The 115,343-nt window shown below is 69.9% G+C and carries 100 protein-coding genes and 3 pseudogenes (1 of these 103 running past the window's edge); 49 read left to right on the top strand and 54 right to left on the bottom strand.

Features of this window, described 5'->3' with window-relative positions; all coding sequences use genetic code 11:
• Nucleotides 1-75: 75 nt before the first annotated feature.
• The 14 genes from OG241_RS04970 to OG241_RS04905 form a co-directional block, all read right to left on the bottom strand.
• Entirely contained in the window at nt 76-1,221 is a 1,146-nt protein-coding gene (locus OG241_RS04970; RefSeq protein WP_405813885.1) for an XdhC family protein, read from the bottom strand.
• 159 nt (nt 1,222-1,380) lie between these two features.
• Entirely contained in the window at nt 1,381-3,576 is a 2,196-nt protein-coding gene (locus OG241_RS04965; protein WP_405813884.1) for a xanthine dehydrogenase family protein molybdopterin-binding subunit, read from the bottom strand.
• On the bottom strand, nt 3,573-4,553 hold the full coding sequence (locus tag OG241_RS04960) for an FAD binding domain-containing protein (protein ID WP_405813883.1): 981 nt from the start codon (nt 4,551-4,553) through the stop codon (nt 3,573-3,575). Before OG241_RS04960 ends, OG241_RS04965 begins: the two co-directional genes overlap by 4 nt.
• A gap of 3 nt (nt 4,554-4,556) precedes the next feature.
• Nucleotides 4,557-5,210 (bottom strand): (2Fe-2S)-binding protein, encoded by a 654-nt coding sequence (locus OG241_RS04955; RefSeq protein WP_405813882.1) that lies wholly within the window; start codon nt 5,208-5,210, stop codon nt 4,557-4,559.
• Between the two features lie 171 nt (nt 5,211-5,381).
• Nucleotides 5,382-6,080: an SDR family oxidoreductase gene (locus OG241_RS04950; protein WP_405813881.1), complete on the bottom strand. Its 699-nt coding sequence runs from the start codon at nt 6,078-6,080 to the stop codon at nt 5,382-5,384.
• 100 nt (nt 6,081-6,180) lie between these two features.
• On the bottom strand, nt 6,181-6,690 hold the full coding sequence (locus OG241_RS04945; RefSeq protein WP_405813880.1) for a PaaI family thioesterase: 510 nt from the start codon (nt 6,688-6,690) through the stop codon (nt 6,181-6,183).
• Nucleotides 6,687-8,276, bottom strand: a complete 1,590-nt coding sequence (locus tag OG241_RS04940; protein WP_405813879.1) for an MFS transporter — start codon at nt 8,274-8,276, stop codon at nt 6,687-6,689. Before OG241_RS04940 ends, OG241_RS04945 begins: the two co-directional genes overlap by 4 nt.
• A gap of 218 nt (nt 8,277-8,494) precedes the next feature.
• On the bottom strand, nt 8,495-8,926 hold the full coding sequence (locus tag OG241_RS04935) for a nuclear transport factor 2 family protein (protein ID WP_405813878.1): 432 nt from the start codon (nt 8,924-8,926) through the stop codon (nt 8,495-8,497).
• Nucleotides 8,927-8,945: 19 nt separating this feature from the next.
• On the bottom strand, nt 8,946-9,779 hold the full coding sequence (locus tag OG241_RS04930; protein WP_405813877.1) for an enoyl-CoA hydratase/isomerase family protein: 834 nt from the start codon (nt 9,777-9,779) through the stop codon (nt 8,946-8,948).
• Nucleotides 9,780-9,878: 99 nt separating this feature from the next.
• Complete coding sequence (locus OG241_RS04925) at nt 9,879-10,463, bottom strand: class I SAM-dependent methyltransferase (protein WP_405813875.1); 585 nt, start codon at nt 10,461-10,463, stop codon at nt 9,879-9,881.
• Between the two features lie 66 nt (nt 10,464-10,529).
• Entirely contained in the window at nt 10,530-11,189 is a 660-nt protein-coding gene (locus OG241_RS04920; protein ID WP_405813874.1) for a response regulator, read from the bottom strand.
• Nucleotides 11,190-11,437: 248 nt separating this feature from the next.
• A complete protein-coding gene (locus OG241_RS04915) occupies nt 11,438-12,604 on the bottom strand; it encodes a low temperature requirement protein A (RefSeq protein ID WP_405813873.1) in 1,167 nt (388 codons plus the stop codon).
• Between the two features lie 180 nt (nt 12,605-12,784).
• Entirely contained in the window at nt 12,785-13,636 is an 852-nt protein-coding gene (locus OG241_RS04910; protein WP_405813872.1) for an alpha/beta fold hydrolase, read from the bottom strand.
• Between the two features lie 55 nt (nt 13,637-13,691).
• Nucleotides 13,692-14,510 carry an oxidoreductase gene (locus tag OG241_RS04905; protein WP_405813871.1) on the bottom strand — a complete coding sequence of 273 codons (819 nt, stop codon included), beginning with the start codon at nt 14,508-14,510 and terminating at the stop codon, nt 13,692-13,694.
• Nucleotides 14,511-14,710: 200 nt separating this feature from the next.
• On the opposite strand from OG241_RS04905, the gene OG241_RS04900 reads away from it, so the two are divergent.
• Nucleotides 14,711-15,289 carry a TetR/AcrR family transcriptional regulator gene (locus OG241_RS04900; RefSeq protein ID WP_405813870.1) on the top strand — a complete coding sequence of 193 codons (579 nt, stop codon included), beginning with the start codon at nt 14,711-14,713 and terminating at the stop codon, nt 15,287-15,289.
• A 131-nt stretch (nt 15,290-15,420) separates the two neighbouring features.
• Here OG241_RS04900 and OG241_RS04895 read toward each other — a convergent pair whose 3' ends face one another.
• A complete protein-coding gene (locus OG241_RS04895; RefSeq protein ID WP_405813869.1) occupies nt 15,421-17,019 on the bottom strand; it encodes an alpha/beta hydrolase in 1,599 nt (532 codons plus the stop codon).
• A 33-nt stretch (nt 17,020-17,052) separates the two neighbouring features.
• Nucleotides 17,053-18,609: an AMP-binding protein gene (locus OG241_RS04890; RefSeq protein WP_405813868.1), complete on the bottom strand. Its 1,557-nt coding sequence runs from the start codon at nt 18,607-18,609 to the stop codon at nt 17,053-17,055.
• Nucleotides 18,610-19,077: 468 nt separating this feature from the next.
• On the opposite strand from OG241_RS04890, the gene OG241_RS04885 reads away from it, so the two are divergent.
• The 10 genes from OG241_RS04885 (at nt 19,078) to OG241_RS04840 (ending at nt 33,698) form a co-directional block, all read left to right on the top strand.
• A complete protein-coding gene (locus tag OG241_RS04885) occupies nt 19,078-19,641 on the top strand; it encodes a TetR/AcrR family transcriptional regulator (RefSeq protein ID WP_405813867.1) in 564 nt (187 codons plus the stop codon).
• Between the two features lie 577 nt (nt 19,642-20,218).
• Nucleotides 20,219-21,400 (top strand): ROK family transcriptional regulator, encoded by a 1,182-nt coding sequence (locus tag OG241_RS04880; protein ID WP_405813866.1) that lies wholly within the window; start codon nt 20,219-20,221, stop codon nt 21,398-21,400.
• A gap of 417 nt (nt 21,401-21,817) precedes the next feature.
• Nucleotides 21,818-23,341, top strand: coding sequence for a sugar ABC transporter ATP-binding protein (locus tag OG241_RS04875; RefSeq protein WP_405813865.1), 1,524 nt, complete (start codon nt 21,818-21,820; stop codon nt 23,339-23,341).
• The gene (locus tag OG241_RS04870; RefSeq protein ID WP_405813864.1) at nt 23,338-24,366 is read left to right on the top strand and encodes an ABC transporter permease; all 1,029 of its coding nucleotides are present in this window, start codon (nt 23,338-23,340) and stop codon (nt 24,364-24,366) included. The genes OG241_RS04875 and OG241_RS04870 overlap by 4 nt, the downstream gene beginning before the upstream one ends.
• Nucleotides 24,367-24,465: 99 nt before the next feature.
• Nucleotides 24,466-25,515: a substrate-binding domain-containing protein gene (locus OG241_RS04865; protein WP_405813863.1), complete on the top strand. Its 1,050-nt coding sequence runs from the start codon at nt 24,466-24,468 to the stop codon at nt 25,513-25,515.
• A gap of 167 nt (nt 25,516-25,682) precedes the next feature.
• Nucleotides 25,683-26,918: a Gfo/Idh/MocA family protein gene (locus OG241_RS04860; RefSeq protein ID WP_405813862.1), complete on the top strand. Its 1,236-nt coding sequence runs from the start codon at nt 25,683-25,685 to the stop codon at nt 26,916-26,918.
• Nucleotides 26,919-26,933: 15 nt separating this feature from the next.
• On the top strand, nt 26,934-27,941 hold the full coding sequence (locus OG241_RS04855; protein ID WP_405813860.1) for a sugar phosphate isomerase/epimerase family protein: 1,008 nt from the start codon (nt 26,934-26,936) through the stop codon (nt 27,939-27,941).
• 540 nt (nt 27,942-28,481) lie between these two features.
• Nucleotides 28,482-29,633 carry an inositol-3-phosphate synthase gene (locus OG241_RS04850; protein ID WP_405813859.1) on the top strand — a complete coding sequence of 384 codons (1,152 nt, stop codon included), beginning with the start codon at nt 28,482-28,484 and terminating at the stop codon, nt 29,631-29,633.
• Nucleotides 29,634-30,256: 623 nt separating this feature from the next.
• Nucleotides 30,257-31,423, top strand: a complete 1,167-nt coding sequence (locus OG241_RS04845) for a sugar phosphate isomerase/epimerase family protein (RefSeq protein ID WP_405813857.1) — start codon at nt 30,257-30,259, stop codon at nt 31,421-31,423.
• 154 nt (nt 31,424-31,577) lie between these two features.
• Nucleotides 31,578-33,698 carry a PQQ-dependent sugar dehydrogenase gene (locus OG241_RS04840; RefSeq protein WP_405813856.1) on the top strand — a complete coding sequence of 707 codons (2,121 nt, stop codon included), beginning with the start codon at nt 31,578-31,580 and terminating at the stop codon, nt 33,696-33,698.
• 446 nt (nt 33,699-34,144) lie between these two features.
• Here the strand turns inward: OG241_RS04840 and thpR are convergent, their stop codons facing one another.
• The 3 genes and pseudogenes from thpR to OG241_RS04825 form a co-directional block, all read right to left on the bottom strand.
• Complete coding sequence (thpR, locus tag OG241_RS04835) at nt 34,145-34,795, bottom strand: RNA 2',3'-cyclic phosphodiesterase (protein ID WP_405813855.1); 651 nt, start codon at nt 34,793-34,795, stop codon at nt 34,145-34,147.
• Nucleotides 34,796-34,914: 119 nt separating this feature from the next.
• Nucleotides 34,915-35,136: pseudogene (locus OG241_RS04830) on the bottom strand (IS1380 family transposase); the annotation flags it as partial.
• Nucleotides 35,137-35,278: 142 nt separating this feature from the next.
• Nucleotides 35,279-36,157 carry a calcium-binding protein gene (locus tag OG241_RS04825; RefSeq protein ID WP_405813854.1) on the bottom strand — a complete coding sequence of 293 codons (879 nt, stop codon included), beginning with the start codon at nt 36,155-36,157 and terminating at the stop codon, nt 35,279-35,281.
• A 614-nt stretch (nt 36,158-36,771) separates the two neighbouring features.
• Here OG241_RS04825 and OG241_RS04820 point away from each other — a divergent pair.
• Complete coding sequence (locus OG241_RS04820) at nt 36,772-38,196, top strand: non-reducing end alpha-L-arabinofuranosidase family hydrolase (protein ID WP_405813853.1); 1,425 nt, start codon at nt 36,772-36,774, stop codon at nt 38,194-38,196.
• A 299-nt stretch (nt 38,197-38,495) separates the two neighbouring features.
• Here the strand turns inward: OG241_RS04820 and OG241_RS04815 are convergent, their stop codons facing one another.
• The 5 genes from OG241_RS04815 to xylB all read right to left on the bottom strand — a co-directional run bounded on the left by OG241_RS04815 (nt 38,496) and on the right by xylB (nt 45,067).
• The gene (locus OG241_RS04815) at nt 38,496-40,019 is read right to left on the bottom strand and encodes an aldehyde dehydrogenase family protein (RefSeq protein WP_405813851.1); all 1,524 of its coding nucleotides are present in this window, start codon (nt 40,017-40,019) and stop codon (nt 38,496-38,498) included.
• 164 nt (nt 40,020-40,183) lie between these two features.
• Nucleotides 40,184-41,464, bottom strand: coding sequence for a GAF domain-containing protein (locus tag OG241_RS04810; protein ID WP_405813850.1), 1,281 nt, complete (start codon nt 41,462-41,464; stop codon nt 40,184-40,186).
• A 105-nt stretch (nt 41,465-41,569) separates the two neighbouring features.
• Nucleotides 41,570-42,169 carry an N-acetylmuramoyl-L-alanine amidase gene (locus tag OG241_RS04805; protein ID WP_405813849.1) on the bottom strand — a complete coding sequence of 200 codons (600 nt, stop codon included), beginning with the start codon at nt 42,167-42,169 and terminating at the stop codon, nt 41,570-41,572.
• Between the two features lie 127 nt (nt 42,170-42,296).
• The gene (locus OG241_RS04800; RefSeq protein WP_405813848.1) at nt 42,297-43,505 is read right to left on the bottom strand and encodes an ROK family protein; all 1,209 of its coding nucleotides are present in this window, start codon (nt 43,503-43,505) and stop codon (nt 42,297-42,299) included.
• A gap of 116 nt (nt 43,506-43,621) precedes the next feature.
• On the bottom strand, nt 43,622-45,067 hold the full coding sequence (xylB, locus tag OG241_RS04795) for a xylulokinase (protein WP_405813847.1): 1,446 nt from the start codon (nt 45,065-45,067) through the stop codon (nt 43,622-43,624).
• Nucleotides 45,068-45,271: 204 nt separating this feature from the next.
• On the opposite strand from xylB, the gene xylA reads away from it, so the two are divergent.
• Both xylA and OG241_RS04785 read left to right on the top strand, forming a co-directional pair.
• The gene (gene xylA, locus OG241_RS04790; RefSeq protein ID WP_405813846.1) at nt 45,272-46,438 is read left to right on the top strand and encodes a xylose isomerase; all 1,167 of its coding nucleotides are present in this window, start codon (nt 45,272-45,274) and stop codon (nt 46,436-46,438) included.
• A gap of 210 nt (nt 46,439-46,648) precedes the next feature.
• Nucleotides 46,649-47,146 (top strand): hypothetical protein, encoded by a 498-nt coding sequence (locus OG241_RS04785; RefSeq protein WP_405813845.1) that lies wholly within the window; start codon nt 46,649-46,651, stop codon nt 47,144-47,146.
• Between the two features lie 78 nt (nt 47,147-47,224).
• Here the strand turns inward: OG241_RS04785 and OG241_RS04780 are convergent, their stop codons facing one another.
• A complete protein-coding gene (locus tag OG241_RS04780; RefSeq protein WP_405813844.1) occupies nt 47,225-48,538 on the bottom strand; it encodes an SWF or SNF family helicase in 1,314 nt (437 codons plus the stop codon).
• Nucleotides 48,538-51,399, bottom strand: coding sequence for a DEAD/DEAH box helicase (locus OG241_RS04775; protein ID WP_405813843.1), 2,862 nt, complete (start codon nt 51,397-51,399; stop codon nt 48,538-48,540). Before OG241_RS04775 ends, OG241_RS04780 begins: the two co-directional genes overlap by 1 nt.
• Nucleotides 51,400-51,649: 250 nt before the next feature.
• Between OG241_RS04775 and OG241_RS04770 the strand changes: the two are divergent.
• Both OG241_RS04770 and OG241_RS04765 read left to right on the top strand, forming a co-directional pair.
• Nucleotides 51,650-52,027, top strand: a pseudogene (locus OG241_RS04770) (fatty acid desaturase); the annotation flags it as partial.
• A 26-nt stretch (nt 52,028-52,053) separates the two neighbouring features.
• Nucleotides 52,054-53,682, top strand: coding sequence for a recombinase family protein (locus OG241_RS04765; protein ID WP_405813842.1), 1,629 nt, complete (start codon nt 52,054-52,056; stop codon nt 53,680-53,682).
• Between the two features lie 176 nt (nt 53,683-53,858).
• Here OG241_RS04765 and OG241_RS04760 read toward each other — a convergent pair whose 3' ends face one another.
• The 4 genes from OG241_RS04760 to OG241_RS04745 all read right to left on the bottom strand — a co-directional run bounded on the left by OG241_RS04760 (nt 53,859) and on the right by OG241_RS04745 (nt 57,386).
• Nucleotides 53,859-55,235, bottom strand: a complete 1,377-nt coding sequence (locus OG241_RS04760; protein ID WP_405826048.1) for a replication initiator — start codon at nt 55,233-55,235, stop codon at nt 53,859-53,861.
• A 314-nt stretch (nt 55,236-55,549) separates the two neighbouring features.
• Nucleotides 55,550-55,747, bottom strand: coding sequence for a hypothetical protein (locus OG241_RS04755; RefSeq protein ID WP_086747616.1), 198 nt, complete (start codon nt 55,745-55,747; stop codon nt 55,550-55,552).
• A complete protein-coding gene (locus OG241_RS04750) occupies nt 55,744-57,048 on the bottom strand; it encodes an FtsK/SpoIIIE domain-containing protein (RefSeq protein ID WP_405813841.1) in 1,305 nt (434 codons plus the stop codon). Before OG241_RS04750 ends, OG241_RS04755 begins: the two co-directional genes overlap by 4 nt.
• Nucleotides 57,048-57,386, bottom strand: a complete 339-nt coding sequence (locus OG241_RS04745) for a hypothetical protein (protein ID WP_006378502.1) — start codon at nt 57,384-57,386, stop codon at nt 57,048-57,050. Before OG241_RS04745 ends, OG241_RS04750 begins: the two co-directional genes overlap by 1 nt.
• 164 nt (nt 57,387-57,550) lie before the next feature.
• Between OG241_RS04745 and OG241_RS04740 the strand changes: the two genes are divergently transcribed.
• Entirely contained in the window at nt 57,551-58,330 is a 780-nt protein-coding gene (locus OG241_RS04740) for a GntR family transcriptional regulator (protein ID WP_405813840.1), read from the top strand.
• 407 nt (nt 58,331-58,737) lie between these two features.
• Here OG241_RS04740 and OG241_RS04735 read toward each other — a convergent pair whose 3' ends face one another.
• Nucleotides 58,738-59,028: a hypothetical protein gene (locus tag OG241_RS04735; RefSeq protein ID WP_405813839.1), complete on the bottom strand. Its 291-nt coding sequence runs from the start codon at nt 59,026-59,028 to the stop codon at nt 58,738-58,740.
• A 318-nt stretch (nt 59,029-59,346) separates the two neighbouring features.
• Complete coding sequence (locus OG241_RS04730) at nt 59,347-59,916, bottom strand: ATP-binding protein (RefSeq protein ID WP_405813838.1); 570 nt, start codon at nt 59,914-59,916, stop codon at nt 59,347-59,349.
• Between the two features lie 177 nt (nt 59,917-60,093).
• Here OG241_RS04730 and OG241_RS04725 point away from each other — a divergent pair, with 177 nt between their 5' ends.
• Complete coding sequence (locus OG241_RS04725; RefSeq protein ID WP_405813837.1) at nt 60,094-61,446, top strand: tetratricopeptide repeat protein; 1,353 nt, start codon at nt 60,094-60,096, stop codon at nt 61,444-61,446.
• A 57-nt stretch (nt 61,447-61,503) separates the two neighbouring features.
• Here the strand turns inward: OG241_RS04725 and OG241_RS04720 are convergent, their stop codons facing one another.
• Nucleotides 61,504-62,493, bottom strand: coding sequence for a hypothetical protein (locus tag OG241_RS04720; RefSeq protein WP_405813835.1), 990 nt, complete (start codon nt 62,491-62,493; stop codon nt 61,504-61,506).
• 93 nt (nt 62,494-62,586) lie between these two features.
• Complete coding sequence (locus tag OG241_RS04715) at nt 62,587-62,898, bottom strand: hypothetical protein (protein WP_405813834.1); 312 nt, start codon at nt 62,896-62,898, stop codon at nt 62,587-62,589.
• Between the two features lie 95 nt (nt 62,899-62,993).
• Here OG241_RS04715 and OG241_RS04710 point away from each other — a divergent pair.
• Nucleotides 62,994-63,677: pseudogene (locus OG241_RS04710) on the top strand (acyl-CoA desaturase); the annotation flags it as partial.
• Between the two features lie 106 nt (nt 63,678-63,783).
• Nucleotides 63,784-63,966 carry a hypothetical protein gene (locus OG241_RS04705; RefSeq protein WP_405539004.1) on the top strand — a complete coding sequence of 61 codons (183 nt, stop codon included), beginning with the start codon at nt 63,784-63,786 and terminating at the stop codon, nt 63,964-63,966.
• Nucleotides 63,967-64,086: 120 nt separating this feature from the next.
• Here the strand turns inward: OG241_RS04705 and OG241_RS04700 are convergent, their stop codons facing one another.
• From OG241_RS04700 to OG241_RS04690, 3 genes are all read right to left on the bottom strand, one after another.
• The gene (locus OG241_RS04700; RefSeq protein ID WP_405813833.1) at nt 64,087-65,013 is read right to left on the bottom strand and encodes a hypothetical protein; all 927 of its coding nucleotides are present in this window, start codon (nt 65,011-65,013) and stop codon (nt 64,087-64,089) included.
• 135 nt (nt 65,014-65,148) lie between these two features.
• A complete protein-coding gene (locus OG241_RS04695; RefSeq protein WP_405813831.1) occupies nt 65,149-65,478 on the bottom strand; it encodes a hypothetical protein in 330 nt (109 codons plus the stop codon).
• Between the two features lie 130 nt (nt 65,479-65,608).
• Nucleotides 65,609-66,217: a class I SAM-dependent methyltransferase gene (locus OG241_RS04690; RefSeq protein WP_405813829.1), complete on the bottom strand. Its 609-nt coding sequence runs from the start codon at nt 66,215-66,217 to the stop codon at nt 65,609-65,611.
• A 143-nt stretch (nt 66,218-66,360) separates the two neighbouring features.
• Here OG241_RS04690 and OG241_RS04685 point away from each other — a divergent pair, with 143 nt between their 5' ends.
• The 5 genes from OG241_RS04685 to OG241_RS04665 all read left to right on the top strand — a co-directional run bounded on the left by OG241_RS04685 (nt 66,361) and on the right by OG241_RS04665 (nt 71,376).
• A complete protein-coding gene (locus tag OG241_RS04685) occupies nt 66,361-67,140 on the top strand; it encodes an MHYT domain-containing protein (protein WP_405813828.1) in 780 nt (259 codons plus the stop codon).
• Nucleotides 67,141-67,200: 60 nt separating this feature from the next.
• Nucleotides 67,201-69,750, top strand: a complete 2,550-nt coding sequence (locus tag OG241_RS04680; protein WP_405813827.1) for a nitrate- and nitrite sensing domain-containing protein — start codon at nt 67,201-67,203, stop codon at nt 69,748-69,750.
• On the top strand, nt 69,747-70,184 hold the full coding sequence (locus tag OG241_RS04675) for a roadblock/LC7 domain-containing protein (protein ID WP_006382676.1): 438 nt from the start codon (nt 69,747-69,749) through the stop codon (nt 70,182-70,184). Before OG241_RS04680 ends, OG241_RS04675 begins: the two co-directional genes overlap by 4 nt.
• A 22-nt stretch (nt 70,185-70,206) precedes the next feature.
• Nucleotides 70,207-70,620, top strand: coding sequence for a DUF742 domain-containing protein (locus tag OG241_RS04670; protein ID WP_405813826.1), 414 nt, complete (start codon nt 70,207-70,209; stop codon nt 70,618-70,620).
• 150 nt (nt 70,621-70,770) lie between these two features.
• On the top strand, nt 70,771-71,376 hold the full coding sequence (locus tag OG241_RS04665; RefSeq protein WP_405813824.1) for a GTP-binding protein: 606 nt from the start codon (nt 70,771-70,773) through the stop codon (nt 71,374-71,376).
• A gap of 33 nt (nt 71,377-71,409) precedes the next feature.
• On the opposite strand, the gene OG241_RS04660 is transcribed toward OG241_RS04665, so the two are convergent.
• On the bottom strand, nt 71,410-71,838 hold the full coding sequence (locus tag OG241_RS04660) for a PPOX class F420-dependent oxidoreductase (protein ID WP_405813823.1): 429 nt from the start codon (nt 71,836-71,838) through the stop codon (nt 71,410-71,412).
• A 96-nt stretch (nt 71,839-71,934) separates the two neighbouring features.
• Here OG241_RS04660 and OG241_RS04655 point away from each other — a divergent pair, with 96 nt between their 5' ends.
• Together OG241_RS04655 and OG241_RS04650 are read left to right on the top strand one after the other, a co-directional pair.
• Nucleotides 71,935-72,348: a roadblock/LC7 domain-containing protein gene (locus tag OG241_RS04655; protein WP_405813821.1), complete on the top strand. Its 414-nt coding sequence runs from the start codon at nt 71,935-71,937 to the stop codon at nt 72,346-72,348.
• Between the two features lie 127 nt (nt 72,349-72,475).
• Entirely contained in the window at nt 72,476-73,492 is a 1,017-nt protein-coding gene (locus OG241_RS04650) for a DUF6397 family protein (protein WP_405813819.1), read from the top strand.
• Nucleotides 73,493-73,501: 9 nt separating this feature from the next.
• On the opposite strand, the gene OG241_RS04645 is transcribed toward OG241_RS04650, so the two are convergent.
• Together OG241_RS04645 and OG241_RS04640 are read right to left on the bottom strand one after the other, a co-directional pair.
• Nucleotides 73,502-74,371, bottom strand: coding sequence for an acyl-CoA thioesterase (locus OG241_RS04645; protein ID WP_405813818.1), 870 nt, complete (start codon nt 74,369-74,371; stop codon nt 73,502-73,504).
• 19 nt (nt 74,372-74,390) lie between these two features.
• Entirely contained in the window at nt 74,391-76,904 is a 2,514-nt protein-coding gene (locus tag OG241_RS04640; RefSeq protein WP_405813817.1) for a DEAD/DEAH box helicase, read from the bottom strand.
• A 145-nt stretch (nt 76,905-77,049) separates the two neighbouring features.
• On the opposite strand from OG241_RS04640, the gene OG241_RS04635 reads away from it, so the two are divergent.
• A complete protein-coding gene (locus OG241_RS04635; protein WP_405813816.1) occupies nt 77,050-77,844 on the top strand; it encodes a metal-dependent hydrolase in 795 nt (264 codons plus the stop codon).
• A 38-nt stretch (nt 77,845-77,882) separates the two neighbouring features.
• Here the strand turns inward: OG241_RS04635 and OG241_RS04630 are convergent, their stop codons facing one another.
• The 4 genes from OG241_RS04630 to OG241_RS04615 form a co-directional block, all read right to left on the bottom strand.
• Nucleotides 77,883-78,140 (bottom strand): type B 50S ribosomal protein L31, encoded by a 258-nt coding sequence (locus OG241_RS04630; protein WP_405813814.1) that lies wholly within the window; start codon nt 78,138-78,140, stop codon nt 77,883-77,885.
• Between the two features lie 60 nt (nt 78,141-78,200).
• Nucleotides 78,201-78,671: a DUF5709 domain-containing protein gene (locus tag OG241_RS04625; protein ID WP_405813812.1), complete on the bottom strand. Its 471-nt coding sequence runs from the start codon at nt 78,669-78,671 to the stop codon at nt 78,201-78,203.
• A gap of 141 nt (nt 78,672-78,812) precedes the next feature.
• On the bottom strand, nt 78,813-80,594 hold the full coding sequence (locus tag OG241_RS04620; protein ID WP_405813811.1) for an ABC transporter ATP-binding protein: 1,782 nt from the start codon (nt 80,592-80,594) through the stop codon (nt 78,813-78,815).
• Nucleotides 80,591-82,423 carry an ABC transporter transmembrane domain-containing protein gene (locus OG241_RS04615; RefSeq protein ID WP_405826046.1) on the bottom strand — a complete coding sequence of 611 codons (1,833 nt, stop codon included), beginning with the start codon at nt 82,421-82,423 and terminating at the stop codon, nt 80,591-80,593. The genes OG241_RS04620 and OG241_RS04615 overlap by 4 nt, the downstream gene beginning before the upstream one ends.
• A gap of 215 nt (nt 82,424-82,638) precedes the next feature.
• Between OG241_RS04615 and OG241_RS04610 the strand changes: the two genes are divergently transcribed.
• Together OG241_RS04610 and OG241_RS04605 are read left to right on the top strand one after the other, a co-directional pair.
• On the top strand, nt 82,639-84,270 hold the full coding sequence (locus tag OG241_RS04610) for a peptide-N4-asparagine amidase (protein WP_405813810.1): 1,632 nt from the start codon (nt 82,639-82,641) through the stop codon (nt 84,268-84,270).
• A gap of 144 nt (nt 84,271-84,414) precedes the next feature.
• Entirely contained in the window at nt 84,415-85,800 is a 1,386-nt protein-coding gene (locus tag OG241_RS04605; protein ID WP_405813809.1) for a cation:dicarboxylate symporter family transporter, read from the top strand.
• A gap of 71 nt (nt 85,801-85,871) precedes the next feature.
• Here OG241_RS04605 and OG241_RS04600 read toward each other — a convergent pair whose 3' ends face one another.
• Entirely contained in the window at nt 85,872-86,342 is a 471-nt protein-coding gene (locus OG241_RS04600; protein ID WP_405813808.1) for a MarR family winged helix-turn-helix transcriptional regulator, read from the bottom strand.
• 97 nt (nt 86,343-86,439) lie between these two features.
• On the opposite strand from OG241_RS04600, the gene OG241_RS04595 reads away from it, so the two are divergent.
• A complete protein-coding gene (locus tag OG241_RS04595; protein WP_405813807.1) occupies nt 86,440-88,239 on the top strand; it encodes an ABC transporter ATP-binding protein in 1,800 nt (599 codons plus the stop codon).
• A 65-nt stretch (nt 88,240-88,304) separates the two neighbouring features.
• The gene (gene mltG / locus OG241_RS04590; RefSeq protein ID WP_405813805.1) at nt 88,305-89,201 is read left to right on the top strand and encodes an endolytic transglycosylase MltG; all 897 of its coding nucleotides are present in this window, start codon (nt 88,305-88,307) and stop codon (nt 89,199-89,201) included.
• A 30-nt stretch (nt 89,202-89,231) separates the two neighbouring features.
• Here mltG and OG241_RS04585 read toward each other — a convergent pair whose 3' ends face one another.
• The 5 genes from OG241_RS04585 to OG241_RS04565 all read right to left on the bottom strand — a co-directional run bounded on the left by OG241_RS04585 (nt 89,232) and on the right by OG241_RS04565 (nt 93,377).
• On the bottom strand, nt 89,232-90,329 hold the full coding sequence (locus OG241_RS04585) for an NAD(P)-binding domain-containing protein (RefSeq protein WP_405813803.1): 1,098 nt from the start codon (nt 90,327-90,329) through the stop codon (nt 89,232-89,234).
• A 67-nt stretch (nt 90,330-90,396) separates the two neighbouring features.
• Nucleotides 90,397-91,434 (bottom strand): ABC transporter substrate-binding protein, encoded by a 1,038-nt coding sequence (locus OG241_RS04580; protein ID WP_405813801.1) that lies wholly within the window; start codon nt 91,432-91,434, stop codon nt 90,397-90,399.
• Nucleotides 91,435-91,529: 95 nt separating this feature from the next.
• Nucleotides 91,530-92,267 (bottom strand): ABC transporter ATP-binding protein, encoded by a 738-nt coding sequence (locus OG241_RS04575; RefSeq protein WP_405813800.1) that lies wholly within the window; start codon nt 92,265-92,267, stop codon nt 91,530-91,532.
• Entirely contained in the window at nt 92,240-93,172 is a 933-nt protein-coding gene (locus OG241_RS04570; protein ID WP_405813799.1) for an ABC transporter permease, read from the bottom strand. Before OG241_RS04570 ends, OG241_RS04575 begins: the two co-directional genes overlap by 28 nt.
• Before the next feature lie 136 nt (nt 93,173-93,308).
• On the bottom strand, nt 93,309-93,377 hold the full coding sequence (locus OG241_RS04565; RefSeq protein ID WP_351286961.1) for a putative leader peptide: 69 nt from the start codon (nt 93,375-93,377) through the stop codon (nt 93,309-93,311).
• A 136-nt stretch (nt 93,378-93,513) separates the two neighbouring features.
• On the opposite strand from OG241_RS04565, the gene OG241_RS04560 reads away from it, so the two are divergent.
• Nucleotides 93,514-93,936 (top strand): YjbQ family protein, encoded by a 423-nt coding sequence (locus tag OG241_RS04560; protein ID WP_405813797.1) that lies wholly within the window; start codon nt 93,514-93,516, stop codon nt 93,934-93,936.
• 332 nt (nt 93,937-94,268) lie between these two features.
• Here the strand turns inward: OG241_RS04560 and OG241_RS04555 are convergent, their stop codons facing one another.
• On the bottom strand, nt 94,269-95,117 hold the full coding sequence (locus tag OG241_RS04555) for a LysR family transcriptional regulator (RefSeq protein ID WP_405813795.1): 849 nt from the start codon (nt 95,115-95,117) through the stop codon (nt 94,269-94,271).
• A 341-nt stretch (nt 95,118-95,458) separates the two neighbouring features.
• On the opposite strand from OG241_RS04555, the gene OG241_RS04550 reads away from it, so the two are divergent.
• The 9 genes from OG241_RS04550 (at nt 95,459) to OG241_RS04510 (ending at nt 104,405) form a co-directional block, all read left to right on the top strand.
• Nucleotides 95,459-96,196 (top strand): alpha/beta hydrolase, encoded by a 738-nt coding sequence (locus OG241_RS04550; RefSeq protein ID WP_405813793.1) that lies wholly within the window; start codon nt 95,459-95,461, stop codon nt 96,194-96,196.
• On the top strand, nt 96,193-97,041 hold the full coding sequence (locus OG241_RS04545) for a sulfurtransferase (RefSeq protein WP_405813792.1): 849 nt from the start codon (nt 96,193-96,195) through the stop codon (nt 97,039-97,041). The genes OG241_RS04550 and OG241_RS04545 overlap by 4 nt, the downstream gene beginning before the upstream one ends.
• Before the next feature lie 25 nt (nt 97,042-97,066).
• A complete protein-coding gene (locus OG241_RS04540; RefSeq protein WP_405813791.1) occupies nt 97,067-97,957 on the top strand; it encodes an ABC transporter permease in 891 nt (296 codons plus the stop codon).
• Nucleotides 97,958-97,961: 4 nt separating this feature from the next.
• Nucleotides 97,962-98,702: an ABC transporter ATP-binding protein gene (locus OG241_RS04535; protein WP_405813789.1), complete on the top strand. Its 741-nt coding sequence runs from the start codon at nt 97,962-97,964 to the stop codon at nt 98,700-98,702.
• Nucleotides 98,699-99,670: an ABC transporter substrate-binding protein gene (locus tag OG241_RS04530; RefSeq protein WP_405813788.1), complete on the top strand. Its 972-nt coding sequence runs from the start codon at nt 98,699-98,701 to the stop codon at nt 99,668-99,670. The genes OG241_RS04535 and OG241_RS04530 overlap by 4 nt, the downstream gene beginning before the upstream one ends.
• A 69-nt stretch (nt 99,671-99,739) precedes the next feature.
• Complete coding sequence (locus tag OG241_RS04525) at nt 99,740-100,840, top strand: LLM class flavin-dependent oxidoreductase (protein WP_405813786.1); 1,101 nt, start codon at nt 99,740-99,742, stop codon at nt 100,838-100,840.
• A 60-nt stretch (nt 100,841-100,900) separates the two neighbouring features.
• Entirely contained in the window at nt 100,901-101,932 is a 1,032-nt protein-coding gene (locus tag OG241_RS04520) for an ABC transporter substrate-binding protein (RefSeq protein WP_405813784.1), read from the top strand.
• Complete coding sequence (locus OG241_RS04515; RefSeq protein WP_405813783.1) at nt 101,917-103,035, top strand: acyl-CoA dehydrogenase family protein; 1,119 nt, start codon at nt 101,917-101,919, stop codon at nt 103,033-103,035. Before OG241_RS04520 ends, OG241_RS04515 begins: the two co-directional genes overlap by 16 nt.
• Nucleotides 103,032-104,405: an FAD-binding oxidoreductase gene (locus OG241_RS04510; RefSeq protein WP_405813782.1), complete on the top strand. Its 1,374-nt coding sequence runs from the start codon at nt 103,032-103,034 to the stop codon at nt 104,403-104,405. The genes OG241_RS04515 and OG241_RS04510 overlap by 4 nt, the downstream gene beginning before the upstream one ends.
• Before the next feature lie 82 nt (nt 104,406-104,487).
• Here the strand turns inward: OG241_RS04510 and OG241_RS04505 are convergent, their stop codons facing one another.
• From OG241_RS04505 to OG241_RS04495, 3 genes are read right to left on the bottom strand one after another with little or no spacing between them, the layout of a single operon-like run.
• Nucleotides 104,488-105,510: a TolB-like translocation protein gene (locus OG241_RS04505; protein WP_405813781.1), complete on the bottom strand. Its 1,023-nt coding sequence runs from the start codon at nt 105,508-105,510 to the stop codon at nt 104,488-104,490.
• Nucleotides 105,511-105,541: 31 nt separating this feature from the next.
• Nucleotides 105,542-106,813: an MFS transporter gene (locus OG241_RS04500; protein ID WP_405813780.1), complete on the bottom strand. Its 1,272-nt coding sequence runs from the start codon at nt 106,811-106,813 to the stop codon at nt 105,542-105,544.
• Nucleotides 106,814-106,837: 24 nt separating this feature from the next.
• Nucleotides 106,838-107,686, bottom strand: a complete 849-nt coding sequence (locus OG241_RS04495) for a glycosyltransferase (protein ID WP_405813779.1) — start codon at nt 107,684-107,686, stop codon at nt 106,838-106,840.
• A gap of 287 nt (nt 107,687-107,973) precedes the next feature.
• Here OG241_RS04495 and OG241_RS04490 point away from each other — a divergent pair, with 287 nt between their 5' ends.
• The 7 genes from OG241_RS04490 to OG241_RS04460 all read left to right on the top strand — a co-directional run.
• Entirely contained in the window at nt 107,974-109,413 is a 1,440-nt protein-coding gene (locus OG241_RS04490) for a sugar transferase (protein ID WP_405813778.1), read from the top strand.
• A gap of 23 nt (nt 109,414-109,436) precedes the next feature.
• Nucleotides 109,437-110,492 carry a Gfo/Idh/MocA family protein gene (locus tag OG241_RS04485; RefSeq protein WP_405813777.1) on the top strand — a complete coding sequence of 352 codons (1,056 nt, stop codon included), beginning with the start codon at nt 109,437-109,439 and terminating at the stop codon, nt 110,490-110,492.
• 29 nt (nt 110,493-110,521) lie between these two features.
• On the top strand, nt 110,522-111,517 hold the full coding sequence (locus OG241_RS04480) for an NAD-dependent epimerase/dehydratase family protein (protein ID WP_405813775.1): 996 nt from the start codon (nt 110,522-110,524) through the stop codon (nt 111,515-111,517).
• A complete protein-coding gene (locus OG241_RS04475; RefSeq protein WP_405813774.1) occupies nt 111,514-112,653 on the top strand; it encodes a DegT/DnrJ/EryC1/StrS family aminotransferase in 1,140 nt (379 codons plus the stop codon). The genes OG241_RS04480 and OG241_RS04475 overlap by 4 nt, the downstream gene beginning before the upstream one ends.
• A complete protein-coding gene (locus OG241_RS04470; protein WP_405813773.1) occupies nt 112,650-113,339 on the top strand; it encodes an acetyltransferase in 690 nt (229 codons plus the stop codon). The genes OG241_RS04475 and OG241_RS04470 overlap by 4 nt, the downstream gene beginning before the upstream one ends.
• Nucleotides 113,336-114,454, top strand: coding sequence for a DegT/DnrJ/EryC1/StrS family aminotransferase (locus OG241_RS04465; protein WP_405813772.1), 1,119 nt, complete (start codon nt 113,336-113,338; stop codon nt 114,452-114,454). Before OG241_RS04470 ends, OG241_RS04465 begins: the two co-directional genes overlap by 4 nt.
• 76 nt (nt 114,455-114,530) lie before the next feature.
• Nucleotides 114,531-115,343, top strand: partial view of a DUF4082 domain-containing protein gene (locus tag OG241_RS04460; RefSeq protein WP_405813770.1) — the 5' portion only. 2,799 nt of this gene lie beyond the right edge of the window; the window shows 813 of its 3,612 coding nt (coding positions 1-813); the start codon lies at nt 114,531-114,533; the stop codon falls past the right edge of the window.

Below are 115,343 nucleotides of genomic sequence, written 5' to 3'. Positions count from 1 at the left end.
GACGATGGCTGGAGCCGGCGCGATTCGCGTCATGCGTGGTTCCGCGCAGCACGGGTGGCGGCCCCGGGCAGACGGTTACGCGGTGGCCCTCGCGGGGAGCGTGCCCGCTGGGGCCGCGCGATGGATGGGTCCGACGCCCAGCGACAGGGGCAGGCCGGTGGCCCCGTTGGTGTGGGCGATGATCTCCGCGGTGATCGAGACGGCTGTCTCCTCGGGAGTGTGGGCGCCGAGGTCGAGCCCGATCGGGGAGCTGAGCCGGGCGAGTTGGGCTTTCGTGACGCCGGCCTCGCTCAGTCGCCTGTTCCGGTCCTCGTGGGTGCGGCGGGATCCCATGGCGCCGACGTAGGCGATGGGGAGGCTCAGGGCCAGGGCCAACAGGGGGATGTCGAACTTGGCGTCGTGGGTGAGGACGCAGACGACGGTACGGGTGTCCACCTGGGTGCGTTCCAGGTGGCGGTGGGGCCAGTCGACGACGACCTCGTCGGCGTACGGGAAGCGTGCCGCGGTGGCGAAGACGGGGCGGGCGTCGCAGACGGTGACCCGGTAGCCGAGGAAGCTCCCGGCCCTGCTGAGGGCTGCGGCGAAGTCGACGGCGCCGAAGATCAGCATGCGGGGTGGAGCCGCGTGCACGTGGACGAGGACCGCGAGCTTCTCGGGGCAGGTGTCCTGGTCCCCGCCGACATCGACCACGCCGGTGCGTCCCGCCCGCAGCAGGGCGCGGGCCCGCGCCACGACCGCCCGGTCCTCGTTGTCGCTGCCGAGGGTGCCGTCGTAGGCGCTGCCGTCGCCGAGGAGGCTGAGGGTGCGGCCGAGGAGTTCCTCGGGGCCGTCGACGACCTGTGCCACGGCGGCGGGACGGCCGAGTACGACCTCGTCCAGCGCGGCTGTCAGGTGCGGCCGTGTCGCCGGCTCCACCCGCTGGACCAGGACGTCGATCTCCCCGCCGCAGGTCAGGCCGACGGCGAAGGCGTCGTCGTCGGAGTAGCCGAACCGGGCGCGTGCGGGAGGACCGCCGTCCTTCAGCACCTGGGCGCACAGTTCGTAGACGGCTCCTTCCACGCAGCCGCCGGAGATGCTGCCGACCGCCTCGCCATCGGTGTTGACGGCGAGTGAGGTGCCGGGTGGCAGGGGTGCGCTGCCGCTGACCTGGATGACCGTGGCGAGGGCGAAGGGGCGGCCCTCGCGGCACCACGCGTGCAGCGTGTCTGCGATGTTCAGCATGGAGGTGGCTCCGGGTGGGACGGCGGACGGACGGGGGTGTGGGCGGGCCGCCGCCGTGTCGGCGCGGGGGAGATGACACGGCGACGGCCCTGGGTGTCCGGCGGCAGGCCGCTCACTTGCCGCCGGACGGTTGGAGGGGCCCGTCGGGGGCCCAGGTGTTCAGAGCAGGGCCTCCGCGGTGATGGGCAGTTCGCGGATACGGCGGCCGGTGGCGTGGAAGACCGCGTTGGCGATGGCAGACGCCACGCCGACCTGCACGATCTCGCCCAGGCCCTTGACGCCGATGGGGTCGGCCTCGCGGTCGTCGCCGTCGAGATAGATCGCCCTGAGGTCGGGGACGTCGGCGTTGACGGGGACGAGGTAGTTGGCGAGGTCGGCGTTGACGATGCGGCCGTCGCGGTGGTCGGTGACCGTGTGTTCCAGGAGGGCCTGGCCGATGCCGCCGACCATGCCGCCCAACGCCTGGCTGTCGGCGAGTTCGGGGCTGATGATGCGGCCCGCGTCGTACACGCCGAGCATGCGTCGTACGCGGACGAGCCCGAGGCGGGCGTCGACGGCGACCTCGGTGAAGACCGCGCCGTAGGCGAACAGGGAGTGGCGTTCCGGTCCTGTGGGCGGGGTGAAGGAGCCCATCGTTTCGAGGTGGGTGAGCTTGTTGCGGGCCAGGAGCTGCCGGTAGGTCTCGCCGCGTGCGGGGTGGCCCTTGACGTGCAGCCGGCCGGCGCGGACCACGACGGTGTCGGGATCGACGCCGTACAGCGGGGACTTCTCGTCCTCTACGGCGAGCGTGACGGCTTGCTCGCGTAGTTTGTCGCAGCCGTCCTGGACGGCCGATCCGACGCTGGCCATGGTCCAGGAGCCGCCGTGGGGCGGGGCGGGCGGCATGAGGGAGTCGCCGAGGCGGAACGTCACTTGGCGCATCGGCAGGCCGAGGGCGTCCGCGGCGAGCTGGGTGTTGGAGGTGTAGGTGCCGGGGCCCATGTCGCTGGCCGCGGACTGGATCAGCGCGGTGCCGTCGGCATCCAGCCGGACCGATGCGGACGCGTTGTTGCGGGAGGTGTCGTAGACGCCGGCCGCCATCCCGGTGCCGATCAGCCAGTCGCCGTCGCGGGAGGAGCGCGGTTTCGGGTTGCGTCGGTGCCAGCCGAACTCGCGGGCACCGACGCTGTAGCACTCGCGCAGCTTGCGGGTGGAGAACGGCAGCCCGCTGGACTCGTCCGCGTCGGGTTCGTTGCGCAGCCGCAGCTCGATCGGGTCGATGGCCAGTTCGTGGGCGAGTTCGTCCATCGCGGACTCGATGGCGTAGGAGGCGGTGGTGTAGCCGGGGCCGCGCATGAACAGCGGGGTGTGCACGTCCAGCGGGACCGTCCGGTACTCCTGGCTGACGTTGGGCATGCTGTACATCATCTGGCCCGGAATCATGACCGACTCGAGGAACGTCTCGTAGCTCGACGTCTCGGCCCGGATGTCGTGCGTCATCGCGGTCAGGCGTCCGCGCCGGTCGCTGCCCAGGCGCACCGCGTACTCGTAGGTGGGCCGGAAACCTGTCCCGAAGAACAACTGCTTGCGGGTCAGGGCGAGTTTGACCGGGCGTTTCGTCTCGCGGGCGGCGAGGGCCGCGATGGTGGCGTGCGGCCAGGCCCGCAGTCCGCTGCCGAAGCCGCCGCCGACGAACGGTGAGATGACGCGCACCGACTCCGGTGGCAGACCGAACACCGTGGCGAGTTCGATCTGGGTGCCGAACACCCACTGGGTCTTGTCCCACACGGTGAGCTTGTCGCCGTCCCAGCGGGCGATGGTGGCGTGCGGCTCCATGGCGTTGTGGTTGTTGCGGGCGAGGTGGTACGTCATCTCCAGACGTACGGCCGCCGCCTCCAGCGCCTTGCCGACGTCACCCCTTGCGTACGCGAAGGGTTCGCCGGCCTTGGCGTGGGACATGTCGGTCGAGGGCTGCTGGGCGTCGTAGGTCACCTTCAGGACGCTGGCGCCGTGCTGGGCGGCCTCCAGCGTGGTGGCGACCACGACGGCGACCGGCTGCCCGTGGAAGCGGACCTTGTCGTCCTGGAAGACGTGCAGCCGTTCGCCCTGCGGGGAGGTCGGCAGCGGACTGGGCTGATAGGGCAGCTTGGGAGCGTTGAGGTGGCTGATCACCTTCAGGACTCCGGGGTGGGCGAGTGCGGTGCGGGTGTCGATGCCGGTGATGCGGCCGAGGCCGATGCTGCTGTCGACGACGACCGCGTGCACGGCTCCGGTGACTTCATGGTCTACGGCGTACAGCGCCTTGCCGGTGACTTTCAGCCGGCCGTCCACGCGGGAGAGCGGGGCGCCGACGGCCGCCTGTGGCTGGGGGCTCATTTGCCGCCTCCTACGATGCGCTGCTGGCGTTCGACGGTGCGTTTCAGGAGCTCGGTCTTGAACCGGTTGTGCTTCAGGGGGTGGGCTCCGTCCGCCGCGTGCCGTGCGGCCTCGGCCCACAGCCGGTCCGAGGGGCGCTCGCCGATGAGGGCGCCTTCGACGGCGGGCAGTGTCCATGGCACGGTGCCCACGCCTCCGGCGGCGACCTTCGCCTCGCGGATCACCCCGCCGCGGATGTGCAGGGCGACGGCCGCCGAGGTGAGGGCGAACTCGTAGGACTGCCGGTCGCGCACCTTCAGGTAGCCCGACCTCAGCGGACGGGGGTGGGCGGGGATCTCCACGGCAGTGATCAACTCGCCCTTGAGGAGGGCCTGTTCACGGTTCGGAGTGTCGCCGGGGTTGAGGAGGAAGTCCGCGAAGGCGACACTGCGCCTGCCGGCCGGGCCCAGGAGGTGGACGGTCGCCTCCAGTGCCGCGAACGCCACAGCGACGTCCGAGGGGTGCGTGGCCACGCAGGACTTCGACGTGCCGAGGATGGCGTGGCTGCGGTTGAAGCCCTCCAGCGCGGCGCACCCGGTGCCCGGCTCGCGCTTGTTGCAGGCGGCGGTCACGTCCCGGAAGTACGTACAGCGGGTGCGCTGCATGATGTTGCCGCCGATGGTCGCCATGTTGCGCAACTGCGCCGACGCGCTCAGTTCCAGCGCCTGCGAGACGACCGGGTACAGGGTGCGCACCTTGGGGTGGGCGGCGGCCTCCGCCATCCGTACCAGGGCGCCGATGCGCAGGCCCCCGCGTTCGGTGACGGTGACGTCCCGCAGTGGCAGCGCGCTGATGTCGACGAGCGTGTCGGGGCGTTCCACGGTCTCGCGCATCAGGTCGACCAGGGTGGTGCCGCCGGCTATGTACCGGCCGCCGCGCCGGCCTGCGTCCAGGGCCGCACGGGTGTGTGCGGCCTTGGTGAAGGAGAAGGGATACATGGCTCACTTCCCCCCGGCGGTCTGCTCGACCGCGCGCACGATCTTGACGTAGCAGCCGCAGCGGCAGATGTTGCCGCTCATCCACTCGCGGATCTCCTCGTGCGAGCCGGTGTGGCCTTCCTTGATGCAGCTGACGCCGGACATGATCTGACCCGGTGTGCAGAACCCGCACTGGAAGGCGTCCTGCTCGACGAACGCCTGCTGCAACGGATGCAGTTCGTCACCGTCGGCCAGACCCTCGATGGTGGTGACCTCCGAGCCCTCCAGGCGAACCGCCAGCGTCAGGCAGGAGTTGACCCGTCGCCCGTCGACATGGACCGTGCAGGCCCCGCACGCACCCGCGTTGCAGCCCTTCTTCGTGCCGGGCAGCCCGAACTGCTCGCGCAGGAGGTCCAGCAGCGAGGTCCTGTTGTCGATCACGGCGGTGTGCCGCTCGCCGTTGACGGTCAGTGAGACGCGACCGCTGCCGGGTGGCACGGCGTCGGCGGTCCCTGCGGCAGCTTCCTCGGCGCCGAACGCAGGGGCTCCCGAGACCAGGCCGCCCGCCAGGACGGCGCCACCGACGGCGGTCGTCGTGGCGATGAACGTGCGGCGCGTCGGCGCCGGCGCAGGTTCTTCAGGGGGAGAGCCGTATGACTCGGGAAGTTCGGCAGGCATGCCCACTCGCTTTGTTCGGCGACAGGTTCGGGGGTGGAGGGTCGGTGGCGCACCTGTCAGGTACGCCCCGACCTGTGGTCCGTAGGTGGGGCCGGCGCTCGATGACGCACGGGGTGAGTTGTCGAGCACCGGCACGCACGGTCTGGGCGGGGCTCGATCGGTGACCGGCCGTCAGGGCAGCTCGGGGTAGAGCGCGGCGGCGCCTCCGGCCAGTCCGGCCTGCACCTGGCGGCTGATGTCGTCCACGACGATCTCGTAGGCGCCCTCCGCGATGCCGTCGACGGCGAGGCGGGCGACGTCGGCGGGGTCGGCCTTGGGGCCGGCGACGTCCCGGATCATGTCGGTGTCCATGCCGCCGACGTGCAGTCCGGCCACCCGGACACCCTGGTCGGCGAGCTGTACGCGCAGCGAGTTGGTGAGCGACCACTCCGCGGACTTGGCGGCGCAGTAGGCGCCGGACTCCGGGAAGCTGTACCAGGACAGGGCGGACAGGATGTTCAGGATCGCCCCGCCGCCGCCCGCCACGATCTGCGGCGTGAAGGCGCGGACCACCGAGAGGGTGCCGTAGTAGTGGGTGTCCATCTCCAGGCGGATGTTGTCCAGGTCGCCGGTGAGCAGGTTGGTGGTGGTGCCCACGCCGGCGTTGTTTATCAGGACCGTCACGTCACCCGTGGCTTTGGCGGCGGCCGCGACCGAGGCCGGGTCGGTGATGTCGAGCGCGATCGGCTTGACGCCCGGCAGGTCGACCTTGTCGGGGTTGCGGGCGCCGGCGTAGACGGTGGCGCCGCGGCCGAGCAGTTCGGCGGCGAGTGCGCGGCCGAGGCCCCGGTTGGCGCCGGTGACGAGGACGGTGCTGGTGGAGAGGTCCATGGGAAGTCCCTGGTGTGTTGGATGCGGAATGGTCGGGCGGTCGGGCCGGTCCCGGGGCGGCGCGCCAACTGGTGCGCCGAGTGGTACTGGTGCGCGACGGCTATCGGCTGTCGGCCTGGAAGATCTGGCAGCTGGTGGTGGCGTGGGCGAGCAGCTTGCCGCCTGGGTCGGTGATGGTGGCGGTGGCGTAGGCGGTGCGTCGGCCGATGTGCACAGCCGTTCCTTCGCAGCGGATGCGGCCGGTGCCGGCGGTGACCGGACGCAGGAAGGTGATGTTGACGCCCTGCGTGGTGTAGCCGGTGCCGGCGGGGAGGCGGCTGTAGACGGCGGAGCCAAGTGCGTTGTCGGCGAGGGTCGCGAGGATGCCGCCGTGGACGGTGCCCAGCATGTTGTAGTGCCATGGCGCCGGGACCAACTCGAAGACGGCGTGGCCCGGTTCGACCTCGCTGAGCTCGATGGCGAGGGTGTCCGCCGCCGGCGGGGCGGACAGCGTTCCCTTGCCGATCCCTTGGAGCGCCTCCAGTCCGCTCAGCTCCTGGACGGCCTCGATGGTCGGACGGGGGTCGTGCCAGGTGTAGGACCGGCGCTGCGGCGCGGGTTGGGTGCTCATGAGGCCGCGGGGGTGATGGTCGTGGGGGTGGGCATGGGGGTTCCGTTCTGGTGGGGGCGGTTCTTGACGGCGGTCAGGGCAAGCACGGCTGCGGCGAGGAGGACGGCTGCGGTTACGGCCAGTCCGGTGTGTATGCCGGAGGTGAAGGCGCCCTCGATCGCCGCGCGCCCTTCGCCGGACAGTGACTGGACTCCGGTGCTCCCGGAGGCGACGGCCTCCTCGACGTGTGCCCGGGCGCCGACCGGGACACCGTGTACGGCGAGCTGGTGGGGCAAGTCAGCGGTGACGCGGGCGGCGAGCAGCGAGCCGAGCAGTGCGGTGCCCATGACCGCGCCGACCTGCCGGGCGGTGTTGACCGCGCCGGAGGCCATGCCCGCCCGCTCGGGAGCCACACTGACCAGCGCGGCGGCCGTACTGGGCGCCACGACCAGACCACTGGCGGCCCCGAACAGCACGAACAGTGGCCAGACACGGGTGTACGGCGTGTCAGAGCCGACTGTGGCCAGGCCCAGCACGGCGAGAGCGCAGAGCAACAGGCCCACTGCCAGAGGCGCCTTGAACCCGGTACGGCGGATTATTCGGCCGGTGAGGTACGCCGAGACGACGTAGACGCCGAACAGGGGCAGCATGCGCCAGCTGGTGTCCAGGGCGTTCAGGTGCTGGACGTTGTTGTAGAACATCACGACGAGGACGGCCACGCCGGTGAAGCCGAACAGCGCCACCATGGCGATGACCATCACGGCACTGAACGAGCGCGACGCGAACAGCCGCACGTCGAGCATCGGCGCCGCGACCCGCAGTTCGACGGCGGCGAACGCCACCACGCCGACCACGGTCACGATCCAGGCGGTGATGACGGGGGCGGCCGTGTAGCCGTCCTGACCGCCCTGGATGAGCCCGTAGACGAGACCCGCGATCGTGACGGTGCCCAGCAGCGCGCCGGGGATGTCGAGGCGTCCGCCCAGGGCCAGGGACTCCGAGGCGAACGGGACCGCGACCAGCAGCGTGATCACCCCGAGGACGGCGTTCGGCACGAACACCGCAGGCCAGCCGGAGCGGTCGAGCAGCACGCCGGCGAGCAACGGGCCGATGGCCAGCCCGATGCCCGACGACGCCGCCCACACGGTGATCACCTCGGTCCGCCGGTGCGGATCGGTGAACGTCGCGCCCAGGATGGCCAGGCTGTTGGGCAGGATCAACGCACCGCCGACACCCGAGACCAGCTGTGCGGCGATCAGCATGGCGCTGGTGCCGGCGGACGCGGCGAGCAGGCCTCCCCCGATCATGACGACCACGCCGACACAGAACATCCGCTTACGGCCCCACAGGTTGCCCAGCGTGCCGGCCGACAGCACCAGACTGGCCACGACCAGCGTGTAGGCGCTGGGTATCCAGACCAGCGCGCCCGGACCGACGCGCAGATCGTCCTGGATCGCCGACAGCGCCGAGATCGTGGCCGTGACGAGCAGGAACGTCATCATCACGCCCAGACACATCGCCATCAGCGTCAGCGCCTCCCTGCGCCGTGCCGCCTCTTCCGGGCCGGCACCGGCCCTGCGGCCGCTGCGGCGGCGGTCCGTGGTCATCGGGGTTCCTTCATCGTTCGGCGGAGTTGAGGGGGAATTGCTTCCGGTGTGCACCGGCGGAGGACCGCGGCGGCCGGTGGCTGCCGGGTGACACCGGGACTGTTGTCGGCCAGTGGCCCACGGGGTGTGTCGAGCCGGCGCTCGGTGGGGCGGGGGCGGGGGCGGGGTCGGGGTCGGGAAGGACGCCCCTCGGTGGCCGACCCGACCCCTTGTCGCGGTCAGCCCGCGGCCATTCGCTTGGCCGCTTCCGACGCCAAGGTCAACACCGCGTCGGCGGGGCGCATCATGACCATGAAGTCGGTGATCTTGCCGTTCTGGTCGAACTCGACGATGTCGACGCCGAACAGACGTGCGTCGCCGACGTGGGTGCTGAACTCCAGCACGTAGCCGTTTCCGCCGCTGAAGTGCCGCAGGTAGGTGAAGTCCTCCATGATGCCGAACACGAGGCGCAGGATCGCCACCATGGTGTCCTTGCCGTGGTAGGCCTCGATATCCGCGGGGGATCGGTAAGTGACCTTTTCCGCGAGGAGATCGGGGAGACTTTCCCAGTCCAGTTCCGCGACGATGCGTTGCCACTCCGCGATTCCGGCCTGCGCCGCCTCGTGCGGCTGGTCCGTTTTCCTGTCAGCCATGATGTCGATGTCTTTCACTTGGCGAGGGAGCGGGCGCTTATGCCTGTTCGTTGATGAGGGCGGCGTAATGGCCGAGGTTTCGCTCGATCTCGTCGAGACCGATCTCGGCGATGGCCTTTCCGAGTTGCGGCACGCGTGCCTGGAATCCAGGCCAGTTGACCGATTCCGCGAACTCCGCCCAGGACGTACGCAGATCGGTCACGGGCGGCAGGGTCGACCGGTTGATCTGTGCCCTGGCCCCCAGGACGGACTGCTTGTCGAACGAGGCGATGCGAGCGGCCACACCGCTGACGAAGTCGTCGAGTTCGGCGTCGGGCAGGGCTCGGGTCACCCATCCGTAGCGCTCGGCCGTCTCGGCGTCGAAGTCCTGGCTGGTGAGGATCGCTTCGAGCGCGCGGTCCCGCCCCAGCAGCCGGGCCAGACGGTCGCTGCCGCCACCACCGGGGACGATCCCGATCGCGACCTCGGGCTGGCAGAAGAACGCCTCCTCGCGGCTGGCGTAGCGCAGGTCGAAGGCGAGGGTGATCTCGTTTCCGCCGCCGCGCGTGCGCCCACGGATGGAGGCGATGCTGATGAAGGGGGCCTCGGACAGGCGCGTGACGAGGTCGACCCATGTCGGCGTCCCGTCGGCGCTGTTGAGCGCCAGGAGTTCGGCCACCTGGCCGAGATCGGCGTGGTTGAAGAAGTATTCGGGCGTACCGCTGTCGAAGATGACGACCTGAACCTGGTCGTCCCGGCTCAGCTCATCGACGACATCGACCAGTTGCGTGACGGTGTCCGCGCCGACCACGTTCACCGGCGGATTGGTGAAGGTGACCTTACGGATTTTCGGCGCCACTGTCTCGATGCTGAACATGCTGTGCTGCGTCATAGTGTGCTCCAGTGCTGAATTGCTGAGGTGCTGATGTGAACAAGTTGAAGAGTGGGAATATCGGTCGACGTTCGGTCGACGTATTCCTGTTGGCGACGATCAGAAGGGCGTCGTCATGGTGTTTCCGGAGACTGCTGGCGGTGGCGTCCTGTGCATGGGGTGGGCTGCGTGGTGTACGTATGCCGGCGGGACGTTCGGCCACACCACCCGGCTGCGTGCGACGGTGGCGAACCGGCGGGCCGGCGGTGTCCACGCCGTGTGCACGTACGCGAAGGTGCTGAATCGGCCGTTCGTGCTCAGTGCGCCGGCCGCCGCGTCGAGGATCCGGCGCTGTCCCTCGTACGGCATGACGGTCCACGGGAGACCGGACACGATGGCGTCGACCGGATACGGAACGAGCGTCGCCAGGTCCTCGGCGGAACTCTGGACCACCTCGACGGCGCTGTCCGCGTACCGCTCCGCGAGCCGCCCGGCGAACACCGGGTTGAGCTCGACCGCCACCAGCCGCGCCCCCGGAGCCAGTTGCCTCAGGATCGCCCCGGTGATCGCACCCGTACCGGGCCCCAGCTCCACGACGACGTCGACGCGGTCCAGGCCGAGTCCGGAGGTCATGGCCTGAGCGAGAGTGGGGGACTTGGGAGCGACCGCGCCGGTGAGCCGGGGGCGGCGAATGAACTCCCGCATGATCGACATGCTCAGAAACTAGGTATTGCCTGTGTCGTCGAGCGTCCTCCCGAGCGCTCGACCGGGTCATCCGCCAGGACGAACCAGTCCGCTTTCGTAGGCCAGGACGACGGCCTGTATCCGGTCGCGGATGGGCAGTTTGGCGAGGATGCGGCCTACGTGGGTCTTGACCGTGGTCTCGCCGAGAAACAGCTTCTCGGCGATCTCCCCGTTGTTCAGCCCCCGACCGACCAGTCCCAGCACCTCCCGCTCACGGTCGGTCAGACTGTCGAGGCGGGCGTCGGCGAGGGGAGGGGCGGCGCCCATCACATACCGGTCGATGAGCCGCCGTGCCACCGAGGGGGCGATCATCGTGTCGCCGCGCAGCACGCCACGGATGGCGACGAGTATCTCGGCGGCCGAGGCATTCTTGACGAGGAAGCCACCGGCTCCGGCGCGCAGGGCCGCGTACGCGTACTCGTCGCGGTCACAGTCGGTGAGGACCAGTACAGGCGTCCCGGGTAGTTCGGCTCGCAGTCGCCCGGTGGCCGAGATGCCGTCCAGGCACGGCAGTCGCACTTCCATGAGCACGAGGTCCGGGCGCAGTGCGATGGCCTGGGCCACAGCCGTCTCGCCGTCCGTGGCCTCACCGACGACGGTGAGGTCCGCCTGGCTGCCGACCACCCCGCGCAGGCCGGCCCGCATCAACTCGTGGGCGTCGCAGATCAACACGCCGGCCTCTGGCATGGCACCCCACCCCCTGACACGGCCACCCGCTCACGCACGCCGACCAGCTGATCGGGGTTTACGACACCGGCGTGGACGGCGATGCCCGGGCCGAACGGCGCGACGGCGAGAGTCCGGCCAAGACCCCGGTCGGCTCCTTCGGCGAGAACGGTGCTGGTGGACCGGCCCATGAAAACCTCCTGGGGAAAGGGGTGAATGCCGTGAAAAAGGGTGAAGGGATGGCGTGCTCAGGTGCTCGGTTGCTCAGGTCAGTTGGGTCGGTGCCCTGAGGGGACCGGCCTCGCGGGCACGTCGTCGACCGGACGGCGGCTTTCGAACGCGACCAGTCCGACGACGACCGCGGCGGCGATGACGGCCGCCAGGTAAGCAGGGGCCCGCAACGTGACCGTGCCTGCGATGACCAGCGCAGGCAGTGCGAGCAGCCGTGACCAGGGCAGGTCGTCGAACAGGGTTGCCCCGTGCCAGGTCTGCGCGGCGATATAGAGGGCAGACCCGCCGAACAGCATCAGGTTCGTGGTGATTCCGGCGTGCTCCACCGGATGCGCGATGACACGTTCGTCGGCCACGGCAACGGCGACCATCCCGGCGACCGAGATCATCAGGCTGATGACACCGCTGCGCCCGGCCCGCATCGGGTCCTCGCTGTCCTCGTAGTGGCGCACGATGCGCTCGGAGCGACTGAAGAACAGCCAGAACAACGCGATCGTGCCCATAAGGGCTACGCCGGCGGTGAGCAGGCTCATCGGCTCGTACGGTGCCGCGGTGAGCGCCGTGCCGGTGGTCAGCACCGTCTCACCCAACGCGATGATCATGAACAGGCGGCCGCGTTCCAGCAGGTGACCGCCGTCGAAGTTGACCTGCCGTGACTCCAGTCTGCGGCCGGGCAGGGGATGCGCCGTCATGATGCCCACCACCTCGATCAGGGTCGCCGCCGCCCACCACGCGAGCCGCGCGCCGCCGTCGACCGCAGCGCCTACGAGCCACAGGGGTGCACCCACCACGAACCAGACCAGAACGCGGACGAAATGCTCCTGGCTGACCGGGTCCAGGCCGACCCTGAGCAGCCATACCGTCCGGCCGATGTGGATCAGCAGGAAGGTGACGACGAAGACCCACCCCGCGTCGCTGAAGGCTCGCGGGATCGCGGCGTTCATGAACAGCCCGACGAACATGACGGCCAGCAGCATCCGCCGGGTGCGCGGGTCCTCGGCCGGCACGAGGGTGACCGCCCAGGCGGTGTAGGCCCAGGCCGCGTAGACGGCGAGGTAGAGCACGAGCGTCTGGGCCGCGCCGGTCCACGTCGGATGCGCCAGCAGCTGGTGCGACAGCTGGCCGATCGCGAAGACGAAGACCAGGTCGAAGAACAACTCCAGCGGCGTGACCTCCCGGCGCGCCGGATCGCTGCTCGACTCCACGATGACTCTCCTCTGTTCCATGTTTTCAGGCGGTGTCCTGGCAGGTCCCGGCGGCCGACCGGCGGAACCGTGCGCGGACGCATCATGCAGGGCCGTGGACCTTGGCCCTGCCCGTGACAGGCGAGGCGCTGCGAGATCCGTGGTGTCGGGAGCCGTCCCAGGGGTCGGTCGGCCCAGTGGTCAGTCGGCGAGGAAGGCCGTCACCTGGGTGGCGAAGTCCTTGGCGTGCTGGAAGAGGAAGGCGTGGCCGGCGTCGCTGTAGGCGAGGAGGGTGGCGTGGGGAAGGTGTTGGGCGGCGGTGTAGGCGGCGAGGGGGGTGATCATCGCGTCCTGCATGCCGGTGGCGTAGAGGACGGGCTGCTCGATGCTGGCCAGATCTGCTCGTACCTGTTCGAAGGGGATGGACGCGTCTTTCCCGATCGCGGTGAACTGGCCCATGGCCGCCGCCTCGGACACACCGGGGAGCCCCGTGGCCAGCCGGGTGGCCACCCTGTCCAGGTGCGCGTGCCCGGCGGCGCGACCGGTGTCCGTCTCGGGGAAGAACAGGAAGACCAGGTCGTCTCCGGTGACCTCGGGCTTGGTCATGGTGGCCCGTATCTTCGGGTCCGGGTCGGGTGCGCCGGGCACGGTGCCGCCGGGGTTGGCGGCGGCGACGACCAGCTTGCGGACCAGGTCGGGCCGGGTGCGGGTGAGGTGCTGGGCGACGGTGCCGCCCAGCGTCCAGCCGAGCAGGTCGACCTGGGTCAGGCCGAGGGCCTCGATGAACTCGGCGGTGCCGTCGGCGAGTTCCTGGACGGAGCCGGCCGGGGTGCCGGTGGTGTAGCCGGTACCGGGGTAGTCGAACACGATCACGTCATGCTCGGCGGCCAGGTGGTCCAGCAGTTCCGGGTCCCACCAGTCGAGGGTGCCGCTGACCCGGTTCAGCAGCACCAGCGGGATGCCGCCGCGCGGTCCGAGGCGGCGGTAGGTGAACGTCGCGGAGGGGCCCTCGACGGTGAGGTTCTCGGCCGCGTCGGCCAGATAGGTACTCATGGCGGGCTTCGCTTTCCGTAGCGGGGGAGCAGGGGAGAGGGGTGTCGGGCGGTGGTCAGGCGGCGGGGAGGTGGTTGAGCTTGCGCAGCTGCTGGTCGAACATGCGGGCGGGGACGAGGCGGCGCATGGTGCGTACGCGTCCGGTGACGGCGCCGGCGGTGTAACGCAGCTTCGGCTTGGCGTCGGTGGCCGCGGCGACGATCTGTCCGGCGACGATCGAGGGGTCGTCTCCGTCCCTGACCGCGCCTGCCATGTAGTCCTCGAAGACGTGACGCTGCCGGGCGTAGACGTCCAGAGGCTGGTCGGGGCGGACGCTGGCCGCGTCGAACGCGGTGCTGGTCCAGGCGGGCTCGACGAGCAGGACCCGGACGCCGTACTGGCGCACCTCGTGGTCGACGGACTCGGAGTAGCCCTCGACGGCGTGCTTGGAGGCCGCGTAGACGGCCATGAACGGCTGCGGCATGAACCCGACGATCGACGAGATGTTCACGATCCGCCCGCTGCGTGCGGCCCGCATGTGGGGCAGGACGGCGTTCGTCATCCGGATGACGCCGAAGACGTTGATGTCGAACAGGTGCTGCGCCTGTGCGGCGGAGGACTCCTCGGCGGCGCCGGCGGAGCCGATGCCCGCGTTGTTGACGAGGACGTCGATGTGTCCGAACCGGTCGATGACCTCGCCGACCGCGGTGGTCACCGAGGCGTCGCTGGTGACGTCGAGGTCGAGGAAGGTCACGCCCTTGAGGGGGCTGACGCGGGAGGTGTCGCGGCTGGTGCCGACCACCTCGTAACCCGCCGCCGCCAGCGCGAGGGCGGCTGCCTTGCCGATGCCGGAGGACGCACCCGTGACGAGGGCTACCGGACGTGTGGTGGTCATTTCGTGCTCCTGACGTCTGCGACTGATGTCGCCTTGATACGGGTGAACGGGCCGGGGCGGTCCTCCCCGATTGGTTTCATCACTGTATCAATTAATTAATCAGGAGCAACAGTAGAGAGTCAATTATTGGAAAAGTAGTATCTTGCACGTATCTTCTATGGGGGAGTCGGTCAGTACCGATGACGGGACAGGAGGCAGACATGGGCCGAGCACTGCGGGCAGATGCCGAGCGCAGTGTGCGCGCGATTCTGGAGGCAGCGGAGCGGGTTCTCGCGCAGGATGCGGGTGCTTCGATGGAGCAGATCGCGGGGGCGGCGGGGCTGACCCGGATCACGGTGCACCGGCGGTTCGCGAACCGGCAGGCGCTGCTGGAGGCACTCGCCGTCTCCGCGAAGCAGCAGCTCGTCGACGCCATCGAGGAGGCCCGGCCCGACGCCGCTCCCGCGCTCGTCGCGCTCTACCGGGTCACCGCGAACGTACTGCGGGTCAAGAGCACGTGGCCCTTCACCCTCAGACAGGCCACCACCCACACCGAAGCGGCGGCGGCTCTGTGGACCGAGATCGATGCTCACACCGTCCGACTGCTGACTCGGGCGCAGCACGAAAGGCTCCTCGCCCCGGGCACGGACCTGGAATGGACGCGGCAGGTGCATTACGCCCTCCTGAACGAAGCCCTCAACTTGCCCGGCGCCGACCAGGACTCGGCCGGCCGGGACCCGGACACACTGGCCACCCTCGTCGTCGACACGCTCCTGCATGGCGCAGGACCGCGCGGATGAACCACCTCACGTGATGGACAACCGCGGGCACCGGGCCGGAGCGCGGAACGCCTCGCTGGGTCAAGGTCGAGTACATGCCTGCTCGGCGCTCCGGCTGCCGTTGGTGTGCCCCACTTCGGTGGGGCGGGGTGTCAGCGGTGGGCGCCCTGCTCCAGCGGCTCCGGCAGCGGGTCGGCCGGCCCGTTGCCCGTGGCCTGCTTGCGTGTCTTGTCAGTCGGCCAGATGGCTGGGCAGTGGGTGCCCTCGGCCGGCGTCTTCAGCGTGGTCAGGTACGTGTCGATCGCGTCCGCGCCGCAGGGGCTCAGCCAGTAGACGCCGTGGCCCACGCCGTCGTACGTGAGGAGCACGGCCGAACGGCCCATCTGCCGCGTCACGTTGGCGCTCCAGGAGTACGGCGTGGACACGTCGTAACGGCTGCTGGTGACCAGGATCTTGGGGGTGCCGTCGACCCGCAGCGGATGCGGCGGATTGGTCACCTCGGTCGGCCAGTTCAGGCAGTTGGTCAGGTCGGTCCACTCCACCCCGTTGAGCCGGGTCACCGGAGCGAGGCGGGCCAGCCGCTTCTCGAAGCCGGCGAGGACTTCGTACGACGGCAGGTCGCGGTAGTAGTCCTGGCACATCACCGGCAGATACGCGTCCGAGCCTGCCTGGCCCTGTACCGGCGGGACCTCGGTCGGGTCCGAGCCCCCGGTTTCGAAGGCGCTCAGGTGGTCGGCGAGGCCGGACCAGGAGTCCGCCGGGCTGTACATGGCGTCGACGAGCAGGTCCTGGAGGGCCGCGCTGGTGTACGGCTTCGGCGGCTTGCCCGGCATCTCCAGTTGACCGGCCTCGGCGCGCTTGTAGAGCGCGTCGACGTACCCGCGCACGTCACGACCGTGCAGCGCGCAGGACCTGGTCCGCTCGCACCAGTCGGCGAACTGGCCGAAGGCCCCCTCCATGTCGACAGCCCCGGTCTTCTGGTAGCTCCAGGGATCGAGGCTGTGATCCATGCTCGAGTCGAGCACCATGGCGCGGATCCGGTGCGGGTAGACCTCGGCGTACTGCTGGCCGATCCCGGTGCCGTAGGAGAGGCCGAAGTAGCTGATCCGCTCCTCGCCGAGGCCCGCGCGTACGGCGTCCATGTCGTGGACCACGCTCAGGGTGCCCATGTGGTCCACGAGGGGCCCGGTGAGCGCGCGGCAGCTGTCGCCGACCGCCTTGTTGATGTGGCGCAGGTCGGCGAAGGCGGCTGCGTTCTTCGGGTACGACAGCGCCCGCTGTCTGTCGATCAGGTCGTGGTCGCACTTCACCGGGGGCTTACTGCCGCGGACGCCGCGCGGGTCGAAACCCACGATGTCGAAACGGGAGGTGAGTTCGGACGGGAACTCCCACGGGGCCATCGCCCAGGCGACGCCGGAGGCGCCCGGACCGCCCGGGTTGAACAGCAGCGAGCCGATCCGCTTCTTCGGGTCGGTCGCCAGATGGCGGGCGACCGCCACCTCGACGGTCGCGCCCTGGGGACGGTTCCAGTCCATGGGCACCTTGACCGTGCCGCATTCGAAGGTGCCGTAGTCGGGTTCCGCGTCGGCGCAGGAGTGCCAGGCGATGGCCCGTGGGGCCGGGGAGCGCGCGGGCTCGGCGGCCCCGGATCCGGTGAGGAACTGACCGAACAGCGCGGTGATCGCCGCTGTGACGGCCAGTCTCCGCCACCTTCCGGGCAGGCGGATGGTGGGGGGTGTGGGGGATGGCACGGGGGATCCTCCTGGGGATCAGAGTGCAGGCAGTCAGGAGCGCTGTGCGGCAGCCAGCAGTGTTGTGCGCAGGGCTTTCTTGTCGGTCTTGCCGACAGCGGTCTGGGGGAGGGACCCGGTGACCCAATACGAGGCAGGGGCGTAGAGGTCCCCGAGCGCGAGAGTGATCCGGTACGTCAGCGCGGTGAAGTCCGGGACACGGGCAGGGTCCTGCGGCACCAGTACCACGTGCACCTTCTCCCCTCCGTCGTCACCGGGCAGGCCGATGGTGGCCGCGTCTTTCACGGTGGGGAGCGAGATCAGGAAATCGTCGAGGAGGCGTGAGTAGACGTTGTCGGCGGTCCGCCCGGTCACGATGATGTCCTTCACCCGGTCGACCAGGTACAGGTACCCCTGGTCGTCCTGGCGGGCCAGGTCACCGCTGCGGAACCAGCCGTCGGCGTCCAGGACTTCGGCCGTGCGCTCGGGATCGTTCCAGTAGCCGTCCATGACCGTGCCGCTGCGTACGTACATCTCACCGACCTGCCCGATCGGCACGGGCCTGCCATCGGCGTCCCGCAGCTCGACCTCGGCTCCGGGGCGCGGACGCCCACAGCTGGTCAGGGACTCCGGCCGCGTCAGGTCGTGTTCCTGTGGCGTGAGTTCGGTGACCACGCCGTTCTCGGACGCCCCGTAGATCTGGTGCAGCACGGGGCCGAAACGTTCGACTGCCTGCCGCAGCCGGGCGGGAGCCGCGGCCGCGCCGGTATAGAAGAGGGTTCTCAGCGAACGGAAACCGCCGGCGGAGCAGTCCGGATGGTCGAGAAGCTCGTACAGCATCGGCGTCACCGTCATCATCGCGGTGACCTGTTCGCTGCGCATCACCGACAGGGCGCTGCCGGCGTCGAATGTCCTCAGCAGTACGACTGTGGCACCGGTCAGGATGCCTATGAGGGAGGCGAGGTGGCCGCTGGTGTGCGTGGTCAAGGTGCAGACGAGCATCTTGGGGTCGGCTGAGACCTCGTCACCGTACCTCCACGACACACGGGTCAGAGCCTCGTAGTAACGGCTGCGGTGCGTGACCAGCTTGGGCGTCCCGGTGGTGCCGCCGGTGTAGAAGAGCGTCGCGATATGGCGGCCGTCGGCTGCCTCGTGGGGTACGAGGCCGGTGTGGTCCGGGGCCACTGCAAGGAAGTCCGTCGCCTGTGACGACCGGCCGATGCTGAAGACGTGGGGGACATCGACCCGGCCGGTGATCTGCCGGGCCCGCTCCTCGAACCCGGGATCAAAGAACAGTGCCTTGACCTGGGCGCGTTGGACGAACGCCGCCAGCTCGCTGTTGCCGGGCTCGGGCGGTACGAAGACCAGCCGGCAGCCCGCGAAGTGCACGGCCAGCATCAGTAGCGAGGCTTCGGGTGAGTTCTCCACGAAGAGGGCGACCCCGTCACCGTTTCCCAACCCGGTGTCCCTCAGCGCTGCGGCGTACCGGAGAACCGTTTCGAGGGCCTCCGTGCCGCTGATCCGGTGCGTCCCGGAGACGATCGCGTCTCGACTGCCGGTCGCCTTCAGCCGGTCCAGCACGTTGACGGTGTAGTTCTCGATGGAATTCATAGCCCTGTTCTGTCGTGACAAAAGTCGACTGCTCCGACCGCCCCGGCGCGGGCGCTCGCCGTTGATCCGGGTGCGTGCCGGCGGGGCGTGGCCTGAGCAGGCGTGGGGGGACTGGGAGTGACGGCGCCGGTGAGTCGGGGGCGGCGAAGAGACTCCCGCATGATCGACATGCCCAGAAGCTATGCATCGATGAGGTCGTCGGAAGTCATCCTGGGCGCTTGACGGCGTCATCCGCCAGGACGAACCGGTCCGCCCGCAAACAGCACGACGGCGGACTGTCTCCAGGGCGCGGAGGAGCGATTCGCCGAAGGATCCGAGCCACGTGGGCCCTGACCGTCCTCTCGCCGAGGGCTGGTTTCCCGGCGATCGGGAGGTGTGACGGGTGAGCATCACATAAGAGGGGACTCGTGGCGTTCACGTATCCTCTACAGAGAGTCCAGACACGAGCCGACGTAACAGGAGACAGACATGGGCCGGGCACTGCGGGCAGATGCCGAGCGCAGTGTGCGCGCGATTCTGGAGGCCGCCGAGCGGGTTCTCGCCGAAGACGCCGGCGCGACCATGGAGCAGATCGCCGAGGCGGCGGGGTTGACCCGGATCACGGTGCACCGCCGGTTCGCGAACCGGCAGGCGCTGCTGGAGGCACTCGCCGTCTCCGCGAAGCAGCAGCTCGTCGACGCCATCGAGGACGCCCGGCCCGACGCAGCTCCCGCGCTCGTCGCGCTCTACCGGGTCACGGCGAACGTACTGCGAGTCAAGAACACCTGGCGCTTCACCCTCAGCCACGCCACGGCTCACACCGCCGCGGCAGCCTCCCTCTGGGCCGAGATCGACGCCCACACCGTCAAACTCATGGTCCGGGCGCAGCACGAGAAACTGCTCGCGCCGGACGCGGACCTGGACTGGATGCGACAGGTGTACTACGCGCTTCTGAGTGAGGCCCTGAACAAGCCCGGCGGGGACCAGGATCCGGACGTGCTGGCCGCGCTCGTCATCGACACCCTGCTGCACGGTGGGGGTCCACGCGACTGAGTCGTGGACCAGGATCTGCTGATCCGCTGCACGGGGGTGTCCGGCTTCATCATCGATCCCGTGCACGAGCACGACCAGCGGCCCGCTGCCCTGCTCCACCAGGTGGATCCAGCCGCCTGGTGAGGGCACCGGCAGCACTCGTTCAGCGGCCGGCGCACCAGGCGCGAAACCCGTTGTCGGTTCAGCCTGTGACTTCAAGTCGGCGAAGGCTCGCGGCACGTTCACGCGGCTGCTGCCGGCCTCGCTCCCGGAGTGCCTCCGCCTGTTCGCTGGAACGCTGCGCCCGTCCCGGAGTCGATGCCGTCGCCCGTCATGTCGGCGAGCGTGACCCCGCCGCACGTGGCCGGACGTGACGCCCCGCGTGTGCGGGCACCCCGTCTCGGCCGACGCCGCACCCCTTGCAGCAGGTCCCGCCAGTCTTTGTCCTGTGGGTGGAAAAAGAATGCCCGACTGCTGCACAAGTACTTCTCAGTCTGGAAAATCGCTGTTACGTTCCTCCCGACAGCCTGACGACGCAGTCGGCGGAAAGCAGGCGTCCTGGACTCAGCCGTGGGTGAGGGGAGGGATCGTGAGGCGGATGACTGCTCGACCTGAGAACACGCATCAGGCGTGTCTGCTTCGCCTGCTGCGTGACAACGGGTCCAACTCGCGTGCCCAGCTGGGTGATCTTGTGGACCTGTCCCGTTCGAAGCTGGCAGTCGAGGTTGACCGACTGCTGGAGACGGGCTTGGTCGTAGCGGACGGGCTGGCCCCGTCCCGGGGCGGCCGCCGGTCGCACAACATCCGGCTCGCGCCGACACTGCGTTTCCTCGGCGTCGACATCGGTGCCACGTCGATCGATGTCGCCGTGACGAATGCGGAGTTGGAGGTCCTTGGGCGGCTGAATCACCCGATGGATGTCCGGGAGGGCCCGGTCGCGGTTTTCGAGCAAGTCCTGGTGATGGCAGCGAAGTTGCGGGCATCGGGGCTCGCGGAGGGGTTCGACGGCGCCGGTATCGGCGTCCCTGGTCCGGTCCGTTTCCCCGAGGGTGTTCCGGTGGCTCCGCCGATCATGCCCGGCTGGGACGGCTTTCCCGTGCGGGAGGCGCTCAGCCAGGAACTGGGCTGCCCGGTGATGGTCGACAACGACGTGAACCTGATGGCGATGGGGGAGCAGCACGCGGGCGTTGCCCGTTCCGTGGGCGACTTCCTCTGCGTCAAGATCGGCACCGGTATCGGCTGCGGCATCGTCGTCGGTGGTGAGGTCTACCGGGGGACCACTGGCAGCGCCGGCGACATCGGACATATCCAGGTGGAACCGGGGGGCCGCTCGTGCGTGTGCGGCAACCGGGGCTGCCTGGAGGCCCACTTCAGCGGTGCCGCACTGGCCGCTGACGCGCAGCGGGCCGCGCGTGAGGGCCGCTCCGTACACCTCGCCGCTCGGTTGGAGGCGTCCGGACGTCTGACGGCCGAGGACGTGTCGGCTGCCGCGGCGGCCGGGGAACCGGTGGCTCTGGAGCTGATCCGCGACGGCGGACAACGCCTGGGGCAGGTCATCGCATGGCTCGTCAGTTTCTTCAATCCGGGACTGGTGGTGATCGGTGGCGGCGTGACCGGGCTCGGGCACACGTTGCTGGCCAGTGTCCGGACCCAGGTGTACCGGCAGTCGTTGCCGCTGGCCACGGGCAACCTGCCGATCGTGCTGGGGGAGTTGGGGTCGGCTGCCGGAGCCATCGGCGCGGCCCGGCTCATCAGCGACCATGTCTTCTCACCGGCCTGACCGCTGCCCGAACCCGACGGCAGCGGATCACCGGGCGCACCGTGCGACCCGGTGGCGCCACTGACCAAGCCCGCAACACCAAGCCCGCAACCACGTGTCGGCGCACCCTCGTCGACGATCCCGCACCCCCGGTGCGCTGCGGTGACCCCGTGACGCCCCGGCAACATCAGCGGAGCCACTCGCGCAGCAGCGGTGTCATCGCGAATGCCGCAGCACGACCGTAATCACCCATGGAGTGTCGGCGGCCGTGACCCCCTGCACGGTGGCCGGGCGATCACGCCTGCCCCGCCGTTCCCAGCCTCCACGTCGGCCCGGCGCGGACGACACCGGGGCTCCCACAGCCGCCCACGCAACCGAGACAACCAGCCCAGCCCTGTCCTGCCCGCGAACGGCCCGCATCCGCCGAGGGGATTCCTCATGGCACCACAACCACCCCTGCTCACCATGTCCGGCATCACCAAGTCGTTCCCCGGAGTCCGGGCCCTCGACGGCGTCGACCTCGACGTCCAGGCCGGCGAAGTGCACTGTCTGCTCGGCCAGAACGGAGCCGGCAAGTCCACCCTCATCAAGGTGCTCGCCGGCGCCCACCAGCCCGACAGCGGTGAGATCACCTGGCGGAATGAGACCGTGACCCTGGGGTCGCCGATCGCCGCCATGCGTCTGGGCATCGCCACCATCTACCAGGAACTCGATCTGATCGAGGGGCTGTCCGTCGCGGAGAACGTCTTCCTCGGACATGAACCCACGTCGGCCGGGTTCGTGGTGCGTGGCTCCGTCGCCCGTACGGCGACCGGGGAGCTGCTGAAACGTCTGGGGCACCCGGAGATCGATCCGACCCGGCTCGTCGGTGACCTGTCAGCGGCGCAGCAGCAGATCGTCTCCATGGCCCGCGCACTGTCCCACGAGGTTCGCTTGATCGTGATGGACGAGCCGTCGGCGGCGCTCGACCCCGAAGAGGTGGACAACCTGTTCAGGATCGTCGGCGATCTGACGGCCGAAGGCGTCGCCGTCATCTACATCTCCCACCGGCTTGACGAGATCCGGCGCATCGGCGACCGGGTCACGGTCCTGAAGGAGGGCCGGTCGGTCGCGGGCGGCCTGCCCGCCAAGAGCACACCGACCCATGAGGTGGTGGCCCTGATGACCGGGCGGAACGTGGAGTACGTCTTCCCCGAGCGGCCCGAGGCCGGGTTCGCGGCAGAGCGAGAGCCGGTACTGAAGGTCGAAGGGCTGAGCAGGCGAGGGGAGTTCACCCCCGTCGATCTGGAGCTGCGGCCCGGTGAGATCGTCGGTCTGGCCGGGCTCGTCGGGTCCGGGCGCAGCGAGATCCTGGAGACGATCTACGGCGCTCGCAAACCCGACCAAGGCCGTGTCCTGGTCGACGGCACACCCCTGCGCCCCGGAAGTGTCCGTGCCGCCGTCCGCGCCGGTATCGGTCTCGCGCCCGAGGAGCGCAAGGCGCAGGGCCTGCTGATGCTGGAATCCGTCAGCAGCAACGTCTCGATCTCCACGCTGTCCCGGTTCGCCCGCGCGGGCTGGCTCGACCGCCGTACCGAACGGGCCGCGACGCACCAGGCGGTGCGGGAACTGTCCCTGCGGCCGGACAATCCCGACGCCGCGATCAGGACCCTGTCCGGCGGCAACCAGCAGAAAGCAGTGCTCGCCCGCTGGCTGCTGCGAGGCTGCAAGGTGCTGTTGCTGGACGAGCCGACCAGGGGTGTCGACATCGGCGCCCGGGCTGAGCTCTACGCAGTGATTCGCCGCCTGGCCGACGAGGGCCTTGCAGTACTTCTCGTGTCCAGTGAGGTGCCCGAGGTCCTGGGGCTCGCCGACCGGGTGCTGGTGCTGCGTGAGGGCAGCGTCGTGCACACGGCGGACGCCCGGGAGCTCGACGAGCACCGCGTACTCGATCTTGTGATGGAAGGGAGCCTGACGCCATGACACAGCCAGGCACTGCGGCGCACGAGGGCGCGCCGACGTCCGCCGCCAAGTTGGCGGGGGAGCACGGGAGTTCGCGCCGATCGGGTCCGTGGTGGGACGTGCGCACCCTGTCGTTGCTCGGAGTCCTCGCCGTCCTTGTGGCGGTCGGTGGGATCACCGCACCGAACGAGTTCCTCGCGACGAGCAATCTGCAGCTCGTCCTCACCCAGGCGTCCGTGATCGGCGTCGTCACCGTCGGCATGACCTTCGTCATCACCAGCGGCGGTATCGACCTGTCGGTCGGCGCGATCGTGGCGCTCGCGTCGGTGTGGGCGACGACCGTGGCCACCCAGGAGTTCGGCTTCGCGGGCATCCTCTTCACCGCGATGATCGTCGGTGTGGGCTGTGGACTCGTGAACGGTCTGCTGATCGCCTACGGCAGGATGGTGCCGTTCATCGCGACGCTGGCCATGCTCGCCTCCGCCCGGGGCCTCGCGCTGCAGATCACGGACGGCAGCACGCAGATCGTGAGCGTCGCATCGGTGCTCGATCTGGGTGCCAGGGACTCCTACATCCTCGGCATCCCACCCCTTGTCCTGATCTTCGCCGCGGTCACCGTCATCGGCTGGCTGGTGCTCAACCGCACCACCTTCGGCCGCCGTACCGTCGCGGTCGGCGGCAACGCGGAAGCGGCCCGCCTCGCCGGTATCGACGTGCGCCGCCAGCGCCTGTACCTGTACCTGCTGTCCGGGCTGTGCTGCGGTATCGCCGCGTTCATGCTGATCGTGCTCGCCGGATCAGGGCAGAACACCAACGGCAACCTGTACGAGCTGGACGCCATCGCCGCGGCGATCATCGGCGGCTCCCTGCTCAGCGGGGGCCGAGGCACCATCGTCGGCTCCGTCCTCGGCGTTCTGGTCTTCACCACGATCACCAACATCTTCGCTCTGAACAACCTCGAGACCGCTGTCCAGCAGATCGCGAAGGGCGCCATCATCGTCGCCGCGGTCCTGGTCCAGCGCCGCTCGCTGCACGGCGACACCTGACACCGTGCGGCACGCCGGACGGCGGTCCCTGACAACCGCCGTCCGGCATCCCACCGCCTCCATCTCCCGCACACCACCCAGCCGAAGGGTCGATCCGTCATGGCAAGAACCCCCGCCGCCAGCCGTAGGGCACTGCTGTTCGGCACCGCCGCCGTTTCCGCCGGCGCGTTGCTCACGGCCTGCACCAGCAACGAGTCCAAGGACCAGGAACAGGCCGCCGACAACGCCGCCCCGGTCGCCGACGACAAGCCGGGCAAGGCCGTCACCATCGGCTTCGCCGGCCCCCAGGCCGACCACGGCTGGCTCAACGCCATCAACTCCAACGCCAAGTCGCGTGCGAAGAAGTACTCGGACGTCACGCTGGAGATCACCGAGGGCTCCAACGACACCGCCCAGCAGATCGGCCAGGTCCAGACGCTGATCAACAAGAAGGTCGACGTCCTGGTGATCCTGCCGGCCGACGGCAAGGCCCTCACCCAGGTCGGCCTGCAGGCCATGCGGGCGGGCATCCCCGTCGTCAACCTGGACCGCGTGTTCGCCTCCCCGCAGGCGTACCGCTGCTGGATCGGCGGCGACAACTACGGCATGGGCCTCAACGCCGGGCACTACATCGGCGAGCAGCTCAAGGGCAAGAAGGACGCCAAGGTCGTCGAACTGGCCGGCCTCGACAACCTCGAACTGACCCAGCAGCGCACCAAGGGCTTCGACGACGCCCTGAAGAACCACCCCAACATCCGCAAGGTGGCCCGCCAGGCGGCCGACTTCACGGTCGAGTCCGGCCAGGCCAAGATGGCCCAACTGCTGCAGGCCCAGTCGAGCTTCGACGCGCTGTGGAACCACGACGACGACCAGGGCGTGGGCGCGTTGCGCGCGATCGACCAGGCCGGCCGCGACGACTTCCTGATGGTCGGCGGCGCGGGCGCCAGGTCCGCGATGGACGCCATCAAGGCCGGCAACAGCGTGCTGAAGGCGACCGTCCTGTACCCGCCGACCATGGCCGCCTCCGCCATCGATCTCGCTCGTGCGCTCGGCCAGTCCAAGGGCATAGGCGGCCTCGCCGAGTTCGAGATCCCGTCCTCGCTGACCCTCTACTCGGCCGTCGTCACCAAGGACAACGTCGACCAGTACCTGCCGACCGGCTTCAAGTAGAGGCACCGGGGCCAGGGGCTGGGCGGCTGATTCAGGCGTGCGGTTCAGCCGCGCCCGACAGGGGCGCGGGGCTGCGACACAGTGCGGCTCCGCCGCGGGGCGCGCCCAGCCACGACGGATCCGCGGCCGATCCACTGATTCACCCCCACCACCAGGAGGACCTCCGCATGGGACAGTCAGACGCCGACACGCCGACATTGGGCGTGGGCATGGTCGGCTACGCGTTCATGGGCGCGGCCCACTCCCAGGGCTGGCGCACCGCGGGCCATGTCTTCGACCTGCCCCGGCGCCCGGTACTCGCCGCGATCTGCGGCCGCGACCCGGGCGCTGTCCGAGCGGCAGCGAACAAGCACGGCTGGGCCGCGACGGAGACCGACTGGCGCGCCCTCATCGCCCGCGACGACGTGCAACTCGTCGACATCTGCACACCGGGCGACAGCCATGCGGAGATCGCGATCGCGGCGCTGGAGGCGGGCAAGCACGTCCTGTGCGAGAAGCCGCTGGCCAATTCCGTCGCCGAGGCGGAGGCCATGGTCACGGCCGCCGAAGCGGCCCGCACGCGCGGGCAGTTGGCCATGGTGGGCTTCAACTACCGGCGCGTGCCTGCCCTCACCTTCGCGCGCGGCCTGATCGCGGACGGCAGGCTCGGCACACTGCGCCACGTACGGGTCAGCTACCTCCAGGACTGGCTGGTCGACCCCGATTTCCCGCTGACGTGGCGGCTGCAGCGGGAGCATGCGGGATCGGGGGTGCTCGGCGACCTCGGCGCGCACATCGTCGACCTCGCCCAGTACCTGGCGGGTGAGGTCCTGGTCGGCGTCTCCGCCCAGATGGAGACGTTCGTCAAGGAACGCCCCCGCCTCGACGGTGCGTCCTTGGGCCTGACGGCGTCCGGCGGCCCGCTGCGTGGGCCGGTGACGGTCGACGACGCCGCCGTCTTCACGGGCCGGCTCGCCTCGGGAGCGCTCGCCACGTTCGAGGCGACCCGAATGGCGTCCGGGCGCAAGAACGCCCTGCGCCTGGAGATCAACGGCGAGTTCGGCTCGCTCGCGTTCGACCTGGAGCGGCTCAACGAGCTGTCCTTCCACGACCATCGGGAGCCCGCCGCCACGGCAGGGTTCCGCAGGATCGTCGTCACCGAGGCCGAGCACCCCTACCTGGAGGGCTGGTGGCCGCCCGGCCACGTGCTCGGCTACGAGCACACCTTCGTCCACCAGGCCCGCGACCTCGTCGAGGCCATCGCGTCCGGCACAGACCCGAGGCCGTCGTTCGCCGACGGTCTGCAGGTCCAGCGTGTGCTCGCCGCGGTGGAGGAGAGTGCGGAGAAGAACTCCGTCTACACCCCCATAGCGGTCTCACCCACTGCTGTCTCACCGACAGCTGTGTCATCCGTATCGGTCTGAGGAGGTTCGACGAGTATGCCGCGCGACTTCACGCTGTTCACCGGCCAGTGGGCCGACCTGCCTCTCGAGGAGGTCTGCCGTCTTGCCCGGGACTTCGGCTACGACGGGCTCGAACTCGCCTGCTGGGGCGATCACTTCGAGGTGGACAAGGCTCTCGCGGACCCGGCCTATCTGGCGGGCCGTCACCAGCTCCTCGACAAGTACGGCCTGAAGTGCTGGGCGATCTCCAACCACCTGGTGGGCCAGGCGGTCTGTGACGCCATCATCGATGAGCGGCACCAGGCGATCCTGCCCGCCCGTATCTGGGGCGACGGTGAGGCGGAGGGTGTACGGCGGCGGGCGGCGGCGGAGATCGCCGACACCGCGCGGGCCGCGGCCGCTTTCGGTGTCGACACCGTCATCGGGTTCACCGGCTCGGCGATCTGGCATCTGGTCGCGATGTTCCCGCCCGCCCCGGAGTCGATGATCGACCGCGGCTACCAGGACTTCGCCGACCGCTGGAACCCGATCCTCGACGTCTTCGACGCCCAGGGCGTGCGGTTCGCCCACGAGGTCCACCCCAGCGAGATCGCCTACGACTACTGGACAACCCAGCGCGCGCTGGAGGCGGTTGACCACCGGCCCGCCTTCGGCCTGAACTTCGACCCCTCGCACTTCGTGTGGCAGGACCTCGACCCGGTCGGCTTCCTGTGGGACTTCCGCGACCGGATCTACCACGTCGACTGCAAGGAGGCCCGCAAGCGGCTCGACGGCCGCAACGGCCGCCTCGGCTCCCATCTGCCCTGGGGCGACCCGCGCCGCGGCTGGGACTTCGTCTCCGCCGGCCACGGCGACGTCGCCTGGGAGGACGTCTTCCGCATGCTGCGCTCGATCGGCTACCGGGGTCCCGTCTCCGTGGAGTGGGAGGACGCCGGCATGGACCGGCTCCAGGGCGCCCCCGAAGCACTGACCCGCCTCAAGGCGTACGACTTCGACCCCCCGTCGGCCTCCTTCGACGCGGCGTTCGGGGGCGGCGACAAGTAGGCGTGCCGCCGCGGAAGGCGTAAACCGGCGCCGCCCACTCCCGGCTGCGGCGCTGAGGGGTCGTAGCCGCCTTCCCGGCCTGGTGAGAGCCGACCCGGTCGGTGCGCGGCAGTGGGAGAGCCGCCGGGTCGATTCCGGCTGCCCGGACACCGCTTTGTCCTGACTCTGGAGAAAGTTAGCCGTTTCTCTGCGCGAGGGGTTCCGGCCAAGGACGAACGGGGCTACGTTCCCTTCGTGCACAAGAGCCGCACAGTGGTTCGAGACTGACGACGCGTCAAAGCCGTACGGCGCACCCCTCGGTCGACCGGCCAACCGAGCACGACCCTGCACGGCGCAGGGCCAAGACCCTCAGACACCGCACATCTCTCAGCGGCGGCCCATTGCCGCCCCCTCGCACTCCGCAACCGCGCGCATCACGGAGCAGCCCTCCAGGCCGCGGCCGAAGCCGTCCCCATGCCGACGGTGGGGCGGGAGGCCCTCGAGCCCCTGCCCACCGTCCGCCAACCACATCGGAACATCGACATGGCAGGGAGGCAGCCTGTGAACCAAGACGGGAACGCATCGAAGCCCCGGACCGGCGGGCGAACCGCACGCACCGGTGTCTGGTTCGTCGGAGCCCGTGGATCGGTCGCCACCACCGCCGTCGCCGGATGCGCGGCGGTCACCGCCCGGCTGCGGCCGCCGACCGGCATGGTCACCGAGACCGCGCCCTTCGACGGCACAGGTCTGCCGCCTCTGGCCACACTCGTCTTCGGCGGCCATGACACAGCCCAGTGCCCGCTGCCCAAGCGGGCCGAACAGCTCACCGACGCGGGCGTCCTGCCGCACGGGCTGGGCTCCGCCGTGCGGGCCGAACTCCAGGCCGCGGACGAGGAGATACGGCTCGGCGGCCCCCTCCCGGGCGACACGCGAAGCGACGAGGAACTCATCGCGGCCTTCGCGGCCGACCTCACCTCGTTCCGCGAGCGCAACGCACTGGCTCGGGTGATCGTCGTCAACGTGTCCTCCACCGAGCCGTTGCCCGCGCCCGACGCCGTACGACTGCCACCCAGCTCGCTGTACGCGGCCGCCGCCGTGCGAGCCGGCTGCCCCTACGTCAACTTCACGCCGTCCACCGGGTTGCGCACCCCGGCCCTCACAGACGCCGCCGCGGCCGGCGCACTGCCCCACGCGGGCCGTGACGGAAAGACCGGCCAGACCCTGTTGCGAGCCGCGCTCGCCCCGATGTTCGTCCAGCGCGCACTCGAGGTCCGCGCCTGGTCCGGCACCAACCTGCTGGGCGGCGGTGACGGGGCGGCCCTGGCCGACCCGGGCGCGGCCGCGGCGAAGAACGCCGGCAAGGAACGAGTCCTGGCCGACACCCTCGGGCACACCCCACAGGGCGAGGTGCACATCGACGACGTACCGGCGCTCGGCGACTGGAAGACCGCCTGGGACCACATCGCCTTCGAGGGCTTCCTCGGCTCGCGCATGATCCTGCAGACCATCTGGCAGGGCTGCGACTCGGCCCTGGCCGCACCGCTCGTCCTGGACCTGGCCCGCCTGGTCGCCCGCGCCCACGAGGCGGGGCTGTCCGGCCCGCTCACCCAACTGGGGTTCTACTTCAAGGACCCCGACGCGGGCCCGTCGGGTCTCTCGGAGCAGTTCACCGCCCTGCTGTCGTTCGCCGACCGCCTGCGGGAGGCCCAGTGATCCGCTCCCTCCTGACGAGGATGCCGTCGAGCACCCCCATCGGCCCGTCCCCTCCGGCGGTATCCCTTCTGCGGCGGCGCGGGGGCGCGTACCCGTGGCACGTGCCGCCGCACGGAAGGTGAGGCACGCATGAGCGTCCGCCGGCGACTCCGCCCCGGCCACCTGCACCTCGCCCCGGACGCCCCCGAACTCGCGGCCCGCTGTTACTTCCGCGAACTCGGCGACGTACCTCTGAGGCACCGGCACAACGGTCCGGCGGCCGGCGGCAAGGTCTGGGCACCACGACTCGGTCGAAGCATTCATGGACCCGCTCGACCCCTTCGACCCCTACGCCAAGGCCCCGGGCAGCCACCGCGCCGGCCCGCGAGAAGCACCGCCTGCATTGCCGTATGACGGTCGTGCCCCTCGGCCCGTCACCTCTTCGCGGCAGCCACGGCTGCTTCCCCCACGAGCGACGACGACCGTGCGCTCGTCCTGTTCTCCACCCCCCCCCGCGCAGTATCCGGCCGTGGAGCGGCCACGGCCACCGAAGTGAAGTCAGTTCTCCTGCGGCACGCCGGCCTTGCCGGAGGCGACTGCCGCCGGGCACCCGCAGCGCCACAACGACGAAAGAGAGAACCACTGTGACCGCGTTCAACGACGAAGCCGTCACCGGCGACGCTCTGCGCCGCACACTAGGCGTCAACCGCCGCCGCTTCCTCAGCACCTGCACGGCCGTCACCGGAGCGGCGATCGCCGCTCCGGTCTTCGGCGCCGCGCCCGCCCTGGCGCAGAACAGATCGACGGAGGCCGCCGGCCATGACCGTGACCGTTCCGCGCTGGTTCCGCCGCACAAGCGCGGCATCATCCTCTACACCGTCCGGGACGCGGTCGGCCGTGACCCGCTGGCCTCCGACCTGCCCTCCGGCTTCCGCGGGGTGTTCAAGCAACTGTCCCGCTTCGGCTATCGCCAGGTGGAGTTCGCCGGCTACGGCCAGCACGCCAACGCGCCCGGCGGCGCCGATCTGGGCACGGTCGAGGGCGCGCGGCTCCTGCGCTCCTGGCTGGACGAGTACGGGCTGCGGGCGCAGGGCAGCCACGGCTACATCCCGCCCTCCTGGCCGCTGACGTCGTCCGACCGTGACACCTTCAAGCGCTGGCTGGAGATCGCCAACATCCTCGGTATGGAGCACATGGGCACCGGCGCCGACCCCACCAACACCCCCTACCGGGCCGACTGGGACGTCGCCGCGCAGAAGTGGAACACCCTGGGCGACCTCGCCTGCCGCGCGGGCATCAAGCTCTACACCCACAACCACGACGCGGCCTACGACTTCCTGCTCGACGGGGGCCCGCTCGACGCGCAGGGGCGGCCCACCCGCAGCTCCGGAATCCGCAAGCTGGAGTACTTCCTGAAGGTGACGGACCGGGGGAGCGTCTACCTGGAGCTGGACGTCTTCTGGGCGCACGTGGCCCAGTACAAGTTCCACACGTACACCGCCCACGACGGCTCCCAGCGCGAGCGCGTCTTCGACCCGGCCGCACTCGTCGAGCGCAACAGCACCCGATTCCCGCTGTTCCACGCCAAGGACGGGGTCGTCAACACCCAGAACGGCATGGGCTACGACATGGTGCCGTTCGGCACGGGTGACATCGACTACCGGCGGTTCTTCACCCGGGTGGGAGCGAAGAACTACCGCAACCCGATGGTCGAGCAGGACACCGCACCGAGCGCGACCGTCCCCGGCCAGTCCCTGGAGTTCGCCAAGATCGGCTACGACAACCTCGCGGCCCTGCGCGCCTGCAACTGACGAAGCGTCACCCGACGTTCGGCCAGGCGCGTTCCCGTGCCCGACGTACTGCGCGTGCCTGGCCTTCCACCCCCCCTTCACCCGCCTTCACCCGCAACGGCCGGTCGGCCGCGGACTCGCTTCGCAGCCGCCGCTTAGACCGAAGGAGTTCTGAGTGCGCAACAGACGATTCGTCACCCTTCTGGGGGCCGCCACCCTGACCGGAGCCGCCGGGCTCCTCCCCCTCCCCGCAGCCCAGGCCGCCCCGTCGGCCCCCGTACCGCCGGCCGCGTCGGACTTCCAGAAGGTCACCCTCAACGACCGCCCGGGCGAGCCCATGGCACTGGCCGTCCTGCCCGACCGGCGGGTGCTGCACACGGCACGCACCGGCGAAGTCCGCATCCACGACCCCAAGAGCGGCGTGAACTTCCTCGCCGCCGACCTGAAGAAGAGCCCCGCGGGGCTCTACCAGCACGACGAGGAAGGCGTGCAGGGCATCGCCGTCGACCCCGGCTTCGCCAAGAACCACTGGGTCTACCTCTACTACTCGCCCCGCCTCGCCACCCCCATGGACGACCCGGCCACCCCCGGGGTCAACGAAGGTGACGCGCCGCAGTTCGGCACGGACGCCGACTTCGCCAAGTACAAGGGCGTCACCCGCCTGTCGCGGTTCAAACTCGTGGGCAACAAGCTCGACTTCGCCACCGAGCAGAAGGTCATCGAGGTGCCGGCCGACCGAGGCCTCTGCTGCCACGTCGGCGGCAAGATCGACTTCGACGGCAAGGGCAACCTGTTCCTGTCGACCGGTGACGACTCCAACCCCTTCTCCTCCGACGGCTACGCCCCGCTCGACGACCGCCCCGAGCGCAACCCGGCCTACGACGCGCGGCGCACCGCGGGCAACACCAACGACCTGCGCGGCAAGGTCCTGCGCATCCAGGTCAAGCCCGGCGGCGGATATCAGATACCGCGCGGCAACCTCTTCGCGAAGGGCACCGCGAAGACCCGTCCCGAGATCTACGCCATGGGTCTGCGCAATCCGTTCCGCTTCGGGGTCGACGACAAGACCGGCGAGGTCTACGTCGGCGACTACTCGCCCGACGCCCAGAGCGCCAACCCCGACCGCGGCCCCGCCGGCCAGGGTCGCTGGATGGTCGTCGACCGCCCCGCCAACTACGGCTGGCCGTTCTGCGTGACGCGGGACATGCCGTACCAGGACTATGACTTCGCCACCCAGAAGTCGAGCGGCGCCTTCGACTGCGCCAAGCCCGTCAACGACTCGCGTCACAACACCGGCCGCAGTGTGCTGCCCCCGGTCGAGAACGCGGAGATCGTGTACGGCTACGGCGCGTCGGCGCAGTTCCCGGAGCTCGGCACGGGTGGCATCGGCCCCATGGGCGGCCCGGCGTACCAGTACGACAAGAGCAACAAGGCCCAGAACCGCTGGCCCCAGTACTTCGACGGCAAGCCGCTCTTCTACGAGTGGACCCGCGACCAGATGAAGGCCATCACCCTCGGCAAGAAGAACGAGGTGCAGAAGATCGAGGACGCGATCCCCTCGATCACGACGGACGGCCCGATCGACGCCGAGTTCGGCCCGGACGGCGCCCTGTACGTCCTCGAGTACGGCACCGGGTACTTCGCGGAGCTGCCCGAGGCCCAGCTCTCCCGTATCGACTTCACCCGCGGCAACCGCACCCCGGAGCCCAAGGTCGCCGCGGACCTGGTCAACGGCACCAGCCCGCTGACCGTCCAGTTCTCCAGCACCGGCACGAAGGACGCCGACGGCGACGCCCTCCGCTATGCCTGGGACTTCGACGCCGACGGCCAAGTCGATTCCAGGGAGGCGAACCCGAAGCACACGTTCACCGAGAACGGCGTCTACGACGCCACGCTGAAGGTCACCGACAGCACCGGGCGTTCGGCCTCCGCGTCCGTCCCTGTCGTCGTCGGCAACAAGGCGCCCGTCGTCTCACTCACCACCGACCCGGCTCCGCACGGCGGCAGAGCGTTCCACTGGGGTGACACGGTCACCTGGCAGGTCACCGTCACCGACGACCAGCCGGTGGACTGCGCGAAGGTCAGCGTCTCGTTCATCCTCGGCCACGACTCGCACGGCCACCCGCTGTCGACGAGCAACGGCTGCGCCGGATCCTTCGTGACGTTCGTTGACGGCGGTCACTCCGGTTCGGACAACCTCAAGGCGGTCTTCAACGCCAGCTACACCGACACGCCCCCGGACGGCCTGCCGTCCCTCTCGGGCAGCGCCGAGGTCGCCCTGACACCGGCCGACTGAGCAGCGACGACGACACCAGGACGGGGCGCCCTTTCGGGGCGCCCCGTTCGTCGCACGAGGACACCACGGAGGCCCTGGAAGAACCCGAGTTTCTTGGGACTGTACGAAACAAGAAGGTTCTTCGTCTGCTGGTGGTACAGCCTCGCTATAGCCTCTGACCTGTGACTATGGGTGAAATTAACTGTGGCTGAGGCGAGTTGGTCCGAGCCTGGTCCGGATCTTGGTCCGTTCTGTGGCGTCGGCGTGCGAGGCCCGGGGTTCGAAATGGTGTATGTGCTCCGGGTAACTGCACAACGGATCTCGCCGTACCAGGTCGACGGCGGCCGTCGTGCGCGGCTGGTTGCCCGGGGCGTGCATCTGTAACCGGAGGAGCAAGTGCTGGACCGCCTCCTGACCGGCGGGGTGACCGTCTGAGCGGGTTCAAAACGCGTGAGGTCGAGCGGGCATCATTGCGGGCCCGATCCGTCCAGGTACTCATGCACTGCAGCCCGTGGCGGTTTCCGGTCAGGATGCCTTTGCCCAGTGACGAGGGTCCATGCGTCGATGTCCTGATAGCGCCGCGGGCCTGGGTGGCCGCTTATCGTGCTGCCGACCAGGTGGAGGCGTTCGGTCTGCCAAGGACGTCCGGTGAAGCCGTCGAGGCAGGCGGCCGCCGCCGTGACGGACGCGTTGTCGTAGCGGCGAGCGCGGGCCAGCGTGAGGTGGGGACGCAGCGGACGTTCGGCGCAGGCGACGTCGCAGTCCCTGATCCGCGCCCGTACTGCTTTGGCCAGCTCGTGCAGTCTGTCGAGATCGCCCTCGATGCCGCTCCACAGCACTCGTTCGTCGAAGTGTCCGCCACCGAGGAGTTGCAGTTCGAGAGAGGGACGGGCAGCCGCCAGTTCGGCGAGGGGCGGACGAAGCCGGTCGACGACCTGCACCGGCAGCTCGCCCAGGAAGGCCAGGGTGATGTGCCAGTCCTCGATGCGGTTCCAACGCAGGTCGGGATAGGCGGCGTAGGCCGGGCTCAGTGCGTGTGCCAGCTCGTTCTTCGCATCGTCGGGCGGCGCGAGGGCGACAAACGCGTGCTGGGTGGCGGTCTGGGACAGTTCGGTCACGGCTGTCTTCTTACCTCATGCGTCCGCGGGGCCGAAGCCTGACTGCCTACAGTGGACGTCCGCTGCGCACCGCCGGTCGCCATCCCGGTGGAGGCCCGTGTTCAGTGTGGGTCAACTTCATCCCCGCCCAGAGCGACTCCGAGCGCGACATCCAGCAGGGTCTTGCCCGGGTCGTGCACTGCCCGCGGCTTGCGCCACGGCGCCGTTGCTGCCGACACAGAGGTGCCCAGGCCGCACTTGCGGATCGTCCCGACCAGCAGCACCGCCCCGGCCTGGGAGACCGTCCCGCTGCCACCGCCCTCGACGCGGACACGCGGGTACAACCCGATACGCCTGCTCACCTGGAGAGTGCTTCTTTCCTTGCAGCCAACAGGACCCTAGAAAAGTCCCATCGTTGCAGGTCAGGAGCACTCTCCGCTTATTTGATCAAGCATCGGACAACCCACCTCGCGAAAGCGCGAGGCTAAAAGCATGCAGTGAACGCTAGTTCTGATACAGCCTGTCGGTGCCCGGGCCGCCCGAGAGGGTGTCGGTGCCTGGGCCGCCGTGGAGGGTGTCGTTGCCGCTGTTGCCGTAGAGCTTGTCGTTGCCCTGGTCGCCGAACAGGCGGTCGTTGCCCTTGCCGCCGTAGAGGACGTCGGCGCCGGACTTTCCGTGGAGGATGTCGTTGCCGGCGTCGCCGTAAAGCGTGTTCTCGTCGCCGTCCCCGTCGGTGCCGCCGGTGAGCGAGTCGTTTCCGGCGCCGCCGTGGCAGGCGTACGAGCACTGGGTGAGGGTGTCGTTCCCGGCGCCGCCGTACGATCCGAGGCCCCAGACCCCGCCCCCGCCGCTGATGCTGTCGTTGCCGTCCTGGCCGTAGAAGACGTCGGAAGCGTTGCCCCGCAGAACGTCGTTGCCCTTGCCGCCGTAGATCGTGGCGTACGCGCTGTTGTGCTGGGAGTCGATCGTCGCGGTGTCGTTGCCGTCGCCCAGGTCGACGTCGTAGATGTCGGAGTCGTCGGAGCCGTTCGGGATGCCGACCGCGCATTGGGCGACCGTGTGGTCGGACGGCGTCGGGTACACGCACTCGTCGAAGTCCGCCGCGCTCCGGTCGATGGTGATGGGGGCGCGGTCCTGGAAGGTGAGGATGTAGTAGGTGTCCCACTCGTTGTCGCGGACCTCGATCGTCATCGACACCCTCAGACGGTTGGCCTGGCCCGGGGCGCCCTTGTACCAGAGCTCGTCGGCCGTGTGGGTCAGCGTGCCGGCCTTCGGTGCGGCCGCCGCCTGGGCCGCTGGGGCCATGAGCGCCGCCGCGCCCAGAGTGAGGGTGAGAGCGAGGGCGGTGGTGGTCGCGGTGGCGAACCTTCTGTATGTACGCATGCCGAGTAGCCCCTTCGCGGGAGTCGTGCCGTGAGCATCTGAGTACCCGTTAGACGGCTGACCTGGGGCCGAGGTTGTGCTCCGGGTGGGATCAGGAACGAACCCGCACCGCCGTTCCACCCTCTCCCGACCGCGATCGCTACGTAAGACGGGCGGCGTCCTCGGCAGTCCACGGCGCGCTTCTCACCGCATCCCTTCGGACGGCGGTGCCGGGCGAACTCGTCCCGTCCGTCAGCAAGTTCGGTGCCCATCGGTGCATCGAATTTTTCGGGATTCCCGTCGAATCATGCGAGAGGTATTGACGCCGTTCTGAGGTTCCCTATCGTCCAGATTGCTCGATAGTTCGACTGTTGTTCGGCATGACGAACAAGAGGGCCGCTCCACTCGCACAGCAGGGCGTCACGGCACACGTCTGCCGCAACGCTGAGCCGCAAGGGGTATGCCGCACGATGAATATGTCATGGGCTTGTCAGCCCTGTTCTCGCCGTCTCGCGCTGACGGCGACCACCGGCCCTTCGCCGCCGCGGACCGCTACGCACCGCACCACCTCGACCGTCCGGTCGGCCTCCGCGCGGGGCAGCCGGAACCGCTCACCCAAGGACAACGAGGTCCCCATGCGTAGACGTAGTTTCGACCGCGGACGTGTGTCCGTGGTGCTCGCCGCTGCGATCGCGGCCCTGGTCTCGTTGGCGGCGATGCTCGTCGCCAACCCGGCTCAGGCGGCAGCCAGCGGCGCCTTACGTGGTGTCGCCGCCGGCCGATGTCTCGATGTGCCGAACTCCAGCCAGACCGACGGCACGTACCTGCAGATCTGGGACTGCTCGGGCGGGACCAGCCAGCAGTGGACGGCGACGGACAGCAGCCAGCTGACCGTGTACGGCAACAAGTGCCTCGATGTTCCGGGCCACGCCACCACGGCCGGTACGCGCGTGCAGATCTGGACCTGCAGCGGGGGTGCGAACCAGCAGTGGCGAGTGAACTCCGACGGCACGATCGTCGGCGTGGAGTCCGGACTGTGCCTGGACGTCACGGGCTCCGGTACGGCCAACGGCACGGCGGTGGAGATCTGGACGTGCAACGGCGCCGGCAACCAGAAGTGGACCGGCCTGTCCGGGACGACCCCGCCGGGCGGCGGCAACTGTGCTCTGTCGTCCTCGTACCGGTGGACGTCGACGGGAGCGTTGGCACAGCCGGCGAACGGGTGGGTCTCGCTGAAGGACTTCACCAACGTGACGTACAACGGCAAGCACCTGGTCTACGCGTCGAACGTGTCGGGATCGTCGTACGGCTCGATGCGGTTCGCGCCCTTCACGAACTGGTCCGACATGGCGTCGGCCGGCCAGACCGGCATGAGCCAGGCCGCGGTGGCGCCCACGCTGTTCTACTTCGCGCCCAAGAACATCTGGGTGCTGGCGTACCAGTGGGGTGCGTGGCCCTTCATCTACCGCACGTCGAGCGACCCCACCAACCCCAACGGCTGGTCGGCACCCCAGCCGCTGTTCACCGGCAGCATCTCCGGGGCCGCCCCGATCGACCAGACCCTGATCGCCGACGACCAGAACATGTACCTGTTCTTCGCCGGTGACAACGGCAAGATCTACCGGGCGAGCATGCCGATCGGGAACTTCCCGGGCAACTTCGGCTCGTCGTACACGACGGTCATGAGCGACACGGTGAAGAACCTGTTCGAAGCACCGGAGGTGTACAAGGTCCAGGGCCAGAACCAGTACCTGATGATTGTCGAGGCTCGGGGTGCGAGCGAGCAGCGCTTCTTCCGCTCGTTCACGGCCTCCAGCCTGAACGGTTCGTGGACCCCGCAGGCCGCCACCGAGTCCAACCCCTTCGCGGGCAAGGCCAACAGCGGTGCCACCTGGACCAACGACATCAGCCACGGTGACCTGGTCCGCAACAACCCCGACCAGACCAAGACCATCGACCCCTGCAACCTGCAGTTCCTCTACCAGGGCAAGTCCCCCAGCGCGAGCGGCCCCTACGACCAACTGCCGTGGCGGCCGGGCGTCCTCACCCTGCAACGCTGACCGTCGACCGATACTCATCGCGTCGAGGAACCCCAGCCGCGCGTCGGCTGGGGTTCCTCCGCACGGCACCTCGTGCTGTTCAACGCCGACTTCAGTGACGACGGGGTCGGCTGACGATCGACCATGTCGGCATCCAGCTGGGACTCGACGACGGCGGAAAACGCCGATTCCTCGAACCCGACGGCCTTCGAGAGCAGGCGAACCGTCTCATCGAGCAGTCCATGAACGAGTGGCAGCGCGTCAGCTGAGAGAGGCGCCTGACGGGTGAAGGCCCAGGTCAGGCGCCTCTTTTCGTGTGTCTAGAAGAAGCCCAGCTTCTTCGGCGAGTAGCTCACCAGCAGGTTCTTCGTCTGCTGATAGTGATCCAGCATCATTTTGTGCGTCTCACGGCCGATCCCGGACTGCTTGTAGCCGCCGAACGCCGCGTGTGCCGGGTACGCGTGGTAGCAGTTGGTCCACACCCGGCCCGCCTGGATTGCGCGGCCCGCCCGGTACGCGGTGTTCATGTCCCGGGTCCACACACCCGCCCCGAGGCCGTACAGCGTGTCGTTGGCCGTTTTGATCGCGTCGTCGAAGTCGTCGAAGGACGTCACGGACACCACTGGCCCGAAGATCTCCTCCTGGAAGATCCGCATCCGGTTGTCACCCTCGAAGATGGTCGGCTGGACGTAGTACCCGCCCTTCAACTCACCGTCGTAGTCGATGCGTTCGCCACCCGTGAGGATCCGAGCCCCCTCCTGCCGGCCGATGTCCAGATACGAGAGGATCTTCTCCAGCTGGTCGTTGGAGGCCTGCGCGCCGATCATCGTGTCCGTGTCGAGCGGGTGACCCGGCTTGATGAGCTCGGTACGGGCCACCGCGGCCCGGAGGAAGTCGGCGTAGTTGCCGCGCTGGATCAGCGCACGGGACGGGCAGGTGCACACCTCCCCCTGGTTGAGCGCGAACATGGTGAACCCTTCGAGCGCCTTGTCGCGGAAGTCGTCGTCCGCCGCCCACACGTCGTCGAAGAAGATGTTCGGCGACTTGCCGCCCAGCTCCAGCGTGACCGGCTTGATGTTCTCCGAGGCGTACTGCATGATCAGCCGCCCCGTCGTGGTCTCACCCGTGAACGCCACCTTCGCCACCCGCGCGCTGGACGCGAGCGGCTTGCCCGCCTCCACGCCGAAGCCGTTGATGATGTTCACGACACCCGCCGGCAGCAGGTCCGAGATCAGGCTCATCCAGTAGTGGAGGGACGCGGGTGTCTGCTCGGCGGGCTTGATCACGACCGCGTTGCCCGCCGCGAGAGCGGGCGCCAGTTTCCAGACCGCCATCAGGATGGGGAAGTTCCACGGGATGATCTGCGCGACCACCCCGAGCGGCTCATGGAAGTGGTACGCCACCGTGTCGTCGTCGAGTTCGCCGAGCGACCCCTCCTGCGCTCGGATCGCCCCCGCGAAATAGCGGAAGTGGTCGATGGCGAGCGGGATGTCGGCGGCGAGCGTCTCCCGTACCGGCTTGCCGTTCTCCCAGGTCTCGGCGACCGCCAGCGCCTCGAGGTTCGCCTCCATCCGGTCGGCGATCTTCAACAGGATGTCGGACCGCTGGGTCACCGACGTACGGCCCCACGCCGGCGCCGCCGCGTGCGCCGCGTCGAGCGCGCGCTCCACATCCTCGGCGGTGCCGCGCGCGATCTCCGTGAACGGCTGCCCGTTCACCGGACTCGGGTTCTCGAAGTACTGCCCCCGGGCCGGCGGCACGTATTCGCCGCCGATGAAGTGGTCGTAGCGCGACTGGTAGGAGACGATCGCGCCGGTGGTGCCGGGTGCCGCGTAACGGGTCATGCTGGCCTGCCTCCTTGAGCAGAGCCGCCCGCCGTTGGGCCGCTCTCGCCGCGAGGCTAGGACCGGCGAGGTTGCAGACAGGTTGCGCCTGAAAGGGTGCGCCGGCGTGTGACGCGTACGGGGGTGCCGTCCCGTGGGTGGCCAGGTGAAACCGGGTGTGCCTGTCAGCGCCGAGCGGACTGCCGCGCCCACCCCCGCGGCGCAGCCTGTTCCGACTCCAGCCCGTTCAGGCGGGCCCGCACGGCCACCGTCGGCCGCACCGCCGCGAGGGCGCGCCACACGTCGAGGTCGTCCTCGCCCCACGGCGTGTGGACCCAGTCGGCCAGCAGGTCCGGGTCCCGGCGGGCGACGAGCGCGGTGCGCAGACCGTCGGCGAGCCTGCGCCGCAGCCGGGCCACCGCCGGTGCCCGGGAACCGGGCAGCAACGGACCGGAGTACGCCCGCACCGCCGTGGTGATCGCCCCGGTGTCGAGCGCGCGCTCCACGACGGCGATGTCCGACTCGACCGGCATGGTCAGCCGGTACGGGCGCGACGCCAGCAACCCGGGAGCCAGGACCCGGCGCAGCCGGGCCAGTTCGGCGCGCAGCGTCACCGGTGTGACCGACTCGTCCTCGTACAGCGCGCACAGCAGCTCGTCCCCGGTCAGCCCTTCCGGATGGCGGGCGAGCAGGACAAGGAGCTCGCTGTGCCGACGGCTGAGCCGCAACGCGCGCCCGGCGGCCAGCAGCTGAGCCTCGTCACGGCCCAGCGCGGTCAGGTCGAGCGCGTCCGTGGCCGGGCGGGCCGGGGCGAGCAGCGCCAGCTGGGACTCCGCCGCCCGTGCCACCGCCTGCACGAACCCGAGACTGTGGGGATGCGCGAGCCCGTCCCGGCCGGTGATGTCCACGGCGCCGAGCACCCGCCCGGTGCGCGGATCGTGCACCGGAGCCGCCGCGCACGTCCATGGCTGCACCTGCCGGATGAAGTGCTCGGCCGCGAACACCTGCACCGGCCGGTCCACGGCGACCGCCGTACCCGGCGCGTTCGTACCGACCGCCGACTCCGACCAGCGCGCCCCCGGTACGAAGTTGATCCGTCCCGCCTGTCGTCTGGTGGCCGGATGCCCCTCCACCCACAGCAGCCTGCCCTGCGCGTCGCACACCGCCAGCAGATGCTCGCCGTCGGCGGCGAAGGTGCCCATCAGTTCCCGGAACAGGGGCATCACCAGGGCCAGCGGATGTTCCGCACGGTAGGAGCCGAGCTCGCCGTCCAGCAGCTCCACGCTCGCGGAGCCGTCCGGCCCCACCCCCGCCCGGGCGGAACGTCTCCAGGAGTCGGCCACCACGGAACGCACCGGCCGGGTCACGGTCCCGGCCTCGGTGAACGTCTCGTGCGCGCGACGCAGCACCCGTCCTCGTTCGGCGGGGTCGGCTCCCGGCTCCAGGGCCACCCATGGATCGGTCAACTGGGCCTCCCTGCGGGCGATGCGGCTGGTGACATCGTCACTCGGGGGATGGAAGCGGACAACCGTTTCGACGCGGTGGACCGATCAGGGGCACCACCGTTTCGCTCAGGCGCCGCCCACGAGGCGCATGTAACGCGTCCAGTCCCAGTTCGGTCCGGGATCGGTGTGGTCGGTGCCGGGCACCTCGTAGTGCCCGATGATGTGCGTACGGTCCTTCGGTATGCCGTAGCGCGCGCAGACCGTCGCGGTGAGCCTCGCCGACCGCTCGTACAGGGCGTCCGTGAAATAGCCGGGCCGGTCCACCCACCCTTCGTGCTCGATGCCGATGCTGCGCAGGTTGTGGTTCCAGTCGCCCGCGTGCCAGGCGATGTCGCGCTCCCTTACGCACTGCGCCACGTGTCCGTCGCCGGACCGCACGACGTAGTGCGCGGACACCTTCTTCAGCGGGTGCTGGAAGACGGCCAGGGTCGTGGAGTAGGACGCCTGGGTGACATGGATGACGACGAGGTCGGGAATCAGGGTCAACGGGCGCTGCGACGCCGTGTAGTTGGCGGTGGTCGCGGGCTCCCACGTGCCCGACGGGTAGTCGGGTGACGGGGGCTGGGCGCCGACCCGGGGCGCGGGCAGCAGGGCGTAGGGGCCGACGGCGAGCGCGGCGCCCTTCAACAGCCGCCGTCTGCTGGGGAACACCCTGGTCCGCTCCATCCGTGAAAGGCCTTTCGAGGAAGGGGGGGAAGGTGAGGAAGGCGAGGCGTACTGATGATCGGAGGAGTACTGATTGAGGGACGCACCAGTGCGCCCGGGGGTTGCGGATTCCCGGAAGGCCGCCCGCTCAGCCCCGCCCCGCCACCGCCCCCGGATCGTCCAGCACCGCCCGCACCACCGAGTGCGCGGCGCCCAGCAGCGGGCCCTCGGGCCCCAGCCGCGACACCGTCACCGCACAGGCGGGTCCCGCCGTACGCCGGGCCAGTTCCGCCTCCAGCGCCGGCAGCAGCCACGGTGCGAGCCCGGAGAGCGCGCCGCCCAGGACGACGGTCTCCGGGTCCAGCAGATTGACCGCCCCGGTCAGCGCGATGCCGAGTGCCGTGCCGGCCCCGTCCAGGGCTCGCCGTACGTCCGGATCACCCTGAGCCGCGCGCTCCGCGAGCAGCCCGACGCGATCCTCTCCCGACTCGACGCCCGCCGCCCGCAGGACCGCCTCCTCACCCGCGTACTGCTCCAGACACCCGCGACCACCGCACGCGCACCGTGGCCCGTCCGGATGGACCGGCACATGCCCCAACTCGCCCGCGAATCCGCGCGTTCCGCGCAGCAGACGGCTGTCCACGACCACCGCCGCGCCGATGCCGATCTCGGCCGAGACATGCAGGAAGTCGGGCGGGGTGCCGTCCCCGAGCCAGAGTTCCGCCAGCGCGCCGAGGTTGGCCTCGTTGTCCACCGTCAACGGGAAGTCGACGGGAAGCAGCGCGCCGAGGTCGGTGTCGTGCCAGTCGAGGTTCGGTGCGCGGACGACAGTGTGCCCGTCGCGGGCCACGAGCCCCGGTACGGCGACCGCGAGCCCGGCCGGCCACAGGCCCTCGCGCTCCGCTTCGGCGATCACCGCCCGCACCAGACCGGTCAGTTCCGCGATCACCGGTTCGGGGGACCGCCCGCGGTTGGCGCCGTGTCGTACGGCGCGTGCCCGGACCACGCCCCGCAGATCGACCGCGCAGACCGCGAGATGGTCGACACCGATCTCCGCCCCGATCCCGGCCGGACCGCGCCCGCTCACGGCGAGCGCCGACCCGGGGCGCCCGACCCGGGCGGGCCGCTCGGGACCCAGCTCTTCGAGCAGCCCTGAGCGGATCAGCTCGTCCACCAGCGTCGACACCGCCGCCCGGGTGAGTCCGATGCGTGCGGCGACCCCGGCACGTGACAGCGGCCCCTCGGCGCTGACGGTGTGCATCACCCGCGCGAGGTTGCGGCGGCGCATGCCCTGCTGGGTGTCGGGCAGCCGGGCGCCCGCGCCGGGCGGACGGGCCTCGTGCAGCGGTGCGGTCATGCCTCCGTCAGTCCTCGGTCGGTGTCCGTGAGCCGGCGTCCACGGGCGGGTGTACGCCGGCTTCCTTCAGCTGATGTCGGTGCGGCTCCGTCGCCTCGTGTTCGCCTCTCGGGCCGTCACTCGGCGGCCGTCCCCCGCTCCAGCAGCGGCGATGCGTCGGAGAGTACCCCGGCGATCCGGTCCAGCGTCGCCTGGTCCCGTTCCACCGCCTCCAGCACCGGCCCCCGGGCCGTGTCCCAGCGACGGGCGACCGCGGCCGGGTCCTCACCGGTCAGCAGGCCCGCCGCCTGCGCCGCGGCGCCGAGCGCGACGAGTTCCCTGGCCTCGGGCACCTGGACGGGCCGCCCGGACAGCCGTCGTACGGTCTGCTGCCAGGCCGTACCACGTGCGCCGCCGCCGATCAGCAGCAGCGGTGCCGAACGGTCCGCCTCCGCGTCGAGCACCAGATCGAGGGCGCCGAGCAGCGAGTGCACCGCCCCGTCGTAGGCGGCCTGGAGGAGCTGTCCGCCGGTCGTGTCGTGACGCAACCCGTGCAGCAGTCCCGTGGCGCCCGGCAGGTTCGGGGTGCGCTCGCCGTCCAGGTAGGGCAGGAGCGTGACGTCCGTACCGGGTTCGACGGCCTCGCGGTCGAGGCCGAGCAGTGCCGCGACGCGGTCGACGGCGAGTGTGCAGTTGAGGGTGCAGGCCAGCGGCAGCCAGTCGCCGCGGGCGTCGGCGAAGCCCGCGACGGTGCCGGTGGGGTCGGCGGGCCGGTGCGTCGAGACCGCGTACACCGTGCCCGACGTGCCGAGGCTCAGGACCGGTGTGCCGGGGCGCAGCCCGAGTCCCAGGGCCGCGGCGGCGTTGTCCCCGGTGCCCGCGGCGACCAGGGTGCCCTTGGAGAAGGGCAGGTCGTGGCTGTCGCGGACGGTCCCGGCGACCTCACCCGGCCGGACCACCCGGGGCAGCAGCGCGGGGTCGAGCCCCACGTGTCCGAGCACCTCCGCGTCGTAGGCCTCCGTCCCGGACGCCCACCAGCCCGTGCCGGAGGCGTCGCCGCGGTCGGTGGTGCCCAGGCCCGTGAGCCGCTCGGTCAGGTAGTCGTGGGGGAGGCGCACGGCCTTGACGGCACGAACCGCCTCCGGCTCGTGCTCCGCCAGCCAGGCCCACTTCGTGACCGTGAAGGAGGCGCCGGGCACGCTTCCGGTGCGCTCCGCCCAGGTCTTCGCGCCGCCCAGTTCCTCGACCAGCCGGCGGGCCTGGGGCGCGGAGCGTACGTCGTTCCACAGCAGCGCCGGACGGACCGGCTCGCCGTGCGCGTCCAGGGTGACGAGCCCGTGCTGCTGGCCGCCGATCGACACGGCGGCGGCCTCGCGGGCCGCGTCACCGCATTGGCTCAGCGCCTCGCACAGGGCGTCCCACCACTGCCGCGGGTCGCTCTCGCGGCCCGCCCCGGTGGTGACGGTGTGCGGTGCCTGGCCGCTGGCCACCACCCGCCCCGTGGCCGCGTCGACGACCAGCGCCTTGGTGGACTGGGTCGACGTGTCCACGCCGACAACGAGCGGACCCTCGGCTGCTGACATCGAGCTCTCCCTCTTCCGCGGCTCCGCGGGATCTGGCCTGGTGTTCTTCGGTGCGTGTCCGGGTCGCGGTGACCCGTCCCCACCCTCAGTCTCTGCTCAGGGAAACGTTTCAGGGACACGTTGTCTCTTCCCAGAGATGCTTCCGCATACTAATTTGTAAACCGCCATGACGAAATAGTCGGAGCAAACGCAAGGAGCCGCGGCATGAACTACCAGCCCACCCCCGAGGACAGGTTCACCTTCGGCCTGTGGACCGTCGGCTGGCAGGGACGGGACCCGTTCGGCGACGCCACCCGCCGTGCGCTCGACCCGGTCGAGACGGTGCAGCGCCTGTCCGAGCTCGGTGCTCACGGAGTGACCTTCCACGACGACGACCTGATCCCCTTCGGGTCCTCGGACACCGAGCGCGAGTCGCACATCAAGCGCTTCCGCCAGGCCCTCGACGCGACCGGTATGCGCGTCCCGATGGCCACCACCAACCTCTTCACGCACCCCGTCTTCAAGGACGGCGCGTTCACCGCGAACGACCGTGACGTGCGCCGCTACGCGCTGCGCAAGACGATCCGCAACATCGACCTCGCGGTCGAACTCGGCGCGGAGACCTACGTCGCCTGGGGCGGCCGGGAAGGCGCCGAATCCGGCGCGGCCAAGGACGTACGCGTCGCCCTCGACCGTATGAAGGAGGCCTTCGACCTCCTCGGCGAGTACGTGATCGCCCAGGGCTACGACCTGAAGTTCGCGATCGAGCCCAAGCCGAACGAGCCGCGCGGCGACATCCTGCTGCCCACGGTCGGCCACGCCCTGGCCTTCATCGAGCGCCTGGAGCGCCCGGAGATGTACGGCGTCAACCCCGAGGTCGGCCACGAGCAGATGGCCGGGCTGAACTTCCCGCACGGCATCGCCCAGGCCCTGTGGGCGGGCAAGCTCTTCCACATCGACCTCAACGGCCAGTCCGGCATCAAGTACGACCAGGACCTGCGCTTCGGCGCCGGTGACCTGCGTGCCGCCTTCTGGCTGGTCGACCTCCTGGAGAGCGCCGGTTACGCGGGCCCGAAGCACTTCGACTTCAAGCCCCCGAGGACCGAGGACCTCGACGGCGTGTGGGCTTCGGCGGCCGGCTGCATGCGCAACTACCTGATCCTCAAGGAGCGCGCCGCCGCCTTCCGTGCCGACCCGGAGGTCCAGGCGGCCCTGCGCGCCTCGCGGCTGGACGAGCTGGCGCAGCAGACGGCGGCGGACGGTCTCCAGGGGCTGCTCGCCGACCGCTCGGCGTTCGAGGAGTTCGACGTGGACGCCACGGCCGCGCGCGGGATGGCCTTCGAGCAGCTTGACCAGCTGGCCATGGACCACCTGCTGGGTGCGCGAGGCTGATTCGCGTCACGTCGTGTCACGTCGCGTCCCGGGGACGCCTGTCTTCTGACGGGGTCCCCGGTCGCCGGTGTGGACAACTGTGCCGCGTTTGGTCCCCTGTGACCGATCCTGGCTCGGATTGCTCCGGAATCATGCGGTCCATGGCATGAGTCCGTATCAACTTCCGTGTGGGGGTCGCGTGTTGACCGGTTCGCGGCGACTCTTGACGGTATGGCCATGCCGCCCGTACCGCCCCAACCGCCCGGGCCGCCGGGGCACAGTCCGCCTCCGGGCGGGGGCTTCGGCCCACCTCCCGGGGGCTTCGGCCCACCCTCCGGGGAATTCGGCCCGCCCTCCGGGGGAAGCCACGGAAGCGGGGGCTACCCGGACGGACACCGGGGACCCGGCAGAAGGCCGGGTCCTCTCTTCATCCTGCTCGCCGCCGCCGTCGTGGTCGCGGCCGTCGTCGCAGTGGTGCTCATGGTGTCCGGAGGCGACAGCACCCCGGACAAGAACCCGCCCGAGAGCAGCCGCAGCCCGAGCCGTACCCCCGAGCCCTCGTTCAGTATCCCGACGGCACTGCCCACCGAACTCCCCACCAGGCTGCCCACCTTGCCGTCCGGGCTCCCCACCGACCTTCCGTCCGGCTTCCCGACGGATCTGCCGAGCGAGTTCCCGAGTGACCTGGAGTCGCTCGTTTCACTGGCCGATGGGGCGGCGGCGCCCTAGATCGAGGTCGTGAAGACGGCCGAACCCGAAGAAGGTCCCGGCGGACGACGGTGCCTCCGGGCAGGCTCCTCCACGGTTTTATGTGCTGGTTATGTGCTCCATCGAAGCGAGCGCGGTCGCCGGGTCCTGGGCGGCTCGGCCGGCGGGCACCCACCTGCCGTCGTGCCTGCGGTACGGCCACCAGCGGCCGTCACGCCCCAGGCGCACCTGGCTCCCGGCGCCGACCACCGTCCACCGGTTGCGCGCCGCCCGCAGCGTCGGCCGCTCGTCCTCGTCCCAGGCGGAGTCGATCGCGGCACGCGCGCGGGCGAGCTGTTCGCCCCCGACCGTCCACTCCTCCTCCAGGACCGACAAGGCTGCCGCGCCACCGAATCGCCAGGCGTGAACGGCCGACGCCAACTGCTCCCGGCTGCGCCCCGACCCCTCGGCGAGACGGTCCGAAACCTCCGCAGGACTGCCCACGGCCAGTCGCACGGCGTCCTGGCTCATCGTCAACTCCGCTTCCGAGGGCCGCCGTTCATGACCCTCCCCGAGTGCCTCGGCGAGCAGCCGGTGCGCCTCTACGGCCGTCCGCGCGGCCAGGAACTCCAGCGCGCCGGCGTCCACTCCGGGCGCGGGCGGGGTGTCGGTGTCCAGGGCCGGCGGTGTCCCGGGGGTCTCGGGCAGCGGGGGCAGGGCGGGCAGCGCCGGGAGGATGCTCCCGGCCGCGTACGCCTCAGCCCCGTCCACGCCCTCCGGCCCGCTGGGCACCTCGGCGGGGACGGCGCCGCGGCTCTGGACGTCGTCCAGCAGGGCGCGTTCGCCGCGTCCCCGCATCAGCAGCAGGACGAAGGGGTCCTGGTCCAGCAGCCGCGCCACCTGATAGCAGAGCGCGGCCGTATGACCGCAGTGGTCCCAGGCGTCGCAGTCGCACTGCGGCTCCAGATCACCCATGCCGGGCAGGAGTTCGACTCCGGCGGCAGCGGAGTCCTCCACCAGTTGCGATGGCATGTCCCGGTCGAGCAGGGCCGCGATATGGCCGGCCCGCTCGACCGCCATGTCCAGGAAGCGGTCCCACTGTTCGGCGGACAGCTCCTGCAGCAGGACGTCGGACCGGTGCGCGGTGCGGTCGCGGTCGAGGACGACGGCGGTGATACGTCCTGGGCGCACGGAGACGGCACCCACCGCCCCCGCACGGGCGAGCCGACGGCCCGCCCGCACCTGCTCGGAGTCCAACGCCGCGTCCTCCAGCGACTTCAGCCACGCGCGCCCCCACCACGTCTCCGCGAAGCCGCGCCCCGGCGGGGGCGGGAGCGCGGAGAACGTACGTTCCAGGTCGGCCCCGGTCGCGGCGCTTCCGAACGCCTCATGGCCGTGGTCACCCTCGTACTCGTCACCGTCGTGCCGACTCATCACGCCCCCTCTCGCAGCCGCACCAGGTCGGCCAGTTCCGTGTCCGTGAGTTCCGTGAGCGCCGCCTCGCCCGAGCCGAGCACCGCGTCGGCCAGCGCCCGCTTGCGGTCCAGCATCTCGGCGATCCGGTCCTCGATCGTGCCCTCGGCGATCAGGCGGTGCACCTGAACGGGACGGCTCTGCCCGATGCGGTACGCGCGGTCCGTGGCCTGGGCCTCGACCGCGGGGTTCCACCAGCGGTCGTAGTGCACGACGTGCTCGGCCCTGGTCAGGTTCAGGCCCGTGCCGGCGGCCTTCAACGACAACAGGAAGACGGGTACCTCACCTTCCTGGAAACGCTCCACCATCGCCTCGCGTTCCGCGACGGGCGTGCCGCCGTGGAGGAACTGCGAGGGCACCCCGCGTGCCGCCAGATGCCGTTCCAGCAGCCGTGCCATCTGCACGTACTGGGTGAAGACCAGAACGCTCGCTCCCTCGGAGAGGATGGTGCCGAGCAGTTCGTCCAGGAGCTCCAGCTTTCCGGAGCGTCCCGCGATCTTCGGGCGGTCCTCCTTGAGGAACTGCGCCGGATGGTTGCAGATCTGCTTCAGGCCGGTCAGCAGCTTCATGATCAGCCCACGTCGGGCCATGCTGCCGGCGCCGGAGATCTCCGCGAGCGTCTCCCGCACCACCGCCTCGTACAGCCCTGCCTGCTCCTTGGTGAGCGACACGGCGCGATCGGTCTCCGTCTTCGGCGGCAGTTCGGGTGCGATGCCCGGGTCCGACTTGTGCCGCCGCAGCAGGAACGGGCGTACGAGGTGGGACAGACGCTGGGCGGCGGCCGGGTCCTGACCGCCCTCGACGGACTGCGCGTACCGTGAGCGGAAGGTGCCGAGCCGGCCCAGCAGGCCCGGGGTCGTCCAGTCGAGGATCGCCCACAGTTCCGACAGGTTGTTCTCCACCGGGGTGCCGGTGAGCGCCACGCGTGCGCGTGCACCGATGGAACGCAGCTCCCGTGCCGTGTCGGAGTAAGGGTTCTTGACGTGCTGTGCCTCGTCCGCCACGACCAGACCCCAGGGCGCCTCGGCCAGCCGCCGGGCGTCCAGGCGCATCGTCCCGTACGTGGTGAGCACGAACTCGCCGTCGACCAGGGATTCCAGGCCGCGCCGAGACCCGTGGAAGCGGCGTACGGGCGTCCCGGGCGCGAACCGCTCGATCTCGCGCTGCCAGTTGCCCATCAGGGACGTCGGGCAGACAACGAGGGTGGGCCCGGCGGCCGACCGGTCCGTCTGCCGGTGAAGATGCAGCGCGATCAGTGTGATCGTCTTGCCGAGGCCCATGTCGTCGGCCAGACAGCACCCGAGCCCCAGGGACGTCATCCGGGCCAGCCAGTTCAGGCCCCGCAGCTGATAGTCGCGCAGCGTGGCGTCGAGCGCGGCCGGCTGACCGACCGGGTCCTGTGCCTCCGGGTCCGAGATGCGGTCCCGCAGGGCCGCCAGCCACCCGGTGGGCCGTACCTCGACCGAGCGGCCGTCGACCTCCGTGGAACCCGTCAGGGCGGCGCTGAGGGCGTCGACGGGCGTGACCTTGCGGTCCTGCTGTGCGTGGGCGCGGCGAACCTCCTGTGGGTCCACGAGGACCCACTGGTCACGCAGCCGGACCACGGGCCGGTTCGCCTCGGCGAGCCGGTCCAGCTCCTCGCGGGTGAGTTGCCGGTCGCCCAGTGCGAACCGCCAGTTGAAGCCGAGCAGCGCGTCGGCGGACAGGAACGACGGAGTGTCCGACGCGACTTTCCCGGGGCCCGTGTCCTCGTCGGGCGGCCCGATGACCGCGCGGGCGGTCAGCTTGCGGGCCAGCTCCTTGGGCCAGTGCACCTCCACCCCGGCGAGGGACAGGGCGCGGGCGCCTTCCCTGAGCAACTCGGTGATCTCCTCGTCGGCCAGGTCGACGGCGTCCGGCACGGTCGCGGAGAGCAGAGGTGTGAGCGGCGGCCAGGTCCGGGCCGCGCGGCGCAGTGCGAGCAGGGCGTCCATCCGCGCGCGCGGGCCGAAGGCGCGGCCGGGTGCGCCGGCCGCGGCCCACACCTCGGCCGCGTCCCCGACCAGCCCGGGCTCGCTCACACTGTGCACCTGGAGCACGGCACGGAACCGCAGGGCCGTGTCGTCCGGCCCGGCCGATGCCAGCCCGGGCACCTCCACCCTCAGCGAGATCCGCACCCCGGCGTCGTGCCCGGCGGCGACCTCCGCGGCCCACGCGCGCTGTTCCGGCATCTGCCGCGGTTCCGGCGCCGCGTAGGCGGCCCCGCCCGCGGCGAGGGAGGCGGCGGGGGAGCGGGGCAGCGCGTCGGCCACGGCGTCCAGAAAGGCCCGCAGCAGCCGCTCGGGGTCGGGCAGTCGCGGCGGCTCCGTGCCCTCCAACGGCACGGCATGCGCCTCCGGGGGCATCGCGGCGGCGAGTTCGCGAACGCGTTCCACGTCCGCCGCGCCGAGCGGTCCGGCCCGCCAGGCGTCGTGGTCCTCCGCGGAGAGGCCGGGCAGCAGCAGTCCGCGCGCGGCCAGTTGCAGGGCGACAACGGCGGCCGTACCCCAGAACGCCGTCGCCCGGTGCCCCTGTGCGACGGCACGCGCCCGCGTGAGGACCGGCAACGCGGCACGCACCGGAAGCAGGACGGCGGTCACCTCCGTCCGCTCGACACCCCGGTCGCCGGCCACGACCACGGTCAGGTCGTCGACGGTCCCCGCGGACACGGTGGGCGGGGCGGCCCCGTCGGGCCGCCAGAACGCCACCCGGCCGGCGCGGGCCGGATCGCCGGGTACGAACACGGCACAGCAGCCGGCCAGTTCGGAGATCTCGGACGGTGTCGCCGCGGGAATCCTCTGCACAGTGATGGGCACTCCTCAAACTTGACTACTGGAGGTACGCGTCGCCGAGGGTACAGCACCCGTGGTGGTGCGTTCGCCGTGCTGTTCGGCCGTGCGGGGAGTCGTCCGGCCTCGGGGTGTCCTCAACCCCCTGGTGGCAGCGGGGGTTTCCCCTGCCGGGAGACGGGTGGTGGCGCCATGGTCGCGAGGGGCGGCCACTTCGTACGTTTCCTCAGGTCAGCCCGATCCTCGAAGAGACCCGGAGACCGCCATGCCCCAGACAGCCGTCCTCGCCGCCGAACCTCCGGGCACCTCCGCCCCGCAGTCCGCCGGCAGTGACTTCGCGCCCCTCCTGCGCACCGTCAAGGGGCAGGGACTTCTGGAACGGCGGCACACCTGGTACGCCCTCGGGATCGCCGGAAACCTGCTCGCCCTGGCCGGCATCGTCACGGGCATCGCGCTGATCGGCAGCTCCTGGTGGGTTCTGCTCCTGGCCCCGCCGTTCGCCGTGTTCTGCGCCCGCACGGCCTTCATAGGCCACGACGCGGGCCACGCCCAGATCACCGGCAACAGGGCCGTCAGCCGTGCGATCGGCCTTGTCCACGCCGACCTGCTGCTGGGGATGAGCTATTCCTGGTGGATCGACCAACGCATAGTCAGATGTAGCTTCTAGATATGACTGATGACGTACAGCGGGCCCACTGGGGTGACTTGGACGGACAGAACTGGGCCGGTCTGGCCCGGCTCTCCACCGAGGAGATCGAGGGAGACGACTTAGCCGACGACCCGTCAGACAAGCACCGCTTCGTGCCGATGACCGGGCGGGACATCAAGAGCACGGAGGAGCAGGAGAAGGACGGCCGCCGGTTCGTGGAGAGCCGAGGAGGCCGGTACGTCCACACGTACATGGAGCCCGACACCTCAGCGTGGAAGCGTAGGAGGGTCCGTCTCCCGGACGGCCGTACCGCATACCGAGTGATCCGGCCTGTGTTCGAGGGAGCGTTGGAGGACCTCAAGCGCGGTATCGCGCCGAACGGCGAGCGCGTTGACGGCCTGATCGTCTATGACATCGACCGCCTCACCCGCGATCCCCGCCATCTTGAGGACGCCATAGAGGTAGTGGAGCACCACCACCGGCCGATCATCGACATCACAGGCACCTTGGATCTTCTGACGGACAACGGCCGCGCCATGGCCCGCGTGCTGGTGACCATGGCCAACAAGCAGTCCGCCGACACGGCCCGCAGGGTCCGGCGCAAGCACAAGGCGTTGCGTGAGCAGGGCATCCCTGTCGGGGGTTCGCGCCCGTTCGGTTGGCAGGAAGACAAGCGCACGCTGGACCCCAAGGAGGCGAAGCTACTGCGGGATGCCGCCCGTCGGCTGATCGAGGGAGCCACCTGGCATGGGATCATCGCTGAGTGGAACCGCGAGGGGATCACGACTCCCCGAGGCAATCGCTGGACACGCGCCGTCCTCAAGGAACTGATGCGGAACCCCCGCTTGTGCGGCCACCGTTCTTACACGATCTCCGACATCGCCCCGGAGACTGGACGAGAGACGCGCCATATCGCCGTCGCCCAGGACGACGAGGGCAAGCCGGTCGTTGGCCAGTGGCAACCCATCCTCACGGTGACCGAATGGCAAGCTCTCCTGGCGATCATCGGTGAGGGGCCGATTCGGGGCACTGGACACAACACCCGGACGTACCTGGGAACGGGGACGCTCCGATGCGGCAAAGAAGGCTGCGGAGCACTGCTACGCGCGCTCAAGGCGGCACGGAGCCAGGGGAAGCCCGAGGGGTACTTCTACTACGGCTGTCACGGCAAGTCGACCGGTCGAGGCTGCGGGGGCATCAAGATCGGTGGACCGGAGACCGACGAGTTGATAGGCAAGCTCGTGATCGCCAAGTACGAGGAGGAGGCCGCCGAGCGGGAGGCGACAGTGGCCCCGCAGGCATGGTCGAAGGAGGCGGAGTTGGCCAACGTCCGTGAGGACATCGCGGACCTCAAGCGGGCCCGACGGAACCGGCAGATCAGCGCTGAGAGGTACTACGCCGATCTGGCCGAATACGAGGCTGACGAACGGCGACTGATGAAGGACCGCAACGCCTGGCAGCGCAAGACCCTTGCCACCCACGGCAAACCCGTTGACATGGACAAGGAATGGCATCGGGACGGGATCACTTTGGCGGAGCGCCGCGCCTACGTCGAGCGCACCTTGACGGCCCTGGTTGCTCTCCCCGTAGGCAGGGGCAGCAAAGTGCCGTTGAGGGATCGTCTGGTCCCGATCTATGCCGAGGAGTAGGGGAGGACCAGCACACGCGGGCCTGTCACGTCGCACGGCGATGATGACGGGCCCTGTCGTTCGTGGACACTTCCAGTCCAAGAGCGGCGTTGATCCTGCGCCACTTGGCATCCGACCAACGGGGAGCCTTCCGCGCATGTGCTCGCGCCCAGGCCATGTCCGGATCTTCTGCGGGGTCACCCGGACGAGGCACCCAGCCCGCTCCTCTCGGCAGCCAGCTCTTCCCGCGCGGTCTCGCGACTGGCAGCGAGATCTGTGGCGATCCCAGCGGCGATGAGTGCGGCCCCCGGGGTGTGGCCGGAGCCGACGTAGCGCCAGTGCCCATCGGTCACCGTGCCAGGCACGGATTCGTGACCAACGTGTTCGGCACGTTGGGCGCGCAACGCGGTGTATGTCGTTGAGTAGGCGCGGGACTTGGTGAGGATGTGCCCCCGGTAGCCGAGAGTGTGGGCCCAGGCGCGGAGGCGGAGCGGCTCGTATTCGGGGAGGCCGCCGAGGCGCCAGCAGGTGCGCATGAGAGTGCGCACGTGCTCGGTGACGGGTGCAGAGGCGATGCCGTGCCAGGTGGTGATGGTGTGGTCGGTGCCGGCGCCTGTCTCGCTCGCGCCTTTGGTGACGTACTTGGCGACGTACGCGGCCACGGCGTCATCGTCGGGCCCGTCGCCGTCGGTGTGCAGTTGCCGGGCGTCGACCTGGACGCCCCAGCGCAAAGCCAGTTCGCCTGCGGCCGGGCTGTAGGGAGTGTGGACCAGGACCCGACCGGCGGAGGCGCGTACAGCGTCGATGAGCAGTTGCGCAGTGCCCCAGGCCGGGGGTTCGTCGCTGGGTCCGTTCGGACCGTCCAGGCGGACGACGGCATGCACGTGGACGGCCGCGCGCTTCTGGTATTCGGCGACGCGGGCGAAGGACAACCGGACGTGGTCCGCGAAGCGGGACTGCACGAGGCCGACCGAGGAGGCGAGGCGCCGCCGGACGTCGATGACGAACCGGTCCCACAGCTTGGAGGCGTGTGCGTGCCACAGCACGTGGGCGGTGTAGTCGTAGCAGTCGCCGCACAGCGGTTGGCCGACGGCCGGAGCATCCGGGGCGTGGGTGGCGCCGCAGCCGAGGGGGCGCCCGTGTTCGCAGGTTCCGCCGTCGCGGCGCGGTCGGCAACGCTCGTTCCCGGCACGATGGACCGGCCCGAACGACGGCGCGGTGAGGGTGACGAACAGGCGGGGGCGGTTGCGGACGGTGGTGGGGATGTTCTTGCCGCCGAGGAGGCCCGCGCGGACGAGGTGGAAGGTGTCGCCCGCGTGGAGGCGTGAGCAGGGGGCGCAGACACTCGCGCGCCGGTTGCGGCAGCGGACGGAGAGCCGTTCGCCGGGTTCGGTGCGGGTGTCGTAGTGGCGGAGGATCTCGCCCGTTGCCGCGTTTAGAGTCGTTGTCGACCCGGAGAGGTGGATGGGGTGGGCGCAGCCGCCGGTAGCGGTGATCTGCTCCAGCCAGCGCGGGAATTGGGGGTGTTGGGCGATGCGGAGTGCGTCTCGGTCTGTTTCGGGGAGTTGGCGCAGGCGCGCCGCGCGGTTGAGGACGGCGCGCCTGTCGGCCGGGGTGGTGTGTTGCGGGGTGATGGTGGTGACCTTCCGGGGTGGGCCGCCGCAGCGGCTCGGATGGGGGTGGGTGGCGGGGTGTGGGTCATGGGGATCACTCCTTGTGCGGTCAGTTGGGTCGGTTGGGGTGGTGGGTTCAGCGGATGGTTCCGGTGCCCCGGCAGACGCGGCAGCGCCGTAGTCGTCCGGTCCAGGTCTTGCGTGCTCCGTCGCCCTTGCAGACGGTGCATCTCACGCGGCGCATGGGCATAGCCGTATGTCCCTTTCTGCTGTGTCTAGAAGTGGGAGAAGCCGCTGAGGACCCAGGTGACGAAGCCGTTGATGGTGAGGCTGACGGGGGTCTGGCCGAGGTAGAGGCCGAACAGGGCGATGCAGACCGCTTCCCAGGCGCGGACGTCGCGGGAGCGGACGAGGAGGAAGGTGATGATCCCGAAGACCACGACGAGGGACACGGCGGCACCTGTGCTGATCATTGGGCGTCTCCTTCGAGGGCGGCGAGCGCGCGGGTGACGGTGGGCAGTTCGGGCACCAGGCCCGCGTGCTTACGGGTGACGGCGACGGCTTCTTGGGTGGGGGTGAGGTGGGAGCGGGCGCGGTTCCAGCCGCCGTCCGGTCCGGTGCACACGGCCACGCCCTGTTCCTGAGCGGTGATCGACTGGGCGATGGCCACGGCGTCCTTGTTGAGGTCGCCGAGGATCATTTCGGCGGTGCCGGGGTCGTTGACCCGGTGGCAGATGCGTCCGCCGAGTTGGGCCCGCAAGGCGGTGACGCCGGGGCCGAGGTCGGAGCCGACGCGTTGCCCGGCGACGATCAGGTGGATGCCGAGGGCGGCGCCGAGTTGGGCCAGGCGGAGCAGGAGGGTGGAGCACTGTTCGGCTTCTGCTTTGCTCTCGCGTCTGCCGTCGGACAGGTAGAGTTCCGCGATCTCGTCGACGATCACGACGACGGGTACGGGCCGGAACCTGACGGGCAGTTCCCAGATGGAGCGGGCGCCGGCCGTCCGGCAGACGCTCATCCGGTCCTGCATCTCGACCACCAGCGCGGCGAGCACCGCGACCGCCTCACGCCGACTCGTCGCCAGCGCACTCAACCTCTGCGCAAACAAACCGAGTTCCATGCCGCCCTTGCAGTCGATGCCGACTAGGGCGACGTGCTGCGGGGCGAGTTGGGTGATCAGCCGGGCCAGCAGGGTGGACTTGCCCGACCGAGTGGCCCCGGCGATCAGCCAGTGCGGCACCACCAGGAGATCCATCACCCACGCGCCCCCGCTCTCCAACACCCCGATCAGTGCCGAGAGCAGTTCGGCCGGGGCGGTCGCCAGGCCGGGGCGTTGCAGCGGATCGGTGGCCGTTGCCGTCAGCAGCGCCAGCCCCCGTTCCGGCGAGGTGACCCGCACCGCGTGGACCTTCCACGCATGCACCAGGGCATCGGCCGCCTTGAGGTACATGGCCGGGGTCTGGCCCGCATGCAGCCGCACCACCACGGTCAGGCCCATACGGGTGGCGCGTGGGAAGGAGATGCGCGGTGCCACCGGCCGGACCGGATCGCCCTTGACGACCAGGTCACCGAGCAGCCCACGCGACGGACGACGGGACACGGCAAGATCGACGAGCACGGCCACCTTGCGCCAGGTGAACACCACCCGCCACACAGCGGCCGGGTATCCGGCGAGGTACCAGTGCCAGACCGGGCGATGCCGCCGCAGCAGATCACCACCACCCAGCACCCAGACGAGCACCAACAGCCCGAGGGCGAGAGCCAGGATGCCGGTCATCACGCACCACCGGCCTTTAAGGCGCCGGAGATGGGGGTGATGGCGTCGGCGCGGAAGCTGACGCCGTGCCGGTCGCCCATCGCCCACATGAACGCGGTCAGCCCGGTGACCTTGAGGATCATCCCTTCCTCGATGCCCTTGGGTTCGCCGGTGACGGCGATCTCGATGACGGAGATCCGCCGCCGGTCCTGGCGCACGGTGACGGCGACGGTGTAGACGGGGTTGCCGTCCCGGTCCTTCTTGACCTCCTGTGTCTCCTGGTTGCTGATCTTTGCTTCGGGGGCGATGGCGCAGCGCAGTACGCCGAGCCGCCCGGTGTCCACGGGAATGGACTGCATTTCGTTGGCCTCCCTGGCCGATCTGGACGCCTGACATATTCAGACGTCACTTGTCCTTACGAGTGAAGACTATGAAGTGCTGTACGGCGAGGACGCAAGTACTTATGCTGACGAGTGATGTCGCGCGTGCGACGTGACTACGAACTGAACCCGGAGATGCCGCCATGTCGGAGATCCAGCGCCCCGGAGCCCTCTACCAGCAGGTGGCCGCCGCCATCCGGGAAGCCATCCTGTCGGGCGAGTTCGCCCCCGATGCCCTACTGCCGTCCGAGGCCCAACTCATGGCCCGCTACGGCGTATCGCGCCCCACCGTCCGCAACGCCGTCGCGGCCCTACGAGCGGAAGGCCTGATCGACGTCCGCCACGGCAAAGGCAGCTACGTCCGCTCCACCGGACAGCCCACCCTCACCCTCGAACGCCGCATCACCCACACCGCCGACGGCACGTTCGTGATGCCAGGCGGCGACGTATGGGACGAGACCGAAGAGCCGAGCACCTACCGCACCCGCACCACCAAGGACACCGGCCGACTCCTCCAACTCGGCGCAGAAGAAGCCCTGTTCGGATGCGACCGTCTCCTGACCGACCCCAACTCCGGGACGCGCGCCATGCACCGCACGCTGATCCCCTTCACGACCGCCGAGACCGTCCCGTTGCTCGCCGAGGAGCCGTCCACCCGCCCGGCCGAGATCTACGAGCTGCTCACCCAGGACGGGCACAAGCTGTCCTGGACAGAGACGGTCCGCGCCCGCATGCCGCTTCCCGACGAGCGGACCACGCTCCGCCTGCCGGACGCGACCCCGGTCCTGCACCTGGCCCGCGTCACGCACTCCGCCGACGGCCGCCCGCTGATCCTCGAAGAGCTGCGCACCGGCGCAGACCGTGCCGAACTCGCCTACCGGATCACCGCCGACAAACAGCCCACCCGACGCACCCGCGCCTGAGCAGCAACGGCCATCGGTCGAAACAGCCTTCACTTCCTCAAGGGCGCGCCTACGGCGCGCCAGGGCGCCCGGCCGCCCCGGCCGGGCGTGCGGCGTGGCCGCCGATCCCGTCCGGACGGCCAGCGCCCCACACCGCAGCACGCCAGGGGAGTTGAGGCGTCGACCGGCCGTGGCAGGCCGGGGTGTCGTGGGCTGGGGGTCGACGGCCTCCGAGACTTTAGGCAGCCACCATGGGGCGAGCCTCGAAGAACAGGGGGCCGATCGGGCTATTGCGGGCAGCTCCAAGGCCTGCCCGATCCGCTGGCGAGCGTAAGGCCCCCTGTTCACTCGCCCCATGGCAGCTCCCGCCCAAAGTCCCTGCGGCCGGCGACGTGCCCACCCGCACCACTCACCAGCGAGAACGCTCCTCATGCCACACCGTCGCCAGGGTGCGACTCCAGGAGCCAAGCAAGCCGCTCCAACGCGTCCGGCCAGCCCGTAACCCGGACCACGCCGCGCCCGTCCTCATTCGTCGAGGCAACGGCCCGTACCTCCGACAGCTCGAACCCGGCACCGAGGAACGCCCGGTTTAAGCGGTCGGCAGACTCTCGCGCGACCCGCCACGCCGCCAGGTAGTCGACGCCAGGCACCCAGAGCCCGAAGTCCGCACCGGAGTCGTCGATGCCGTCGCTCAGCCAGTTCTCGCCAGCGCCAGTCATTGTGTCCACCTCTGTCCTGGTCCAGATAACAGATCGTCAACTCTCTTTGGTCCAGGGCGGATGCACAGCACAACGACCCCGGTACCATCAGGCACCGGGGGTCGCTGTACTCCCTTCCGGACCACCCCAGTTGCTTCCAGGCGCGGGGGTGGTCCGGTCTTGCGTTTTCGGTTGTGAAGCGCGGCCCCTTGCTACTCGGGTGGGGAACCCGATGGCCCAAGCCAAGAGGCCGCGCCCCGTACGCCGGAGGGACGACCCTCCAGCCCTCAGACCGTCACCCGCTCCCGAGGGAGCAACGAGGACGTGACGGCCCGAAGATCACCACAACGGCTTGCCCCCGGTGCCGTCGACGAGGTCGAGGCGGGCCCACACGGTCTTTCCGCCCTTGTCTTCCGGTGTCCACCAGACCGAGGTGGCCAGCCGCTGAACGATCAACAGCCCCCGCCCGCTGTCGGGCAGCACAGCCTCAGACAGTTCGCCCGAGAGGCCGGGGGAGAACGGCTCTCCCAACGGGAGCAATGGCGGGGACGAGTCCTCATCGGCGACGCCGATGAACAGCCACTTCGGCCACAGCTTGAACGCCACATCGATACGCCGAGCTCCGCCGGGCCTGGAAAAGCAGCGCTCCGGCACAGCATGGTTGATTACGTTCCCGACCAGCTCTGACACGATCAGCCGGGCATCATCCACGACGTCATGGGCCCCGGTGCTCTCAAGGAACGCACCCGTCATGTCACGCGCGAGGCGCGCGGTGTTGCCGAATTCGGCGAAGAGCGTGAGCGTCAGGTAGCGCCCACCGTCGGACAGATTCGGCGAGATGAACCAGTGAGCGAACGCGTCCAGCTCACTCGCCACGTGCTCACGCTTTCGAGCTTGCTTCGCGGTCATGACACAAAGTCACCGTCTCCGGTCACATCCGCCGAGACTCTCCCGGCGGGGTGGACCGAGGATGCATCCCCTGTATCGGCTGTCGCTCCCCCCTCTTGGGGACCCCCCTCGTGGGTACACTCGCAAGACGAACGCAGAAGAGAAGACACGTCTGGTCAATCACGATGGGGAAGTGAGATGACCGAAGCAGCGCCGACACCGGCAGCCTTGCCGCCGCACGTGCTGGAACGCGCGGACGTACGGTCGGCAGTCGCCAACCACGACTTCGGCGAAGTCTTCAGACTCGCCCGACTGCACGGCAAGATCAGTTACGCCAAGATCGCCGAAGCCGTCGGCTACAAGCGCGAGCACATCGGCCTCATGGCCCGACCGGAGACCGACGGCAAGGGCGCACGCCCACGGATCACCCAGCACCGCAAGATCCTCGAAGTGGTGGACGGGCTACGCATTCCCGGCCCTCTCGCAGGACTCGCCCCACGCCCCTGGGAGCTGGCACGAAGCGCCAGCATCGCCGTGCCGCAGGACCCGAGCACCTTGATCACAGAGGGTGGTGCAGGACTCTGGGACATCGCCGAACTACTACGGCGCACGGAGATGTCCAGCATCAACAGCGCAGCCCTGGAGTCGATCGAACAGGGCATTGACCAACTGGCCCGCGCCTATCCGTATGCAGACGCCGACTACCTGCACGAGCGCACCCGCAACGGCTTGCAGTACGTCACCAAGCAACTCGAAGGCCGGATGACCCTGCGCCAGCACCGGGAACTCCTCGTCGACGCAGGCTGGCTCTTCCTTCTCAACGCGTGCGTGCAGTACGACCGAGGCCAGCGTGAGGCAGCCAACCTCAGCAAGGCCGCCGCCCTGCGGATCGGCGATGAGGCCGGCAACGGCGAAATCAAGGCATGGGCGTTCGAGATCGAGGCATGGTTCGCCCTCACTCAAAGCCGCTGGCAAGACATGCTTGACGCCGTGGAAGCAGGGCACATCGCCGACCAGACACACTCCGTCGGCGTGCAGCTGTACGCACACAAGGCCCGCGCCGCTGCACGGATGGGAGACGCCCGACTTGTCCGTGACTCGCTGGATGCCGGACGCGCCCGCTTGGACCGATTGCCCCGGCCGGATCACCCCGAGCACCACTTCATAATCGATCCGGACAAGTGGGATTTCTACGAGATGGACGCCTACCGTCTGCTCGGAGACGATGAACGCGCCGCCACCCACGCACGGTCAGTAATCCGAATCAGCACGGGCCCGGACGGTACCGAGATTTCCCCAATGCGCGCCGCAGAGGCCCGCCTCACACTCGGAGTCGCCGCAGCCCGCACCGGCGACATAGAGGAGGCCGTAGGCATGGGTACTACGGCACTTGCGGCCGCCAGGAAGTCCCTTCCATCGTTGCTTTTAGTCGCCAATGAACTGGACAAGGAACTTCGTGCCCGTTATCCGCGCGAGGCCGTTACGCGTGACTTCCATGAACGGATTTTGAGCATCACGAGGGGCGCGGCCACACCTGAGCTTCCATTCTGAGTTGCTTGCCTTCGTCCTCCTGAATGCATGTGTTTGTGTGGGAATTTTCATCCCAATTTAACTACCCCCGAACGTGTTTACCCATTTTTCGATGGCGTCTTGACCGATGAAATCGGTGATGATTTGGGTAGAGATATTGCGATTGACTAGATTTGAAGCACGCGCAAGGACGGTATCGGAAATGTCGACGGGGATGATGGCTTCCCCTCGGAAATTGGAGCTAATTAGATTTGTGACAGCCAGGTCGGTCGGTGGCGCGCTGTAGCCCATAATGACTAGTTCTTCCGCCTCTCGGAGTGCCTGAGCTGCAATTTGCCATTGCGTTGCAAGAAGTCGATTGGAGTAGAAGGGGGTTTTCGTTGCTGCAGGTGGAATGAGTAGGGGTAGCTTGTCGGACACATATGTTTCGACTTCTTCCCACATGTTACTGATGCCTTCATTGAAGGATCCGTGCCAGGAAGCCTCGTAAATGACATCAAATTCGCCACCCTCAGGTCCTGAATACCACCAGGATACTGACCCGTGTAGTTTGAGAAGTTTGAGTGTAGGACGCCTGTCCCCACCCACGACGGCGCTCACTCGCAATGCTGCTGGAGTTACGGGGATTGAATAGAGTTCTCCCGGCCACTTGTCCTGTTTATCTGCGCTTTGTAGATATGCCAACTCGACTAGGCGGTCATAGTTAAAGGTAATGACCGTTGACTCGGTGCGATCCCAGTATTGAACTAGGGGACCTAGCCAACTTGGAGCCGCATTGTGAGCGACTCGCAATTCCAGTGCTGTGATTGACTGGGCAATATCGTCGGAGACTTCAATGAATTGGGCGCGATTTCGCATTTTTTCTGCCACAGTCAGCCATGGCCCTGGATCCGCCAACGAGCTCAACCAACGCTCAAGGTCATTACCGAAACCGGCTAGGTCGTCGGAAATGTCAATCCCACGCCCATGAAATGCTTCTTTTACGCTATCGGTCAGTTGGTAGAGAGTAGGCATCAGAGGGTTGATGGCCTTAGAGAAACCTGCGCCGAGGATGAAGACTCTATTCATGGGCGCAGCGTAGCGGTTCCCGGTGCATGGGTTGGCAGATACAGGATGTGAGCCCTATCTGGTCCCGTACCTGGCCGTCTCGGCCGACTTGTTTCAGAACCCTGCCATTGACTTGTCCAGCACTCCGCCCACCGCGCCGTAGAAGCTGCACCGAGCAGAGTGCCCTGCTTTGCGGCGGATGAGGAACCCTACGAGGAAGGAGAGTGTAAAGATCCCGTACAGGACCACCGTCATCAGGGGGTTGTAGACGAAGTAGACGAAGCATGCGATGCCAAGCCAGACCAGGATCGGGAGGAGAGAGCCACGTATGACTGTCCGGAACGTGATCGGTACCGCCCCGTGCGTCAGCACACGTTGATTCCATAAGTCGATGTGGTTCCGGGTTACACAGTGCTCATCGCGCATCCAGCAATGAGATCACGCTTCAATCTTGATCCACATGGTGATCCGCAAGTATTGGCTTGAGAGTGAAGGAGAAGCTGCATTTACCAAGGTGTTGCGACAAGCACAACCGCCACCACGCCAACCCCAACCACATCGAGAAGGATCCCGACGTCGTCGCCGACGTCCTGGTGTTCACCGGCGAACAGGCTCGGCATCGCACCGGCTTCCGGGGCTGGCTGACCCGTCATCAGGCCTGGCTCTTCTTCCCTCTCACGCTCCTTGAGGGCATCGCTCTGCAGATCACCGGCTTCAGGTACCTGCGCCGACAGGCGCCCCGGGAACGGGCAGTGGAGGCCGTCCTCCTGGTGACCCATGCCGTTGCCTACGCGACGCTGCTGCTGACCTCCCTCTCGCTTGGCCAGGCACTCGTCTTCGCCGCCCTCCACCAGGCGCTGTTCGGCCTCCACCTGGGCATGGCCTTCGCGCCCAACCACAAGGGCATGGAGATGCCCGACCCCGAAGGAGGCGAGCGCTGGGGCCATCTGCGCCGCCAGGTGCTCACCTCCCGCAACGTCCGCGGCGGCGCCCTGACCGACTGGTTCCTCGGCGGCCTCAACTACCAGGTCGAGCACCATCTCTTCCCGAGCATGCCCCGCCCCCATCTGCGGCTCGCCCAGCCGACGGTGCGCGCCTACTGCCGTGAGGTGGGTATGCCCTATACGGAGACAGGGCTCGTCGACTCGTACCGGCAGGCGCTGCGTCACATGTACGAGGTGGGAGAGCCCCTCAGGGGCGAGTAGGGGGCGCATCTCAGGGACGTCTCAGGGTCGCGGTCCGGAACTGTGGGAGGCGCGGGCCCGTTTTTCAGATCAGAGAGCGGCACTGGCCGCGAAGGAGGCGACACTCATGTCGAGGAACGCGAAGATCGCCGCAGGGGGCGTGGCAGTCGGGATCATCCTGTTGTTCTGGCTGCCGTGGTGGGCCGCGCTGCTGATAGTGCTGGGAGTCCCGGCAGCCGCCTACCTCACGCTGGACCCCGCACAGCGGCGCAGGCTGCGCCGAGTCTCACGCAAGGAGATCGGCCGCTGAGGGGGCGCCGTTCTATGTCCCGCGCCCACTGCCGCTGACCCTCCGCAGGGCCCGCAAAAGCGCCTGGAGTGCCGACGCCGCCCGGAATCAGAGCCATCCGGGCGGCGTCGGCCGACGCGCTCAGCTGGGGCGTACGGCCATTTTGTCGAGTGCTTCGAGGAGACCGGGCAACTCCGGGCCCCGGCCCACCGGCAGTACCTCTCCGGGCTCGTCGTCGAGCAGGACGAACGCGATGTCGTCGGTTCTGGCCACCATCGACCAGCCGGGACCGTCGGCGCGCAGAGTCCGCGCGTCTCCGGGAGCGAAGGAGGAGCGGACACGGCCGAGGGGCGGAGGTGTCTCCACGTACGCCCGTACCTCCGCCATGACGCGCCGGATGCTCGCACCGGGTCGCTTCACGCCGCCGTCGGCCTGCCCGGGGGTGTCCTCGATCGGTGCTGCGCCCCCCTCGGACGTGCCTGCGGTTTTTCCGGCCCGGCCCGTGTCCGCCTCGGCCTGTGCCGGTTCACCTGCGGGCGCCGCCGACCCGCCGCCCGCAGGGGCGAAGTCCTCGTCGCTGAGCTGTTCCCGCCAGGTCGCCCACTGGCGCGCGATCTCGTCGGCGCCCAGACGGCGCTGGGCGGGGCCCCACGAGGTGGTGTCCGGCGGAGTGAGGGGCGGCCGGTCCGCGACCTCGGGGCCCGGGTCGTGCGGGGCGGGGACGTCGGGAGCCGCGACGGCGACGGCGAGAGGCCAGCCGGGCAGGGCCGCGACGACGGTGTGCTCCTCCGGCGACAGGTCGTATTCCATTCCGCAGTCCCACGACGCGATCGCGACCGCGACCAGGGATACGTCGTCGATGGCGACGGTCCATCGCGCGCCGTCGCCGTCCTGGCCGAGCACCAGCCCGTACCCGTCGGCGAGAGGCGCCAGGCCGAGCGCCGTACATGCCTCCAGATAGTCGTCGCCCAGCACGCTCGGGAACTGCGCGGGCGTCAGCAGCGCCGCAGTGAGCACATAGAGCGCGTCGTCCGCGGTGGCGACGGCTTCCTCGTCCGTCTCTGCCATCCCAGCCTCCCCATCGGTTCTTCCATCGGCGCGCACCCTAATCCGATCGGAAGGCTGTTGTCACGACTCCCACCCCTCCCGGAGCTGCTGCTTTCCTGCAGGGCAGGGGGAATCGACCGGATGTACCCGCTTCGGTCAGGCCGTCGGCAGCCCGAGGAGCTCCCGGGCCACCGTCCGCGGCGACTCGTCGCGCTCTCTGGCCAGCGCGATGACGGCACGGCACGCCAGCTCGTTCACCCCGAACGACAGTGCTTCCGGGGACACCCAGGCCACGGCTTCGTCCATCTGATCCTGGTCGTCCTCCGCGCACGCCGACACATACACGGCGGCCGCCTCGAAGAGATTGTGTGCGCGTTTCCTACGCCCCGGGCTCTCTTGCACCTCTTCCGCCACTTCGGCCTCTTCCGCTTCCGGGCGCCAGGATCGGAGGAACCTTGTGAACGATTCATGGATGCCGCCGAACACGCGGACCACCTTCCCCCTGTGTGGTTGCCATGGTTGAGCGTTCATCTGCCGCTCTCCAACGTAGAGTTGCGGCGCCCACGGCAGAAGAGGACAGCCGCGCTGCCGCCGCCCCGTACGACGAGGGTCCCGGTCAGGCCGGGCGCACGGCCAGCGCCAGAAATCGTGCGTCCTCGTCCACGTACGACGTCATGTGCCAGCCGGCGCCGGCCAGCAGTGGACCGAGACTGGCCTCCGCCCGCAGGTCCTGCGAGGTGATCCGCCGGCCCTGCCGGGCAGCCAGTGCGGCTCTGCCGATCGGGTGGAACAGCGCCAGGGTGCCGCCGGGTCGCACCACGCGCGCGAGTTCCCGCAGATTCTCGCCAGGATGCGGCAGATGCGCGATCAGGCCTGCCGCGAACACGGCGTCGAGCGACTCCGAACGCAGGGGGAGGGCCGCCACGTCGGCGAGCAGCAGCTGTCCGTCAAGGCCCCGTCCGGCCCGTACCGCGGCCTCCAGCATGGCCGGGGTCAGATCCGCGCCCAGGACCACTCCCGAGGGCCCCACGGCGGCACGCAGCGGATTCAGGGCGCGCCCGGTGCCACAGCCCGCGTCCAGCACCCGGGACCCCTCACGCAGCCCCAGGTCGGCGACCGCGGCGGCGTAGGCGGGCCCGTCGTCGGGGAATCTGCTGTCCCAGTCGGCCGCGCGGACGGTGAAGAACTCCCGGACGTGTGTGTGGTCGTCGCTCATGTTCCGCATGATCCCGCACAGACGCGAAGTACCCCAGGGCGCGCATGTTCGAGCTGGACGCGATCGTTCAGGCGCATTTCCCTGCCATATTTCAATACCTTTCGAAATGCGCCCCCAATGTGCGCCCATGCCCCCACTAGCGTCCCCTGGTCATGGGACACCTGGACCACGCCGCCTTCGGCTGGCTGACCCCCGCACTGTCATACGTGATGGCCTGCACAGGCGCCGCCCTCGGGCTGCGCTGCACCGTCCGCGCGCTCGGCGCGACCGGGCGCTCGCGCCGCAACTGGCTCGTCACCGCGGCCTCCGCGATCGGCACCGGCATCTGGACCATGCACTTCGTGGCCATGCTCGGCTTCAGCGTCGGCGGCACCGACATCCGCTACGACGTGCCGCTGACGATCCTCAGCCTCCTCGTCGCCATGGCCGTCGTCTCCACCGGAGTCTTCGCCGTCGGCTACGGGCACGACCGAGCCCGCGCCCTCTTTGTCGGCGGACTCACCACCGGGCTGGGTGTGGCGAGCATGCACTACCTCGGCATGGCGGCGGTACGCCTGCACGGCGACGTGAAGTACGACCCGGCGCTCGTCGCGCTCTCCGTGGTGATCGCCGTCGTCGCGGCCACCGCGGCCCTGTGGGCGGCTCTGAACATCAAGTCGCCGAAGGCGGTGACCGTCGCCTCGCTCGTCATGGGGGCGGCCGTCAGCAGCATGCACTACACCGCGATGTTCGCAGTGCGCGTGGACGTCACGCCCTCCGGCCAGACGCTGCCCGGGGCCACGGCGATGCAGTTCATCTTCCCCCTCGCCGTCGGCCTCGGGTCCTACCTCTTCCTGACCTCGGCGTTCGTCGCACTGTCGCCGACGGCCGGGGAACGCCAGGAATCCGCGTCCGCCCAGCGACCGGTCGACAGCGTCGCCGCCGGCCAGTGACGCGCGGCGGGCCGTCCACGACCCGCGGGCAGACCCCGAACCACCACGAGCGAGGAGGCCATGCGTACACCCCGTAGGACCCCGATACCCGGCGCCGGGACGGCGCCCCCGCCCCCGACGCGCGGACGCCGCGCGCACGCCGGTCCGCCGGCCGACGAAGACTCCGACGAACTGCTCGGAACCCTGCCCGACGAGGTGCCCACGCGCGCGGGACGCTGGCGGTTGCGGCCGGGAACCGTCCGCGCCAAGATCGTCTGCCTGCTGATGGTGCCGGTCGTCTCGCTGCTCGCGCTGTGGGCCTACGCCACCGTCACCACGGCCCAGGACGTCGCCCGGCTGCGGCAGTTGCAGCGCGTCGACTCCCAGGTGCGCGCCCCGGTCGCCGCCGCTGTCGCAGCGCTCCAGGTCGAACGTGAGGCGGCCGTACGCCGCGCCACCGATCCGTCCTCCGTCCCGGGACTCGACCTCAGGACGCTCGGCGAGCACACCGACCGGACCGTGGCGAAGCTTCGCCTCGGGGAGCGCAACACCGTCGCCGACGGCGAGGAACTGCCCGCCGGAGTCGCGGAGCGCCTGGAAACCTTCGTCGTCGGCGTCGAACAACTGCGCACGCTGCGAGCGTCGGTGCTCGACCGCCGTACGGGATGGGCCGAGGCGTACGCGCGGTACACCGAAAGCATCTCCGAAGCCTTCGCCGTCGGCGGTGCGCTCACCGGCATCCAGGACGCCCAGCTCGGCTCCGACGCGCGTGTACTGCTCGAATTCTCCCGCGCGGGAGAGTCGTTGGCCCAGGAGGACACCGTTCTCGCCGGGGCGCGGCTCGCCGGGGCGCGGCTCGCCGGGCGGCTCGACGGACAGCGGCTGCGGCTCTTCACCGGAGCCGTCGACACGCGCCGCAACCTTCTGGAAGCCACCGCCCCGGACCTGCGCGGCCCGGAGCGAGCCAGCTGGCAGACCCTCGCGTCAGGCAGCGCGTACGCCACGTTGGCCGCCGTCGAGGACAAGGTGCTCGGCGCCCGCCCCGGCGTCAAGGCGATCGCCGCCGCGCCCGAAGCGACCTGGGCCAGAACGCACGCACGCGTGCAGAGCGGTATGCGGGCCATCGAGACGGACGCGGGCCACGACGTCGCGCACCGGGCCGATCCCTTCGCCCGGGGCCTGCTCACCCCGGCCGGCGCGGCGGTGCTCTTCGGCCTCGCCTCCGTCGTCGCCTCCCTGGTGATCTCCGTACGCATCGGACGCGGCCTCGTGGTCGAGCTGGTGAGTCTGCGCAACAGCGCCCTGGAGATCGCTCGCCACAAACTCCCGCAGGCCATGCTGAAGCTGCGCGCGGGAGAGGAGATCGACATCCGGGCCGAGGCACCCCCCGGACCGCCGGCCGAGGACGAGACCGAGCAGGTCGCGGAGGCTCTCGCCACCGTGCACCGTGCCGCGCTGCGGGCCGCCGTGGAACGCGCGGAACTCGCCAGCGGCATCTCCGGGGTCTTCGTCAACCTCGCGCGTCGCAGCCAGGTCCTCGTCCACCGCCAACTGAGCCTCCTCGACAGCATGGAGCGCAGGTCCGACGACCCGAACGAACTGAGCGACCTGTTCCGACTGGACCACCTCACCACCCGTATGCGGCGCCACGCGGAGAGCCTGATCATCCTCTCCGGAGCGGCGCCCGGCCGGGCCTGGCGTCTGCCGGTCTCCCTGACGAACGTGGTCCGCGCCGCCGTCTCCGAAGTCGAGGACTACGCGCGCGTGGAGGTACGCCAATTCCCCGAGGCGGCCGTAACGGGCGCCGCCGTCGCCGACCTCACGCATCTCCTGGCCGAGATCGTCGAGAACGCGGCCCAGTTCTCACCCCCGCACACCCGGGTGCGCGTCACCGGCGAACCGGTCGGCAACGGCTACGCCGTGGAGGTCGAGGACCGGGGCCTCGGGATGGGCCGCGAGACCCTGGCGGAGGCGAACCGCCGCATCGAACAGTCCGAGGCGCTCGACCTGTTCGACAGCGACCGACTCGGGCTCTTCGTGGTCAGCAGGCTCGCCGCGCGGCACGGCATCAAGGTGCACCTGCGGACCTCCCCCTACGGCGGGACCACCGCGGTCGTCCTGCTGCCCACAGCGCTGCTGCACGGCGGCGCGGCGGAACGCTCGCCCCGCGCGGCGGTGGACCGGGAGCGAGCTGTCGAGCGCGAGTACGCGCGCGTGCCCGCTGCCACCGCCCCGTCCCAGGAGCTGGTGCAGGCGCCGGCGGACCGACCCGCACTGGTGGCTCCCGTACAGGCCGTGGCGGAGTCGGCGTCCGAAACCCCACCGCCAGGAGTCACCGCCCTGCGGCTGCACCGTCCTCCAGAGGACCCCGGCGACGCGGAGGAGAGCGACGACCTCCCGCGGCGCGTCCGGCAGGCACACCTCGCTCCCCAACTGCGCGAACAGCGCCCGGCGGAGCCGACACGGACGCCGGGTTCCGGCAACGAGGAGAAGCGCACCCCCGAGGCCGTACGAGACCGCATGGCGGCCTACCACGACGGCTGGGTGCGGGGCGGCGGCAGGTCACCCGGCCGCGGAGCCGCCCGAGGTTCCGAAACCGGCAGAGACAGCAGTGAAGGAGACCGCGCATGATCAAGGATCCGGGCACGAGGGCGGAGCGGCGCTCCGGCGAACTCGACTGGCTGCTGGACGACCTCGTACTGCGCGTCAGCGAGGTACGGCACGCGGTGGTGCTGTCCAACGACGGGCTCGCGGTGGGCGCCTCCACCGATCTCGAACGCGAGGACGCCGAGCACCTCGCCGCCGTCGCCTCGGGCTTCCACAGCCTCGCCAAGGGCGCGGGACGGCACTTCGGCGCCGGTGGCGTGCGGCAGACCATGGTGGAGATGGACGACGGCTTCCTGTTCGTCGCGGCCGCGGGCGACGGCTCCTGCCTCGCGGTGCTCACCGCCGTGACCGCCGACATAGGCCTTGTGGCGTACGAGATGGCGCGGCTGGTGAAACGTGTGGGCGAGCACCTCCACACGGCGCCGCGGGCAGCGGCCCGTCCGCCCGCCGCCGGATGAGGCGAGAGGGCAGTCCGCACAGATGACCGAGGACACGACAGGCACCCTGCGGGAACCGGGCAGCCAGTGGTACGACAACGAGGCCGGACCCCTCGTCCGCCCGTACGCCATGACGGGCGGACGCACCAAACCCGGCCCCACGGGGGTGCGCTTCGACCTGATCGCGCTCGTCACGCTCGACCCGGGCGCTCCCGGCACGGACGACGACACGGCGCTCGGTCCCGAGCATCGGACGCTTATCGACCTGTGCCGGACGGAGACACAGTCCGTCGCCGAACTCGCCGCGGACGCAGACCTCCCCGTAGGGGTGGTCAGGGTGCTGCTCGGCGACCTCGTGGAACTGGGCTGTGTCACCGTCAGCCGTCCGGTGCCGCCCGCGCAGCTGCCCGACGAACGCATTCTGCGCGAGGTGATCGAAGGACTGAGGGCACTGTAGATGAGAGGTCCGATTCCCCGGCGAGGAGAAACCGTTGCCATGAAGCCGACCTCGCACACACGCGGCGACACCGCGCGCGGAGCCACCGCGGGAGCGCGGTACACACCTATGAACGTCGACCGTTGCCGGCCCTCCCGAGAGAAGTGAACGATGGTCTCCGAGCACTCCGACGCCACGGAGGACGAGATGTCCGCACTGGCGCTGAAGATTCTGGTCGCCGGCGGATTCGGCGTCGGCAAGACCACACTGGTCGGCGCGGTCAGTGAGATCAGGCCGCTGCGCACCGAGGAACTGCTGAGCGAGGCAGGCCAGTTGGTGGACGACACCGACGGCGTCGACCAGAAGGTCACCACGACCGTCGCCATGGACTTCGGCCGCATCACCATTCGCTCAGGCCTGTCCCTGTACCTGTTCGGTACGCCGGGCCAGGACCGCTTCTGGTTCCTGTGGGACGAACTGTCGCAGGGCGCCCTCGGGGCCGTCGTCCTCGCGGACACCCGCCGACTGGAGGACTGTTTTCCCGCCGTGGACTACTTCGAGCACCGCCACATCCCGTTCGTGGTGGCCGTCAACTGCTTCGCGGGCGCCCGCTCCTACAACGCTCAGGACGTGTCGCGCGCCCTCGACCTCGACCAGGGCACACCCGTGGTGCTCTGCGACGCCCGAGACCGTGACTCGGGCAAGGAAGTGCTGATCCGGCTGGTCGAGTACGCCGGGCGGATGCACACCGCCCGGCTGCTCGACTCCGTTAGCTGAGGCGAGGAGTACGCGAGTGGGCCGCGCCCCTCCTCAGAGGGCGAGGTCGGTCTGTGCCAGTACTTTCTCGATGCGGACGCGGACGACGAGTTCCCCGGGAACACCGTTGCGGGCGCCGAACTCCTCGGCTCGCTCCTCGCCCATGTAGCGTGCGCCGATGCGCGCGGCCCAGTGCCGGACGTCGTCCAGTTCCTCCGACAGCGTCGCCCGGCCCTGGATCACGACGTAGCCGAAGGGCGGCCGGTCGTCGTCCACGCACAGCGCTATCCGGCCGTCGCGGGCCAGGTTGCGCCCCTTCACCGTGTCCTTCCCCGTGTTGAAAACCAGGTCGTCACCGTCGAGCAGAAACCAGATCGGGGCCACGTGCGGGCTTCCGTCGGCCCGGACGCTCGACAGTTTTCCGGTGCGGGTGCCGTGCGAGACGAACGCCCGCCATTCCTCGTCAGTCATCTTCTGTGCCATGCGCCCATCCTCCTTGCTCGGAGGGCGGCCGTGGGGAAGGGTGGCTGACCGGATCCTTCGGCTTGGAGGACCTGCCGTACGGGGAGATTCGGAAACATGGCGGAGAACCAAGGACTTGGCTGGCTTCTGGACGATCTGACCGAGCGCGTCGAACACATACGACATGCGCTCGTCCTGTCGAACGACGGGCTGGTGACCGGCGCGAGCACGGGACTTCGACGTGAGGACGCCGAGCATCTGGCCGCCGTGTCGTCGGGCCTGCACAGCCTGGCGAAAGGCTCGGGACGCCACTTCGGCGCGGGCCGAGTGCGCCAGACGATGATCGAGTTCGACGACGCGGTGCTTTTCGTCACAGCGGCCGGCACCGGCAGCTGTCTGTGCGTGCTCAGCGCCGCGGAGGCCGACATCGGCCAGATCGCCTACGAGATGACACTGCTCGTCAATCGGGTCGGCGAACACCTCGACGTGGATGCCAGGCAACCCGAAAACATTCCGACATCGGACAGTTGACCTGCGGATATGTCATTCCGGCGAGAGTTATCCACAGCCTTGCCGGACCGGGCGCCAATCCGGATACGGTTTTTCCCGAGGCCGGCGCACACGGCGCGGGCCATCCACTCCACGGGGGAGACCGACCATGTCAGGTGTCAGCATCACGCGACCTGCTCAGACCGCCACCGCACCGCCCACCGGCACGATCCGAACCCCCGGCGCGCCCTTCACACCGAGCCGTGCCGCACGTGAACTCGGTTTGAAACGGCGCGAGTTCGATCTCGCCGTCCACCTCGGGTGCGTCCGGACCCTTCCTGACGAAGGGGGCGGCGGTCGGCGCGTCGACCGTGACGAGATCCACCGGCTGCGCAACGACGCACACTTCCCCGAGACGCTGCGCGAACGCGTCCGGGCGGTGGGCACGGCCGACGGCGCGAAGCTCATGGATGTGACGCCCACCCGGTTCACCCGCCTGGCGCGACTGGGCCTGGTGACACCAGTGACCTTCTACCTCAATCGCTACCGGGCCGTGGTGTGGCTGTATCTCGCCGACGAACTACGGCAGTTCGCGGTCGGCAAGGACAGCGCCCCGCTGCTGACCGGCCGCACCTCGCGGAGCCAGCGGGACCAACTCGAAGCAGGCCTGGACCTGCGGCCCCGCAACTGGCGGGGACGGCAACTGGGATTCCTGCTCCGCCCGGCCGACGATCCGTGGGCGCGGGCCGCGGTCGTGGCGTCCTTCCTCGACCCCGCCCAGGTGGCGGAAATCGTGGACGACCCCTACGAACGCGCCCATGTGAACCGCTTGCGGCCGGAACAGCCGGCCCACGGCGTGCCGGGTTCGCCCACCGCCGGTCTCGCCGAACGGATCATGACGGCGGACGATCCGGACGAGATCCTCTGGCTTCGCGCGGACCTGACCGTAACCCTCGCCGAGGCCCGCGACCACCGACCCGCACCGCGCCCAACGTCGGAACAGGCCCCGCCCGCGCACGAAGCGCCCGAACAGGACCGCGCCCGGCCTGTGCCCCCGCCGCAGGACAGCCGACCCGAGGTGTCCGGGCAATCCGGGGTACCGGAGCGAACCCGTGGCCTGTTGGGTCGCCTGAGCGGCAGAAACCCACGCCCCGCACGGGACCGCAAGCGCGCCGCGCGGGTCTGAGCCCGACGCTCAGCCCAGTTTCCGGAACAACCCCTCCTGGACCACGGAGACGAGCAGCCTGCCCTCGACGTCGTAGATCCGGCCGCGGGCCAGCCCGCGCCCACCTGTGGCGATGGGCGACTCCTGGTCGTACAGAAACCACTCGTCCGCGCGGAACGGCCGGTGGAACCACATCGCGTGGTCCAGCGAGGCCATGTCGAAGGTCCGCGGGCCGAACAGGGGCTCCACCGGGAGACGGACCGCGTCCAGCAGCGTCATGTCGCTGGCGTACGTCAGCGCGCAGGTGTGGACGAGCGGGTCGTCCCCCAGCGGGCCGACGGTGCGCATCCACACCGCACTGCGCGGCTCCAACTGCTGGACCTCCTCGGGGGTCCAGAGCAATCGGTCCACATAACGGATGTCGAAGGGCTGACGGCGCGCCATACGTTCGAACTGCTCGGGCAGCGCGCCGAGATGCTCCTTGATCTCCTGGGTGACGTTCGGCAGGGACTCCGGATCGGGGACCTTCCGGGCCGGCGGCAGCTGATGTTCGAAGCTGCCTTCCTCGGGTCTGTGAAAGGAGGCGGTCAGATTGAAGATCGTGCGGCCCTGCTGCACAGCCGTGACCCGCCGGGTCGTGAACGACCGGCCGTCACGGACCCGTTCGACCTGGTACACGATCGGCACGCCCGGACGGCCCGGGCGCAGGAAGTACGCGTGCAGCGAGTGCACAGGACGCTCGCCGTCCGTGGTGCGCCCGGCGGCGACCAGCGCCTGGCCCGCCACCTGGCCGCCGAAGACCCGCTGGAGGGATTCGTCGGGGCTGCGGCCACGGAAGATGTTGACCTCGATCTGCTCCAGGTCCAGCAGGTCGACGAGTCTCTCGGCTGCGTTCGTCATGGGTGCGATTCTCCTGTGTTCACAGCTGACCGACGGCCGTTACCTTGATGACCGCACGGCCCTCCGCGTCGGATGCCACGAGGTCGACCTCCGCGCTGATGCCCCAGTCGTGGTCGCCGTTCGGGTCGGCGAAGGTCTGGCGGACGCGCCACAGCCTGTTCTGCGGCTCCTCCTCGATCATCAGCAGCCGGGGGCCGCGGGCGTCGGGGCCGGTGCCGAGGTCCTCGTACTCGTCCCAGTACTTGTCCATCGCCTCACCCCACGCGTCGGCGTCCCAGCCTGCCTCCGCGTCCAGTTCGCCGAGGGCCCCCACCTGGTCGAGGGCGGCCAGTTCGACGCGGCGGAACATGGCATTGCGGACGAGTACACGGAACGCGCGCGCGTTGGCCGTGACCGGCTTGACCTGGTCCGCCTTCTCCTGGGCCTCTTCGGCGGTCATCACCTCCGGGTTGGCGAGCTGTTCCCACTCGTCCAGGAGGCTGGAGTCGACCTGACGCACCATCTCGCCCAGCCAGGCGATCAGATCCTGCAGGTCCTCGGACTTGAGGTCGTCGGGGACGGTGTGGTCGAGGGCCTTGAAGGCGCCGGCGAGATAGCGCAGCACGATGCCCTCGGTGCGGGCCAGATCGTAGTGGGAGACCAACTCGGTGAAGGACATGGCGCGTTCGTACATGTCCCGGATGACGGACTTGGGGGAGAGAGGATGATCGCCGACCCACGGGTGGCTCTTGCGGTAGGTGTCGTAGGCGTGGAAGAGCAGCTCTTCCAACGGCTTCGGGTACGAGACGTCCTGAAGGCGCTCCATGCGCTCCTCGTACTCGACGCCGTCCGCCTTCATCAACGCGACGGCCTCACCTCGCGCCTTGTTCTGCTGGGCCGCGAGAATCTGGCGCGGGTCGTCCAGCGTGGACTCCACCACCGACACCATGTCCAGCGCGTACGACGGCGACTCCGGGTCCAGGAGCTCGAACGAGGCCAGCGCGAAGGTCGACAGCGGCTGGTTCAGCGCGAAGTCCTGCTGGAGATCCACCGTCAGGCGCACGATGCGTCCCGTCGGGTCGGGCTCGTCCAGCTTCTCGACGACACCGCCGTCCAGCAGCGAGCGGTAGATGGCGATCGCGCGCCGGATGTGCCGCAGCTGCTGCTTGCGCGGCTCGTGATTGTCCTCCAGCAGATGCCGCATCGCGTCGAAGGCGTTGCCGGGGCGGGCGATCACCGACAGCAGCATGGTGTGAGTCACCCGGAAGCGGGAGGTCAGCGGCTCAGGATCGGAGGTGATCAGCTTGTCGAAGGTGCTCTCCGTCCAGCCGACGAAACCCTCGGGCGCCTTCTTGCGGACCACCTTGCGGCGCTTCTTCGGGTCGTCGCCCGCCTTGGCGAGCGACTTCTCGTTCTCGATGACGTGCTCGGGCGCCTGCGCGACGACGAAGCCCGCCGTGTCGAAGCCCGCGCGGCCCGCCCGGCCGGCGATCTGGTGGAACTCACGCGCGCGCAGGGTCCGTACGCGATTGCCGTCGTACTTCGTCAGCGCCGTGAACAGCACCGTACGGATGGGCACATTGACGCCGACGCCGAGGGTGTCCGTGCCGCAGATGACCTTCAACAGGCCTGCCTGGGCCAGCTTCTCGACCAGTCGGCGGTATTTGGGAAGCATGCCGGCGTGATGGACACCGATGCCGTGCCGGACGTAACGGGACAGGTTCTGGCCGAACTTGGTGGTGAAGCGGAAGTTGCCGATCAGGTCGGCGATCTTGTCCTTCTCCTCACGCGTGCACATGTTGATACTCATCAGCGCCTGCGCCCGCTCCACCGCCTGCGCCTGGGTGAAGTGCACGATGTAGACGGGCGCCTGCCTCGTCTCCAGCAGCTCCGTCAGCGTCTCGGTCATGGGCGTCAGCTTGTACTCGTACGACAGCGGGACCGGACGGGTCGCCGAGCGGACCACCGAGGTCGGGCGGCCGGTGCGGCGGGTGAGGTCCTTCTCGAACATCGCGACGTCGCCGAGCGTCGCCGACATCAGGATGAACTGCGCCTGCGGCAGCTCGAGGATCGGGATCTGCCAGGCCCAGCCGCGGTCGCCCTCGGCGTAGAAGTGGAACTCGTCCATCACGACCTGGTTGACATCCGCCTGCTTGCCGTCGCGCAGCGCGATGGACGCCAGCACCTCGGCCGTGCAGCAGATGACGGGGGCGTCGGAGTTGACGGAGGCGTCGCCGGTCAGCATGCCGACGTTCTCCGTGCCGAAGATCTTGCACAGCTCGAAGAACTTCTCCGAGACCAGGGCCTTGATCGGAGCGGTGTAGAAGGTGACCTCGTCCCGGGCCAGCGCGGCGAAGTGCGCGCCCGCCGCGATCATGCTCTTGCCGGACCCGGTGGGCGTCGACACGATCACGTTCGCACCCGAGACCACCTCGATCAGCGCCTCCTCCTGGTGCGGGTAGAGCGTGAGACCGCGCTCCTGGGCCCACGACTCGAAGGCTTCGTAGAGGGCGTCGGGGTCTGCGGTCGGCGGCAGCTGATCGATGAGGGTCACGCCCCCATCTTGCCTGTGATCCCAGGTGAAGGGGGAATCGGATGCGAGTCCGAAGATCACGGCCGCTACGCTGTGTCGCCGACGGAGCGTCAGCGCTCCCGGTCAACTGGACAGCGGCGTACGAGGAATAGGGCGGAACACGGCCATGATGGGACCAGCACACTCACTCTCGGGGGCCGCTGCCTGGCTCGGTGTCGGAGCCGCCGCGGCCGCGGCGGGCAAGCCGATGCCCTGGCCGGTGGTCCTGGTCGGTGCCCTGATCTGCGCCGGTGCCGCACTCGCCCCGGATCTCGACCACAAGGCGGCGACGATCTCGCGGGCCTTCGGACCGATCTCGCGCGGGCTGTGCGAGATCGTCGACAAGCTCTCCTACGCCGTCTACAAGGCAACGAAGAAGCAGGGCGATCCGCGCCGCTCGGGCGGGCACCGGACACTGACGCACACCTGGCTGTGGGCGGTCCTGATCGGCGTGGGCGCCTCCGCCGTCGCGATCACCGGGGGCCGCTGGGGGGTGCTGGCGCTCCTCTTCGTGCACATCGTGCTCGCCATCGAAGGCCTGCTGTGGCGGGCGACCCGTGGCTCCAGCGCCGACATCCTGGTCTGGCTGCTGGCCGCGACCAGTGCCTGGATCCTGGCCGGTGTGCTGGACAAGCCGGGCAACGGCTCGGACTGGCTGTTCACCGACCCGGGGCAGACGTACCTGTGGCTCGGGCTGCCGATCGTGCTGGGCGCGCTGGTGCACGACATCGGGGACGCGCTGACAGTGTCCGGCTGCCCGGTCCTGTGGCCGATCCCGATCGGCCGCAAGCGCTGGTACCCGATCGGTCCGCCGAAGGCGCTGCGGTTCCGGGCGGGCAGCTGGGTCGAGCTGAAGGTGCTCATGCCGGCGTTCATGCTGCTCGGGGGAGTGGGCTGCGCGGCGGCGCTCAACTTCATCTGAGGCCGATGCGCCGGACACCGGCTGCTGAGACGGTGGTCTCAGTTCTGGCCCTCCGCGCCGCCGTATCGCCGTTCGAACGCGGCGACGCGGCCCTCGGTGTCCACCGTCCGCGCCTTGCCGGTGTAGAACGGGTGGCTCTCCGAGGAGATCTCCACATCCACGACCGGGTACGTCTCGCCGTCGTCCCACTCGATGGTCTGTTCGCTCGTCGCGGTGGACCGGGTCAGGAAGGCGTATCCGGCGGCCCGGTCCCGGAAGACGACCGGCTGGTAGGCGGGCTGCTTGTCCTGGTGCATGAGTGTTCTCCTCGCTCGAACGGTCGACGGCACCACCGGGCCCTGGGGACAGGGGGACGGTCAGCCGGACAGGGCGTCCTCGTCGACGATGTGCATCGCGGCCTCTTCAGCCGAGGCCGCGGCGCCATCGATACCCACGTCGGTGGCGATCAGTCCGCTCTCCCCGTCCTCGTGCGCGCCCTCGTTCGGGGCCACCAGACGACCGGAGCGGGCGGCGCCCACCTCGTTGTCCAGCGGCTCGCCGTCGGTCCCCGCGCAGTCGCCGATGCCGTCGCCGTCCGCTGCCGCGATGTCCGGCAGTTCCTCGGCAAGGCGTTGGTCCAGGGTCTCGCCGCGGCGACGCTCCGCCGCCGTCACACCGGAGCGCTCCACCGCCCAGGGCCGGTCCGGAGGGGACCAGCCGCGGTCGAGGGGGTCATCGACTCCGTCGGTGACCAGGGTGTCCTCGGCGTCCAGCAGACCCGCGTCGTCCTGTACCTCGGATCCGTCGGGCTGGTAGACGTCGTCTCCCCATCCCTCGTCACTGTCCACGGGTACCTCCAGGTGCGTGGGGACCGGCCCCGGCGCCGCCCACAGGGGCGGGCAGCCGCTTCCAGCGTTCCACTCATCGTCGGGACCGCGCAACGGGACGACGCCGACCCGGCCCCGTCCCGCCGCCCGGTCACCGGTGATTCACCCGTGCCACGACCGCCACAGTGCCGCGTAGGCCCCGTCCGCCGCGACCAGCTCGTCGTGGCTGCCCAGCTCGCTGATCCGGCCGTTCTCCACGACGGCGATGACGTCCGCGTCATGGGCCGTATGCAGCCGGTGGGCGATGGCGACGACCGTACGGCCGTCCAGGACCCGGGCCAGGGACCGCTCCAGATGACGGGCCGCGCGCGGGTCGAGGAGCGAGGTCGCCTCGTCCAGGACCAGCGTGTGCGGGTCGGCCAGGACCAGCCGGGCCAGCGCGATCTGCTGGGCCTGCGCCGGGGTGAGCGCGGAGCCGCCCGATCCGACCTCGGTGTCCAGGCCCTCGTCCAGCGCCCGGGCCCAGCCGTCCGCGTCGACCGCGCCCAGCGCCGCCCACAGCTCGGCGTCCCCCGCGTCCGTACGGGCGAGCAGCAGGTTGTCGCGCAGGGAGCCGACGAAGACGTGGTGCTCCTGGTTGACCAGCGCGACGTGCGAGCGGACCTCCTCGGCGGGCATCCTCGACAGTTCGGCGCCGCCCATCGTGATACGGCCGGTCCGGGGGGCGTAGATCCCGGCGAGCAGCCTGCCCAGCGTGGACTTGCCCGCGCCCGAGGGACCCACCAGAGCCAGCCGGGTGCCGGGCGCGACCTCCAGGGAGACCTTGCGCAGTACGTCCACGCCCTCCCGGTAGCCGAAGTGCACCTCGTCCGCGTGCACGTCCCGGCCCTCCGGGGCCAGCGAGGAGTCCCCGGCGTCCGGCTCGATGTCCCGGACTCCGACCAGCCGGGCCAGCGACACCTGGGCGACCTGGAGCTCGTCGTACCAGCGCAGGATGATTCCCACCGGGTCGACGAGCATCTGGGCGAGCAGTGCGCTGGTGGTCAGCTGGCCCACGTCGATCCAGCCCTGGAGCACGAACACCCCGCCGATCATGAGCACCGAGCACAGCACGGTCACATGGGTGGCGTTGATGACCGGGAAGAGCACGCACCGCAGCCACAGCGTGTAGCGCTCCCAGGCCGTCCACTCACGGACCCGCCGGTCCGACAGCTCGATCCGGCGGTCGCCCAGGCGGTGGGCCTCGATCGTCCGCCCGGCGTCCACGGTCTCCGCGAGCACGGCGGCGACAGCGGCGTACCCGGCGGCCTCCGCGCGGTAGCCGGAGGGGGCGCGCCGGAAGTACCAGCGGCAGCCGACCGCCAGCAGCGGCACGGCGAGGAGTACGGCGGGCGCCAGCGGCGGCGCGGTGACGACGAGGCCGCCGAGCAGCAGCGCCGCCCAGACCACGCCGATGGCGAGCTGCGGCACCGCCTCGCGCATCGCGTTGGCGAGCCGGTCGATGTCGGTCGTGATGCGGGAGAGCAGGTCACCCGTGCCCGCCCGCTCCAGGACACCCGGCGGCAGCCCGACCGCCCGGACGAGGAAGTCCTCGCGCAGGTCGGCCAGCATCCGCTCGCCGAGCATCGCGCCGCGCAACCGCACCTGCCGTACGAACACGGCCTGCATGACCAGCGCGACGGCGAACAGGCCGACGGTGAGCTCCAGATGGAGTTCCCGGGTGTGGTCCGAGACCCGTTCGACGAGGTCACCCAGCAGATAGGGGCCGGCCATGGAGGCCAGGACGGAGACCGTGTTGACCGTGACCAGGAGCAGGAAGGCACGGCGGTGCCTGCGGAACAGTTCTGCCACGTAGGCGCGTACGGTCGCGGGGGCGCCGACCGGCAGGGTGCTCGCCGTTGTCGGGGCCGCCGGGTCGTACGCCGGTGGCGCCACGCCGATCATGCCGTCTCTCCGATTTCCTTGAGTTCATCCAGCTCATCCAGCTCATTCAGCCTGTTGAGCTCATTCAGGTCGTGCGGCTCCTCGCCGACGGACGCCTCGTCCTCGGTCTCCCGGGTCACCACGGCCCGGTATCGCGGAACCTTGTTCACCAGTTCGCGGTGCATACCGACGGCCGCGACCTCGCCGTCGTGGACCAGCACGACCCGGTCGGCGTGGTCGAGGAGCAGCGGTGAGGAGGTGAACACGACCGTAGTCCGGCCTGCGCGCAACTCCCGCACCCCGTCCGCGATCCGGGCCTCGGTGTGCGAGTCGACGGCCGAGGTCGGTTCGTCGAGTACGAGCACCTCGGGGTCCGTGATCAGCGACCGGGCCAGCGCAAGCCGCTGGCGCTGCCCGCCCGACAACGACCGCCCGCGCTCGGTGATCCGCGCGTCCAACGGGTCCTCGGCGTCCAGCGAGCCCTGCACGAGCGCCTCCAGCACGTCGCCGCACTGCGCGGCGGCCAGCGCGTCCGCGGCGCTCACCGCACCCGAGGAGGGCACGTCGAGCAGCTCGCGCAGCGAACCGGAGAGCAGCACAGGGTCCTTGTCCTGGACGAGGACGGCCGTGCGGGTGCTGGAGAGCGGCAGCTCGTCCAGCGGTACGCCACCGAGGCGTGCCGAGGTGCCCTTCTCGGAAGGGTGTCCGCCGAGCCGCTCCGCCAGCAGACCCGCCGCGTCCGGATCGCCGCACACCACGGCGGTCAGACACCCGGCGGGTGCCAGCAGCCCGGTAGCGGGGTCGTACAGATCCCCGGTCGGCACCGCCGCGTCGAGTGAGCCCGCGGTGTCCGTGGCGCGCTCCAGGGACAGCACCCGCGCGGCCCGTTTCGCGGAGGGCCGGGAGAAGGAGTACGCCATGGCGATCTCCTCGAAGTGCCGCAGCGGATACGACAGCAGCATGACCGCGCTGTACACGGTGACCAGTTCCCCGACGGTGATCCGGCCCTGCCGGGCCAGGTGTACGCCGTGCCAGACGACCGCGATCATCAGCAGGCCCGGCAGCAGCACCTGGATCGCCGAGATCAGTGCCCACATACGGGCGCTGCGCACGGCCGCGTGCCGTACCTCCTGCGAGGCCCGGCGATAGCGGTCGAGGAAGAGTTCCTCGCCGCCGATGCCACGCAGCACCCGCAGTCCCGCGACGGTGTCCGAGGCCAGTTCGGTGGCGCGGCCCGCCTTCTCGCGCTGGAAGTCGGCCCGCCGGGTGGCCCTGGGCAGCAGCGGCAGTACCGCGAGGGCGAGGACCGGGATGCCCACGGCGACGACGATGCCGAGTGCCGGCTGGTAGACGTACAGGCCGACGCAGACAAGGCCGACGGTCAGGGCGGCGGCGGTGAACCGGGAGACGGCCTCGACGAACCAGCCGATCTTCTCCACGTCCCCGGTGGAGACGGCGACGATCTCACCGGCCGCGACCCGCCGCGTCAGCGCGGAGCCCAGCTGGGCGGTCCTGCGGGCCAGCAGTTGCTGGACCCGGGCGGCGGCCGTGATCCAGTTGGTGACCGCGGCCCGGTGCAACATGCTGTCGCCGAGCGCGATGGCGCCGCCGCACAGCACCATCAGCCCGCCCGCGAGGGCCAGCTTCTGGCCCGAGCGGTCGACGACCGCCTGGACGGCGAACCCGACGCCGAAGGGCAGCCCGGAGACGGCCACGAAGTGCAGCAGTCCCCAGGCGAGGGCGGTGAGCTGCCCGCCGAGCTGGTTGCGGAAGAGCCACCACAGAAATCTGGGGCCGGAGCGTGCGTCGGGTACACCGGGGTCCGGATACGGAAGGTCTTGGATCTTCATGACGTCCCAGTGGCTCGCATCTCGCATGAGGGGGTGAATGTGGGGTGATCGTGGGGGGTGGGAGGGGCCGGAAAGGCCGACAACGGGCCGTGAAAGGTTCGCGTCACACCGTGCTCGGAGGCAAACGGTTTTCCGGCGAGAGGCGTGGATTCGGCCCGATTGGCGGTTGTTCGCCTCATTGCCGTGCGGTGCCGACTGGCCGTAGAACACCGGCCATGAGAAGCCGGATCTTCATGTCCATGCTTGCCGGAGCGACCCTTCTGGCGGGCACCCTCCTCGGGGCGGGCCCCGCCCAGTCCGCCACGGAGGCCGCCCGCCCGGTCGACGTCCCCGCCGAGTTCGGCACCGACTGGCACGACCCGGTCACCGCCGCGCCACCCGTCACCCGGCCGGCCGGAAAGACCTCCTGCGAAGTCACCGTCGCAGAGGCCCAGTTCAAGGACTTCACGCCCTTCGAGGGCACGTACACGCCCCCGAGCGGCTGCGGCGCGAGCTGGAGCAAGGTCGTGCTGCGGATGGACGGCAAGGTCAAGGGCCGTCAGTTCGACCGCCTTGGCTACCTGCACATCGGTGGCGTCGAAGTCCTCCGGACCTCCACTCCGGAGCCCTCGCCCGACGGCATCTCCTGGTCCGTCGAGAAGGACGTCACGCGCTACAGCGACACCCTGAGCAAGGTCCAGCCCGTCGAGATGCTCATCGGCAACGTTGTCGACGACACGTACACCGGCATCCTCGACGTCAGGGTCACGCTGACGTTCTACGCGGGGAAGCCCGTCGCGAAGGACACTCCCGACCGCGTCCTCACCCTCCAGGACGGCACCCTCACCACCCCGCGCAACAGTGAACGCATCGTCGCCGAGGTGTACGCGACGGGGTCCGGCGGCGGCTGCGAGGAGTACTGGTACCTCACGGTCCCGGACGCCGCCCCCTACTCCTGCAAGGCCACCGGCGGCCCGTATCGCGAGGTGCAGGTCAAGGTCGACGGCCAACTGGCCGGAATCGCCGCCCCGTTCCCGACCGTGTGGACAGGCGGCTGGTCCAACCCCTTTCTCTGGTACGTGATCCCGGGACCGCGCGCCTTCGACATCAAACCGATCGAATACGATCTGACCCCCTTCGCCGGGCTTCTCAACGACGGCCGCCCGCATGACGTGGAGGTCTCCGTCGTGGGCGTCCCACAAGGGCAGGCCGGCTGGAGCACCCCCGTCAACGTCCTCGTCTGGCAGGACGCCGAGCGCGCGCGGGTCACTGGCCGGCTCACCGCGTACCACGTCGGCGACCTCGTCAACTCCTCGACGTACACCCCCGGTTCGGCCGACGAGCAACACCGCCTCGACACCGACGGCGCGCACCGGCTGACCGTCGCCGGTTACGTCGACACCTCGCACGGCCGGGTCGTCACCACCGTCAGCCGCGCCCTCACCAACACCTCCGTGCACCGCTGGACCGACGGCGAGGACACCGACGGCCTCACCGCCACCTGGACGGACACCGAGAACGTCACCGTCGACGGGCGCGGGCCGGCCGGAACGACCCGCACGGCACGGACGTACACGATGGACGGCACGACCACACTCGGCGCGGGCGACCGGCTGCGGACCGTGCTGGCACTGGGCGACCGGGAGGCCGTCACCCAGACGTCGGCGGGCCGGCGTACGGCGTGGTCGTGGCTCGACGACGCGTACACGGGTGACGCGACGTATACGGCGAACGTGCCGCGCGACCAGCGTCACGCCGTCGGGACGACGAGCGAGCGCTACCGGCTGTACGGCTCGGCGGGGGGATGTCACGACCGTGCGCTGGTGACCGTCCAGGGGGTGCTCACAGAGGACCGTAACCGCTGCTGACGGTGCTCTGTGAGCGCGCTGTGGAGGCTGTCGATGATTTACACGGCCGTCATACGCAGGTTGCAGATGGCGCGAACAGCTGATCAATAGTGTGCGACGCGGAAGCACTTTTCCGCATCCCAGAAACCCCTTGGAGGAGTGCCCGTGCCGCAGTCCGTACCGTCCCTGCCGCGACGCGCCGCACACATACTGCGTACCTCACTGTTCGCGCAGGTTGCCTGCGCGCTCGTGCTCGGCATCGTCGTCGGCAAGCTCTGGCCCGACGTGGCCACGGATCTCAAGCCGCTCGGCGACGGTTTCACCCGGCTCATCAAGACGATCATCTCGCCGCTCGTGTTCTGTGTGGTCGTCGTCGGCATCGCCAAGGCCGGTGACCTGAAGGCGTTCGGCCGGATCGGGCTCAAGGCCCTCATCTGGTTCGAGGTGGCGAGCACGCTCGCCCTGATCATCGGGCTGCTCGCCGCCAACCTCGTGCAGCCCGGCTCGGGGATGAACGTCGACCCGTCCACGCTCGACACCGCGGCGGTCGACGCGAAGACGGGCGGCGGCTCGCTGCCCTCCACGACCGAGTTCATCGTCAACGCCATTCCCACCAGCTTCATCGGCGCCTTCGCCGAGAACGAACTCCTCCAGGTGCTGATCCTGGCCTGTCTGGTGGGCGCCGCGCTGCTCCATCTCGGCCACACCAAGGTGCCGAAGGTGCTGCCCGCCATCGAGCAGGCCCAGGAGATCATCTTCGCGGTCGTCGGCTTCATCATGCGCCTCGCCCCGATCGCCGTGTTCGGCGCGATGGCCGTCCTCATCGGGCAGTACGGACTCGGCGTGATCGAGACGTACGCCAAGTTGATCATCCTCTGCTACGCGGCTGCCGCGCTCTTCGTCGCGCTGCTGGCCGTTGCCCTCAAGATGGTCACCGGGCTCAGCCTCTGGAAGTTCCTCCGCTACATCCGCGAGGAGATGCTGCTCGCGCTGGGCACCGCGTCCACCGAGTCCGTGATGCCGCGCGTGATGCTGAAGCTGCGCAAGGCCGGTGCTCGCGACGACGCCGTCGGTCTGGTGCTGCCCACCGGGTACTCCTTCAACCTCGACGGCGCCTCGCTCTATCTCTCCATCGGCACCCTGTTCATCGCCCAGGCCGTGGGCGTGGACCTCAGCCTCGGCCAGCAGATCACCGTGGTCCTGGTGCTCATGCTCACCAGCAAGGGCATGGCCGGCATCCCCGGTTCGGCCTTCCTCGCCCTGTCTGCGACCGCCTCCTCGCTCGGCGCCATCCCGGCCGGGGCCGTCGCCCTGCTCCTCGGCGTCGACCGCATCATGGACTCGATGCGCGTTGTCACGAACCTGCTAGGCAACTGCGTCGCCGTCTTCGCGGTCTCCCGCTGGGAGGGCGCCCTGGACCTGGAGCGCGCGAAGAAGGTACTGGACCGGGAAAACGTGATCACCGAAGAGGGCGATGACGACGACAACGACGTGAGCGACGCGGAGGCCGAGGCGGCCGACGCCGACCACGTGAAGGAACCTGCGAGCTGACCTGCCCCGCTCATACGGGCCGTGGGTCTTCTCCGGTGGTCACCGGAGAAGACCCACGGCCCGTTTCCATGTCAGCAGCGGCGCTCGGGCGGCGCGCCGACCCCGTCCATCAGTGTGTCCAGCAGGCCCCCCAGCACTGTCCGCTGTTCGTCCGTCAGCGGTGCCAGAATCTCTTCCGCCGCAGCCCTGCGTGCTCCGCGCAACTCGCTCAGCGCCTTTCGGCCGTCGTCCGTGAGTTCGATCCGGATGACCCGACGGTTGTCGGGGTCGGGCAGCCGGCGCACCCTGCCGCTCGCCTCCAGCGCGTCCACCAGCGTCGTCACCGCCCGGGGCACGACCTCCAGGTGCTCCGCCAGATCGGCCATCCGGGGCGGATGGCCATGGTGCTGGAGGTGGTGCGAGAGGCTGCGCAACAGCCGGGACTGGGCCGGGGTGATGCCGACTCCGCGCTGTTCCAGCTGGTGTTTGTGGATGCGGTGCAGACGGCGGGTCAGACTCAGCAACTGGTCGGCGAGTGGACCGTCGGCGTCGGGGGAACTCATGCGGGAACAATATCAGGATGCAGTTCATTGTGAGTATAGGTAACAATGAGCTAAGCTCCGGCAGTCGTCATCATCCCCGGTTCTCCCGAAGGAGCCCATGAAACCCGAACAATCCACCTGGACCCCCTCCGCCGACTCGGTGGAGCAGCCGCGCCAGGTCCGCCGCATCCTGAAACTCTTCCGCCCCTACCGCGGCCGACTCGCCATCGTCGGCCTGTTGGTCGCCGCCGCGTCACTCGTGTCCGTCGCGACCCCCTTCCTGTTGAAGGAGACCCTCGACGTCGCGATCCCCGAAGGCCGCACCGGACTGCTCAGTCTGCTCGCCCTCGGCATGATCGTCAGCGCCGTCCTCGGCGGTGTCCTCGGCGTGCTGCAGACGCTGATCTCCACGACCGTGGGCCAGCGCGTCATGCACGACCTGCGCACAGCCGTCTACGGCCGCCTGCAGAACATGTCGCTCGCCTTCTTCACCCGCACCCGCACGGGCGAGGTCCAGTCCCGCATCGCCAACGACATCGGCGGAATGCAGGCCACCGTCACCTCCACCGCGACCTCCCTGGTCTCCAACTTCACCAGCGTCGTCGCCACGATCGTCGCGATGATCGCCCTCGACTGGCGACTGACCGCCGTCTCGCTGCTCCTGCTGCCGGTGTTCGTCTGGATCAGCCGCCGCGTCGGCAACGAACGCAAGCGGATCACCACCCAGCGCCAGAAGCAGATGGCGGCGATGGCCGCCACGGTCACCGAGTCGCTGTCGGTCAGTGGCATCCTGCTCGGCCGCACGATGGGCCGCTCCGACTCGCTCACCCGGGCCTTCGCCGAGGAATCCGACGGCCTGGTCGACCTCGAGGTGCGCTCCAGCATGGCCGGCCGCTGGCGGATGGCCGTCATCGGCATCGTCATGTCCGCCATGCCCGCCGTCATCTACTGGACCGCGGGCCTCGCCCTCCAGTTCGGCGGTCCGACCGTCTCGATCGGCACGCTCGTCGCCTTCGTCTCGCTCCAGCAGGGACTGTTCCGGCCGGCCGTCAGCCTGCTGAGCACCGGCGTTCAGATCCAGGCCTCCCTGGCGCTCTTCCAGCGCATCTTCGAGTACCTCGACCTGCCCATCGACATCACCGAACCGGAGAATCCGGTCCACCTCGACACGGTCAAGGGTGAGGTCCGGCTGGAGGACGTCGAGTTCCGCTACGACGACAAGAGCCGCCCGATCCTCGACGGCGTCGACATCACCGTCCCGGCGGGCGGCAGTCTGGCGATCGTCGGCCCGACCGGCGCCGGCAAGTCCACGCTGGGCCACCTCGTGCCCCGGCTGTACGACGTGACGGGCGGCCGGGTCACCATCGACGGCGTCGACGTCCGCGACCTCGACTTCGACACGCTCGCCCGCGCGGTCGGCGTCGTCTCCCAGGAGACGTACCTCTTCCACGCCACGGTTGCCGACAACCTGCGCTTCGCCAAACCGGACGCCACCGACGAGGAACTGCACGCGGCGGCGCGGGCGGCCCAGATCCACGACCACATCTCGTCCCTGCCCGACGGATACGACACGGTCGTCGGCGAGCGCGGCCACCGCTTCTCGGGCGGCGAGAAACAGCGCCTCGCCATCGCCCGTACGATCCTGCGCGACCCGCCCGTCCTCATCCTGGACGAGGCGACCAGCGCTCTGGACACCCGCACCGAACACGCCGTCCAGGAAGCCATCGACGCCCTGTCGGCCAACCGCACCACGCTCACCATCGCCCACCGGCTGTCCACCATCCGGGGCGCCGACCAGATCGTGGTCCTGGACTCCGGGCGCGCGGTCGAACGGGGTACGCACGAGGAGCTGCTGCGGCGGGACGGGCGGTATGCGGCGCTCGTACGCCGGGATGCCCAGCTGGAGCCGACCGGGTGACACAAGCGGTCGGAGAAGATGAAGATATGCCCGGTTTGTGACTCTTTGCGGGTTACCGTGCCCGCATGCAGATGAACACTCCGTCACGGAGCACGATTCGCCTGACGCGCCGTGGCCGGGCCCTCCTCATCGTGACCGGCGCCGTCGTCGCGGCCACCGCCGTGGCGGTGCCGCTGCTGAGCGTCGACAGCGAAGGGGACCCCCGGCCGACCTCCCTCCTCATCCCGGAGGGCTGGCGCTCCATGCAGGTGTACGAGGCGGTCGACAAGGCTCTCGCCCTGCCGGCCGGAAGCACGAAGAAGTCGCTCGGCAAGGCCCGGCTGAAACTCCCGAGCGACGCCGAGGGCAACCCCGAGGGCTATCTCTTCCCGGCGACCTATCCGCTGAAGGAGAAGGCCACTCCGGAGTCCCTGCTGTCGGCCATGGTCGACACCGCCAACCAGAGGTTCGGCGGTCCGCCCATCACCGCCGGCGCGCAGCGCAACGCCATGAACGTCTACCAGGCCGTCACCATCGCGAGCATCGTCCAGGCCGAGGCCGCCACCAAGCAGGACATGGGGAAGGTGGCCAGGGTCGTCTTCAACCGGCTCGAACGCGGGATGCCGCTCCAGATGGACTCCACGATCAACTACGCGCTGAACAGGTCCACGCTACTGACGACGGCGAACGACACCCGTCTGAACAGTCCGTACAACTCCTACCAGCGCATGGGCCTGCCTCCCACCCCGATCGCCAACCCGGGCGAGGAGGCGATGCGCGCCGCCATCAACCCGACTCCGGGCGACTGGCTGTACTTCGTCACCGTCAAGCCCGGTGACACCCGCTTCACGGCCGACTACGCCGAACACCAGCGCAACGTCGCCGAGTTCACCCAGAACCAGAAGAACCAGAAGAACCAGAAAGGCCAGAAGAGTCAGCAGAGCCCAGGTCAGGGGCAACAGAGCGGACTGCCCGCCAAGTGATCCGCCGGGTCACGTCAGCCGTACGGGACGTCAGACAGTGGCCGGTTCCTGGTCGAGCAGCCGCCTGATGTCCCGTACGGCTGCCCGGCCCGCCCGGTTGGCGCCGATCGTGCTCGCCGACGGGCCGTAGCCGACGAGATGGACGCGCGGATCGGCGACAGCGCGTGTCCCCTCGACACGGATGCCGCCGCCGGGCTCGCGCAGTCTGAGCGGGGCCAGATGGTCGATCGCGGCCCGGAATCCGGTCGCCCAGAGGATCACATCGGCGTCGACCCGCTCTCCGTCGGCCCACTCGACGCCGTCCGGGGCGATCCGGTCGAACATGGGCCGCCGGTCGAGGACGCCGTCGGCGAGCCCCTGCCGAATCGCGTCGTTCAGGGGCAGCCCGGTGACCGACACGACACTCTTCGGCGGCAGCCCCTGGCGTACCCGCTCCTCGACGAGGGCGACGGCCTCCCGCCCGAACTCCTCCGTGAAGGGCCCCTCGCGGAAGACCGGCGGACGCCGGGTCACCCACGTGGTCGCGGCGGCGTACGGAGCGATCTCCATCAGATGCTGGGTACCGGACGCGCCACCGCCCACGACGACCACCCGTTGCCCCGCGAACTCCGCGGGCCCGGGGTACTGCGCGGTGTGCAACTGCCGTCCCCGGAAGGTCTCCTGGCCCGGATAGCGCGGCCAGAACGGCCGGTCCCAGGTGCCGGTGGCGTTGATCAGCGCCCGCGCGGACCAGTCGCCGTCCGAGGTCTCGACGAGCAGCCGCCCGTCCCCGCCGCCCTCGCGCACCGCCCGTACCTCCACGGGCCGGCGCACCCGCAGACCGAACGCGCGCTCGTACGTGTCGAAGTACTCGCCGATGACCTGGGCGGACGGCCGCGCCGGATCGGCGTCCGTCAGCTCCATGCCGGGCAGCGCGTGCATCCCGTGCACCTTGCCGTAGGTGAGCGACGGCCAGCGGAACTGCCAGGCGCCCCCGGGCCGCGGGGCGTGATCGAGTACCACGAAGTCACGCTCCGGTACGAAACCGGTGCGCTGCAGGTGGTAGGCGCTGGACAGACCGGCCTGGCCGGCGCCTATGACGACGACATCGACTTCTCGTACGCCGTCACGAATCCCGGTGTTGTTCACGCTTCTACCAACCGGGGGAGGGGCGAGGATCTTCCCGGCCCCGGTCGGACAGATGATCGTCGCGCGGTCACGACTCCTTGCTGGGGCGCGGTGCGGTGGTGGACGGAGGCAGGTCGTCGTTGAAGCGCCGGTCCACGTACTTCGCGAAGTCGACCTTGTTCGGAATGAGCCCCAGGCCCGTGAACGTGTCCGCGATGCGCTGCTCGGAGGCGACGAGCGCGTCGTCGATCGCCACCGGGATACGGGTCGCGTTGGACCGGTTCACCGAAGCGAGCGCCACCTCGTACGGCAGCCCGGTGTCCTTCGCCCACACCTTGGCCCACGCGTCGGGGTGCGCGTACACCCAGTCCTGGGCGCGCCGCAGCCGCTCCACGAAGTCCTTGATGGCTGCCGCCTTCTTGCTGTCCCCCAGCGCGGAGGGCGCCGCCACCTGGAAGTTGAGCCCGTTGACCACGCCCTCGCCGTCGGCCAGGACGCGTCCCTGTCCGCCCTTGAGGATCTGTGAGGTGTACGGGTCCCACACCGCCCACGCGTCGACGCTGCCGCTGGTGTACGCGGCCAGCGCGTCGGCCGGCTGGAGGTACTTGACCTTGATGTCGCCCAGGGTGAGCCCGGCCTGCCTGAGGGAGGCGATCAGCTGGTAGTGCGCGGACGAACCCTGCGCCACGGCAACGGACTTGCCCTTGAGGTCGGCGGCCTTCTTGAGCTTCGAGTCCTTGGGAACGAGGATCGCCTCTCCGTGGGATCCGCCGCGCAGGGCGCCCACCACGGTGATGTGGGACCCGGCGCCGGCCGCGAAGACCGGCGGGGTGTTGCCGACGCTGCCGATGTCGACGGCCTTGGCGTTGACGGCTTCGAGGAGGGGCGGACCTGAGGTGAAGGTGGACCACTTGATCCTGTAGTTCAGGTTCTTGAGTTCCCCGGCGGCCCGCAGCACGGCCTCCGAACCGCCTTTCTGGTCACCGACGTTGAGCGTGAGGGACCCCTTGCCGTCCGTACCGCTGCCCGAGCCGATGGAGGAGTCGGCGGCCGAGCTCCCGCCGCAGGCCGAGGCGAGAAGGGCGAGGGGGAGGAGCAGAGCGGCGGGGACGAGGTGTCGTCGCATGGTCGTTCGTTCCGATCGTTTCTGTGCGGTGAAGGGTGAAGGGGCGAATCGGGGGGAGCGGGAGGGGAGTTGCGAGGACGCGGGGGCTCGGCGGATCAGGCGGCTTCGGCGGCGGTGTCGACGCCCAGGCGTACCAGGAGCTGGGCGCGCAGTTCGGCGAATCGCGGGTCGGTGATGTCGCGCGGACGGTCCAGGTCGACCGTCGTCTCGTACGCGATGACGCCCTCGTCCATCACGAGGACGCGGTCGGCGAGCAGCACCGCCTCCTCGACGTCGTGCGTCACCAACAGGACGGCGCAGCCCCTGCGTTGCCAGAGTTCGCCGACCAGCCGCTGTGCCTTGATGCGAGTGAGCGCGTCCAGCGCCCCGAACGGCTCGTCGAGCAGCAGGAGATCGGGCTCGCGAACCAACGCCCGGGCCAGCGAGGCGCGTTGGGCCTCGCCGCCGGACAGCGTCTTGGGCCAGGCGTCGGAGCGGTGGTTGAGGCCGACCTCGGTGAGCGCCTGTTCGGCGACCTCGCGTCCGGGCTTGCCGGGCAACCCGAGCAGGACGTTGCGCCACACCTTCTTCCACGGCATCAGCCGGGGTGCCTGGAAGGCGACGGCCTTGCGGCGCGGTACGAGGACGGTGCCCGAGATGTCGCGGTCGAGGCCGGCGAGGATGCGCAGCAGTGTGGACTTGCCGCAGCCGCTGCGGCCGAGCAGGGCCACGAACTCACCCGGCCGGACGTCGAGTTGGAGGTTGTCGATGACCGCGCGGCCGTCGAAGGACCGGGTCAGCCCGTCGACCCGTACGGCCGGTGAGGTCACCGTCCGGTGAACGTGGGTCGCCATTGCAGCAGCAGCCTTTCGAGGGAGCGGACGACGAAGTCGGCCAGCAGGCCGAGGAACGCGTAGACGATGAGGCAGACCACGATCACGTCGGTCCGCAGGAAGTCCCGCGCCTGCACCATGAGAAAGCCGATGCCGGCGTCCGCGTTGATCTGCTCGGCGAAGACGAGGGCCAGCCAGGCGATGCCGAGCGAGTAGCGCAGGCCGGTCATCGCCCCGGGCAGCGCGCCCGGCAGGACGACATGCCGGACGAGTCCCCACCGGGACAGTCCGAGCGACTCCCCGGCCTCGATCAACTGGGCGTCCACGCCTCGGATTCCGGCGTAGACGTTGAGGTAGAGCGGGAAGGTCACACCGAGGGTGATGATCGCGATCTTCGGGGCCTCGCCGATGCCGAACCAGATGATGAAGAGCGGGATCAGACCGACGAACGGCACGGTCCGCAGCATCTGGACAGGCGCGTCGACGAGGTCCTCGCCGACCCGGAACAGGCCCGACACGAGGGCGAGTCCGGTGCCGATGACGGTGCCGAGGAGCAGCCCGAGGGCGACCCGCTGGAGTGAGGTGCCCATCGCGTTGCCCAGCGAACCGTCGGCGATCAGATCACGCCCGACCTCGGCGATGCGCTCGGGGGAGGCGAGGATGTCGGCGGTCAACGCGCCCGTGCTACTGAGGACTTGCCAGAGCGCCAGGAGTAGGAGTGGGCCCGAGGTGCGGCGCAGCCAGCGGGGGACGCGGGTACGGCGGGTGGAGCTGGGGACGATGGGTTCGAGGTCGGGGAGGGTGCGCCCGGTGTCGCTGTCGACGCCGCTGTCGGTGTGACTGCGGTCGGGTTCGGCCGTGGCGGAACCTGATTCAGTCGATATGTCGGGCTTGGGGGAGCCGGGCGGGGCGTGGCTGATGCTCATGAGTGCTCCACGAGGAGGAGAGCGACCGGGGAGGAGATGTGCCTCGGCGCCGCCGCGTCCGGAGTGGATCAGAAAGGATCCCGGACGTGCGGGTGGGGCGGTGCCCAGGAGGGCGTGAAAGGAGGAGAAAAGGGCGTCAGCAGCCGCGGCGACACGCGGCGGAGGCCACCCGCAGCAGGTCGATGTGACCGCGCGTGGTGAGCATGGCTGAACGCAACATGCCGCTGAAAGTAGCCAGGTGACGTGACCACGGTCAATGGTGTCTCGCGGAATGGACCTCTGGTGTCAAATGGCGGGAGTCGGGACGGGAAGCGCGCGGCCTGCGGGTGATGATGGGGCGCATGTCCCATGCCTTCACCACTCGAGTCCTGAACATCGTCTCCGGCAGCGAGGAGGCGATCGTCGACCTCACCCATGACTGCGAGATGTTTCTGAGGGAAGTGGCCGATGGCCGGGACGGTCTCCTCAACGTCTTCGTCCCGCATGCCACCGCCGGAGTCGCGGTCATCGAAACGGGTGCGGGCAGCGACAGCGACCTCCTCGCCGCACTGCACACCCTGCTTCCCGCCGACGACCGCTGGCAGCACCGCCACGGCACCCCCGGCCACGGCCGCGACCACGTCCTCCCGGCCCTCGTCCCACCGCATGCCACGCTGCCGGTGCTGGGCGGGCGACTGGAGCTGGGGACGTGGCAGTCGGTGTGTCTGGTGGACACGAACAAGGACAACGCCGACCGTCGGGTTCGACTGAGCTTCCTCGGCTGACCAAGTTCACTCGAGGGGTCGTGCCACCCTCTGACAGCTCGAACAGGGTCCCCGAGGGTGCGATGAGCCGGAGGAGCGCCTCATGTGCTGGCGTCCCGCGCACACGAAGACCCCATCGACCGGTTGCCCTCCCCTGACGGCTGATCCAACTCCTGGATGGGCAAGGACACCCACATGAGCGGCGTGGGGACCACAAGGTCCTGCAAGACGCTCGGTCGCACAGGACGCTGAGCTCATGGTCTCCACCGCGCACAAGGCCAGGGGCCGAGAACGGCCCGCCGTCCGGCCTCGCGATGAGACGGACGCGTACGACGGGTCGGTGTCCGCAGCCGTCAGCGCAGCAGTGCCCGGACGGCGTCGAACGCCGCCGTCACCGTCGCCGGATCCGCCCCCGGGCGGGCCAGCGCGCTCATCGGGATCGGGGTGACCGGGGGCAGCCCCTCGCAGGGGGTCAGGCCGTCCGGTGCCGGGCCGACCGCGGCGAGCAGGGCCACGCCCTGGCCCGTGCGGGCGATGTCGAGGACGCCGGCCAGATATCCCGCGTCGCCGACGACCGTGGACTGAACCCCGTGCGCGGCAAGCGTCGCTATGGCCCGGCGGCGGATTGCGCAGGGGTCCTCGATGGCGACCAGCGGCACCGGAGCCGGCGCGGTCGGCGGCTCCCAGCCGGGCGTGGCGTGCCAGAGCAGGGGGAGGCCGCCGACCGGGGTGCCCTCGGTGGCCGCGGCCTCCGTCACGTACACCGCGACATCCACGCTGCCCCGTTCCACGGCCTCGACCAGCCGCGCCGAGCGGTCGATGCGGAACCGCACCCTGCAGCCGGGCCGCACCTCCTGGACGGCCGCGGTGAGGCGGGGCAGGAACTGGTCGGCGGCGTGCTCGGTGGAACCGATCGTGACGGTGTCGCCGTCCACGTCGAGCAGGGCGCGCACCGCCTCGTCATGGACGGCGAGAATGCGCCGGGCCTGCTCGACGAGCAGGCGTCCCTGAGGGGTGAACCGCATGCCCCGGCCCTCACGTTCGACGACCGGGCCCCCGAGCGTCTTCTCCAGTCGGCGTACATGCTGGCTCACCGCGGACTGGCTGAGCGCGAGTGAGCGGGCCGCGCGATGGAAGCCGCCGCAGTCGGCTATCGCGGTCAGGCTGCGCAGGGCCACGATGTCGAGGACAGGTTGGGGCATACGGCGACGGTAGCCCGTATCCGGCATCGATCGCGATCGCTGATCGGTTTCGATGCGGAATCGTCGTTGGACGTGGTCCGTCCCGGCCGGTCATGATGAGCGCATGGTTCCCACGACCGCTTCCGCTGCCCTTCTGACGCAGCGCCGAGTCATTGACTTCGGCGTGGCGTGCAGCGCGCGCTGTCGTTGATCTCCGCCGCGTACCGGCGTTCCCGTTCTCCACACCGGCGCTCCCGCCGGGCCTGAGCTGATCACGTCTCCCTTGTTCTGACACGTGTCGGCGTCCCCTTCTGCTCGTCACGCGTTCATTCCCCCTGCCCCGAAACGGGAGTTGCTTCCCCATGCCCTCCTCCTCTCCCTCCCTCTCTTCCTCCCCCTCGCCTGTCTCCTCCTGGGACGAACCCGAAGGCCTCGCCGCACGCGGCACGCTCATCGTGCTGGCCGGGCGGGGCGAACACGGGGGCGTGTACGAGCGGTTCGGCCGCCGTCTCGCCTTCGACGCCTACCGGGTGCGCGCCCTCGGCGACGCCTCCGCGGACCCCTCCGTGCTCGACGAGGCGGCCAAGCTCCTCGCCGACGAGTCGCTGCCCGGCCCCAAGGTGCTCGTCGGTTCGGACACGGGCGCCCGGTACGCCGCTCGGCTCGCCGCCGAGCAGCCCGCGGGCGTCGACGCGCTGATCCTGGCGGGCCTACCCACCGGCCCTTGGACGTCCGGAGGTTGGGAGAGCGAGGTCGAGGCACGCACCGCCTGCCCCACCCACCAGGGACGCCTCACCAACGACCCGCTCTTCCGGCGGGGCGCGCTCGACGAGCCGCCCGTTCTGCCGGAACTGCGACTGGATCTCGCCGGCGTTCCCGTGCTGGCCCTGCACGGCACGGACGACACGGTGAGCCCGCTCGACCGGGCGCTCAGCGCCTACGAGGGCCACTCGGGCGTACAGGTCGTGACCTTCAACGGCGGTCGGCACGACGTCCTCAACGACGCGTTGCACCGCACGGCCGCGGCCACGGTTGTGCTCTTCCTGGAACGACTGCGCCTCTCGCCCGAGCTGCCCGCGATCGCGGAGGGTCTCGTATGAGCGCCCGGGTGACGACGACCGTCAGCGAGCTGCGTGAACTGCTCGTCTCGGACCGGCCGCCGGTGGTGCTCGACGTCCGATGGGCGCTCGGTGACCCGCACGGCCGCGATCACTATGCCGATGGGCACATCCCGGGGGCGGTGTACGTCGACCTGGACACCGAACTCGCCGCGCCGGCGAGCCCGGAGGTGGGCCGCCATCCGCTGCCGGACCTGGCGGAGTTGCAGAGTGCGGCCCGCCGGTGGGGCATTCGTGACGGTCAAGCAGTCGTCGTCCACGACGACTTGGGCAACACGGCGGCGGCCCGCGCCTGGTGGCTCCTGCGGCACGCCGGAGTGACTGATGTGACGTTGCTGGACGGGGCGTTGGGGGCCTGGCGGGCGGCGGGACTGCCGCTGGAGACCGGAGTGCCGACCGCTCCCGCGCCGGGTGACGTCGTGCTGAAACCGGGCGGACTGCCGGTCACCGATGCCGACGGCGCAGCTGAACTCGCAGGTGGCGGCCTGCTGTTGGACGCCCGTGCCGCCGAGCGGTACCGGGGTGAGGTGGAGCCCGTCGACCCGCGGGCGGGACACATTCCGGGGGCGGTCTCGGCGCCGACCGGGGAGAACCTCGCGGCGGACGGGACGTTCCTGCCGCCCGAGGTGCTGCGCAAGCGGTTCGAGGAGCTCGGCGCCGACGCCGGTTCCCGGATCGGCGTGTACTGCGGGTCCGGCGTCACCGCCGCCCACCAGATCGCCGCGCTCGCCTTGGCCGGTTTCGAGGCGACGCTCTTCCCCGGCTCCTGGTCCGCCTGGTCCGCCGATCCCGCCCGCCCGGCCGCGACCGGTCCGCTGCCGTCCTGAGGCGACGCGAGAGGAATCCCCGCACATGACGACGAAACCGCTCGACGCGGCGGCCACCACGGCCCTGCCGCGCCCGCACTCCCCGACCGACAAGGCGCCGCCCACAGCCCGGGTGACCATCCGGGGCACCGCCCGCACCACCCGCCGCTTCCGGGTGCCCCGCTCCGTGCGCCGGACAGCCGGACCCGTGGGGCTGGTCCTGCTCTGGTTCCTGACCTCGGCCACCGGTGTGCTCCCCGAATCGGTCCTCGCGTCCCCCGTGGACGTCGTGAAGCAGGCCGTCGAGCTGACGCAGAACGGCGAACTCCCCAGCGCCATCGCCGCGTCGGGGCGCCGGGCTGCCATCGGCTTCCTCATCGGGGCGACCGTCGCCCTCAGCCTGTCCCTGCTGGCCGGACTGTTCCGGCTCGGCGAGGACGTCATCGACTCCTCGATGGGCATGTTCCGGGCGATCCCCTGGGTCGGACTGATCCCGCTGTTCATCGTGTGGTTCGGCATCGAGGAGACCCCGAAGGTCGCGCTGGTCGCGCTCGGTGTCACCTATCCGCTGTACTTCAACATCTACGGCGGCATCCGCTCCACCGACTCCCAACTCGTCGAAGCCGCACGGATGATGGGGCTCGGCAGGCTGGGCCTGATCCGGTACGTCATCCTGCCGAGCGCGCTGCCCGGGGCACTCGTGGGGCTCCGGTACGCCCTCTCCACCGCCTGGCTCGCCCTCGTATTCGCCGAGCAGGTCAATGCGGACGCGGGCCTCGGCTATCTGATGAGCAACGCCCAGCAGTACTTCCGCACGGACGTCATCGTGCTCTGCCTCGCCGTCTACGCGCTGCTCGGTCTCGCCTGCGACTTCGCCGTACGCGTCCTGTCGCGCCGGCTGCTGACCTGGCGGGCCAACTTCGAGGGTGAGGCATAGGACCATGACCAACAGTGTGGAAATCCGCGGGCTTTCACGGGCCTTCGACGGCAACACCGTCCTGCACGACCTCGACCTCGACCTCCGGGAGGGCGAGTTCGTGGCCCTGCTCGGGCACAGCGGCTGCGGCAAGTCGACGCTGCTGCGGATCCTCGCCGGGCTCGACGACGAGATCGGCGGCGAGGTCACCGTACCCGCCCGTCGCAGCGCGGCCTTCCAGTCGCCGCGGCTGCTGCCCTGGCTGAAGGTATGGCGCAATGTGGTCCTCGGGCTGCCCGGCCGCCCCGACCGGTCGCGCGCCGAGCAGGCGCTGCACGAGGTCGGGATCGCGGACCGTGCCACCGTCTGGCCCAAGACCCTCTCCGGCGGCCAGGCCCAGCGTGTCTCGCTGGCCCGCGCCCTGGTCCGCGAGCCCGAACTCCTGCTCCTGGACGAGCCGTTCGGCGCCCTCGACGCCCTCACCCGAGGCCGGGTGCAGCAGCTGGTCGCCGAACTGTGGAAGCGGCACGGCTGCGCGATCCTCCTCGTCACCCACGACGTGGAGGAGGCGCTGCTGCTCGCCGACCGCGTCCTGGTGATGGACGAGGGCCGGATCGCCCACGACCTGACCGTCGGCCTGCCGCGCCCCCGCGACCTCACCGCCCCCGAGTTCGTCGCCCTGCGCGCCCGTCTCCTCGGCTGGCTCGGCGTCACCCCCACCAACACCCCGGCCGACACCAAGGCCCTTGAAGGGACCCTCTCGTGATACGCAGACTCGCCGCCGCCGGACTCAGCCTCTCCGCCCTCCTGGCACTGACGGCGTGTGGCGCCGACTCCGCCGCGGACACCGCCAAGAGCCAGGACGAGGTCACCCTCACCATCGGCGACCAGGCCAAGACCCTCCAGACGATCATCGCCGCCTCCGGCGCGCTCAAGGGCGCCGCGTACAAGGTGAAGTGGGCGGAGTTCCAGGGGGCCGCCCCGCTCTACCAGGCCGTGCAGGCGGGCGCCGCCGACACCGGGTTCTCCGCCGACCTGCCGGCCCTCCAGGCGCTCAGCGGCGGGGTGAAGTTCAAGAACGTGGCGGCGCTCAAGAACGACGGCAAGCACGTCGGGATCATCGTGCGCAAGGACTCCGGCATCGACAGCGTCAAGGACCTCAAGGGCCAGAAGGTCGTGGTGTCCTCGGCGAAGGGCAGCGTCGCCGAGTACCTGCTCGCGAACGCCCTGAAGCAGAACGGCCTCACCTACTCGGACGTGAAGGTCCAGTACCTGCTGCCGACCGACGCACAGGCCGCGTTCGCCTCGGGGAAGGTCAAGATCTGGGCGACCTTCGGCGTCTACCAGGCCGTCGGTCTGGAGCAGGGCGGCAGACTCCTCGTCGACGGCGCCGACGGGCGCGTCAGCGGCTACGGCTTCATCGGCGCCTCCGACAAGGCCCTGGCGGACCAGCAGAAGAAGACCGCCCTCGGCGACTTCCTGCGCCGCCTCGGCACGGCCCTGAAGTGGACGAGCACGCACCGGGACGCGTACGCCAAGGCCATCGAACAGCGCAACGGCGCCGACGCCTCCGTGGCGAAGACGCTCGCCTCGGCCGCGTACAGCCAGGTGCTGCCGATCGACTCCGACGTGAACCGCACCGTCCAGGGCGTGGCCGACCTCATGAACGGCATCGGCGTCCTGGAGCCGAACGTCGACGTGGCCAAGTCCGCCGACACCTCCGTCCTCAAGTGACCTACGCGGAACTCAACTGACGTTCTGAGAAGCGGAACTCAACTGCCGCTCCGAGAAAGGGAGTTCATTATGCCCGTCGAGTTCATCAGCGCCGTCCACACCGACTCCGGGGCCTCGGGCCCGGCCGCGGCGAGCCGGACCGGCTTCGACCCCGACTACCTGCGCAGGTACGCCCGTGCCCTGGACGACGGCGGCTTCGACCACACTCTGGTCGCCTATCACTCCGCCTCGCCGGACGCCTTCCAGGTCGCCCAGTTCGTCGCCACCCACACCGAACGCGTCCGCCCGATCCTGGCGCACCGGCCCGGCGTCGTCTTCCCCACGCACGCGGCCCGCGCCCTTGCGACCCTCGACCAGATCAGCGACGGCCGACTGTCGCTGCACATCATCTCCGGCGGCAGCGACGAGGAGCAGCACCGGGAGGGCGACTACCTCAACAAGAGTGAGCGGTACGAGCGTTCGGACGAGTACATCCAGATCCTGCGGAAGGTGTGGACGGCCGAGGGACCCGTCTCGCACGAGGGCAAGTACTTCAGGTTCGAGGGCTACTACTCCGATGTGAAGCCGTTCAACGGGCTCATCCCCGTCTCCGTGGGCGGGTCCTCCCAGGACGCCTACCGGGTCGGCGGCCGGCAGGGCGACATCTTCGGCCTGTGGGGCGAGCCGCTGAAGGAGACCGCCGAGCAGATCGCCGCCGTCAACGCGGTCGCGGACGCCGCCGGCCGCCCCCACCCCCGTATCTGGGTGTCGTTCCGGCCGATCATCGCGCCCACCGACGAACTGGCCTGGGAGAAGGCGCACCGGACGCTGGGCGTGCTGAAGGACCAGGCGAAGAACACGGAGCTGCTGCGCCACTACCGGACCACCGGGCGTCCGGCGAACGTCGGATCGCAGCGGTTGCTCGACATCGCGGAGCGCGGCGAGGTCCAGGACCGCTGCCTGTGGACCGCCCCGGCGGTCGCCACCAATGCCGCGGGTGCCTCGACCGCCCTGGTCGGCTCTCCCGAGACGGTCGCCAAGGCGCTGCTCGACTATGTCGACATCGGCTGCGACCTGCTGTCGATCCGCGGCTACGACCCGCTCAACGACGCGATCGACTATGCCCGTTACGTCGTCCCGCTGGTCCGGCAGGAACTCGCCCACCGAGCCGCCGCCTCCCAGGCCGCCTGACCCGAGCCGCCTGGATCCCCGTCCACCACGCCCGTTTGCGAAGACCCATATGGAGACTCCGTGTTGTTCCGCCGTTCCCTGCGCGCGTCCGCCGCCGCCCTCGCCCTTCTGTTGCCGTTCGCGGCTGCCTGCGGGGGCGACGCGACGGCCACGTCCTCGTCCGGCCTGTCCTCGGTGACCCTGCGTGTCGGCGCCACCGGCTGGAAGGGCGAGGAGGCGATCCTCAAGTTCGCGCACCTCGACGACACCCCCTACAAGGTCAAGTGGAGCCTGTTCCAGGGCGGTGACCAGCAGCTCCAGGCCATCCGCGCGGGAGCCCTCGACGTGGCCTCGTCCAGCGAGATCCCGCCGGTCTTCGCGGCGGCCGACGGCAAACCCAACTTCAAGGTCGTCGCCGTGCAGCGCGGCACGACCCTGAACCAGGAGGTCGTGGTCCCGGGGGGCTCCGAGGTGACCGACATCGCGGGCCTGAAGGGCAAGAAGGTCGGCTACGTCCAGAACACGACCGCCCACTACTTCCTGTACGAGCTGCTGAAGCAGGCGGGCCTGAAGTGGTCCGACATCGACGCCAAGCCGCTGCTGCCCAACGACGGTCTCGCCGCCCTGGGCGGCGGGAGCATCGACGCCTTCGCCTCGTACGGCACGTCGATCATCACCGCCCACCAGCAGGGCGCCACGACGGTCGGCTCCGGCAAGGACATCCTGTCCGGCAACTTCCTCTGGTCGGCGCGGGACAGCGTCCTCGAGAGCGCGGGGCAGCGGGCCGCCACGGCCGACCTGATCGCGCGGATCACCAAGGCGTACGCGTACGTCCGTGACGGCCGGCAGCACGAGTTCGCCAAGCTGATCGCCACCACCACCCACCAGCCCCTGGCCCAGGCGGAGAAGGACTTCCGCGCCCAGCAGGCGCAGCGGCCGACGCAGGCCCGGACGGTCGGCGACGACACGATCGCCTCGCAGCAGAAGGTCGCCGACGCGTTCGCCGAACTCGGCGCGCTGAAGTCGCCCCTGGACGTCAAGTCCTTCTGGAGCCGCGAGCTGAACACCGACCTGAACGCCGACCTGAAGAAGGCGCTGTGGCCACGGACCTGATATCCCGTCTCGCGGAACTGGCCCCCGGCTACGACCGGTCCGGCGCCTTTCCCACCGAGTCCCTGCGCGCCGTGCACGAGGCCGGGCTGCTCACCGCCACCGTCGGTGACCGGTACGGCGGCCGGGGCGCCGGCGTCGAGGAGACCGCGCGCATTCTGCACACGCTGGGGCAGGGGGACCCCTCGGTCGCCCTGATCGCCGCGATGACCCTCGCCACGCACAGCAGGCAGGCGGCTCAGCCGCACTGGCCGGACGAGCTGTACGCGCGCCTGCTCAAGGAGTCCGAGGAGCGGCCGGCGCTCGTCAACCACGCCCGCGTGGAGCCCGAGTTGGGCTCACCCGCGCGAGGCGGCCTACCCGCCACGCGTGCCCGGCGCACCACCGACGGCTGGTCGGTCAGCGGCACCAAGCGGTTCGTGACGGGCGCGGAGGGGCTCGCCTGGTTCCTGGTGTGGGCCACCACCGACGAGCCGGAACCACGGGTGGGCACGTTCCTGGTGCCGGGTGACTCTCCCGGCATCGAGATCACCGACCGCTGGGACCAGTTGGGGCTACGGGCCAGCGGCAGCCACTCGGTGACCTTCCGGGAGGTGGAAGTCCCGTACGAGCAGGTCATCGGGCTCACCCCGTACGGTCCGGCGGCCGAGCAGGACAACAGGGCCGGCGCCTCCCTCCATCTCCCGCTCGCCGCGCTCTACTTGGGCGTCGCACGGGCCGCGCAGTCCTTCTTCCACACCTTCGCCCACGAGCGGGTGCCCGCCAACCTCGGCCATCCGGTGGCCCGTACGGAACGCTTCCGACGGACCGCCGGAGAGATCGAGGTGCTGCTCGCCTCCGCCGAGCAGTTGGTGTTCGGCGGCGCCGCCCGGATCGACGCCGACGACACCGCGTACACCCCCGAACAGGCCCTGGGCGCACGCCTGCTGGCCGACCGGCACGGTGTACGGGCCGTGGAGCTGGCGGTCCGGCTGCTCGGCAATCCGGGCCTGGCGCGCGACAACCCCTTGGAGCGGCACTTCCGCGACATCCAGTGCGGCCCCGTGCACGCACCCCAGGAGGACATCTCCCTGCTGGCGATCGGAACGAAGGCACTGAACCCGTGACCGCACCCGCAACCACCGCGTCCGCGCAGCTCCTGGGCCTCCTGGCCCGTGACCTCGCCCCCGACCGGCTGACCACGGACCGGGCGGCGCTCGCCCCGTACGCCACCGACCGCTCCGGCACCCGGCCCGTCGGCAGTCCGCTGGCCGTCGTGCACGCCCGGCGCACCGAGGACGTGACCGTCACGCTCCGGCACGCGCACGCTCTGCGGGTGCCGGTGGTACCGCGCGGTGCTGGCACCGGTCTGTCGGGCGGAGCCTCGGCGGGCGAGGGCTCGCTCGTCCTGGACCTGTCCGGGATGAACCGGGTGCTCGAACTGTCGGCGGACGACCAGCTCGCCGTCGTAGAACCCGGAGTGATCACCGCCGACCTGGACCGCGCCGCCGCCGCGCACGGGCTGCGGTACGCGCCCGATCCGGCGAGCGCCGCCCTGTCCACGATCGGCGGGAACATCGCCACGAACGCGGGCGGTCTGCGCTGCGCGAAGTACGGGGTGACCCGGGACAGCGTGCTCGGCCTGGAGGCGGTGCTGGCCGACGGCACCGTGCTGCGGACCGGCCGCCGGACGGTCAAGGGAGTGACCGGCTACGACCTGACTGCCCTGGTCACCGGCTCGGAAGGCACCCTGGCGGTGATCACGTCGGCCACCCTGCGGCTGCGCCCGATCCCGGTGGCGACAGCCACCCTTGCCGCGTACTTCTCCTCGTTCGAGCGGGCCGCCGAGGCCTCCTACGCCATCACCCGCGCCGGTGTCGAGCCCGCGCTCGCGGAACTCGTCGACGGGCCGGTGCTCCAGGCGATCGACCCGGCGCTGCGGAAGCGGGGCGCGGCCCTGCTGCTCGTCCAGTGCGACGGCGCAGGCGCGGCGGCCGAGGCGGCGTCCGTCGCACAGCTGCTGAAGCCGCTGGCGACAACCGTGGAAACGACCACGGATCCCACCGAGGCCGAGGCGCTCCTGGCCGCCCGCCGACTGGCCCTGCCCGCGCTGGAACGCCTCGGACGACCGCTGATCGAGGACATCGTGGTGCCCCGCTCCCGGCTCGCGGAGGCGGCCGCGGAGATCCGGGCCATTTCCGCACGCCATGACGTGCCGGTCTTCACCATCGCGCACGCGGCGGACGGGAACCTCCACCCGATCATCGTCGTGGACCCGGCACTGCCGGGTCTGCCGGACGCGGCCTGGGAGGCGGCGGGCGAGATCTTCGCCCTGGCCCTGCGGCTCGGTGGCACACTCACCGGTGAGCACGGGGTGGGGGTGCTCAAACGGCAATGGGTGGCGGACGAACTGGGCCCCGCGGCACACGCGTTGCAGCGCAGACTCAGGGAGGCGTTCGACCCGCGGGGCATCCTCAACCCCGGCAAGTCGCTCTGAGCGGAGACGGTTCGCTCCCGGCGTACGGGAACAGCGAGCGGGACGCTCCCTGAACCCGGCGGGTGTGCCCGCGCTTCGCCGTCTAGAGGGGTGCCGGGGACGAAGCCCCCGGGATCAGCAGACGGGGGCTGCCCGTGCCGTTCGCGGGTACGGTCCACAGGTCGCTGCTGCCGATCTGGCCGTTGGTGGGCAGGGCGTAGGCGATCGTGCTGTTGTCGAGCCAGGTGGCCTGGTCGTCGACGCTGTGGCGTTCGGCGAGTGCCGTTTCCTTGAGGGTGGCGAGGTCGAGGACGTACTCGTGCCAGAGGGCCGTACGGGACAGGACCCGCTTCTTGAAGGCGACGCGTGTCCCGTCCGGGGAGAGCGAGGGGCACTCCACGTTCTCGATCAGGGTGGTGACCTTGCGCTCGGAGAGCGAACCCCGCACCAGATAGGTCTTGCTGCCGGTGTTGAGGGTGGCGTAGATGGTGTCGTTGTCGGAGGCGAAGGTGACGCCCCAGAAGTTGATGTCCGAGGCGCGGTACGGCTTGCCGTCCAGGACGACGGAGAACGTCTCCAGGCTGGGCGTCAGCTTCATGGTGCGGGTGTCCAGGACCGAGGTCCGGGTGGAGAAGAAGGCGGACGCGTAGGACTCGCCGGAGACGAAGACGGTCCAGGCGACGAAGCGGCCACTGGGGGAGACCCGGGCCCGGCTGGGGGCGCCCGCGAGCGGGTAGGTGCGTACGGTGCGCAGGTTCGCGTCCAGGAGCAGGGCGCGGTTGCTCTGCTTGAGGACCCCGGGGACGGACTGGAGACAGATGCCGGTGCCGGCCGCCGCGTAGAAGCGCGCGCACTTCAGGTCCGAGGCGGTCCGGCCCGCGCCGGGGTCGGCGGACGGGACCGAGGCGACCGCGGTGCGGTGCGGGCCGGCGGCGGCGTTGACGAACGTCAGGCGGCTCTTCTGGTCGAGTGTCAGCCTGCCCGTACTGACGGCGGGTCCGCCCGGCTGCGACCTGTTCGCCCGGTCCGCGCGGTCGGCGGCGTGCAGGACCACGCCGGTTCCCACGCCCGCGAGGACGAGGACTCCCGCGACGAGTACGAGCAGGCGGCGGCGCAGCGAAGTCATCCGGATCCTTGGGGCGTTGTGGCTGTGGTGGTCATCGGGTCTCACCGGCCGGCCGCAGCACCATGCCCGCGACGACCGCGCAGCACAGCAGACCGACCGCCGACCCGGCCAGCGCGGGACCGTCGCCCCACACCGTCCAGGCGGCGCCGAAGGCGAGGGAGCAGCAGAACCGGGCCAGCGCCTGGCTGGTCCCGACGATGGCGAGGCCGCTGGCGCGCAGTTGCTCGGGCACGACGTCGGCGAGAGCGGCCGGCAGCACGCCGTCGGTGGCCGCGTAGAACACGCCGTGCAGGGCGAGTACGAGGAAGGGCAGGGCCGGCGTGGCCGGGGCCCACAGCAGCAGGCCGTAGCCGGTGAGCAGACTGACGTGCCCGGCGAGGAACACGGTGCGGCGCCCGACCCGGTCGGCCAGCGTGCCGAAGGGCACGGCCAGCAGCAGGAACACGGCGGCGGTGCCCAGCGGCAGCAGCGGGAACCACTCGTCGGCGATGTCCGCCCGTCGTTGCAGGAGCAGGTAGACGAATGCGTCGCTGACCGTCGTCAGGCCGAGGAGCGCGGCGCAGAGGGCGAGCGCCCGCAGCCGGGGCAGCCGCAGCAGGGCCAGCGCCTCGCGTACCCGCACGGGCGGCCTGGTGTCGGCCGCGCCAGCTTCGTCCGCCCGCGTCTCCCGCCGTCTGCCCGGCACGAACAGCACCAGTACGAGCACACCGAGCACGGCGACGCACGCGCTCACGCCGAACACGGCGTCATAGCCGTCGGTCGCCGCGCGCAGGATGAAGAAGGCGGCCAGCGGGCCCAGCATCGCGCCCGTGGTGTCCATCGCCCGGTGCACGCCGAAGGCGCGGCCCTGCCGCTCGGGAGGTGTGGACAGGGAGATCATCGCGTCGCGCGGGGCGGTGCGCAGGCCCTTGCCGGTCCGGTCCAGGGCGAGGACCGTGCCGAGGGCGCCGATGCTGCTCACGAGCAGGAGCAGCGGCTTGCACAGCGCGGACAGACCGTACCCGAGCCCGGCCATCAGCTTGTGGTTGCGCACCCGGTCGGCGAGGTGGCCGCCGGTGAGCTGGACCAGCGCACTGACGCCGTTGTAGACACCGTCGAGGGTGCCGAACACCAGCGGGGTGAAGCCGAGCGTGGTGACGAGGTAGAGCGGCAGAACGGCGGTGACCATCTCCGAGGAGATGTCGGTTATCAGGCTGACCGAGCCCAGCACGAGCACCACCGGGGCGACCCCGCGCCCCGGGCCACGTCTTCGGCCCTGTTCGGTGTCCGCCTGTGCGGGGGCGGAACGGTCGGTGAGATACATGATCGAGAACTCCAGGTGCGGTGCTCAGTTCTGCCGGCTGCTCTCGTCCCGTAGCCAGGTGCCGAAGTCCTGTGCCCGGATGGCCTTTCGGGCCCCCCGCCGGGCGGCGACCGCCGCCGCGAGGAAGACTACGACACTGGGCAGGAGCTTCGGATCCCTGCGGACCAGGGCTTTCAGATCGGCCACGCTCGTGCGCGCCGAGGCTTCCTCCGGTCCCTGGTGCTGTTCCACCTGGGCGGTGGACACCGCGGCCCGGACGCGCCGTTTCATCAAGTCCCGCCAGGTGCGCGGCGGGTGGACCACGACACCGGCCCCGTCGACCACGAGCCGCTCCTGCGGGCCGAACGCGAGGGAGGCGGCCAGGTCGTCCGCCATCAGCGGCGGCAGGGCGGCGATCCTGGTGTGCCCGGCCTTGGAGACCGCGATGACGCCCCGGCCGAACAGCCCCTCGCGGACGGCGGGGAGTTGCTGCCACACCCGGTAGTAGGCGCGGACCCGCCAGGCGCAGCCGGCCAGCGGGATGCGCCGGTCTGGGGCGGTGGCGAGGACGGCGGAGGTGTCGTCGTCCAGGGGCTCGGTGAGGGCCCGGACGTCCGTGCCCGTGAGCACGACGTCGGCGTCCACGTAGAGGCGGGGGAAGCCGCGGGCGTGGTCGTCGCCCGCCCGCAGAGCGGCGTGCTTCGAGGGGGTGGGGATCTCGACCACCCTGACGCGCGGTCCGTACGCGGCCGCGATTTTCGCGGTGTCGTCCGTGCAGCCGTTGCATACAACGACGATGTCGGTCTCGTCCTCGGGGGAGTCGGCCACCAGCGAATCGAGGAGTCTGCCGATCACACGCGCCTCATTGTGCGCCGGTATCACGATGCTCGTCACGTGGGCAGTATGCCGTCAGTGTCACTAATGCGATGTGTGTTTCGTTCAACCGTTCCCGTCATTGCGTTTGGTGGTCTAGATTGAGTGCCGCCGGACCGGTTTGGGTGGGGAACTCGTCCTTGACTGCATGTCATGGTGCGGCTTTTTGCACGAATTTGAACTTGTAGTAAAAGCATGCTGGGGGGCATGAGGCGGTTGGGGAACCGCTGACGCTCCCTCGCTTTCCAGTGTCGCTGTGTGGAGGGCACTTCGAATCGGGGGGTAGCCGCGCATGTGGTGGGGGGAGCATGGCCATTGAGGTCACGCATGAGCAACTGGTTGCGGAACGCAGAACTCCGGAAGCTCGCCGAAGACGTTGGGATCGCAAATACCGGATCGCCCTGTTGGTCGCGGACGGCTTCGCCGCCGTTGCCGCGGCCTTCCTGATCCACGCGGTGTACGGCCGCTGGGCGGTGGCTCTGGTGCTGCCTCCTATGTGGATCGTCGTCATGATCGCCCACCGCTCCTACGACCGCACCGCCCTGGGTCTGGGAACCGAGGAGTACCGACGGGTGCTTCGTGGGGCCCTGGTGCTCCCGGCGCTGGCCGCGGTCGCGCACTACCTGGTCGCGCACGACGAGGGACTCCTCCATGACATGATCATGGCCACCGTACCGGTTGTCGTGATCGCCCTGCCGGGCCGGTACGCGCTCCGCCGCCGACTGCACCGAAGATGGGCGCGGGGCCGGGACCGGAGCACGACACTCCTGGTCGGGCCCTCCCGCGGCATCGTGGAGCTGGTCGCCGTACTGCGTCGCGACGGCGCTCAGGAACTGCAGGTCGCCGGGGTGTGCCTGAGCGATCCGAAGAACCGGACGGAGATCCACAAGCTGGGGCTTCCCGTCCTCGGCGGAGTCGGCGACATGGACGACGTCGTCCGGGTCATGGGCATCAGCACCGTGGTCGCAGTGCCGGTCCCCGAGGCCGACGCCTCCGTCCTGCGCCGGATGTCATGGACCGCGGCCGTGCAAGGGGTCGACTTCCTGCTGGCCCCCGTACTGACCGACGTGTCCGCGTCCCGGCTGGCGGTACGCCCCACCAACGGGGTGCCGCTGGTACGGATACAGGCACCCAACCTCACCCGGATCTCCCGGCTGCCCAAGGAACTCCTGGACCGTTCGCTCGCGGCGGTGCTCCTGGCCGTCCTCGCGCTGCCCCTGCTGCTGATCGCCCTGATCGTGCGGCTGGACAGCTCCGGGCCGACGCTGTTCAGACAGCAGCGGGTGGGCCGGTACGGCGACCACTTCACCATGTTCAAGTTCCGCACCATGCGACCCGACTCCGAGTCCCTCCGGGCGGAACTGGAACACCTCAACGAGAACAGCGACGGCCTGCTCTTCAAGGTGAAGCAGGACCCGCGCATCACCCGCGTCGGCTCGGTGCTGCGCCGCACGTCGATCGACGAACTCCCGCAGCTGATCAACGTGCTCGGCGGCCACATGTCGCTCGTCGGCCCCCGTCCGCCGCTGCCGGAGGAGGTCGAGGAGTACACACCGGAGGTCAAGCGCCGACTGCTCGTCAAGCCCGGCCTCACCGGGCTGTGGCAGGTCAGCGGTCGCTCCGACCTGCCCTGGGACGAGGCGGTCCGGCTCGATCTCGGCTACGTGGACAACTGGTCGATGGGACTCGACCTGGAGATTCTGGCGCGCACCGGGTCCGCTGTGGTGCGCGGAACGGGGGCCTACTGATGGACCGAGGGAAGAAGAGCCAAGTGACGCAGACCACCGAGCCGTTGGGGATCGCGGTCGTCGGGGCGGGCTACTGGGGCCCCAACCTCGTACGCAACTTCCAGGCCAGCGAGCAGTTCCGGCTGCGTTGGCTGTGCGACCTCGACGTGGACCGGGCCCAGCGGGTCCTCGGCGGTTACTCGACCGTCCAGGCCACCGCGGACTACGCGGCCGTCCTCGCCGACCCCTCCGTCCACGCCGTCGCCGTGGCCACGCCCGCCGGCACCCACCTCGACATCGCCCTGGCCGCCCTGCGCGCCGGAAAGCACGTCCTCGTGGAGAAGCCCCTCGCGGCGACCTACGCCGACGGAATGCGCCTGGTCACCGAGGCGGAGGAGCGCGGCCTCACCCTGATGTGCGACCACACCTACTGCTACACGCCCGCCGTGGGCCGTATCCGGGAACTGGTCCGCTCCGGGGAACTCGGCGAGATCCACTTCGTCGACTCGGTCCGCATCAACCTGGGGCTCGTCCAGAAGGACATCGACGTCATGTGGGACCTGGCCCCGCACGACCTGTCGATCCTCGACTTCATCCTCCCCGACAACGTCGAGCCGGTCGCCGTCGCCGCCCACGGGGCCGACCCGATCGGCGCGGGACAGGCCTGCGTGGCCTATCTGACGCTCCAGCTCAACACGGGGGCCATCGCCCACGTGCACGTCAACTGGCTGTCGCCGACCAAGGTCCGCACCACCATGGTGGGCGGCGCCAAACGCACGCTGATCTGGGACGACCTCAACCCCGCCCAGCGCGTGGCGATCTTCGACCGGGGAGTGGACCTGTCCGCGCCCCAGGAGATCGGTGCGGACGAACGCCGGGACATGCTCGTCTCCTACCGCTCCGGCGACATGGTCGCGCCCGCCATCGGCGAGAAGGAGGCGCTGCGCAGCATGGTCGACGAGTTCGGCGACGCGATCAGACAGCGCAGGGCGCCGCTGACCGACGGCCGGGCGGGCCTCAGGGTGCTGGACATTCTCGAGGCGGCGTCCCGGAGCCTGGAGTTCAAGGGCGCGGTCGTCGGCCTGCGTGCCGGACGTTGACGTTCCCATTCACTGAGAGGGCAGGGCAGTTGAGCAGCGTACGAGGCAAGAAGATCCTGGTCACCGGGGGAGCGGGCACCATCGGCTCCAACCTTGTCGACCTCCTGGCCGAGGGCGGCGCCCGCGAGATCGTGGTGCTGGACAACTTCGTCCGGGGCCGGAGAGCCAACCTCGCCAAGGCCATGCCCAGCGGGGTCGTGGAGGTCGTCGAGGGCGACATCCGGGACGCCGCCACCGTACGGAAGGTCACCGAGGGCGCCGACCTGGTGTTCCACCTCGCCGCGATCCGCATCACCCAGTGCGCGCAGGAACCCCGGCTGGCCAACGAGGTCATGGTCGACGGCACCTTCAACGTCCTGGAGGCGGCGGCCGAGGCCGGCGTCGGCAAGGTCATCGCCTCGTCCTCGGCGTCCGTCTACGGCATGGCCGAGACCTTCCCGACGACCGAGCGACACCACGCGTACAACAACGACACCTTCTACGGGGCGGCGAAGGCCTTCAACGAGGGCATGCTGCGCAGCTTCCACGCCATGTACGGACTGGACTACGTGGCGCTGCGCTACTTCAACGTCTACGGCCCCCGGATGGACATCCACGGCCTCTACACCGAGGTGCTCATCCGCTGGATGGAGCGCATCGAGGCGGGCGAGCCGCCGCTGATCCTCGGCGACGGCACCCAGACCATGGACTTCGTCGATGTCCGGGACATAGCCAGAGCGAACGTGCTGGCCGCCGAGTCGGATGTGACGGACGAGGTGTTCAACGTCGCCAGCGGCACGGAGACCTCGCTGCGCCAGCTCGCCGACGGCCTGCTGGAGGCCATGGGCGCGTCCGGCCTCGAGCCGGAGCACGGGCCCGCCCGCGCGGTGAACGGTGTGGTCCGACGGCTCGCCGACGCCACCCAGGCCGCCGAGCGGCTCGGCTTCACGGCGCGGATCGACATGCGTACGGGACTCAGGGACCTGGTGGAGTGGTGGCGTGCCGAGCGCGCCGCCGACGCCGCCGCCGCGGAGGCCGCCAAGTGAGCACCGACCGCATCCCGGTGATGATCCCCTGGCTCGGCGAGGAGGAGGCCAAGGCGGCCTCCGACGCGGTGCTGTCCGGGTGGGTCGCCCAGGGGCCCCGGGTCGCCGCCTTCGAGCAGGCCTTCGCGGAGCGGGTGGGCGCCGAGCACGGCATCGCCGTCAGCTCCTGCACCACCGCGCTCCACCTCGCGCTCGTCGCGCTCGGACTCGGGCCCGGCGACGAGGTCGTGGCGCCCTCGCTGTCGTTCATCGCCACCGCCAACGCCGTGCGCTACGTCGGCGCCGAACCCGTGTTCGCCGACGTCGACCCCGCCACCGGCAACCTGACCACGGCCACCGTGGACGCGGTCCGCACCCCCCGCACCAAGGCCGTTCTCGCCGTCCACCAGGGTGGCGTACCGGCCGATGTGCACAGCCTGCGCGCGGCCTGCGCCGACTGGGACCTGCCTCTCGTCGAGGACGCGGCCTGCGCCATCGGCTCGACCGTCGGCGGCAAGCCCGTCGGACAGGGCGCGCTGATCGCCGCCTGGTCCTTCCACCCCCGCAAGCTCGTCACAACCGGCGAGGGCGGCATGATCACCACCGACGACGCCGAGTGGGCGGTACGCCTGCGCCGGCTGCGCGAGCACGGCATGAACGCCTCGGCCGCCGAACGCCATTCGAGCAGCAAGCCGGTCCTGGAGAGCTACCTCGAGGTCGGCTACAACTACCGGATGACGGACGTCCAGGCCGCCATCGGCCTGGTCCAGCTCGGCAAGCTCGACGCGATGATCGCCCGCCGCCGCGAACTGGCGGCCCGCTACGACGCGTTGCTGCGGGACGTCCCCGGACTCACCCCCGTACGCGACCCGGAGCACGGGCAGAGCAACTTCCAGTCGTACTGGGTGCTGCTGGACGAGGACTTCCCCGTCGGCCGGGACGACCTGCTGGGCGCGCTCGCCGACGCCGGCGTCTCCGCCCGGCGCGGAATCATGGCCTCGCACCTCGAACCGGCCTACGAGGGTCACCCGAGCGCGCCCCTGCCGGTCACCGAGCGGATCAGCCGCGACTCGCTGATCCTGCCCCTGTTCCACACACTCACCGAGGACCAGCAGGACCGCGTGGTGGCGGCCCTGCGTGAACAGGCGCGTGGATGAGCGGACTGCTGATCATCGGCGCGGGCGGCTTCGCCCGGGAGACCGCCCAGGCCGTACGGGACGCGGGTGACATCGAGCTGCTCGGGCACCTCGACGACAACTCCGCCCTGCACGGCACCGAGGTGGACGGTGTGCCCGTACTCGGCGGCTGCGACCTGGTCCACGACCTGCCCGAGGCGCGGGTCGTGATCTGCGTCGGCAATCCCCGGGACTACGCGGCCCGCGCCCGGCTGGTCCGCAGGCTCGGCCTGTCTGCGGACCGCTACGCCACCGTGGTCCACCCGACGGCGTCGGTGTCGGCGACCTCGCGGGTCGGCCACGGCTCGGTGCTCCTCGCGCACTGCGTGCTGACCGCGGCCGTGGAGCTGGGTGCGCATGTCGCGGTGATGCCACAGGTCGTCCTCACCCATGACGACGTGGTCGAGGACTTCGCCACGATCACCTCCGGCGTCCGGCTGGGCGGGGGAGTACGGCTCGAGCGGGGCGCCTATGTGGGCTCCGGTGCCCTCATCAGGGAGGGCACGGTGGTCGGCGCCTGGTCGCTGATCGGGATGGGAAGTGCCGTGCTCGGCGATGTGCCGCCGGGCGAGGTCTGGGTGGGGAGCCCGGCCCGACGGCTGCGCGAGGCGGCGGCGCCCGCACTCGACGAACTGTTGACACAGCAACTGGGGGGACCAGTCGCATGAACCAGATTCCGCTTGTGGACCTCAAGGCGGCCCACGAGGAGGTCGCCGACGAGGTGAGGGCAGGGTTCGAACGGGTCCTGGCCAACACCGCTTTCATCGGCGGCGACGAGGTGCGGGCCTTCGAGCGCGAGTACGCCGACTTCGGCGGTGTCGCGCACTGCGTGGGCGTCGCGAACGGCACCGACGCCGTCGAACTCGCCCTGCGCGCGAGCGGGGTCGGGCCCGGCGACGAGGTCGTCATACCCGCCAACACCTTCATCGCCACCGCGGGCGCGGTGGCCCGGATCGGCGCGCGGCCCGTGCTGGCCGACTGCCTGCCCGACACCTACCTGCTCGACCCGCAGGCCGCCCTGGACGCGGTCGGCCCGGCGACCCGCGCGGTCGTACCGGTGCACCTGTACGGCCAGCTGGCCGAAGTGTCGACTCTGGCCGCCCAACTGCCCGACCACGTACGGGTCGTCGAGGACGCCGCCCAGTGCCAGGGCGCCACCCGCGACGGCCGGTCACCGGGCAGCGGCGGGATCGCGGCGACCAGCTTCTACCCGGGCAAGAATCTGGGGGCCTACGGCGACGCGGGCGCGGTGCTCACCGACGACGAGGAACTCGCCGGCCTGGTCCGCGCGATCGCCAACCACGGCGGCGTCGCCAAGTACCGCCACGACGTCCCCGGGTTCAACAGCCGGCTGGACGGGCTGCAGGCCGTCGTCCTGCGGGCGAAACTGGCGCGGCTCGCGGACGGCAACGCGGCCCGGCGGTCGGCTGCGGCCCGCTACGACGCGCTGCTCGCCGACCTGGTGTCCGCCGGGCGCGTCGTGCTTCCGGCCACCGCCGAGGGCAACCTGCACGTCTGGCACCTGTACGTCGTCCAGGTCTCCGGAGCCGACCGCGACGACCTCGTGGGCAAGCTCAACGCGGAGGGCATCGGCGCCGGGGTGCACTACCCCGCCCCCGTCCACCTCACCGAGGCGTACCGGCATCTCGGCCACGCCCGCGGCGACTTCCCCCACGCCGAGAAGGCGGCGGACCGGATCCTGTCGCTGCCGCTCTTCCCCCAGATAAGCCCCGACCAGCAACAACGCGTCGTGGACACGCTCGCCACCGCGCTCGACAGCTGATCGGCCCCCACATCCACGCTCCACCCCGACTCCATGGGTCGGCCCTGCAAGTGCACAGCACGGCTGAGAGGTACACATGAACAGATGGAGCAGACGGATCCGGGGCGGGCGCCTCGCCGTCGTAGCAGCGTTGATATGGGCGGTGCTTCCGCAGGCCCTGCCCGCCCAGGCGGCGGTCACCGACCCGTGCGGCACGGGCTCGAACCCGGTCGTCTGCGAGAACTCCAAGACGGGCAGCCCCATGTCCGACTGGTACTCGCCCAACGCCTACGGTGGCATCAAGGGGTTCTCCACCAAGGAGAGCGTCCAGGCCGGTGACACCGTGCAGTTCAAGATCCAGTCGCCGGTCGCGTACCACGTGGAGATCTACCGGCTGGGCTGGTACGGCGGCGACGGGGCGCGTCTGATGTCGACCGCGGCCCAGGTGGCCGTGAACTATCCGGCCAACTACAACCCCAACTCCAATCCCGCCAGTTGCACCACCAAGAGCAGCACAGGCCTGGTCGACTGCGGCAACTGGCCCGTCACGGTGAACTGGACGGTGCCCAGCGACGCGGTGTCCGGCCTGTACATCGCGAACCTGACGCAGAACGACGGCGACGGCCTGATGCCGTACCCGTTCGTCGTGCGCAAGGACTCCAGCACCTCCGACATCGTCGTACAGACCAGCGACCAGACCTGGCAGGCCTACAACGACTACGGCGGCCAGGACCTCTACGGCGGCGCCGGTCCCGCACCGGACGGCCGCGCCTACGAGGTCAGCTACAACCGGCCGCTGGACATCGGCGGTGACAACGGCATCTACGGCTCCGAGTTCATGATGCTGTCCTGGCTGGAGCGCAACGGCTACGACGTCAGCTATCTGTCGGGCGTGGACGTGTCGACCAAC

Origin of the sequence: Streptomyces sp. NBC_01390, from assembly GCF_045040105.1 — a bacterium.
Lineage (GTDB): Bacteria > Actinomycetota > Actinomycetes > Streptomycetales > Streptomycetaceae > Streptomyces.
The sequence above is the reverse complement of the archived record's forward strand: the minus strand, read 5'-3'. Positions and strand labels throughout refer to the sequence as shown.

Coding starts and splice junctions, on each gene's coding strand:
- OG241_RS04970 (WP_405813885.1), bottom strand. CDS start 1,221: ATGCTGAACATCGCAGACACGCTGCACGCGTGGTGCCGCGAGGGCCGC.
- OG241_RS04965 (WP_405813884.1), bottom strand. CDS start 3,576: ATGAGCCCCCAGCCACAGGCGGCCGTCGGCGCCCCGCTCTCCCGCGTG.
- OG241_RS04960 (WP_405813883.1), bottom strand. CDS start 4,553: ATGTATCCCTTCTCCTTCACCAAGGCCGCACACACCCGTGCGGCCCTG.
- OG241_RS04955 (WP_405813882.1), bottom strand. CDS start 5,210: ATGCCTGCCGAACTTCCCGAGTCATACGGCTCTCCCCCTGAAGAACCT.
- OG241_RS04950 (WP_405813881.1), bottom strand. CDS start 6,080: ATGGACCTCTCCACCAGCACCGTCCTCGTCACCGGCGCCAACCGGGGC.
- OG241_RS04945 (WP_405813880.1), bottom strand. CDS start 6,690: ATGAGCACCCAACCCGCGCCGCAGCGCCGGTCCTACACCTGGCACGAC.
- OG241_RS04940 (WP_405813879.1), bottom strand. CDS start 8,276: ATGACCACGGACCGCCGCCGCAGCGGCCGCAGGGCCGGTGCCGGCCCG.
- OG241_RS04930 (WP_405813877.1), bottom strand. CDS start 9,779: ATGACGCAGCACAGCATGTTCAGCATCGAGACAGTGGCGCCGAAAATC.
- OG241_RS04925 (WP_405813875.1), bottom strand. CDS start 10,463: ATGCGGGAGTTCATTCGCCGCCCCCGGCTCACCGGCGCGGTCGCTCCC.
- OG241_RS04920 (WP_405813874.1), bottom strand. CDS start 11,189: ATGCCAGAGGCCGGCGTGTTGATCTGCGACGCCCACGAGTTGATGCGG.
- OG241_RS04910 (WP_405813872.1), bottom strand. CDS start 13,636: ATGAGTACCTATCTGGCCGACGCGGCCGAGAACCTCACCGTCGAGGGC.
- OG241_RS04905 (WP_405813871.1), bottom strand. CDS start 14,510: ATGACCACCACACGTCCGGTAGCCCTCGTCACGGGTGCGTCCTCCGGC.
- OG241_RS04900 (WP_405813870.1), top strand. CDS start 14,711: ATGGGCCGAGCACTGCGGGCAGATGCCGAGCGCAGTGTGCGCGCGATT.
- OG241_RS04890 (WP_405813868.1), bottom strand. CDS start 18,609: ATGAATTCCATCGAGAACTACACCGTCAACGTGCTGGACCGGCTGAAG.
- OG241_RS04885 (WP_405813867.1), top strand. CDS start 19,078: ATGGGCCGGGCACTGCGGGCAGATGCCGAGCGCAGTGTGCGCGCGATT.
- OG241_RS04880 (WP_405813866.1), top strand. CDS start 20,219: ATGACTGCTCGACCTGAGAACACGCATCAGGCGTGTCTGCTTCGCCTG.
- OG241_RS04875 (WP_405813865.1), top strand. CDS start 21,818: ATGGCACCACAACCACCCCTGCTCACCATGTCCGGCATCACCAAGTCG.
- OG241_RS04870 (WP_405813864.1), top strand. CDS start 23,338: ATGACACAGCCAGGCACTGCGGCGCACGAGGGCGCGCCGACGTCCGCC.
- OG241_RS04865 (WP_405813863.1), top strand. CDS start 24,466: ATGGCAAGAACCCCCGCCGCCAGCCGTAGGGCACTGCTGTTCGGCACC.
- OG241_RS04860 (WP_405813862.1), top strand. CDS start 25,683: ATGGGACAGTCAGACGCCGACACGCCGACATTGGGCGTGGGCATGGTC.
- OG241_RS04855 (WP_405813860.1), top strand. CDS start 26,934: ATGCCGCGCGACTTCACGCTGTTCACCGGCCAGTGGGCCGACCTGCCT.
- OG241_RS04825 (WP_405813854.1), bottom strand. CDS start 36,157: ATGCGTACATACAGAAGGTTCGCCACCGCGACCACCACCGCCCTCGCT.
- OG241_RS04820 (WP_405813853.1), top strand. CDS start 36,772: ATGCGTAGACGTAGTTTCGACCGCGGACGTGTGTCCGTGGTGCTCGCC.
- OG241_RS04815 (WP_405813851.1), bottom strand. CDS start 40,019: ATGACCCGTTACGCGGCACCCGGCACCACCGGCGCGATCGTCTCCTAC.
- OG241_RS04805 (WP_405813849.1), bottom strand. CDS start 42,169: ATGGAGCGGACCAGGGTGTTCCCCAGCAGACGGCGGCTGTTGAAGGGC.
- OG241_RS04800 (WP_405813848.1), bottom strand. CDS start 43,505: ATGACCGCACCGCTGCACGAGGCCCGTCCGCCCGGCGCGGGCGCCCGG.
- xylB (WP_405813847.1), bottom strand. CDS start 45,067: ATGTCAGCAGCCGAGGGTCCGCTCGTTGTCGGCGTGGACACGTCGACC.
- xylA (WP_405813846.1), top strand. CDS start 45,272: ATGAACTACCAGCCCACCCCCGAGGACAGGTTCACCTTCGGCCTGTGG.
- OG241_RS04785 (WP_405813845.1), top strand. CDS start 46,649: ATGGCCATGCCGCCCGTACCGCCCCAACCGCCCGGGCCGCCGGGGCAC.
- OG241_RS04780 (WP_405813844.1), bottom strand. CDS start 48,538: ATGAGTCGGCACGACGGTGACGAGTACGAGGGTGACCACGGCCATGAG.
- OG241_RS04765 (WP_405813842.1), top strand. CDS start 52,054: ATGACTGATGACGTACAGCGGGCCCACTGGGGTGACTTGGACGGACAG.
- OG241_RS04755 (WP_086747616.1), bottom strand. CDS start 55,747: ATGATCAGCACAGGTGCCGCCGTGTCCCTCGTCGTGGTCTTCGGGATC.
- OG241_RS04750 (WP_405813841.1), bottom strand. CDS start 57,048: ATGACCGGCATCCTGGCTCTCGCCCTCGGGCTGTTGGTGCTCGTCTGG.
- OG241_RS04745 (WP_006378502.1), bottom strand. CDS start 57,386: ATGCAGTCCATTCCCGTGGACACCGGGCGGCTCGGCGTACTGCGCTGC.
- OG241_RS04740 (WP_405813840.1), top strand. CDS start 57,551: ATGTCGGAGATCCAGCGCCCCGGAGCCCTCTACCAGCAGGTGGCCGCC.
- OG241_RS04735 (WP_405813839.1), bottom strand. CDS start 59,028: ATGACTGGCGCTGGCGAGAACTGGCTGAGCGACGGCATCGACGACTCC.
- OG241_RS04730 (WP_405813838.1), bottom strand. CDS start 59,916: ATGACCGCGAAGCAAGCTCGAAAGCGTGAGCACGTGGCGAGTGAGCTG.
- OG241_RS04725 (WP_405813837.1), top strand. CDS start 60,094: ATGACCGAAGCAGCGCCGACACCGGCAGCCTTGCCGCCGCACGTGCTG.
- OG241_RS04720 (WP_405813835.1), bottom strand. CDS start 62,493: ATGAATAGAGTCTTCATCCTCGGCGCAGGTTTCTCTAAGGCCATCAAC.
- OG241_RS04715 (WP_405813834.1), bottom strand. CDS start 62,898: ATGCGCGATGAGCACTGTGTAACCCGGAACCACATCGACTTATGGAAT.
- OG241_RS04705 (WP_405539004.1), top strand. CDS start 63,784: ATGTCGAGGAACGCGAAGATCGCCGCAGGGGGCGTGGCAGTCGGGATC.
- OG241_RS04700 (WP_405813833.1), bottom strand. CDS start 65,013: ATGGCAGAGACGGACGAGGAAGCCGTCGCCACCGCGGACGACGCGCTC.
- OG241_RS04690 (WP_405813829.1), bottom strand. CDS start 66,217: ATGCGGAACATGAGCGACGACCACACACACGTCCGGGAGTTCTTCACC.
- OG241_RS04685 (WP_405813828.1), top strand. CDS start 66,361: ATGGGACACCTGGACCACGCCGCCTTCGGCTGGCTGACCCCCGCACTG.
- OG241_RS04680 (WP_405813827.1), top strand. CDS start 67,201: ATGCGTACACCCCGTAGGACCCCGATACCCGGCGCCGGGACGGCGCCC.
- OG241_RS04675 (WP_006382676.1), top strand. CDS start 69,747: ATGATCAAGGATCCGGGCACGAGGGCGGAGCGGCGCTCCGGCGAACTC.
- OG241_RS04670 (WP_405813826.1), top strand. CDS start 70,207: ATGACCGAGGACACGACAGGCACCCTGCGGGAACCGGGCAGCCAGTGG.
- OG241_RS04665 (WP_405813824.1), top strand. CDS start 70,771: ATGGTCTCCGAGCACTCCGACGCCACGGAGGACGAGATGTCCGCACTG.
- OG241_RS04660 (WP_405813823.1), bottom strand. CDS start 71,838: ATGGCACAGAAGATGACTGACGAGGAATGGCGGGCGTTCGTCTCGCAC.
- OG241_RS04655 (WP_405813821.1), top strand. CDS start 71,935: ATGGCGGAGAACCAAGGACTTGGCTGGCTTCTGGACGATCTGACCGAG.
- OG241_RS04650 (WP_405813819.1), top strand. CDS start 72,476: ATGTCAGGTGTCAGCATCACGCGACCTGCTCAGACCGCCACCGCACCG.
- OG241_RS04645 (WP_405813818.1), bottom strand. CDS start 74,371: ATGACGAACGCAGCCGAGAGACTCGTCGACCTGCTGGACCTGGAGCAG.
- OG241_RS04635 (WP_405813816.1), top strand. CDS start 77,050: ATGATGGGACCAGCACACTCACTCTCGGGGGCCGCTGCCTGGCTCGGT.
- OG241_RS04630 (WP_405813814.1), bottom strand. CDS start 78,140: ATGCACCAGGACAAGCAGCCCGCCTACCAGCCGGTCGTCTTCCGGGAC.
- OG241_RS04620 (WP_405813811.1), bottom strand. CDS start 80,594: ATGATCGGCGTGGCGCCACCGGCGTACGACCCGGCGGCCCCGACAACG.
- OG241_RS04615 (WP_405826046.1), bottom strand. CDS start 82,423: ATGAAGATCCAAGACCTTCCGTATCCGGACCCCGGTGTACCCGACGCA.
- OG241_RS04610 (WP_405813810.1), top strand. CDS start 82,639: ATGAGAAGCCGGATCTTCATGTCCATGCTTGCCGGAGCGACCCTTCTG.
- OG241_RS04600 (WP_405813808.1), bottom strand. CDS start 86,342: ATGAGTTCCCCCGACGCCGACGGTCCACTCGCCGACCAGTTGCTGAGT.
- OG241_RS04595 (WP_405813807.1), top strand. CDS start 86,440: ATGAAACCCGAACAATCCACCTGGACCCCCTCCGCCGACTCGGTGGAG.
- mltG (WP_405813805.1), top strand. CDS start 88,305: ATGCAGATGAACACTCCGTCACGGAGCACGATTCGCCTGACGCGCCGT.
- OG241_RS04580 (WP_405813801.1), bottom strand. CDS start 91,434: ATGCGACGACACCTCGTCCCCGCCGCTCTGCTCCTCCCCCTCGCCCTT.
- OG241_RS04575 (WP_405813800.1), bottom strand. CDS start 92,267: ATGGCGACCCACGTTCACCGGACGGTGACCTCACCGGCCGTACGGGTC.
- OG241_RS04570 (WP_405813799.1), bottom strand. CDS start 93,172: ATGAGCATCAGCCACGCCCCGCCCGGCTCCCCCAAGCCCGACATATCG.
- OG241_RS04560 (WP_405813797.1), top strand. CDS start 93,514: ATGTCCCATGCCTTCACCACTCGAGTCCTGAACATCGTCTCCGGCAGC.
- OG241_RS04555 (WP_405813795.1), bottom strand. CDS start 95,117: ATGCCCCAACCTGTCCTCGACATCGTGGCCCTGCGCAGCCTGACCGCG.
- OG241_RS04550 (WP_405813793.1), top strand. CDS start 95,459: ATGCCCTCCTCCTCTCCCTCCCTCTCTTCCTCCCCCTCGCCTGTCTCC.
- OG241_RS04545 (WP_405813792.1), top strand. CDS start 96,193: ATGAGCGCCCGGGTGACGACGACCGTCAGCGAGCTGCGTGAACTGCTC.
- OG241_RS04540 (WP_405813791.1), top strand. CDS start 97,067: ATGACGACGAAACCGCTCGACGCGGCGGCCACCACGGCCCTGCCGCGC.
- OG241_RS04535 (WP_405813789.1), top strand. CDS start 97,962: ATGACCAACAGTGTGGAAATCCGCGGGCTTTCACGGGCCTTCGACGGC.
- OG241_RS04525 (WP_405813786.1), top strand. CDS start 99,740: ATGCCCGTCGAGTTCATCAGCGCCGTCCACACCGACTCCGGGGCCTCG.
- OG241_RS04505 (WP_405813781.1), bottom strand. CDS start 105,510: ATGACTTCGCTGCGCCGCCGCCTGCTCGTACTCGTCGCGGGAGTCCTC.
- OG241_RS04500 (WP_405813780.1), bottom strand. CDS start 106,813: ATGTATCTCACCGACCGTTCCGCCCCCGCACAGGCGGACACCGAACAG.
- OG241_RS04490 (WP_405813778.1), top strand. CDS start 107,974: ATGGCCATTGAGGTCACGCATGAGCAACTGGTTGCGGAACGCAGAACT.
- OG241_RS04470 (WP_405813773.1), top strand. CDS start 112,650: ATGAGCGGACTGCTGATCATCGGCGCGGGCGGCTTCGCCCGGGAGACC.
- OG241_RS04465 (WP_405813772.1), top strand. CDS start 113,336: ATGAACCAGATTCCGCTTGTGGACCTCAAGGCGGCCCACGAGGAGGTC.